The 114,234-nt window shown below is 63.9% G+C and carries 99 protein-coding genes and 2 pseudogenes (1 of these 101 only partly in view); 38 read left to right on the plus strand and 63 right to left on the minus strand.

Annotation, left to right across the window (positions count from 1 at the left end; all coding sequences use genetic code 11):
- Positions 1–170: 170 nt before the first annotated feature.
- The gene (locus ACTJLC_RS17320; protein ID WP_073431340.1) at positions 171–1,268 is read right to left on the minus strand and encodes an ABC transporter ATP-binding protein; all 1,098 of its coding nucleotides are present in this window, start codon (positions 1,266–1,268) and stop codon (positions 171–173) included.
- Positions 1,269–1,453: 185 nt separating this feature from the next.
- Here ACTJLC_RS17320 and pdxR point away from each other — a divergent pair, with 185 nt between their 5' ends.
- On the plus strand, positions 1,454–3,001 hold the full coding sequence (gene pdxR / locus ACTJLC_RS17325; RefSeq protein ID WP_073431339.1) for a MocR-like pyridoxine biosynthesis transcription factor PdxR: 1,548 nt from the start codon (positions 1,454–1,456) through the stop codon (positions 2,999–3,001).
- A gap of 90 nt (positions 3,002–3,091) precedes the next feature.
- On the opposite strand, the gene ACTJLC_RS17330 is transcribed toward pdxR, so the two are convergent.
- Positions 3,092–6,904, minus strand: a complete 3,813-nt coding sequence (locus tag ACTJLC_RS17330; RefSeq protein WP_310130880.1) for a DUF748 domain-containing protein — start codon at positions 6,902–6,904, stop codon at positions 3,092–3,094.
- 250 nt (positions 6,905–7,154) lie between these two features.
- Positions 7,155–8,573, minus strand: coding sequence for a DUF1254 domain-containing protein (locus tag ACTJLC_RS17335; protein ID WP_073431337.1), 1,419 nt, complete (start codon positions 8,571–8,573; stop codon positions 7,155–7,157).
- Between the two features lie 361 nt (positions 8,574–8,934).
- Here ACTJLC_RS17335 and ACTJLC_RS17340 point away from each other — a divergent pair, with 361 nt between their 5' ends.
- Together ACTJLC_RS17340 and ACTJLC_RS17345 are read left to right on the plus strand one after the other, a co-directional pair.
- The gene (locus ACTJLC_RS17340) at positions 8,935–11,532 is read left to right on the plus strand and encodes a heavy metal translocating P-type ATPase (protein ID WP_310315653.1); all 2,598 of its coding nucleotides are present in this window, start codon (positions 8,935–8,937) and stop codon (positions 11,530–11,532) included.
- 163 nt (positions 11,533–11,695) lie between these two features.
- Positions 11,696–13,669 (plus strand): methyl-accepting chemotaxis protein, encoded by a 1,974-nt coding sequence (locus tag ACTJLC_RS17345; protein ID WP_073431335.1) that lies wholly within the window; start codon positions 11,696–11,698, stop codon positions 13,667–13,669.
- Between the two features lie 71 nt (positions 13,670–13,740).
- Here the strand turns inward: ACTJLC_RS17345 and ACTJLC_RS17350 are convergent, their stop codons facing one another.
- Positions 13,741–14,394, minus strand: coding sequence for a glutathione S-transferase family protein (locus ACTJLC_RS17350; RefSeq protein ID WP_310130876.1), 654 nt, complete (start codon positions 14,392–14,394; stop codon positions 13,741–13,743).
- Positions 14,395–14,609: 215 nt separating this feature from the next.
- Between ACTJLC_RS17350 and ACTJLC_RS17355 the strand changes: the two genes are divergently transcribed.
- Positions 14,610–16,064: a polyhydroxyalkanoate depolymerase gene (locus ACTJLC_RS17355; protein ID WP_310130873.1), complete on the plus strand. Its 1,455-nt coding sequence runs from the start codon at positions 14,610–14,612 to the stop codon at positions 16,062–16,064.
- 86 nt (positions 16,065–16,150) lie between these two features.
- Here the strand turns inward: ACTJLC_RS17355 and ACTJLC_RS17360 are convergent, their stop codons facing one another.
- The 4 genes from ACTJLC_RS17360 to ACTJLC_RS17375 form a co-directional block, all read right to left on the minus strand.
- Positions 16,151–16,585: a cupin domain-containing protein gene (locus ACTJLC_RS17360; RefSeq protein ID WP_310130872.1), complete on the minus strand. Its 435-nt coding sequence runs from the start codon at positions 16,583–16,585 to the stop codon at positions 16,151–16,153.
- A gap of 169 nt (positions 16,586–16,754) precedes the next feature.
- Positions 16,755–17,366 (minus strand): flavin reductase family protein, encoded by a 612-nt coding sequence (locus ACTJLC_RS17365; RefSeq protein WP_310130870.1) that lies wholly within the window; start codon positions 17,364–17,366, stop codon positions 16,755–16,757.
- A gap of 112 nt (positions 17,367–17,478) precedes the next feature.
- Positions 17,479–19,218 carry an ATP-binding protein gene (locus tag ACTJLC_RS17370; RefSeq protein WP_073431330.1) on the minus strand — a complete coding sequence of 580 codons (1,740 nt, stop codon included), beginning with the start codon at positions 19,216–19,218 and terminating at the stop codon, positions 17,479–17,481.
- A gap of 30 nt (positions 19,219–19,248) precedes the next feature.
- Entirely contained in the window at positions 19,249–20,274 is a 1,026-nt protein-coding gene (locus tag ACTJLC_RS17375) for a substrate-binding domain-containing protein (protein ID WP_374709837.1), read from the minus strand.
- Between the two features lie 425 nt (positions 20,275–20,699).
- Between ACTJLC_RS17375 and ACTJLC_RS17380 the strand changes: the two genes are divergently transcribed.
- From ACTJLC_RS17380 to ACTJLC_RS17395, 4 genes are read left to right on the plus strand one after another with little or no spacing between them, the layout of a single operon-like run.
- Positions 20,700–22,124 carry an ATP-binding protein gene (locus ACTJLC_RS17380; protein ID WP_310130864.1) on the plus strand — a complete coding sequence of 475 codons (1,425 nt, stop codon included), beginning with the start codon at positions 20,700–20,702 and terminating at the stop codon, positions 22,122–22,124.
- 8 nt (positions 22,125–22,132) lie between these two features.
- Positions 22,133–22,501 (plus strand): response regulator, encoded by a 369-nt coding sequence (locus ACTJLC_RS17385; RefSeq protein WP_073431328.1) that lies wholly within the window; start codon positions 22,133–22,135, stop codon positions 22,499–22,501.
- Positions 22,494–23,096 (plus strand): chemotaxis protein CheC, encoded by a 603-nt coding sequence (locus ACTJLC_RS17390; RefSeq protein WP_073431327.1) that lies wholly within the window; start codon positions 22,494–22,496, stop codon positions 23,094–23,096. The genes ACTJLC_RS17385 and ACTJLC_RS17390 overlap by 8 nt, the downstream gene beginning before the upstream one ends.
- 33 nt (positions 23,097–23,129) lie before the next feature.
- Entirely contained in the window at positions 23,130–24,524 is a 1,395-nt protein-coding gene (locus ACTJLC_RS17395; protein ID WP_073431326.1) for an HD domain-containing phosphohydrolase, read from the plus strand.
- 52 nt (positions 24,525–24,576) lie between these two features.
- Here ACTJLC_RS17395 and ACTJLC_RS17400 read toward each other — a convergent pair whose 3' ends face one another.
- On the minus strand, positions 24,577–25,587 hold the full coding sequence (locus ACTJLC_RS17400) for a substrate-binding domain-containing protein (RefSeq protein ID WP_310123884.1): 1,011 nt from the start codon (positions 25,585–25,587) through the stop codon (positions 24,577–24,579).
- Positions 25,588–26,043: 456 nt separating this feature from the next.
- Between ACTJLC_RS17400 and ACTJLC_RS17405 the strand changes: the two genes are divergently transcribed.
- From ACTJLC_RS17405 to ACTJLC_RS17415, 3 genes are all read left to right on the plus strand, one after another.
- Complete coding sequence (locus tag ACTJLC_RS17405) at positions 26,044–27,633, plus strand: glycoside hydrolase family 68 protein (protein WP_244220112.1); 1,590 nt, start codon at positions 26,044–26,046, stop codon at positions 27,631–27,633.
- Positions 27,634–27,720: 87 nt separating this feature from the next.
- Entirely contained in the window at positions 27,721–27,972 is a 252-nt protein-coding gene (locus ACTJLC_RS17410; RefSeq protein WP_310130859.1) for a GntR family transcriptional regulator, read from the plus strand.
- A 95-nt stretch (positions 27,973–28,067) separates the two neighbouring features.
- Positions 28,068–29,699: a glycoside hydrolase family 32 protein gene (locus tag ACTJLC_RS17415; protein WP_374710280.1), complete on the plus strand. Its 1,632-nt coding sequence runs from the start codon at positions 28,068–28,070 to the stop codon at positions 29,697–29,699.
- Between the two features lie 22 nt (positions 29,700–29,721).
- Here ACTJLC_RS17415 and ACTJLC_RS17420 read toward each other — a convergent pair whose 3' ends face one another.
- Positions 29,722–30,168 (minus strand): hypothetical protein, encoded by a 447-nt coding sequence (locus tag ACTJLC_RS17420; protein ID WP_073431322.1) that lies wholly within the window; start codon positions 30,166–30,168, stop codon positions 29,722–29,724.
- A gap of 121 nt (positions 30,169–30,289) precedes the next feature.
- Between ACTJLC_RS17420 and ACTJLC_RS17425 the strand changes: the two genes are divergently transcribed.
- Positions 30,290–31,162 carry an endonuclease/exonuclease/phosphatase family protein gene (locus tag ACTJLC_RS17425; RefSeq protein WP_073431321.1) on the plus strand — a complete coding sequence of 291 codons (873 nt, stop codon included), beginning with the start codon at positions 30,290–30,292 and terminating at the stop codon, positions 31,160–31,162.
- Positions 31,163–31,172: 10 nt separating this feature from the next.
- On the opposite strand, the gene ACTJLC_RS17430 is transcribed toward ACTJLC_RS17425, so the two are convergent.
- Both ACTJLC_RS17430 and ACTJLC_RS17435 read right to left on the minus strand, forming a co-directional pair.
- A complete protein-coding gene (locus ACTJLC_RS17430; RefSeq protein WP_083081803.1) occupies positions 31,173–32,414 on the minus strand; it encodes an NAD(P)/FAD-dependent oxidoreductase in 1,242 nt (413 codons plus the stop codon).
- Positions 32,415–32,444: 30 nt separating this feature from the next.
- Entirely contained in the window at positions 32,445–33,224 is a 780-nt protein-coding gene (locus ACTJLC_RS17435) for an ABC transporter substrate-binding protein (RefSeq protein WP_083081805.1), read from the minus strand.
- A gap of 230 nt (positions 33,225–33,454) precedes the next feature.
- Here ACTJLC_RS17435 and ACTJLC_RS17440 point away from each other — a divergent pair, with 230 nt between their 5' ends.
- Positions 33,455–34,423, plus strand: coding sequence for an ornithine cyclodeaminase family protein (locus ACTJLC_RS17440; RefSeq protein WP_073431318.1), 969 nt, complete (start codon positions 33,455–33,457; stop codon positions 34,421–34,423).
- 174 nt (positions 34,424–34,597) lie between these two features.
- Positions 34,598–35,242 carry a helix-turn-helix transcriptional regulator gene (locus ACTJLC_RS17445; RefSeq protein WP_073431317.1) on the plus strand — a complete coding sequence of 215 codons (645 nt, stop codon included), beginning with the start codon at positions 34,598–34,600 and terminating at the stop codon, positions 35,240–35,242.
- A gap of 116 nt (positions 35,243–35,358) precedes the next feature.
- Here the strand turns inward: ACTJLC_RS17445 and ACTJLC_RS17450 are convergent, their stop codons facing one another.
- The 5 genes from ACTJLC_RS17450 to ACTJLC_RS17470 all read right to left on the minus strand — a co-directional run bounded on the left by ACTJLC_RS17450 (position 35,359) and on the right by ACTJLC_RS17470 (position 38,961).
- Positions 35,359–35,673, minus strand: coding sequence for a hypothetical protein (locus ACTJLC_RS17450; protein WP_073431316.1), 315 nt, complete (start codon positions 35,671–35,673; stop codon positions 35,359–35,361).
- A 429-nt stretch (positions 35,674–36,102) separates the two neighbouring features.
- Complete coding sequence (locus ACTJLC_RS17455; RefSeq protein ID WP_167363282.1) at positions 36,103–36,261, minus strand: hypothetical protein; 159 nt, start codon at positions 36,259–36,261, stop codon at positions 36,103–36,105.
- A gap of 190 nt (positions 36,262–36,451) precedes the next feature.
- Positions 36,452–36,760: a hypothetical protein gene (locus ACTJLC_RS17460; protein ID WP_310123868.1), complete on the minus strand. Its 309-nt coding sequence runs from the start codon at positions 36,758–36,760 to the stop codon at positions 36,452–36,454.
- Positions 36,761–36,979: 219 nt separating this feature from the next.
- Positions 36,980–38,329: a hypothetical protein gene (locus ACTJLC_RS17465; RefSeq protein ID WP_440844725.1), complete on the minus strand. Its 1,350-nt coding sequence runs from the start codon at positions 38,327–38,329 to the stop codon at positions 36,980–36,982.
- Positions 38,330–38,460: 131 nt separating this feature from the next.
- A complete protein-coding gene (locus ACTJLC_RS17470) occupies positions 38,461–38,961 on the minus strand; it encodes an MgtC/SapB family protein (RefSeq protein WP_310130848.1) in 501 nt (166 codons plus the stop codon).
- A 158-nt stretch (positions 38,962–39,119) separates the two neighbouring features.
- Here ACTJLC_RS17470 and ACTJLC_RS17475 point away from each other — a divergent pair, with 158 nt between their 5' ends.
- Positions 39,120–40,235: an AGE family epimerase/isomerase gene (locus ACTJLC_RS17475; protein WP_244745533.1), complete on the plus strand. Its 1,116-nt coding sequence runs from the start codon at positions 39,120–39,122 to the stop codon at positions 40,233–40,235.
- Positions 40,236–40,288: 53 nt separating this feature from the next.
- Here the strand turns inward: ACTJLC_RS17475 and ACTJLC_RS17480 are convergent, their stop codons facing one another.
- Positions 40,289–40,564 (minus strand): hypothetical protein, encoded by a 276-nt coding sequence (locus ACTJLC_RS17480; RefSeq protein WP_310130846.1) that lies wholly within the window; start codon positions 40,562–40,564, stop codon positions 40,289–40,291.
- A gap of 218 nt (positions 40,565–40,782) precedes the next feature.
- On the opposite strand from ACTJLC_RS17480, the gene ACTJLC_RS17485 reads away from it, so the two are divergent.
- Positions 40,783–40,986, plus strand: coding sequence for a cold-shock protein (locus tag ACTJLC_RS17485; RefSeq protein WP_007178724.1), 204 nt, complete (start codon positions 40,783–40,785; stop codon positions 40,984–40,986).
- Positions 40,987–41,098: 112 nt separating this feature from the next.
- Here ACTJLC_RS17485 and ACTJLC_RS17490 read toward each other — a convergent pair whose 3' ends face one another.
- Positions 41,099–42,721, minus strand: coding sequence for a methyl-accepting chemotaxis protein (locus ACTJLC_RS17490; RefSeq protein ID WP_114164687.1), 1,623 nt, complete (start codon positions 42,719–42,721; stop codon positions 41,099–41,101).
- Positions 42,722–42,993: 272 nt separating this feature from the next.
- On the opposite strand from ACTJLC_RS17490, the gene ACTJLC_RS17495 reads away from it, so the two are divergent.
- Complete coding sequence (locus tag ACTJLC_RS17495) at positions 42,994–43,428, plus strand: PaaI family thioesterase (RefSeq protein ID WP_073431312.1); 435 nt, start codon at positions 42,994–42,996, stop codon at positions 43,426–43,428.
- A 25-nt stretch (positions 43,429–43,453) separates the two neighbouring features.
- Here the strand turns inward: ACTJLC_RS17495 and ACTJLC_RS17500 are convergent, their stop codons facing one another.
- The 9 genes from ACTJLC_RS17500 to ACTJLC_RS17540 form a co-directional block, all read right to left on the minus strand.
- On the minus strand, positions 43,454–44,302 hold the full coding sequence (locus ACTJLC_RS17500; RefSeq protein WP_244745535.1) for an ureidoglycolate lyase: 849 nt from the start codon (positions 44,300–44,302) through the stop codon (positions 43,454–43,456).
- A 59-nt stretch (positions 44,303–44,361) separates the two neighbouring features.
- A complete protein-coding gene (locus ACTJLC_RS17505) occupies positions 44,362–45,105 on the minus strand; it encodes an SDR family oxidoreductase (protein WP_073431310.1) in 744 nt (247 codons plus the stop codon).
- Between the two features lie 41 nt (positions 45,106–45,146).
- A complete protein-coding gene (locus ACTJLC_RS17510) occupies positions 45,147–45,977 on the minus strand; it encodes an amidohydrolase family protein (RefSeq protein ID WP_310130839.1) in 831 nt (276 codons plus the stop codon).
- Positions 45,978–45,984: 7 nt separating this feature from the next.
- Positions 45,985–47,025 carry an aldo/keto reductase gene (locus tag ACTJLC_RS17515; RefSeq protein WP_310130836.1) on the minus strand — a complete coding sequence of 347 codons (1,041 nt, stop codon included), beginning with the start codon at positions 47,023–47,025 and terminating at the stop codon, positions 45,985–45,987.
- Positions 47,026–47,122: 97 nt separating this feature from the next.
- Positions 47,123–48,436 carry a UxaA family hydrolase gene (locus ACTJLC_RS17520; RefSeq protein ID WP_083081817.1) on the minus strand — a complete coding sequence of 438 codons (1,314 nt, stop codon included), beginning with the start codon at positions 48,434–48,436 and terminating at the stop codon, positions 47,123–47,125.
- A 42-nt stretch (positions 48,437–48,478) separates the two neighbouring features.
- The gene (locus ACTJLC_RS17525; RefSeq protein WP_083081818.1) at positions 48,479–48,805 is read right to left on the minus strand and encodes a UxaA family hydrolase; all 327 of its coding nucleotides are present in this window, start codon (positions 48,803–48,805) and stop codon (positions 48,479–48,481) included.
- A 31-nt stretch (positions 48,806–48,836) separates the two neighbouring features.
- Positions 48,837–49,886 carry an ABC transporter permease gene (locus ACTJLC_RS17530; protein WP_083081820.1) on the minus strand — a complete coding sequence of 350 codons (1,050 nt, stop codon included), beginning with the start codon at positions 49,884–49,886 and terminating at the stop codon, positions 48,837–48,839.
- Entirely contained in the window at positions 49,876–51,396 is a 1,521-nt protein-coding gene (locus ACTJLC_RS17535; protein ID WP_083081821.1) for a sugar ABC transporter ATP-binding protein, read from the minus strand. Before ACTJLC_RS17535 ends, ACTJLC_RS17530 begins: the two co-directional genes overlap by 11 nt.
- Positions 51,393–52,442 carry a sugar ABC transporter substrate-binding protein gene (locus ACTJLC_RS17540; RefSeq protein ID WP_083081823.1) on the minus strand — a complete coding sequence of 350 codons (1,050 nt, stop codon included), beginning with the start codon at positions 52,440–52,442 and terminating at the stop codon, positions 51,393–51,395. Before ACTJLC_RS17540 ends, ACTJLC_RS17535 begins: the two co-directional genes overlap by 4 nt.
- 266 nt (positions 52,443–52,708) lie before the next feature.
- Between ACTJLC_RS17540 and ACTJLC_RS17545 the strand changes: the two genes are divergently transcribed.
- Both ACTJLC_RS17545 and ACTJLC_RS17550 read left to right on the plus strand, forming a co-directional pair.
- Positions 52,709–53,503: an IclR family transcriptional regulator gene (locus ACTJLC_RS17545; RefSeq protein ID WP_073431302.1), complete on the plus strand. Its 795-nt coding sequence runs from the start codon at positions 52,709–52,711 to the stop codon at positions 53,501–53,503.
- Positions 53,504–53,628: 125 nt separating this feature from the next.
- Positions 53,629–54,174, plus strand: a complete 546-nt coding sequence (locus ACTJLC_RS17550; RefSeq protein ID WP_073431301.1) for a hypothetical protein — start codon at positions 53,629–53,631, stop codon at positions 54,172–54,174.
- Between the two features lie 119 nt (positions 54,175–54,293).
- On the opposite strand, the gene ACTJLC_RS17555 is transcribed toward ACTJLC_RS17550, so the two are convergent.
- From ACTJLC_RS17555 to ACTJLC_RS17580, 6 genes are all read right to left on the minus strand, one after another.
- Positions 54,294–56,672: a GNAT family N-acetyltransferase gene (locus ACTJLC_RS17555; protein WP_083081824.1), complete on the minus strand. Its 2,379-nt coding sequence runs from the start codon at positions 56,670–56,672 to the stop codon at positions 54,294–54,296.
- Between the two features lie 232 nt (positions 56,673–56,904).
- Complete coding sequence (locus ACTJLC_RS17560) at positions 56,905–58,506, minus strand: peptide chain release factor 3 (RefSeq protein ID WP_073431299.1); 1,602 nt, start codon at positions 58,504–58,506, stop codon at positions 56,905–56,907.
- 112 nt (positions 58,507–58,618) lie between these two features.
- Positions 58,619–58,891, minus strand: a complete 273-nt coding sequence (locus tag ACTJLC_RS17565) for a hypothetical protein (RefSeq protein ID WP_143326528.1) — start codon at positions 58,889–58,891, stop codon at positions 58,619–58,621.
- A gap of 397 nt (positions 58,892–59,288) precedes the next feature.
- On the minus strand, positions 59,289–59,579 hold the full coding sequence (locus ACTJLC_RS17570; protein WP_073431298.1) for an H-NS histone family protein: 291 nt from the start codon (positions 59,577–59,579) through the stop codon (positions 59,289–59,291).
- A gap of 129 nt (positions 59,580–59,708) precedes the next feature.
- Positions 59,709–60,908: a serine hydrolase domain-containing protein gene (locus ACTJLC_RS17575; RefSeq protein WP_083081826.1), complete on the minus strand. Its 1,200-nt coding sequence runs from the start codon at positions 60,906–60,908 to the stop codon at positions 59,709–59,711.
- 75 nt (positions 60,909–60,983) lie between these two features.
- Entirely contained in the window at positions 60,984–61,187 is a 204-nt protein-coding gene (locus ACTJLC_RS17580) for a hypothetical protein (protein WP_073429596.1), read from the minus strand.
- 56 nt (positions 61,188–61,243) lie between these two features.
- Here ACTJLC_RS17580 and ACTJLC_RS17585 point away from each other — a divergent pair, with 56 nt between their 5' ends.
- Positions 61,244–61,486 (plus strand): hypothetical protein, encoded by a 243-nt coding sequence (locus ACTJLC_RS17585; RefSeq protein ID WP_143326529.1) that lies wholly within the window; start codon positions 61,244–61,246, stop codon positions 61,484–61,486.
- A gap of 211 nt (positions 61,487–61,697) precedes the next feature.
- Here ACTJLC_RS17585 and ACTJLC_RS17590 read toward each other — a convergent pair whose 3' ends face one another.
- Together ACTJLC_RS17590 and ACTJLC_RS17595 are read right to left on the minus strand one after the other, a co-directional pair.
- Positions 61,698–61,958, minus strand: coding sequence for a hypothetical protein (locus tag ACTJLC_RS17590; protein WP_083083017.1), 261 nt, complete (start codon positions 61,956–61,958; stop codon positions 61,698–61,700).
- An 87-nt stretch (positions 61,959–62,045) separates the two neighbouring features.
- Positions 62,046–63,518, minus strand: a complete 1,473-nt coding sequence (locus tag ACTJLC_RS17595) for a sigma-54 interaction domain-containing protein (RefSeq protein WP_083081827.1) — start codon at positions 63,516–63,518, stop codon at positions 62,046–62,048.
- A 310-nt stretch (positions 63,519–63,828) separates the two neighbouring features.
- On the opposite strand from ACTJLC_RS17595, the gene ACTJLC_RS17600 reads away from it, so the two are divergent.
- The 9 genes from ACTJLC_RS17600 to ACTJLC_RS17640 all read left to right on the plus strand — a co-directional run bounded on the left by ACTJLC_RS17600 (position 63,829) and on the right by ACTJLC_RS17640 (position 74,156).
- Entirely contained in the window at positions 63,829–65,229 is a 1,401-nt protein-coding gene (locus ACTJLC_RS17600) for a GntP family permease (RefSeq protein ID WP_114164071.1), read from the plus strand.
- 107 nt (positions 65,230–65,336) lie between these two features.
- Positions 65,337–65,738, plus strand: coding sequence for a RidA family protein (locus ACTJLC_RS17605; RefSeq protein ID WP_114164070.1), 402 nt, complete (start codon positions 65,337–65,339; stop codon positions 65,736–65,738).
- Between the two features lie 166 nt (positions 65,739–65,904).
- Positions 65,905–67,581: a methyl-accepting chemotaxis protein gene (locus ACTJLC_RS17610; RefSeq protein WP_114164069.1), complete on the plus strand. Its 1,677-nt coding sequence runs from the start codon at positions 65,905–65,907 to the stop codon at positions 67,579–67,581.
- Between the two features lie 366 nt (positions 67,582–67,947).
- Positions 67,948–68,529 (plus strand): DinB family protein, encoded by a 582-nt coding sequence (locus ACTJLC_RS17615; RefSeq protein WP_083081830.1) that lies wholly within the window; start codon positions 67,948–67,950, stop codon positions 68,527–68,529.
- A gap of 333 nt (positions 68,530–68,862) precedes the next feature.
- Positions 68,863–69,114 (plus strand): hypothetical protein, encoded by a 252-nt coding sequence (locus ACTJLC_RS17620; RefSeq protein ID WP_035560791.1) that lies wholly within the window; start codon positions 68,863–68,865, stop codon positions 69,112–69,114.
- Between the two features lie 375 nt (positions 69,115–69,489).
- Positions 69,490–70,482 (plus strand): DedA family protein/thiosulfate sulfurtransferase GlpE, encoded by a 993-nt coding sequence (locus ACTJLC_RS17625; protein ID WP_073429602.1) that lies wholly within the window; start codon positions 69,490–69,492, stop codon positions 70,480–70,482.
- Positions 70,483–70,574: 92 nt separating this feature from the next.
- The gene (locus ACTJLC_RS17630) at positions 70,575–72,290 is read left to right on the plus strand and encodes an FAD-dependent oxidoreductase (RefSeq protein ID WP_073429603.1); all 1,716 of its coding nucleotides are present in this window, start codon (positions 70,575–70,577) and stop codon (positions 72,288–72,290) included.
- 187 nt (positions 72,291–72,477) lie between these two features.
- Complete coding sequence (locus ACTJLC_RS17635) at positions 72,478–72,783, plus strand: hypothetical protein (protein ID WP_073429604.1); 306 nt, start codon at positions 72,478–72,480, stop codon at positions 72,781–72,783.
- A 149-nt stretch (positions 72,784–72,932) separates the two neighbouring features.
- On the plus strand, positions 72,933–74,156 hold the full coding sequence (locus tag ACTJLC_RS17640) for a winged helix-turn-helix domain-containing protein (protein WP_114164068.1): 1,224 nt from the start codon (positions 72,933–72,935) through the stop codon (positions 74,154–74,156).
- A 21-nt stretch (positions 74,157–74,177) separates the two neighbouring features.
- Here ACTJLC_RS17640 and ACTJLC_RS17645 read toward each other — a convergent pair whose 3' ends face one another.
- The 8 genes from ACTJLC_RS17645 to ACTJLC_RS17680 form a co-directional block, all read right to left on the minus strand.
- Positions 74,178–74,777, minus strand: a complete 600-nt coding sequence (locus ACTJLC_RS17645; protein ID WP_073429606.1) for a LysE family translocator — start codon at positions 74,775–74,777, stop codon at positions 74,178–74,180.
- Positions 74,778–74,899: 122 nt separating this feature from the next.
- On the minus strand, positions 74,900–75,157 hold the full coding sequence (locus ACTJLC_RS17650) for a hypothetical protein (protein WP_073429607.1): 258 nt from the start codon (positions 75,155–75,157) through the stop codon (positions 74,900–74,902).
- 110 nt (positions 75,158–75,267) lie between these two features.
- Positions 75,268–77,451 (minus strand): hypothetical protein, encoded by a 2,184-nt coding sequence (locus ACTJLC_RS17655; protein WP_073429608.1) that lies wholly within the window; start codon positions 77,449–77,451, stop codon positions 75,268–75,270.
- Positions 77,452–77,928: 477 nt separating this feature from the next.
- The gene (locus tag ACTJLC_RS17660; protein ID WP_073429609.1) at positions 77,929–79,134 is read right to left on the minus strand and encodes an osmoprotectant ABC transporter ATP-binding protein OsmV; all 1,206 of its coding nucleotides are present in this window, start codon (positions 79,132–79,134) and stop codon (positions 77,929–77,931) included.
- Positions 79,131–79,784 carry an ABC transporter permease gene (locus ACTJLC_RS17665; RefSeq protein ID WP_083081837.1) on the minus strand — a complete coding sequence of 218 codons (654 nt, stop codon included), beginning with the start codon at positions 79,782–79,784 and terminating at the stop codon, positions 79,131–79,133. The genes ACTJLC_RS17660 and ACTJLC_RS17665 overlap by 4 nt, the downstream gene beginning before the upstream one ends.
- A 13-nt stretch (positions 79,785–79,797) precedes the next feature.
- Positions 79,798–80,694 (minus strand): glycine betaine ABC transporter substrate-binding protein, encoded by an 897-nt coding sequence (locus ACTJLC_RS17670; protein WP_083081839.1) that lies wholly within the window; start codon positions 80,692–80,694, stop codon positions 79,798–79,800.
- Entirely contained in the window at positions 80,691–81,407 is a 717-nt protein-coding gene (locus ACTJLC_RS17675; RefSeq protein WP_083081840.1) for an ABC transporter permease, read from the minus strand. The genes ACTJLC_RS17670 and ACTJLC_RS17675 overlap by 4 nt, the downstream gene beginning before the upstream one ends.
- A gap of 494 nt (positions 81,408–81,901) precedes the next feature.
- Positions 81,902–82,801: a DMT family transporter gene (locus ACTJLC_RS17680; RefSeq protein WP_310130792.1), complete on the minus strand. Its 900-nt coding sequence runs from the start codon at positions 82,799–82,801 to the stop codon at positions 81,902–81,904.
- A 198-nt stretch (positions 82,802–82,999) separates the two neighbouring features.
- Here ACTJLC_RS17680 and ACTJLC_RS17685 point away from each other — a divergent pair, with 198 nt between their 5' ends.
- Positions 83,000–83,875 (plus strand): helix-turn-helix domain-containing protein, encoded by an 876-nt coding sequence (locus ACTJLC_RS17685; protein WP_114164066.1) that lies wholly within the window; start codon positions 83,000–83,002, stop codon positions 83,873–83,875.
- A 24-nt stretch (positions 83,876–83,899) separates the two neighbouring features.
- Here ACTJLC_RS17685 and ACTJLC_RS17690 read toward each other — a convergent pair whose 3' ends face one another.
- The 4 genes from ACTJLC_RS17690 to ACTJLC_RS17705 form a co-directional block, all read right to left on the minus strand.
- A complete protein-coding gene (locus ACTJLC_RS17690; RefSeq protein ID WP_310130789.1) occupies positions 83,900–86,932 on the minus strand; it encodes an FAD-binding and (Fe-S)-binding domain-containing protein in 3,033 nt (1,010 codons plus the stop codon).
- A 23-nt stretch (positions 86,933–86,955) separates the two neighbouring features.
- Positions 86,956–87,705, minus strand: a complete 750-nt coding sequence (locus ACTJLC_RS17695) for a 2-keto-4-pentenoate hydratase (protein ID WP_083081845.1) — start codon at positions 87,703–87,705, stop codon at positions 86,956–86,958.
- A 35-nt stretch (positions 87,706–87,740) separates the two neighbouring features.
- A complete protein-coding gene (locus tag ACTJLC_RS17700; RefSeq protein ID WP_083081847.1) occupies positions 87,741–89,027 on the minus strand; it encodes an MFS transporter in 1,287 nt (428 codons plus the stop codon).
- Positions 89,028–89,278: 251 nt separating this feature from the next.
- Positions 89,279–90,499, minus strand: a complete 1,221-nt coding sequence (locus ACTJLC_RS17705; protein ID WP_083081849.1) for a pyridoxal-phosphate-dependent aminotransferase family protein — start codon at positions 90,497–90,499, stop codon at positions 89,279–89,281.
- A 162-nt stretch (positions 90,500–90,661) separates the two neighbouring features.
- On the opposite strand from ACTJLC_RS17705, the gene ACTJLC_RS17710 reads away from it, so the two are divergent.
- Complete coding sequence (locus ACTJLC_RS17710) at positions 90,662–91,387, plus strand: GntR family transcriptional regulator (protein ID WP_083081850.1); 726 nt, start codon at positions 90,662–90,664, stop codon at positions 91,385–91,387.
- A gap of 453 nt (positions 91,388–91,840) precedes the next feature.
- Here ACTJLC_RS17710 and ACTJLC_RS17715 read toward each other — a convergent pair whose 3' ends face one another.
- The 4 genes from ACTJLC_RS17715 to ACTJLC_RS17730 all read right to left on the minus strand — a co-directional run bounded on the left by ACTJLC_RS17715 (position 91,841) and on the right by ACTJLC_RS17730 (position 96,451).
- Positions 91,841–93,172, minus strand: a complete 1,332-nt coding sequence (locus ACTJLC_RS17715; protein WP_310130781.1) for an MFS transporter — start codon at positions 93,170–93,172, stop codon at positions 91,841–91,843.
- A gap of 58 nt (positions 93,173–93,230) precedes the next feature.
- Positions 93,231–94,205 carry a hydroxymethylglutaryl-CoA lyase gene (locus ACTJLC_RS17720; RefSeq protein WP_310130777.1) on the minus strand — a complete coding sequence of 325 codons (975 nt, stop codon included), beginning with the start codon at positions 94,203–94,205 and terminating at the stop codon, positions 93,231–93,233.
- Positions 94,202–95,395, minus strand: coding sequence for a CaiB/BaiF CoA transferase family protein (locus ACTJLC_RS17725; RefSeq protein ID WP_073429622.1), 1,194 nt, complete (start codon positions 95,393–95,395; stop codon positions 94,202–94,204). Before ACTJLC_RS17725 ends, ACTJLC_RS17720 begins: the two co-directional genes overlap by 4 nt.
- Positions 95,396–95,500: 105 nt before the next feature.
- Positions 95,501–96,451 carry a LysR family transcriptional regulator gene (locus ACTJLC_RS17730; RefSeq protein WP_154872475.1) on the minus strand — a complete coding sequence of 317 codons (951 nt, stop codon included), beginning with the start codon at positions 96,449–96,451 and terminating at the stop codon, positions 95,501–95,503.
- Positions 96,452–96,655: 204 nt separating this feature from the next.
- Between ACTJLC_RS17730 and ACTJLC_RS17735 the strand changes: the two genes are divergently transcribed.
- The gene (locus tag ACTJLC_RS17735) at positions 96,656–97,414 is read left to right on the plus strand and encodes an SDR family oxidoreductase (RefSeq protein ID WP_310130773.1); all 759 of its coding nucleotides are present in this window, start codon (positions 96,656–96,658) and stop codon (positions 97,412–97,414) included.
- A gap of 632 nt (positions 97,415–98,046) precedes the next feature.
- Here the strand turns inward: ACTJLC_RS17735 and ACTJLC_RS17740 are convergent.
- The 4 genes from ACTJLC_RS17740 to ACTJLC_RS17755 are packed head-to-tail and all read right to left on the minus strand — an operon-like array spanning position 98,047 to position 102,148.
- A complete protein-coding gene (locus ACTJLC_RS17740; protein ID WP_073429625.1) occupies positions 98,047–98,412 on the minus strand; it encodes a response regulator in 366 nt (121 codons plus the stop codon).
- 20 nt (positions 98,413–98,432) lie between these two features.
- A complete protein-coding gene (locus ACTJLC_RS17745; protein ID WP_073429626.1) occupies positions 98,433–98,981 on the minus strand; it encodes a hypothetical protein in 549 nt (182 codons plus the stop codon).
- Positions 98,982–98,989: 8 nt separating this feature from the next.
- Complete coding sequence (locus ACTJLC_RS17750) at positions 98,990–99,712, minus strand: methyl-accepting chemotaxis protein (RefSeq protein ID WP_073429627.1); 723 nt, start codon at positions 99,710–99,712, stop codon at positions 98,990–98,992.
- 45 nt (positions 99,713–99,757) lie between these two features.
- Complete coding sequence (locus ACTJLC_RS17755; RefSeq protein ID WP_073429628.1) at positions 99,758–102,148, minus strand: HAMP domain-containing protein; 2,391 nt, start codon at positions 102,146–102,148, stop codon at positions 99,758–99,760.
- Between the two features lie 277 nt (positions 102,149–102,425).
- Between ACTJLC_RS17755 and ACTJLC_RS17760 the strand changes: the two genes are divergently transcribed.
- Complete coding sequence (locus tag ACTJLC_RS17760; protein WP_083083019.1) at positions 102,426–104,198, plus strand: phospholipase D-like domain-containing protein; 1,773 nt, start codon at positions 102,426–102,428, stop codon at positions 104,196–104,198.
- Between the two features lie 21 nt (positions 104,199–104,219).
- Here the strand turns inward: ACTJLC_RS17760 and ACTJLC_RS17765 are convergent, their stop codons facing one another.
- Positions 104,220–104,915 (minus strand): DNA alkylation repair protein, encoded by a 696-nt coding sequence (locus tag ACTJLC_RS17765; protein WP_083081857.1) that lies wholly within the window; start codon positions 104,913–104,915, stop codon positions 104,220–104,222.
- A gap of 1,015 nt (positions 104,916–105,930) precedes the next feature.
- On the opposite strand from ACTJLC_RS17765, the pseudogene ACTJLC_RS17770 reads away from it, so the two are divergent.
- A pseudogene (locus ACTJLC_RS17770) lies at positions 105,931–106,402 on the plus strand (BCCT family transporter); the annotation flags it as partial.
- A 124-nt stretch (positions 106,403–106,526) separates the two neighbouring features.
- Here ACTJLC_RS17770 and ACTJLC_RS17775 read toward each other — a convergent pair.
- The 3 genes and pseudogenes from ACTJLC_RS17775 to ACTJLC_RS17785 form a co-directional block, all read right to left on the minus strand.
- Complete coding sequence (locus ACTJLC_RS17775) at positions 106,527–107,045, minus strand: hypothetical protein (protein WP_083081859.1); 519 nt, start codon at positions 107,043–107,045, stop codon at positions 106,527–106,529.
- Between the two features lie 225 nt (positions 107,046–107,270).
- A complete protein-coding gene (locus ACTJLC_RS17780; RefSeq protein ID WP_073429632.1) occupies positions 107,271–107,750 on the minus strand; it encodes a nuclear transport factor 2 family protein in 480 nt (159 codons plus the stop codon).
- A gap of 16 nt (positions 107,751–107,766) precedes the next feature.
- Positions 107,767–108,440: pseudogene (locus ACTJLC_RS17785) on the minus strand (TetR/AcrR family transcriptional regulator); the annotation flags it as partial.
- Positions 108,441–108,554: 114 nt separating this feature from the next.
- Here ACTJLC_RS17785 and ACTJLC_RS17790 point away from each other — a divergent pair.
- Positions 108,555–109,205, plus strand: a complete 651-nt coding sequence (locus ACTJLC_RS17790) for a YceI family protein (protein WP_083081860.1) — start codon at positions 108,555–108,557, stop codon at positions 109,203–109,205.
- 46 nt (positions 109,206–109,251) lie between these two features.
- Here the strand turns inward: ACTJLC_RS17790 and tdh are convergent, their stop codons facing one another.
- The gene (gene tdh, locus ACTJLC_RS17795; RefSeq protein WP_083081862.1) at positions 109,252–110,283 is read right to left on the minus strand and encodes an L-threonine 3-dehydrogenase; all 1,032 of its coding nucleotides are present in this window, start codon (positions 110,281–110,283) and stop codon (positions 109,252–109,254) included.
- An 11-nt stretch (positions 110,284–110,294) separates the two neighbouring features.
- Positions 110,295–111,494: a glycine C-acetyltransferase gene (locus tag ACTJLC_RS17800; RefSeq protein WP_310130759.1), complete on the minus strand. Its 1,200-nt coding sequence runs from the start codon at positions 111,492–111,494 to the stop codon at positions 110,295–110,297.
- 145 nt (positions 111,495–111,639) lie between these two features.
- Here ACTJLC_RS17800 and ACTJLC_RS17805 point away from each other — a divergent pair, with 145 nt between their 5' ends.
- From ACTJLC_RS17805 to ACTJLC_RS17815, 3 genes are all read left to right on the plus strand, one after another.
- The gene (locus ACTJLC_RS17805) at positions 111,640–112,278 is read left to right on the plus strand and encodes a helix-turn-helix domain-containing protein (RefSeq protein ID WP_154872463.1); all 639 of its coding nucleotides are present in this window, start codon (positions 111,640–111,642) and stop codon (positions 112,276–112,278) included.
- Between the two features lie 89 nt (positions 112,279–112,367).
- On the plus strand, positions 112,368–112,766 hold the full coding sequence (locus tag ACTJLC_RS17810) for a DUF2471 family protein (RefSeq protein ID WP_154872462.1): 399 nt from the start codon (positions 112,368–112,370) through the stop codon (positions 112,764–112,766).
- A gap of 55 nt (positions 112,767–112,821) precedes the next feature.
- Positions 112,822–113,904, plus strand: coding sequence for a tyrosine-type recombinase/integrase (locus ACTJLC_RS17815; protein ID WP_310131048.1), 1,083 nt, complete (start codon positions 112,822–112,824; stop codon positions 113,902–113,904).
- 70 nt (positions 113,905–113,974) lie between these two features.
- Here the strand turns inward: ACTJLC_RS17815 and ACTJLC_RS17820 are convergent, their stop codons facing one another.
- Positions 113,975–114,234, minus strand: the 3' end of a protein-coding gene (locus ACTJLC_RS17820; protein ID WP_310130752.1) for a DNA-binding protein. Its footprint extends 946 nt past the window's final position; the window shows 260 of its 1,206 coding nt (coding positions 947–1,206); its start codon lies beyond the right edge, outside the window; its stop codon occupies positions 113,975–113,977.

Below are 114,234 nucleotides of genomic sequence, written 5' to 3' on the forward strand. Positions count from 1 at the left end.
CGCCTGCACCACCATCTTCCTCAGGTGCGCCTGCGTCGCCTGGTCCAGTTTTCGGGCATCAGTTTTCGTCTTCATACCCGTATAACGCGCAAGGCACTATTTGGTGCACCCGTCAGTATGTGCGGCTGACTTCGACTGCGTGCGTCCGACGAATCGTGCGTTGACCGCGCTCACGCCCCCGCGAAAACCCGCAGATGCTCGGGCGCAAACTCCAGCGCAACCGGTGCGCCGGGCGCGAATGTATCGAGCAATTCCGTGCCGAGCGGCACCTTGACGAAGCATTCGTCCTGTTCCGGCAGACCGCAACGCATGCGCACGTGGTCGCCGAAATAGATCAGCCCGCGCGCCTCGCCGCTCAGCGCATTGGCGCCCGCGCGCGACACGCCGTTCGCCAGCTTCATGCGCTCGGGCCGGATACACGCGACGGCCGGCGTGCCCGCCCGCGCCCCTCCGATATTGCGGCCCGTCAGCCGCGTGCCGTCAATCAGATGAAACTCGCAGTACTCGCCGTCCACGTTCGCGATCGTGCCGCGCAGCTTGTTGCTGTCGCCGATGAAGTTGGCGACGAACTCATTGCACGGCGATTCATAGAGACGGTCGACGGTATCCAGTTGCTGCACGATGCCTTTATCGAACACCGCGACGCGGTCCGACATGGTCAAGGCTTCGCCCTGATCGTGCGTAACGTAGACGAATGTGACGCCGAGCTTCTCGTGCAGCGATTTGAGCTCGTACTGCATGTGTTCGCGCAACTGCTTGTCGAGCGCGCCGAGCGGTTCGTCCATCAGCACGAGCTTCGGCTCGAACACCAGCGCGCGCGCCAATGCGATACGCTGCTGCTGGCCGCCGGAAAGCTGCGCCGGATAACGCTTGGCGAAGCTCTCCATGCGCACCATCTTCAGCGCGTTATTCGTACGATGTGCGCGTTCTTCGGCAGAAAGCTTGCGCACGGTAAGCGGGTACGCGACGTTCTGCTCGACCGTCAAATGCGGAAACAGCGCGTAGTTCTGAAACACCATGCCGATGTTGCGCTTATGCGGCGGCACGGTGTTGAGCAGCGTGCCGTCGAGCCAGATCTCGCCGCCGGTGGGAAATTCAAAGCCCGCCAGCATCATCAGACAAGTTGTCTTGCCCGAACCCGACGGCCCGAGCAGCGTCAGGAATTCGCCCTGATAGATATCCAGATCGAGTTGCTTGACGACCAGCGTTTCGCCGTCGTAAGTCTTGCGCACACCTCGAAAGCTGACGATCACGTCATCGGTTTTCATCGCCCTAGTCTCCTCTGTCGACCGGAGTAAGCGCTGAAGCGCCAGCTCCGGTCCCATGCAAGATGGTTGCTGCGCTCCGGCCGGTTCCCCCTGCAAAACAGAGGGATAGCGTCAATTGCGTGGCCCACTATAGTCTCTTACGGTTCTACAATATGGAACCATTTCATTATTCCGGATAGAACCACTTGGACACCGTGATTTTGTCGGATTGGCTCGCCGCGCGACTCGACCGCACCGCCGCCGAGCCGGTCTACCGGCAGACGCTGCGGCTCATGCAGCAGGCGATTCTGACCGGCCAGCTACCGCCCGGCACCAAGCTGCCGAGCTCCCGCACGCTGGCCGAAGACCTCGGCATCGCGCGCAATACGGTGCTGCACGTCTACGATCAGTTGACCGCCGAGGGCTACGTGATCTCGACCACCGGCAGCGGCACCTATGTGGCTGACACGCGGCCGGACGCCGCGGCGGTGAACGCGCGCAAGAAGCCGGCAGTGGCCCGTGCCGACGCGCCGGGCGATCGGGCCGCGGAGGCCCCGAAACCGCCAAAACGCGGTCTCAGCGACCTCTCGACTCGCGGGCGGCGCCTGATCGATCAGGCCGGCGTCTCCGCCAAGCAGTGGGGCGCATTCATGCCGGGCGTGCCCGACGTCGCCGAATTCCCGGCGCGCACGTGGAGCCGCTTGCAGGCGAGGTTGTGGAAAGAAGCCAATCCCGATCTGCTCACCTATGCGCCGGGCGGCGGCTACCGGCCGTTGCGGCGGGCGCTGTCGGATTACCTGCGCGTCGCGCGCTCGGTGAATTGCACGCCGGATCAGATCATCATCACGACGGGCATTCATCAATCGATCGATCTGGCCGTGCGTTTGTTGACCGACGTCGGCGACCGTGCGTGGGTCGAGGAGCCGTGCTATTGGGGCGCGCGCAGCGTGCTGCAATCGTCGGGGATCACGCTGGTGCCGGTCCCGGTCGACGACGAAGGCCTGAACCCCAGCGAGCAGGATTTGCAACAGCCGCCGCGCCTGGCGCTCGTCACGCCGTCGCATCAATATCCGCTCGGCATGGTGATGAGTCTCGCGCGCCGCCGCACGCTGCTGGAATACGCGCGCCAGCACAACGTCTGGATCATCGAGGACGACTACGACAGCGAGTTCCGCTACGGCAGCCGGCCGCTCGCGTCGCTGCAAGGGCTCGACGACGCGGGCCAGGTGATCTACGTGGGCAGCCTGGGGAAGATGCTGTTTCCGGGTTTGCGGATCGGCTACATGATCGCGCCGGAACATCTGGTGGATACGTTTCGCACCGGCGTGGCCGAGCTTTATCGTGAAGGGCAATTGATGCAGCAGGCGGTGATGACCGACTTCATCATGGACGGCCATCTCACCTCGCACGTTCGCCGCATGCGCGCGCTCTACGGCGAACGCAGGCAGATTCTGATCGACGCGATCACCGCGCGTTTCGGCAATGAACTGCCGGTGATAGGCGACGAAGCCGGGCTGCATCTGGTGCTCTGTCTGCCGGATCACGCGGACGATCGCGCGGTGACAGCCGCGGCTTTCGATGCCGGCGTGATCGTGCGGCCGCTCGCCGCCTACTACAGCAGCGCCACCCCCGCGCGGCGCGGACTGCTGCTGGGTTATGCGTGCGTGGCGAACGAAAAGATCGGGCCGGCGTTCGACACGCTCGCACGCGTGATCGAGCGAACCGCGTTGAAGGCGCCGACACGCGCGGCCTGATCGTCGCGGCTCGCGCAGGTCGCCGGTCGATTCGCAGCGAAGCGCGCGCCGCCGCCCTGCCGAACGGCGAGCGGGCGCTTACAACACACCTCAGTTCAAGCCAAAATCCACCCGCGTCGTCGCGCCTTTGTCCTTGATGCCCTCGGCGTTCAGCTTCGGCGCGACGATAAACACACGACTGCTGTCGATCTTGCCCTCCAGATACTGCTGCACGCTTTGCGCACGCTGCTGCGCGAGCTGGCGCAAGCTGGCCTCGTCGATCGGTGCGTTGGCGGCGAGCGCGTTCTTCATGTCGTCGTCCGGCAGGCTCCTGGTCAGGCCGACAAAGTTGCGCGGCTTCTTGAAGTCCGCCGACTTGTAGGCTTTGGTCAGATACTTGTCGTATTCCTGCGGATCGACGGTCATGGTCGAGACATCGACACTCTCGCCGTTGCCCACCACATCCTTGATCTTCTGCTGCCTGACGAGGCGATCGACATAGCGCATCCGCAAGGCGGGCTCGTCGATGGCCGGGTCGACCCGGCCGATCACGTCCATCCGGATCGACGACTTGTCGGCGAGCACCTTCACGATCGTGTCCAGCTTCTTGCTGTCGGCGTCCGAGAGCTTCGCCGAGCCCGGCTCGAACTCGACGTAACCCAATTCCTCGCCGTTGCCGCCGAAGGCATTGGCGATCAGCGAGAACGGCGACGTTACCGCCTTCTGCAACAGGTTGAGCACCGCGTGCCAGATCAGGCCGCCAATGCTGAACTCGGGATTCGACAACGAACCGGACACGGGAAGATTCACGTCGATTTCGCCGCGCGAGTTTTTCAGCAGCGAGATGGCGAGACGCACCGGCAGTTTGGTCGCCGTATCGTTTTCGACGTGATCGCCGAACGTTAGCTGATCGATGAACAGGTGATTGTTCGCGTTCAACTGGTCGTTCTCGAGCGTGTAATGCAGGTCGACGTTCAGCTTGCCCTTGGTGATCGGATAACCGGCGTATTTCGCCGAATACGGCGTGAGGTTGGTCAGCTCGATATCGTGCGCGCTGGCGGTCAGGTCGAGCGACGGCTTTGCAACCAGCGGATTGACCGTGCCGCGAATCGACAGCGGACCGTTGGCCGCCAGTTTCGCGGCGATGTCCACCGGCGCGGGCGTGGTCGATTGCGTGCCGAACGCGCCCACCGTGCCCTGAATGCCGACCAGGTTGGCCGTGAAATTCGGCTTGACGAAGTTGTCCGTGTACGTCACGCGGCCCTGCTGCAACACCAGTTGGCCGAAGTGCAGCTTCACCGGGCTTTGCGGCGGCGCGGCGGCCGTGACGGTCGCCGTCGCCACCGGCACGATCGCGGGCGTGGCCGCCGAAGCCGGGCCCGGCGCGGACGCCGCCGCCACGGCCGACGCCGCTTGCGGCGTCAACGGCACCGGATCGGCGCCGCTGCCGTCGCGCGTGAGCGATTGGGCGGCGCCCCCTTCATGCGCGACCACCTGATTGAGGTTGAGCTTGCCTTGCGCGTCGAGCAGCACGCGCCCGTAGAACCTGGTGAACGTGACACGGCCCGCGTCCACCACGGTGCCGCGCTCGTCGTAGTCGGCTTTCAGATTGGACAGCGCGAGCGAGCCCCAGCCGGCGAACCGGTCGGAAGTCGCCTTGTCGAGCATTCGCACGTCGACCAGCGCCATGTCGCCGTGGTAGCTCGCCTTCAACGTCTTCGCCTGAGTCACCGCGAGTTCGCCGTTTGCATTGAGCAGCGCGCTCGCGATCACCGCATTCAACTGACTGCCGAAATACGGTTCGAAGGCCGCCGCGTCGAGCCGGTTCGCGTTCACCTTGACGGCCAGCTTGAGCGGCGTCGCCGTGACGTTGCCCGTCAAGCCGAGCGTGCCTTTCTTGTTCAGTGTTGCCTGGAGCTCGATCGGCAGCGCACGGCTGAGGTCGTCGCTGATCTGCCGCACCTTGAGTTGCAGCGGCGCGATGTTCAGCTTGACCGGCTGCGGCGTGGTGTTGTCGGTGAAATTGGCCGTGGCGTCCTTCAGGCTCAACTCGCCGATCTTGTAACGCCATACGGGCGCTTCCGCCTGCGCTTTCGTGACCGCGTGCGTCGCCGTGCGCCGCTGCTCCGTTTCATGCGGACCAGCGAGCGAAGCCAGGTCGATGCTGCCGTCTTTCAGCCGCGCCGCGTTGACCACGAGGCCGGTCGTGTCGACGCCCGTGATGTCGGCCGTGCGTGCCGCCACGTCCACCTGCTTGACCGTCACGCGGCCTTGCGCGAGCGAGATGACCGGCTCCTTGCTGCCGCGCGCCGCCAGCTTCAGCGATTGCAGGTCCAGTTGCGTATCCGCGACCATCACGGCCACCGGCGATCTGGACCAGTTCGCGCCCACATTCGCGCTGGCGGAGAGCGCGCCGTCCAGCACTTGCGCCGCGGTTGCGGTGTCGAGATACGGTTGCAGCAGCGGCAACTTCAATGACTTCAGGTCGAGCTTGGCGCTGGCCGTTTGAGCGACAAGGCCGAACGCGCCCGCCGCGCCGAGCGAGCCGCCATCGCCCTTGAAGTCCGTGTTCAGCGTGTAATGCGCGGGCGCGGTGGCGAGCGTCGAAAAATCGGTCAGCGTGACGGCCAGCTTTTGCAGGCCGAGGTCGACAGGCCGCGAGCCGGCTTCGTCGTGGACGTTCACTACGCCGTCGTTGAGCGCGAAGCGTTTGATCGACAGATCCAGCGGCGGGGCGGCCTTTGCACCGACCGTTGGCGCGGCGCTGGCGCCTGATGCCGCGGCCGCCGCGCTTGCGGCGGGCTTCGCCGCAGTCGCTTCGGATGCGGATGCAGCCGCGCTTTCCGAAGCCGCCGGCGTCGGCGCGAACATCCGCTCCACACTCAGCACACCGTTTTTGTCGCGCGCCAGATTGGCGCTCGGCGCGTCGATACGAATATCGTCGAAGTGGTAAAGGCTCTTGAGCGGCTCGAGCGTCGAGGCGGCCACATGCACCGTGCGCGCGGCGAAGAACGGCGCCTTGCCTGGGTCCCGCACATCCAAGTCGTTCATATCGACGGTGCCCGCCACGCGCAACGAAGGCGCGTCGTGGGACATCACGAAGTTGAGCCTGAGGTCGGTGGAGAGCTTGCCGGATTGCACGATCACCGGCAGCCTGGCCGGCGCGTACGACATGAGCCGCGGCACATCGAGCCCGTCGAAACGCAGCGACACTTCCGACTCGCGCGACGCCGCGAACGGCTTGGTCTTGCCGTCGATGGCAAGCGGACTGCCGTCGATGCGCGCGCGCAGCAGCGGCTCGACGAAGATATCGGTTTTCGAAGGCAGCGTGGCGATGAACGGAATGCCGAGCTTCCACTGATCGATCACGTGGGTCGCGCCGAGCAGCTTGTCGTCGAACGTGATCTGGCCGTTTTCCAGACGAATGTTCGACACCGAGAAAAGCGTCGGCTTGCTATCGGGCGCGCTCGGCTGACTCGCGAACTTCTCGATCAGGTCGGTGAAGTTGAAGCGTTGCGCGTCGTAGCGCACGATATGAAAGCGCGGCGAATCCAATTGCACTTCATCGACGATCGGCGCGGCGCGAAACAGCGAACTCCACGACGCCCGCACGATGAGCCGCGCGATATCCACGAAATCGCCCGCGCCGCCGCGCTCGCCGATATGCACGCGGTCGGCTTCGAGCGTGAGCGTGTAGGGATTGAGCGCGATGCGGCCGATGCTGGCCGGCCGGTCGAGTTGTTTGCTGATCTGTTGTTCGGCGATATGGCGAATCAGCGGCGGCGCCGCGAAAAAACCCAACAGGCCGAACACTACGAGGAAAATCAGCAGACCCGTGATAACGCGCCGAGTGCGGCGTGACTGCGCGACCTCGCGCACGGTCTGAATGGAAGATGCCAGTGATGCTTTATTGAGGCTTGCCATGCTCGGTCTTGGGTAATGCGGCGGCAAGCCCGCCGCGAAACGAAAATCCCGCAAGCGGCAGTATAAGTCTGGAACCTCGCACGAGACAGCAATGTAAAGCGTGCTTACACAATGCTCCACGTGACAGCGCCGCATGTGCGTAGCGCCAAGACGCCGGACATGCGGCGCTTCATACCTCGCTCATGCGTTGCTGTCACATCGCTGCCGCATGGCAGCGATGCATGCCGCTGAAGGAGTCGACTGAAGCGGTCTACTGACGCACGACGGCCGGCGGTTGCCAACTGCCGTCGGTGGCTTCCGGCCTGGGTGCGTACAGACGCAGCACCAGTTGCAGATCCGCGCGCGGCGCGGGCAGCCAGTTGCCGCTCTTGCCGCGCGTGGACGACACGATCACGTCGAGCGAACCGTCGCGATTGCGGCGCGCGCCATTGCGGTCGCCGACCGCGAGACGCGCCGGCGCGCTTTCGCCCAACGCGCCGTCCTTCGTATAGGCGGTGATCGACCAGAAGCCGCGCACCGGCGGCAACTGGTTCGGCGCGAAGTGAATCACGTAGCGGTTCGCGCCGTTAAGCGCATGGCCGTCGCTGTCCTGGGTGACGACCGCGCGCACTTCGTCGTCCTTCGTGCCGATGCCCGGTTGCGTGGCGGCGGCATAAGCGCGCAGCGCGTAATCGGGACCGTAGTTGCCCACGCCGTCGCCGAACCAGTTCCAGCCGTTGCCGGTCAGCAGATTGGACGGCTGCGTGACGACGCGCTCGTGACCATCGGCGAGACCGGCCGCGACCGCCTCGGGCGCGTTCGGCAACTTCACGGGCTCGCCTGGCGTCACGCCCAGGTCCGAAAGGAATTTCAGTGCATGCGGGTCGGCCGGCGTCGGCGGATTGTCCGGCAAGGCCTGCGCGAGCCGGTTGAAGAAACCGTTGGCGTCGAGGGCGGCGACCTGCGCAGCCGGCGTGCCGGAGGCGCCCACCGCGGCATCGGCGGCGCTCACGCGTGGCGCAGCGATCGACGCCGAGCGCGTGTCGCCTGCATAGACGCTCAGCGGCGCGACGCGAATGGCGCGCTGCAGCTTGCGCACCGCCGTCAGGTCGCGCGTGCCGTTCGACTGAATGCGCACGCTCACCCACGCGTTGCGGGTCGGCACGTCGACGCGCTTCACGCCCTTGGGCAAGTCGCCCTGCCAGCCGGGGCTCACGAACGCAATCGTTTGCGCCTTGATGCCCGCGGCGCGGGTGGCGAACTGCGAACTGGTCGACCAGACGACGTTGGTCCACATGTCGAGCACGCGGGCGTCGACGTAACGGCCGCGTGAGTCGGGCAATGACACGATCACCGGCTCGCTGCCCACGTCCAGCCAACCGGTCGAATCCAGCGTATCGAGGCTCGGCTGCAACGGATACGCCGCGCCGATCGGCGGCAATGCCTGGGCGTGGCGCAACGTGTTGAGCGGCGCCTGGCCCGGATCGGCGCCGACCGCCGCGTCGCGTGCGACGCCCATCAGCACCAGCGGATAGCCGAACACATAAGAATCGGCGACTTCGTCCTTGATCCAGCCAGTATTTTTTTGCGTCGCGGACGGGGTGGACGCGCACCCCGCCAGAAGTGCGAGGCCCGCGAGCGATGCGCAGGTCCAGTGAAGCGTAAACAGTTCTCGGCGATTTTTTATCATTCGTTCAGGTGGCGGAGCGTGCTGCCCTAAGGGAGACGTCGGTACGCAGCGAATCTGTCCGCGTGGTCTCGCAAGACCCAGCGCAGCCAGTCCGCGGTGGCGATGCCGACAACATCGGGGTTGTATCGTATCCTTGTCCGCCAGGCAAGCGCAAAGGTCGCAATAGCGGTTGTAACGAGCGAACAACGTGCATTTGCGGTGCGGTTGACGATTTTTGTCAGCCCGCCCGGCGCGCGCCGCCGAGATTCTTTTTCGTTCACCGCTGCCTCGGTCCACCCATGATTCCTCCTTGACCTTGCCATCATAGGAAGGTTAATACTGGGTTCAGAACGCGGCCTCATGCCGCCACGAGCCTTCCACCATGACTGAACTTGCCAACCCACAGCGCTCCGCCGAGGCTGCCGCCACGCCCGCCCGCACCGCCGAACTCGACATCGGCGGCATGACCTGCGCCTCGTGTGCGATGCGCGTCGAAAAGGCGCTGGCCAAAGTGCCGGGTGTCGTGCGCGCGTCGGTGAATCTCGCCACTGAAAGAGCCCGCATCGACAGCGACGCCACCGTCGAACTCGAAACGCTCGCGAACGCCGTGCGCAAGGCGGGCTACGAAGCCACGCCGTCAGCACGCGCCGACGACGCGGCGTCCGTCCAAACGCCGCAAACCGCGGAGCTGACGATCGGCGGCATGACCTGCGCGTCGTGCGCGATGCGCGTCGAAAAAGCGTTGGCGAAGGTGCCGGGCGTCGCTAGCGCGTCGGTGAATCTCGCGACCGAAACCGCAACCGTCAATCTGAGCGACGCGGCCACCGAAGCGGAGGCGCTGATCGCCGCCGTCAAGAAAGCGGGCTACGAAGCGTCCTTGATCGCGCCGCCGGACACAACGCCGGCCGGCGACAACGCCGGCAACGCCCTCCCCGCCGACCGCAAACGCGACCAGACTCGCCGCGAACTCGCGGCCGTGCTCGCGTCCGCCGTGCTGACGCTGCCGCTCGCCGCGCCGATGATCGGCGAATGGTTCGGCGTTCACGTCATGCTTGCGCCGTGGCTGCAATTCGGCCTCGCCTCGATCGTGCAGTTCGTGTTCGGCGCGCGCTTCTATCGCGCGGCCTATCGCGCCGTGCGGGCCGGCGCCGGCAACATGGATTTGCTGGTGGCGCTCGGCACGTCGGCGGCTTATGGCATCAGCGTCTACGAACTGGCGACCCATCCGGGCGACATGATGCATCTGTACTTCGAGGCTTCGGCGGTGGTCATCACGCTGGTGCGCTTCGGCAAGTGGCTCGAGGCGCGCGCCAAGCGCCAGACCACCGACGCCATCCGCGCGCTCAACGCGCTGCGCCCGGATCGCGCGCGCATTCGCGTCGGCGCGGACGAACGCGACGTGCCGCTCGCGCTGGTGCGCGTCGGCACGGTGGTGATCGTGCGGCCCGGCGAGCGCGTGCCGGTCGACGGCGCGGTGCTCGAAGGCCGCACCCACATCGACGAATCGCTGATCACGGGCGAAAGCCTGCCGGTGCCGAAGCAGGCGGACGATCCGGTCACGGCCGGCTCGATCAACGGCGAAGGCGCGATTGCCGTGACGACCACCGCGATCGGCGCGGAAACGACGCTCGCGCGAATCATCCGGCTGGTGGAAAGCGCACAGGCCGACAAGGCGCCGATCCAGCGGCTGGTCGACCGGGTCAGCGAAATCTTCGTGCCGGCGATTCTGGCGATCGCGGCATTCACGCTGGCGGGCTGGCTGGTCGCCGGCGCGGGCGGCGAAACCGCGATCCTGAACGCGGTTGCCGTGCTGGTGATCGCCTGCCCGTGCGCGCTAGGGCTCGCGACGCCGGCCGCGATCATGGCCGGCACCGGCGTGGCGGCGAAGCACGGCGTGCTGATCAAGGACGCCGAGGCGCTGGAAACCGCGCATCGCGTGAACATCGTCGCGTTCGACAAGACCGGCACGTTGACGCTCGGCCAACCGTCCGTGACGGCGTTCGAACCGATCGGCGGCATGGGCCGCGACGAGGCGCTCTCGCTCGCCGCCGCGGTGCAACGGCACAGCGATCATCCGTTGGCGCGGGCCGTGGTGAAGGCGTATGAAGCGGCGATGTCGGCGTCGGCTGAGGAGCCGTCGACGAGCGACGAGGCTGCCGCCTCCGACTCCGCCGCCGTCGCGGCACCCGCGTTGGCTATGGCGCTCGCCGCCAGCGCCGCACGCGCGGTCCCGGGCCGCGGCGTCGAGGCGGACATCGACGGCCACACGCTGGCGCTTGGCAGCACACGCTGGCTCAACGAACTGGGCATCGCGTTGCAGCCGGAACTCGCCGCACGCGCCAAACAACTCGAAGCCGACGGCAACACCGTCTCCTGGCTGATGCGGCGCGATTCGCAAGCGCCCGCCGCGCTCGCGCTGATCGCTTTCGGCGACACCGTCAAACCGACCGCGCGCGCCGCCGTCGAACGTCTCGCGCGGATGGGCATCAGGAGCGTGCTCGTCACCGGCGACAACCACGGCAGCGCGGCAAGCGTCGCGAGAGCGCTCGGCATCGACGAATTCCACGCCGAGGTATTGCCCGACGACAAAGCCCGCGTGATTCGCGACCTGAAAATCAACAGCGCCGGCATCGTCGCGATGGCGGGCGACGGCATCAACGACGCGCCCGCGCTCGCCGCCGCCGACATCGGCATCGCGATGGCGACCGGCACCGACGTCGCGATGCACGCGGCCGGCATCACGCTGATGCGCGGCGACCCGGCGCTGGTGGCCGACGCCATCGACATCTCGCGCAAGACCTGGCGCAAGATCCAGCAGAACCTGTTCTGGGCTTTCGTCTACAACCTGATCGGCATTCCGCTCGCCGCCTTCGGTTTGTTGAACCCGATGCTGGCGGGCGCGGCAATGGCGTTTTCGAGCGTGAGCGTGGTCACCAACGCGCTGCTGCTGCGCGGCTGGCGCGGCGCACCGGGCCGCTGAAGCGAGCGAGCGCGGAACCTCTCGTAAGCGATGTTCCGCAATGACCCGACGCTTTCGATTAGCTAAAGAAAACGGGCGGTGCGGTCGTAAACAAGACACCGATGCCGGATATGCCTACGCATGGTCCGCGCAGCGCTTCTCTTCCCTTACTCCGCAACCGCTCATGGAACTTCTCTCATTGCGCCGCGCCAGCGTTGGCGCCCGGCTCGCCGTGCTCTCCTGCGTGCTGGTGGCGTTGATTTTCGCCGCCTTCGCGCTGGCGCTCACGCGCACCGCCGGCAAGCAGGTCAGCGATCAGGTGCTCGAACGCATTGCCGATAAGGACCGCTCCATCGCGGCGATGATCACGCTGTTCGACAAGGCGCTATCGACCGAAGTCGATCGCTCGACGTCGCTGTTCGCGAGCTTCCTGCCTCCCACCTATACGCTCGACGAAACGCAGAAGATCGACGTCAACGGCGTCGCCGCTCCCACCATGAAGGCCGGCGACAAAGTTCTGAACATGGACTTCACGATCCCCGACCAGTTTCTGGAACGCAGCGGCGCAATCGCCACCGTGTTCGCACGCAGCGGCGACGACTTCGTGCGCGTGACCACATCGCTGAAGAAACAGGACGGCTCACGCGCGATCGGCACGCTGCTCGACCGCAAGGGACCGGCGTATGCGCTGGTCGTCGCAAACAAGTCCTATACGGGACTCGCCGCGCTCTTCGGCAAACGCTACATCACGCAATATCGCCCCGTCACCGATGCGAGCGGCCGCGTGATCGGCGCGCTGTTCGTCGGCGTGGAGGTGGACAAGGAAATCCAGTCGGTCGAGGAAGGCATTCGCAAGCTGAAGATCGGCGACAGCGGTTATTACTTCGTGCTCAACGCGTCGAAAGGCGCGGACCGCGGCAAGCTGATCGTTCATCCGGCCGCCGCCGGCCAGAACGCGGACAACGCGAACGCGCCGTATCAGCAGATGCTCGACATGAAGGAAGGCCGGCTCGAATACAGCTCGGCCGACGCGACGCTCGGCGAGAGCGGCGCGCGCGACAAGTTCGTGTCGTTCGTCACCGTGCCGGAATGGCAATGGCTGGTGGGCGGCGTCGCGCCGCGCGACGAGGTGATGGCCGACGTCACCGCCACCCGCAATCAGTTCCTGCTGATCGGCTTCGCGCTGGTCGGCGTGTTCGCCGTGGTGTTCCTGTTCGCGGTGCGCCGCCTCGTGAGCCGTCCGCTCGATGAAGCCGCCAAGGCGTCCGAGCGTTTCGCGGCGGGCGATCTGAGCGTGCGCGTGGCGCAAGCCGGCAACGCGCGCGCCGATGAGATCGGCCGCCTGATGCAGTCGATCGACGGCATCGGCGAAGGTCTTGCGCGCATCGTCTCGCAGGTGCGCAACGCGTCGGCCGACATGTCGCACGGCACCGAAAAGATCGCCACCGGCAGCGGCAACATCGCCGCGCGCATCGCCACGCAGGCAAGCAGCCTGGAGGAAACGGCGGCCAGCATGGAGCAGATCACGTCGACGGTGCAGCAGAACGCCGACCACGCCGTGCAAGCCAACACGCTCGTCACGCGCGCCGCCGATGCCGCGCTCGAAGGCGGCCGCGCCGTCGAACGCGTGGTCTCGACGATGGGTGAAATCAGCCGCTCGTCGCAGAAGATATCGGAGATCACCAGCGTGATCGAAGGCATTGCGTTCCAGACCAATATCCTCGCCTTGAACGCCGCGGTGGAAGCGGCGCGCGCCGGCGAACACGGCAGGGGCTTCGCGGTGGTGGCCTCGGAAGTGCGCGCGCTCGCGCAGCGCAGCGCGGCTTCGGTGAAGGAGATCGAGAGTTTGATCGCGGCCTCCACGGCGACCGTCGACAGCGGTTTTCGCATCGCCGAGGAAGCCAGCGCCACGATGCAAGGCATCGTTCAACAGGTCGGCCAGGTGCGCGCGATCATGGGCGAGATCAGCGTGGCGTCGCGCGAGCAATCGGGCGGCATCGAACAGGTCAATCTCGCCGTCACGCAGATCGGCGAGGCGACCCAGCAGAATGCGACGATCGTCGGCGAAGCGGAACTCGCCGCGGCCGAGTTGCGCGAGCAGGCCGCGCGTCTCGCGCAGGTGGTGAGCGTGTTCAAGCTGGGAAGCGGGCGCGATTGAACCCTGCCGCAGCGACGGCGCGTTGCTTCTCACGCGCCGTTATCGTCGCCCGTTTTCGCTGCCGCCGCGCCTCAGAACTCGACGTCCAGTTCGTCGATCTCTTCCACTTCCTGTTGCGCGTCGGCAATCCACTGCCGCATTTCGGGCAGCGCCATGATGCGTTGTCCGTATTCGACGATCTCAGGGTCGAGCTTCACGTCGTAGGTGACGAAGCGCGTCACCACTGGCGCGTACATCGCATCCGCCGCGCTGCGCTCGCCGAACAGAAACGGACCGCCGTACTCCCTCAGGCACTCGCCCCAGATCGCCACGATCCGGTCGATATCCGATTGCGCGCGCGCCCATACCTTGAAGCCCGGAAAATGCGCCTTGAGGTTCATCGGCAACGCCGAGCGCAACGAAGCGAAACCCGAGTGCATCTCGCCGCAGATCGAGCGGCAATGCGCTCGCGCGCGAATGTCTTTCGGCAACAGCGCGGCTTCAGGTTTCAGTTCGTTCAGATATTCGGCGATCGCCAGCGTGTCCCAGACCTTGATGCCGTCGTGCACGAGACACGGCACGAGGATCGACGGCGACAGCAGCAGCAGTTCGGCGCGTGCGGCAGGGTCGTCGATCGGCGTCACGATCTCTTCGAACGGCAAGCCGCTGAATTTCGTCAGCAACCAGCCGCGCAGCGACCATGACGAATAGTTCTTGCTGCTGATGGTGAGCGTCGTTTTCGTCATACGTTTCTCCTCCGATGAGGCGTTCGTCGACGCCGGGCGATGCCATGCACGCTGCCGTGCGCGGGCGCACCAAAGCGCGGCAATCCGGGCGCGCTCGTTTAAGGCGCGCAAATGCTATGCCAACGCGGGGCACCGCCGCCCGTGCGCGCCTATCATTGGCACATGACTTGCCTATATTCGTGCTCTTTTTCCTCTTACGCATTCGTGCGAAGGTTATGAACCTGTTCGCATACCCTACTTACCAGGCTTTCGCCGACATGATGCTGCCGATTCGGCACGGCGCGGCACTGGTGAATCATTCGCTCAACGCGTGGCCCGCGTTCGGCGAAACCTCGCGTGGCCGCTCCCTCGGCGCGGCCTGCGATCTGTTGACGCTGGCGGGCCTTACGCCCGTGCGGCCGCCTTTCGGCATCGACAGCGTGGTGGCGGAAGGCAAGCCCGTCGCGATCGTCGAGGAGATCGCGGCGCACACGCCGTTCTGCTCGCTGCTGCATTTCCGCAAGGACACCACGCTCTCCACACCGCAACCGCGCGTGCTGGTGATTGCGCCGATGTCAGGCCACTTTGCCACGCTGTTGCGTGGCACTGTGCGCACCATGCTGGCCGAACACGATGTGTACGTCACCGATTGGCACAACCCGCGCGACGTGCCGTTGAGTCAAGGACGCTTCGGCTTCGACGAATTCGTGCAGCACGTGATCGACTTCACCGAAACCATCGGCCCCGGCGCGCACCTTTTGGCGGTGTGCCAGCCGACGGTTGCCGCATTGGCCGCGGTCGCGCTGATGGCCGACGACGATCACCCCGCGCAGCCCGCCAGCATGACGCTGATGGCCGGCCCGATCGATACCCGCATCAACCCGACGCGCGTCAACGATCTGGCCAAAAGCAAGCCGATCGAATGGTTCGAGCAGAACCTGATCAGCGCGGTGCCGTTCGGTTTCGCGGGCGCTCACCGGCGCGTGTATCCGGGCTTCGTGCAACTGAGCGCGTTCATGTCGATGAATCTCGGTCGCCACCTCGAGTCGTTCGAGACCATGCATTACGAGCGCGCCAAGGGCGATCCGGGGAAAGCCGACACCATTCGCACGTTCTATGAAGAATACTTCGCGACGATGGACCTGACCGCCGATTTCTATCTGGAAACCGTCGATACCGTTTTTCAGCGGCACGCCCTGCCGTTGAATGAACTCGAAGTGCAAGGGCGCCTGGTCGATCCCTCGAGAATTCGCCGCACGGCATTGCTCACCGTGGAGGGCGAAAAGGACGACATTTGCGCGGTCGGCCAAACGCTCGCCGCGCAGGACATGTGCGATAAATTGCGGCCGTATCTGAAGACGCATCATGTGCAAACCGGCGTGGGGCACTACGGTGTATTCAACGGACGCCGCTGGGAGCGGCAGATTTATCCGCGCGTGCGGGCCGTGATTTACGACAACGAGCCGCGCGCGGTACTCGTGAGTTCGCGGGCGCGCACGATCGCGCCGGTGCATATCACCGCTGCCGCCGAAATCAATCGAGCAGCGCCGGCCGCGACGGCGGTGGTCGAGGTCGAAGTGGAAGGCGCGGTGAGCTCGGCGCCGAACGGCGCCGGCTCCCGTGCCGCCGCGAAGCCCCAGGCGTCGCAGGCATCGCGCCCGATACGCAGACGGCCTCCCGCCACGCCATGAATGTTTAACGGACGGCTCGCATCACACTCGCACCAGGCGATGCGGAGCCGCGCTCGATCCGCGCCTGGTTTTGCCCCGGTTTCCGCTCACGCCTCGACGCTTTTCCACGGCGTCACCGCCGGCACTTCGCACGGACCTTCCACTTCGAGCGACTTGAAATCGGCCGGCGAAACGATTTCGAGGTACTCCATATCCTCTGAGTAATCGAACAGATAATGGACGATGCCCGGCGCCTGATGCACGCAGTCGCCGGCGGCGACGAGCGTCTCCTTGTCGCCGTACATGAAGCGCGCCCAGCCCTTCAACATGATCACGATGTGGAAATCGGCCTCATGCCGGTGCCAGCCGGTGCCTTGCTCTGGTGCGTGATTCGCCTTCACGAGTTGGGCGAGCACCTTGCCGCCGGTCGCTTGCGCGATGCCCAAGTCGCGGTAAAGAAAAAAATCGCGTAAGCCCTGATCCACGTAGGACGTATCGTGCGGACGGACATGACTGAATTGCGTGGCGAATTCGGTGGACATGATCACGCTCCTGGACGGTGAGCCGGCGGTTGAAAACGACGCGTTGGAGCGTCGGTGGCAAGCATCAAGCGGGCCAGTCGTTGCGCTTCGATCTTGCGCGATCCGCGAGACATGCGATGGGTGTCGCGCCGCATTGCGCGGCGCGATGTGCCTGTAACGTAGTCAGGGTTTATGCGCTCGGGCGGAACATCTGGAACATGTCGCCGATGGCCGCGTAGTCGGCGCGGTAGCCCGCGCGCATGATCGGCTGCGCGGCGTGGGTATCGAACAGGCCGTCTTTCAGATACGCCTCGTCGATGTGCACGCCGACCACCTGGCCGAGCGACAGGTAGTTGTCCATCGGCTTACCGTCGAGGGTATGCAGGCGCACCACCTGCAGCAGCTTGCATTCGAGCGCGGCCGGCGCTTCGGCGACGTGCGGCACGCCGACGTTGCGGCCCGCGGCGGGCGTCAGCCCCGCGAGTGCGAATTCGTCGACATGCGGCGGCACGGGCGCTGACGAGCGGTTCATCTGTTCAGCGAGCGGCCTGCTGGCGAGATTCCAGACGAACTCGCGGGTTGCCTCGATGTTGGCGATGCTGTCCTTGCGGCCTTCGCTGCAAAAACCGATGATCGGCGGAGAACTGGCGAACGCGCCGAAGAAACTGTAGGGCGCGAGATTCAGCGTGCCGTCCGTGTCGCGCGAGGAAATCCAGCCGATCAGGCGCGGGGCGACGATCGCCTTGAACGGGTCATGTGGAAGGCCGTGACCGGCAGCGGGGTCGTAGAAGTAATGGGACATGGGTTGGCGTTGAAGTGCGTTTTTGTTGGCGGACAGGCGAGCGGTCTTTATACCGCAGACTCGCTCCAACTGCCGGCGCGCGCGATTCGTCACCGCGGCTAATCAAGTCCGATCACACCAGCGCTTCCTGCACGTGCCTCGGCAACACCACTCTGAATGACGAACCTTTGCCGATTTCCGTTTGCACGTCGATCCGGCCGCCCTGCTTTTTGACAACGCCGTATGAGATCGACAGACCCAGCCCGGTTCCGCCGCCGACGGGCTTGGTCGTAAAGAAGGGATCGAAGATCCTGCCGCGGTGCTCGGGTTTGATGCCGCTTCCGGTATCTTCCACTTCCACCCACACGTGCTGTTCATCGTGACCTGTCCGCACGGTGATGCACCCATGCCCCTCGATCGCCTGGGCCGCGTTGACGAGCAGGTTCATGAACACCTGGCCCAGTTGCGACGGAATACATTCCACTTGCGGAATGGCGCCGTACTCCTTCTTCACTTCCGCCTTGTGCTTGAGTTCGTTCCAGACAATGTCGAGCGTCGTATCGAGGGTGCTTTCGAGGCAGGCCCACCGCCGCTCCGTCGCCTCCTGCTGCGAGAAATCCCTGAGACCCTGCACGATGCGCTTGACTCGCTGCATGCCGTCGACGGATTCCGTCAGCAGTGTCGCGATGTCGGTTCGCAAGTAGTCGAGATCGAGCTCGCGTTTCAATTCGTGGATTGCCGCGCGCGACGCGGGTGTCATTTCCGATTCGACTTTCTCGTAAGCGGAAAGCGCGGCGAACAGATCGGCCACATACCGTTTGAACGTACCCAGATTCGCGTTGACGAAGCCGACCGGATTGTTGATTTCATGCGCGACGCCTGCTGCAAGCTGCCCGATCGACGCCAGCTTTTCCGATTGCAGCAACTGACCGTGAGCGTGCGCGAGTTCGTGGATCAGTTCTTCCTGGCGCGCCCTCTCCTCTTGAAGCGCGACGTTGGCCAGTGCGAGCTGCCGGCGGTCCCGCTGAAACTGTTCGACCGCTCGCGCCATCTCGCCGATCTCGTCGCGGCCCTGAACGGGAACCGGCACGTGTTCGCGGCCAACATCGTCAAGCCGCAGGTTGCTGCTGACCAGTTCCAGCCGCGAAAGCACATGCTTGCCGAGAAATGCGTGCGCGACGAGCCATGCGAACGCAAGACAGCTCGCGATCATCGCAGTGATCCAGCGCTGATTGCGAGCCGACGTGTCGGCCAACCGCTGCACCGCCTCCTGAAAGTCGCGCGTGTAACGGTCTGATTGAAGCTCGGCGGATTCCACCATGACGGCTGCCTGCCGGCGCAGCGCTTCGCTGAACCGGTCGTCGATCTTTTTAGCGCCGGCCTCTGACCCGGCGACTCCCGGCCCATGATGCGAAGCAGCCGGAATGCGCGCGTCATCCGAACCCAGTTGGCTCTCCCGCAATTGCGCGACGATATTCACGGTATTGCGGAACAACTGGCTCGACTGATGCAGGTCGAGCACGCTGACGTCGTTGTTGGCGGCGGCAAGGCGGCCCGACAGATGATCGAACGCTTCCAGTTGCTTGAGGATATCGGCGTAGCTGGCTCGCGTCGTCTCGACCGACCCGGCCGTTTCCAGTTGCGAGGATTCACGCTCGATCAGCAGGGTTTGCTGAACCAGTTCGTGCGCGACGTCCATGAGAACGAGCTGATCGTTGGCCAGCAGCCGGGTCGCGCTGGTCGACGCCCGCAGCGCGTACACCGCGGTGATCCCGCAGGTCGCGATGAGCACGGCCAGTACGACCGCGGCCCAGATGAATTGCGAGCGCAGTGATCGTGGCAGCATTGCGGCGCGGACGTCCCGCAAATTCATAGTCGGTTCCTGTGCATTCGCCGCCGGAGGCTATCGCTTCCAGATGCCGCGGTAGATGGTCCGGTAACCGTTGTCCGGGTCATATTGGCCAAGCAATCCGCCGTCGAATTCGATATTGCGCGCCGTCACCAGATGAACCGGCGACACATAGCCGGTGACCTGCTGATGCGCGAGCAGACGGTTTAACTCGTCGACGAGTTGCCAGCCCTGGAGATTGAGCGGCTCGGCGACCGTGCCGGTCTGAAACGTGCCGGCCTGGATGCGCAGGAACGCGGCGGCGCTGCCGTCGCCGGCCGACAGCATGCTGAGGCTTCGGCTCGCGCGCCCGGCGCGCGTGAGTTCGGCAGCCGCGTAGTCGAAGTAGATATCGTTGATGGCGAGCGCATACGTCCAGTTCTTTCCGTGTTGAGCGAGCAGCCGGTCCGTGACGGCCGGCATCAGTCCGGCGCTTTTCGAAATGGCGAGATCCTGCACGGCCAATAGCGTGCAATCCTGGCATGCGCGGATTACCTCCAGCATCGCATCTGTCTTGGCCTTGGCGATCTGGAAATTGCTGTCGGTGAAGACCACGATCCCGCCGTGCCCCGCCGATTGCGTGACCGCCGCCATGGCCGTGATGCGCGCCACGTCCAGCGGATTCGTGGAGACGTTCACCGCCACGGGACTATCCGGCATCACGCCGGCGCGAGAACCGACATGCCAGCCGACCATCGGAATCTTTTGCGCCGCGAACGGCAAGAGCTGCGGCTTCATCTCTCCGGCATCCACGCCGACGAGTATCACGCCGTCGGGCCGCAGCGCGAGCGCGGCGGCGACCGCGTTGCGCCGGCCCTCCGACGTGCCGCTCGCGTCGTAGACGCGCGTTTTCCAACCGATGACGTCCGCGGCTTCCTTGATGCCTTTCGCCACGCCGAGGATGCCGCCGTTGCGCAAATCCTCGCTGACGATGGCAATGGTCGCGCCGGACACCGCCGCCGGTCCCGACGCCGGTCCGCTCCAGCGCGAACTGCGCTCGGACGCCTTGTCGACCGCATGCCGCATCTGAGCCATGCTCATTGCGGCGCGCGGTTCATTGCCTTCCGGGTTTGGCGACGCGGCCAGCGTGTAGACGGGCTGGATCGAACACCAGCAAACTGCTAACGCCCCCATTGTTCGTTTGCAACTCGAGAGCATGCTTCCCCCAGATTACGAGGCACGAGGTCGACGTGAAGCGAATACGCGAACACGCCGGGAGTGACTTGTTAACGGCGCGAAGGCTATGCCAGTTGATAGCGGAATCGATAGCGGAAACCCTTACCGATCTTCAACGCGTTCTGGAGCCGGCCCTGACAGGCCGGTTTTTTTATGCCTTATCGCCCAGGGGTGACCCCGATACGGGAAGCGTTCGTGAGGCCGTTATTCCATGAGAGCGGCAACATGAATCCATTGCTTACTACCGCGGGAAACAGCATTCCGTACCCTGCAAATATAAGGGGCGTTTCGTGACGACCAATCTGTCGGAATCCATCGTCGAACTCGTGAATTGCGGGGTCTTCGCTCTGGACCGCGATCTGCGCATCCTCGCCTGGAACCGCTTCATGCAATCTCATAGCGGCCGTTCCGCCGAGGAGGTGATTGGCCTGGAGCTTCTCGACGTGTTCCCCGAATTGCCGAGAGAGTGGCTGAAGAGAAAAGTCGAGGGCGTTTTCGTACTGGGCACGCCCGCTTATTCGTCGTGGGAGCATCGCCCGTTTCTGTTTCACTTCGAGCACTCGCGCCCCATTACCGGGCCGATCGACGCGATGCGGCAGAACTGCAGCTTCATTCCGATCGAGAACGCCGAGCGCGAGGTGACGGCGGTGGCGGTCACCATCGTCGATGCGACGGATGTTTGCATTGCCTACGGCGAATTGCAGAAGCGCGAACAGACCGTGGCGAATGCATTGGCCGAATTGACCGTGCGCAATAGCCAGCTCACCGAGCTCAATGACGAATTGGCGCATGCGCACCAGCAACTGCTGCAATCGGAAAAACTCGCCGCGATCGGTCAACTCGCGGCAGGCGTTGCCCATGAGATCAACAACCCTGTCGGCTTCGTGCTTTCAAACCTGAACACGCTCGAGGGCTACATCAAGACACTGATCCGCTATGCAGAAGATATGAATCAGCTCGTCGCGCGAACCGCGCCGTCCATCGAGCCCGACTTGCGCGCACTGACCGCAAGCGCCGATCTGGACTATCTGCTGGACGATGCGCCCGCGCTCGTGCAGGAATCCCGGGAAGGTCTCGCCAGAGTCCGCACCATCGTGGTCGATCTGAGGGACTTCTCCCGGATCGACAGCACGCACGTCTGGGAATGGTGCGATCTGCACCGCTGCATCGAGTCGACGCTGAACATCGTGCATAACGAGGTGAAGTATCGCGCCGATCTGGTTCGCGAATACGCCGAGATACCGCTCGTGCGGTGCATCCCCTCGCAGATCAGCCAGGTGGCGTTGAATCTCGTCGTGAACGCGGCGCAGGCGTATGCCGGGAAACAGGATCAGCACGGCGCGGCGCAGGGCAAGATCACGATCCGCACCGGCGTCGACGACGCCGATCCGTCACGCATCTGGTTCGAGGTGGCGGACGCCGGGTGCGGCATACCCGCCGAGCACCTGAGCCGCATCTTCGATCCGTTCTTCACCACCAAGCCGGTGGGCCAGGGAACCGGCCTCGGGCTATCGGTCAGCTACGGCATCGTCAATGCGCATCATGGGCAGATTTCCGTGACCAGCACGGTCGGCGCCGGCACGACATTCCGCGTCACGCTACCGGTGGACGCAGCGGAAGAGTCGCCCCAACCCGGCAAGACGGAGCCGGTCGTCGCGCATGCGAGCGCGCCGGATGCCCGAACCCAATCCACGCTGGCTTCAACCGGCAGATAGAGGACCCTATGGCTCTGCCAATACTCGTTGCCGACGATTCGGCGCTCGCCAGGAAATTGCTCATTAAATCCTTGCCCGATGACTGGGAGGTGGACATCACGCAGGCGTCGGACGGCGCCGCGGCACTCGAATCCTATCGAGCCGGCAAAGGCGCCGTGATCTTTCTCGATCTGACGATGCCGCACATGACCGGATTCGAAGTACTCGAGGCAATCCAGCACGAAGGACTCGATGCCTTTGTCATTGTCGTATCGGCGGACATTCAGTCGGGTGCGGTCGAGCGTGCGAAAGCGCTCGGTGCGATCGGCTTTGTCTGCAAACCCGTTTCGCCCGAAGCGATCGGGGCAATCCTGAGGGAGTATGGTCTCCATGAATGAACAGGGTCTTAACGAAGACCAGCGCGATGCTCTGCAGGAGATCTGCAATGTCGGAATGGGAAAGGCAGCCGCCGCGCTGGCAACGCTACTCGGCGCATTCGTCACGTTGTCGGTGCCGGGCATCAGGCTGGTGAGCACCGCCCAGTTGCCTGAAGCATTGCGAGGGCATGGCGTCAGTCAGTTGCCGCCTGTGCGCCAGGCTTTTCAGTCGGATATTTCGGGGGAAACCATCGTGCTGTTCGGCGCGGACGGTCAACGCGAACTCCGGCAATTGCTGGACTACGACCTCGAAAACAGCGACGCCGGCAACGAAGCGCTGTGCGACATCGCCAACCTGCTGGTGGGTGCTTGTGTTCAAAGCGTCTTCGAACAACTCGGCAGGCGCATCAGCTTTTCGAGCCCGACGCTACTGCCGGTCACGGAAGGGTCCAACCTTGGCCACTTCGAGAACGGCCGCTGGGGCCTCGCGCTGCTGCTGGAAATTCACTTCACGCTCGAAAAAGGCGGCTTCGGCGCACGCATGGTGATGTTGCTGCCCGACGAAGCCATCCGCGGAATGAAGCATGCGCTCGACCAGTTTCTCAGCTCGATCTAGTGCAATGCCGGCGAACAATCACCAAGGAAATCCATGTCCGAACTTCAGGTAACCGACCAGATGCCCGGCGCGAGCGAATCGCCCGCGGCATCGCAAGAACCCCTCGAAGCGCCGGTCCCCACGCTGTTGCTGGTGGATGACGAGCCAGGGGTCGTCTCATCGCTCAAGCGGCTGTTCCGGCCGCTCAAGTACGAGGTGCTCTCGGCGTACAGCGGCGCCGACGCGCTTCAGTTACTCGAAACGGCGCGCGTGGATGTGATCATCTCCGACATGCGCATGCCGAACATGGACGGCGCCGAATTCCTGTCCCGCTCCCGCTCGATCGCGCCCGACGCGATCAGGATTCTGCTGACCGGATATTCGGAGGTGGAGGCCGTGGTGCGCGCGGTGAACGAGGGGCACGTCTATCACTACCTGCACAAGCCGTGGGACGACCAGGACCTGCTGCTGACCATCCAGCGCGCGCTCGAACAACTGCGGCTGCAACGCGAAACCGTGCGCCTGACCGAATTGCTGCAACGGCAGAACGAAAGGCTGGCGAGCTTCAACACGGAACTCGAGCGCGACGTTCATGCGCGGACGGAGGAAATCCGCCAAACGGTCATGTTTCTCGAAGGCGCCCAGCAAGATCTGAAGAGCAATTTTCTAACGATGGTGAAGGTCTGCGCGAACATGGTCGAGATGCGCTGCGGTCTTCCCGGTCATTCCGCGAGAATCGGCGAACTGGCGAAACAACTCGGCGCGTCGATTGGAATGAGCGACTACGCGTGTGGCGAATTGTTGATGGCGGGCCTGTTGCACGGCATCGGCAAGCTCTTTCTTCCCGACGCGTTGCTGAAGACGCCCATCGCGAAGATGCAGCCGCAGGAAGCCAAGCTTTATCACCTGCATCCGCTGCATGGACAAATGGCGCTGAGCCCCGTGTCGCAACTCGCCAATGTGCAGGCCATGATTCGCCATCAATATGAGCGCTTCGACGGACGCGGCGCGCCCGACGGCCTCGCCGGCAGTTCCATTCCGATCGGCGCTCGCATTCTCGCGCTGGCCCGCGACGTGGAAGATTTGCGCATCGGCGCGATTGCGCCGCAAAAGATGACCGACGCGCAAATCGTGTCCACCGTGCGTTCGCAGTCGGGCATTCGCTATGACCCGGCCATCGCCGACAAATACATCGAGCTGGTCACGAGCCACGCCGAACTGTCGCCGGAAGGCGTGCCCGACACGGTCGACGCGTCGCATCTGAAAGAGGGAATGAAGCTCGCGGAAGACCTCCGCACTTCACGCGGCACGCTGCTGATGACGAAAGGCAAGGTGCTTTCCGCGGATCAGATCGCGCAGATCCGGCGCTTCGAGATTCATGAGGAAGAGCGCTTCGTCATCCTTGTGGAGCGAAGCCTGGTGGCTACCGCGGCGACGCGGGCGGCCTGACGTGCTGTCCGCTTTCGGCGGGAAACGCGTGTTTGGGCGAGGCCACCGGCCGTCAACGCGGTGGCCCGTCCGTATCGCCTGGCTCGATACGCGGCTGCGCGAGCCGCGGCTCGGGCTCCTTGCCGGCTATCGTCGCCAGAATCAGTTCGGCGATGACCCTGCCGGACGACTCCCCGGTCGGCTGCACGACGGATGTCACCGTGTGTGACGAAGCGACGTCCGGCGGCACGCCGTCATAGACGATCAGCGAGATTTCCGTACCCAGTTGCTTGCCGCTCTCGACGATCGCGCGACACGCGCCGGCGCCCGCGAGGTTGTTGTCCACCACCAATGCCGTCGGCGGCTCGGCCAGTTCGAGCAGCGCTCGCGCCGCTTCATACCCGCCCGTCCGGTTGAACGGACATTCGATCATGAGCGACGCCTCCGGCTGAATGCCGGCCTCTTGCAGCGCGCTGACGAAACCCGCGCGCCGTTGAGCGGCAAAGCTCATCGTCAGCGGCGCACTGAGCAAGCCGATTCGTCGGTGCCCGAATGCGATCAGACGTTGCGCGGCGGCCCGCGCTCCCGCCTCGTTGTCGAAGTCGAACCAGCCATAAGGCGTGGGGCTGTTGGTCCGCCCATAAGCGACGAAGGGAAACTGACGCGCCTGAAGAAACCGGATGCGCGGATCGTCGACGAGCGTGCGCGCCACGATCAGACCGTCGACCAGTTTGCCTTCGACCAGCCGACGGTACGTCTCGAGTTCCGCGTTTGGCCGTGCGGAAACAATGATCAGATCGAGGTCGCTTTCGCCGAGGCGCTCGGTCATGCCGGCCACGACCTCACCCAGACGCGGATCGCCAAGGTCGCCCGTACCGAACGGATAGACCATGCCCACCGCTTCGGCGCGGCCGGTGGCGAGCCGCCGCGCGGTTGGGTCGGGGTGGTAGCCGAGTTCGCGCGCCGCCTCGATTACTCGCAGGCGGGTTGCTTCATTCACGTCGTCATAGCCGTTGAGCGCCCGGCTAACGGTCGTGCGGGAAAGTCCGAGCGAGTCGGACAGCGTCTTTAGATTCACCTTCACGTTTCCACCTTGGCGTTGCTCTGTTTTCCCCTGGGGCGGCCTTGCGTGGCGGGGATTTGGCGCCGGTTGGGCAAGCGTCATGGTACCTCAAAACTTACCAATCCTTTGACAATCCAAACCGGTTTGGACTATGATCCAAACCGGTTTGGATACCTCGCGTCTCCGACGTATTGGAGTCACGGCTGTTCCTTGGGCCCGCGAGAGACCATTCGTAGTTCCTAAAACAGACGTCCGGCAGGTCCTTGCCCGATGAGCAACACGGGCAAGGCCGGCCGACAAACGTCGTTTCCTATTGCTGTTTCCGGCAATGAGCTTTCCGCAATCCGGCTCCAGCGCCACAGGCGTCTCCGGCATCACCAGGTTCTGAAGCAGATATTTCGTACCAACAAGTCAAACGGCAACGCTCCGGCGGTTTCCCACGGCCCTCGTTGCGCACTCTTCCAGGATGTGAACCCGATGAACAGACTTCGATCCCCGCAATTCCCGTCAACTCGCGCCCGCCTGCGCTCGACCGCGGTGTGCGGCACGCTGCTCGCCGCCGCGGCGGCTCCCGCGCTGGCCCAATCGTCCGCGCCGGGCTTCCCCGCGCCGACGCCGCATACGCAGCAGGCCTACGACCCCGAGAGCAGTTTCACGATGCGCTGGACGCGCGCCGATGTCCGACAAATCAAGGCGCAATCGCACACGGCGACCGCCGCCGACAAGAACTCGCTGCCCGCGGCGCTGACCATGCCGGACATTCCGGCGGACTTCCCGCTGATCAACTCGAACGTGTGGGTGTGGGACACATGGCCGCTGTCGGATGTCAAAGCGGACAACCTGAGCTACAAGGGCTGGGAAGTCATTTTCTCGCTGACCGCCGATCCGCACGCGGGCTATTCGTTCGACGATCGCCACGTGCACGCTCGCATCGGCTTCTTCTATCGCCGGGCGGGGATTCCGGCGTCACAGCGCCCGGCGAACGGCGGGTGGACCTACGGCGGACATCTGTTCCCGGACGGCACGAGCGCGAAGGTCTTCGGCACCGCGCCGATGACGCAGAACGCGGAATGGTCGGGCTCCGCGCGGCTGACGAACGGCAACAACCTCAGCCTCTACTACACCGCGCTGTCGTTCAACCGCTCGGCCGAGGGCGGCCAGGACATCACGCCGCCTATCGCGATCATCACGCGCACCGACGGGCACATTCACGCGGACGACACGCACGTCTGGTTCGACGGATTCGACAAGCACGACGCGCTGCTCGAACCGGACGGCAAGCTGTACCAGTCGCGCGAGCAGAACACGTACTACTCGTTCCGCGATCCGTTCGTGTTCACCGATCCGGCGCATCCGGGCAAGACCTTCATGGTGTTCGAAGGCAACACGGGCGGCCCGCGCGGCGCGCGCACCTGCACCGAGGCGGATCTGGGTTATGCGCCCAACGATCCGTACAAGGAGGATCTCAATGCGGTGATGAACTCCGGCGCGACCTACCAGAAGGCGAACGTCGGTCTCGCGGTGGCGACGAACAAGCAGCTCACGGAGTGGAAGTTTCTTCCGCCGCTGCTGTCGGCCAACTGCGTCAACGATCAGACCGAGCGGCCGCAAATCTATATCAAGGACGGCAAGTACTACCTGTTCACGATCAGCCACCGGCCGACCTACGCGGCGGGCGTCGACGGTCCTGACGGCGTGTACGGTTTCGTCGGCAACGGTATCCGCAGCGACTTCCTGCCGTTGAACAAGGGTAGCGGCCTCGTGCTCGGCAACCCGACCGATTTCGACCAGCCGATCGGTGCGCCGTACGCGCTGGACCCGAACCAGAATCCCCGGGCATTCCAGTCGTACTCGCATTACGTGATGCCGGGCGGCCTCGTCGAATCGTTCATCGACGCCGTCGGCCCGCGTCGCGGCGGCACCCTGGCGCCGACCGTGAAGCTGAACATTCACGGCGATTCGACCGACATCGACCGGACTTACGGCAAGGGTGGTCTGGGTGGCTACGGCGACATTTCCGCCACTCGCGCGGCTCCCGGCCAGGGCGGCGCGAACAACGGTCAGTAAGCCGGACGGTTGGATGCAGTGCGAGCGGAAGCTTTCCGCTTGCACTGCCGACCCGGCGACATTCGAAGCGGGCGAAGAACGGCAGCCATGAAATCCTGGATTCCCGACTTGTCCTCGTACCGGGGCCCGGTCTATCTCGCCGTGGTCGACGAAATCGAAACGGCGATCGGGACCGGCCGTCTCCAACCCGGCGACACCTTGCCTTCGCAACGGATGCTGGCCGACTTCCTCGGCTTGCACGTGAACACGGTCAATCGCGCACTGCGCGAGACCGCGCGCCGCGGCCTGACGGTCGGCAGCGGGCGCAAGGGGACCATCATTCTCAGGCTTTCCGCCTGATCGTCGGCCAAGCCGACGAATACTCATTGACTGCACTCGCGGACGTGACGGCATTCGCCGTTCGTCCGCGTGCGTAGATAGGGCAAAGCCATTCCATGTACGACCCGCAACGTCCCTTCGGTTCAAAAATGAGCGCACTGGCGATGTGTCTGCTTGCATCGCTAAGCGTTTCGTTCGGCGCGTTCGCGGCGCCGCCCGCCTCGCGGCACACCACCGATGCCGGCACGCCGCAATGGCGCTCCGCGTTTCACTACACGCCGCAACGAAACTGGATGAACGATCCCAACGGACTCGTCTTCCACAACGGTCTTTATCACCTGTTCTATCAATACAATCCGAACGGGAATTCGTGGGGCAATATGTCATGGGGACATGCCACGAGTTCCGATCTCCTTCATTGGAGCGAGCAACCGGTTGCGATGCACGTCAATGCAACCGAGGAGATCTTTTCCGGTTCCATCGTGGTGGATACACACAACACGTCCGGCTTGGGCCCGGCGAATTCCTCGCCGCTGATCGCGCTTTATACCAGCGTGTATAAGGCCGGCTCGGGACATCGACCAGGCACGCAGGCGCAATCGCTCGCCTACAGTACCGACGACGGCAAGACGTGGCGCAAATACGCGGGCAATCCGGTGCTGACGCTCGATCCCGAATCGCAAAACTTTCGTGACCCGAAGGTGTCGTGGTATGCGCCGGGGGGTTACTGGCTCATGACCACCGTGGTCGCGGACGCGCACGTGGTCAAGATGTACCGCTCGAATAATCTGATCGACTGGGATTTTCTCAGCGACTTCACTCTTCCCGACATTCCTCATCGAGGGGCGCTCTGGGAGATGCCCGATCTGTTCCCCTTGCCCCTCGACGGCGACAGTCGCAAGCAGAAGTGGGTGATGATCGTGAACGTCAACCCGTGGTCGATCGCGGGCGGGTCCGGCGCGATGTATTTCGTCGGCAGCTTCGACGGCAGAACGTTCACGCCGGAAAACGTGGCGCCGGCCGGTTCCGATCCTTCGCGCTACCAGTGGCTCGATCACGGCGCCGATTACTATGCAGCCGGAACATTCGCGAATGCGCCGGGCGGCGAGGCGGTCACGATCGGCTGGATGAGCAACTGGGACTACGCCGAACGCATACCGACCACGCCGTGGAAAGGCGCAACCGCGCTGCCTCGGGTACTCGCGCTGAAAACGGTCGACGGCGTGCCGCGATTGATATCCGGACCAGTCGAGCAATACACGCGGTTCGTCAGCACAGGTTCGACCACGCGCATTAACGAACTCAGCGTTGCCTCGCGTGTGGAAGAACTCGCGCCCTCCACACGTGGTGTGGTGCAAAACATCGACGTGACGATCAGTCCGCAGTCCGCGCGGCGTGCGGGCCTGGTCGTCAGAGGCTCGGCGAACGGCGAGGTGGGCACGCGGATTGTCTACGACACCGAGCGTCGGACACTGACGCTCGATCGCTCGAAGTCCGGCGAGAGCGGGTTCTCGAATGCGTTCAGCAAAGCGCACATCGTCGACTTGCCGTTAGTGGACGGGAAGCTGCATCTCACCGTGGTGGTCGACAGGGATTCCGTGGAAGTATTCGCGGATCATGGCCGCACTGTCATCACGGATCTCGTCTTTCCGGGCGAGGACGACAACCGCGTTTCGGTTTTCGCCGAAGGCGGCAACGCAACGTTCAGCGATTTGGCGATTACCGACCTCTCCGCCCCCAAGCGCTAACGCGGACAGCGGCGGACAGCGCTTATGCCTTCGCGGGCCGCCCCGTCTTTACCGCTTCCACCGACGACACCGCGGCGAGAAGCCGTTTCGGCGCGGCGGACTCGAGCATCAGCAGCCCGGCGCGCAACAGCTCGCTCTTCTTGACCGAAACGCCGGCATCCAGACACTTCTTTTTCAGTGCCGCGATTTTGTCGTAATCGGATTTCGGCATGGTGAAACTGTCTCGCACGACCTTGTCTTTCCTGGCCCGCTTTGCTCGTGGTTCCGCAGGGGCGACGGCCGGCGCGGACGCCACATCGGCAACGAGCTGCTGTTTCGGTTTCGCGGTTTTCTTCGTGGTGACAGGCTTGTCTACAACCGGTTGCTCGGATTGAACGACGATGTTGCCGTCGCCTGCTGCGACGCCGTTCGAATTTTCAGTGGAGCGAGATGCTTTCTTGCCGGCTTTCCGGACGACGGGTGCGTTCATGTAGGCCTCCAGGTTTGTAATGGTATAAACAGTATATACCGTTTATTGAGGCGGCTGTTTGCATGGAAGGTGGGACGTCGCAGCAGTAAACTGCAAGCACGGCTTTTGACGGGAGAACGTCATGCGTCTCGTTGACTGGAACATTCAGTGGGGACGCGGTGTGGATGGCCGCGTCGACCTCGCTCGCATCGTGCGCGAAGCAAAAGCACTGTGCGATTTCGACATTCTTTGCCTTCAGGAAGTGACGCGCGGTTTTCACGAGGGTCCGGCCGCGGGTGGACTGGCAGGCGGCCCCTCTGCCGATCAGTTCGCCGAGCTTGCCGCGTTGCTGCCGCACGCGAAGGTGATCGAGGCGATCGGCTCCGATCTTCCTCCGGTCGGAGCGGCGCGACAGCGGCGTCAGTTCGGCAATGCGATCGTGACCCCTCTGCCTGTCCGACAGGTGCTGCGTCATTCGCTGCCCTGGCCGGCCGACCCTGCCAAGCCGTCGATGCTGCGTGTCGCGCTCGAAGCGGTGATCGAAACGGACATCGGCCCGCTGCGCGTCATCAGCACGCATCTCGAGTTCTATTCGGAAGCGCAACGGCTGGCACAGGTGGCAAGGCTGCGCGAATTGCACAAGGAGGCATGCGACCATGCACGCCGTCCGGCGAAAGCGGAAAAACCGGACAGTCCGTTCGCCGATACGGCACGCCCGCTGAGCGCCATTGTCTGCGGTGATTTCAACAGCGCGTTTGAAGGCTCTGCTTATTGCAGGATGCTCGAACCGATTCCGGACGCGCCCGCGTTCGCCGACGCCTGGGCTTGCGCGAACCCGAATGCGCCGCGCGCCGCCACCGTCGGTCTATACGATCACGAACAATGGGAAGACGGACCGTTCGCATGCGACTTCGTTTTCGTCACTGAAGATTTGAAGCCGCGCATTGCGAGTTGCGGCGTGGATCAGAATAGCCGCTCGTCCGATCATCAGCCGATGTGGCTCGAGTTGCGCTAACGCTTCGCAACTATCCGAATCGCTCCGGGCGGAATGGATAGGCAGGGGTGAAAGGCGTTGCGCCCGTCATCATTTCCGCCAGCAGACGGCCCGTTACCGGGCCGAGCGTCAATCCATGATGGTTATGTCCGAACGCGAACCAGAGCCCGCGATGCCGGGGCGCCTGGCCGATGACCGGGCGCATATCCGGCGTACAGGGACGCAAGCCAAGCCACGGTGCGGGGTCGAGCCGCTTGCCCAAACCGAATGTGGACCTGGCGACGGCCTCCGCCCGCTCCAGTTGAACACCCGTTGGCGCCGCGTCGCGCCGCGCGATTTCAACGCCCGTGGTCAACCGAAGCCGGCCTTCCATCGGCGCGATCACGTACCCCTCCTGAGCGTCCACGAATGGCACCGAGAGCATCGGCTTCGTGGGCTGATAATGCATGTGATACCCGCGTTTCGCCCGTAGCGGGATGCGATACCCCAGCGGCGCGAACACCTGATCCGACCACGGTCCGAGCGCTATCACGACCTCGCTCGCACTGAGCCTGCCCGACGCTGTCTGCACCGTCCATGCCCCCGCTTCCGCCCGCAAGGTGGTCGCCTCGCCGATCAGCAGCGTGCCGCCGCCTTCCTCGAACAAACGCGCGTAACCCTTCGTCAACGCACCGGGATTGACGATGCTCTTCGGGTCCTGCCAATGCAACGCGCCACAAAATCCCGCTTCGAGACCGGGCTCGCGCGCGACGAGCGCCGCCGAATCGAGCGGCGCCACATGCAGGCCATGCGTGCGTGCGATGACCTCGGCAGCGGCGACGTGCTTCGCGAATTCCGCAGGCGTGCGGAACGCTTCCATCCAGCCCTTGTTGCTGACGAGATGCGCGAGGCGCGCCCGCTCGATCAGCGCATCGTGCTCGGCCACGCTTTGCCGAATCAAGGGCAGCATGTCGCGCGCCGCCGCCGCGAGCCGTTCGGGAGACGACTCCCACCAGAAGCGTGCCAGCCATGTCGCAAACGACGGCAGCGCCCTGTAGTCCCAGTAAAGATCGGTCGACTGATTGCGCAGGTAGCGCAACAACGTGCCGAGTTCGCGCGGGAACGCATAAGGCACCACAGACGAACACTCGATCAGGCCGGCGTTGCCGAAACTCGTTTCCTCACCCGGACCGCGCCGGTCGACGAGCGCCACGCGGCGTCCGCGATCCTGCAAGTGCAGCGCGGACGACACGCCGACAATGCCGGCGCCGAGCACGATCACATCGAAGTCCATAAACTCGCTCTGCTTTCGCTATCCGTGCCGTTACTTGGCAATGATGTCGCGCTTGAAGTACTTCTGCGAGAGATTGCTCAGCGTGCCGTCCTTCTTCAGCGCGGCGAGCGCGGTGTCGATCTTTTTGGCCAGCGCCTTATCGCTCTTGCGCAAACCGAAACCCGTACCTTCACCGAGCGTTGCGGGATCGGAAAGCGGCTCGCCGACGATCGCATAGTCGTGGCCTTCGGGCTTGTTCAGAAAACCGTCCTGAACGGTCTGCGCTTCCTGAACAGCCGCATCCAGGCGACCCGCGGTGAGATCGGCGTAGACCTGGTCCTGGTCCGCATAAGAGACGACCGACACGCCGGCATTCGCCCAATGGCGCTTGAGGAAATCTTCCTGCGACGATCCCTGCAGAACACCTACGCGCTTGCCCTGAAGGCTCTTCACATCAGGCAGCAAGGGGGCGCCGCGCTTCGCCACCATCACGATCGGCACGACGTAGATGGGCCGTGTGAAATCAATGCTCTGCTTACGCTTTTCGGTGATGTTCATCGCGGAATTGATTACGTCGAATTTGCGTGCCTGCAACGCGGGAATCAATCCGTCGAACGAATTCTCGACCCACACACATTTCATTTCCAGCTTGGCGCAGACCGCGTTGCCGACATCGATGTCGAATCCCTGCAACTGCCCCGAGGGCGTCTTGCTTTCGAACGGCGGATACGCTGCCTCGACGCCGAAGCGCAAAGTGGATTGCGCCTGGGCGCTGGCAGCGCCGGCCAGGGCAACGGCAAGGAAAACTGAGAGCGGAAACTTCAGACGCATGGTGGTCACCTGATGGGTTGGATAGCAAATCCGGGTCGCCGCGGTCGCTGATTGACAGACAACTTCGAGGCAACTTCGCTGCGAGGTCGAGACTGGAAACGGCTCGCCCTGGACCCACAGTCTATTCTGGACACTCCCAAATGCAAGCGATTTCAAAATACTTGTCCAGACTGGACATTTTGAACATAGAATCGCAGCAACGCCCGAAGGCGATCTGGGAGAGCAGGCCAATGAGCAACGCACACAAGACAAGCCCGTTGATAGTCCACGAGGACGCGGTACGCGAGGCGCTACCCCACCTGGATGTGCGACGTGCGCTGACGCGGATGTTTCACTCGCTGGGCAACGACACGGCCGTCCAACCACCTCAAACGCTGACTCCGTTTCCCCAGGGTCAGGGAGACTTCATCACCTACCTCGGCGCAATGGCGCACGCCAAGGTGTTCGGAGCGAAGTTGTCGCCGTACATCGTGACCGAATCGAAGCCGGTCATCACGGCGTGGACGGCATTGATGTCGATGGAAACCGGACAGCCTCTGATGTGGTGCGACTCCGCGCTGCTCACCGTCGAGCGAACCGCCGGCACGACTGCGTTGGCCGTCGAGCACCTGGCGGCATCGAACGCGCGCCGGCTTGCCATCGTCGGCGCGGGTGCGGTCGCTCAAGCGCATGTGCGTCATCTCGCACCGCTGCGGGCGTGGGACTCGATCCGCGTGTTTTCCCCGGCGCTCGATAAGGACGAGGCGAAGCGCGCAACGGTTGCGGCGCTCGACGAGCGCGTGACGATTTGCACGAAGATGGAAGATTGCCTGAGCGATGCCGATGTCGTGGCCTTGTGCACATCCTCGGCTACGCCTGTCTTGTCGGAAAGCATGCTGACAAAACCGGCGCTCATCACGTCGATCAGCACGAACGCCGCCAACGCGCATGAGATTCCGCCTGCCTGGATTCCGCACGTGGACGTCTATTGCGATTACCGGCAAACCACGCCGGCGAGCGCGGGCGAATTGAAGTTGGCCGCGCAGCAGCACGGCTGGTCTGCGCAAAGCGTGCTCGGCGATCTGCCCGAACTTGTCTCCGGCGTGGCTTTAAAGCCGTCTTACGAGAAGCACGCTTTTTTTCGTTCGATCGGACTCGGGCTCGAAGATGTTGCAATCGCCTTCGAGTTGTTCCGGCACCTTCGCCGCCCGTCAACGTGACAAGGACGCTGTCTCAGTTCGAGCGTTTTGTTCGGTTCGGGATGAATGCGGCAAAAGCGTGTGGCTAATGGCGGCGTGGTTCCGCGTGGCAAAATAATCGTGGAACGCAAAGCTCGCGGCACGTGGCGCAACACGTTGCCAGAGTTTCCGAAAACTGGAATTCGACCCATCCCCATGCGAAAGACCAAGACAACGGCCGCACGCCGGCTTCTTCTGGATCGATACGGCCGTGTCGCCGACGGTATCGCGCTGCTCTTTTTCCCTTACGTCGAGATCGTCATTCACGACTTGCAAAGCCAGACGATCGCCTACATCGCGAACAATCTGTCCAAGCGCGAACTCGGCGACGAATCGGCACTCGAGGAAATCGACCATTCAGCCGAGTCGGGCACGATCGGTCCATACGAAAAGATCAACTGGGATGGCAGGCGGATGCGCTGTGTCAGCACGGTGCTCTTCGACGACGCCGGAAGCGCCGTCGGCGTGATGTGCGTCAACTACAACATAGCGGTCTTCGAGGACATGAAACATGTGATCGACCGCGTGATTTCCGGTGCCGGCGTGATCAGGCAGCCCGAGGAGCTGTTCAAGGACGACTGGCAGGAACGCATCAACACCTTTCTTCACGCGTGGCTTCAGGAACGCCAGTTGGCATTGAACTCGCTGACGCGCGATCACCGCCGCGAACTGGTCGAAGCGTTATGGGCCGAAGGGGCGTTCAAGGGCAAGAGCGCGGCAAACTATGTCGCCAACGTGCTGGGGATGGGGCGCGCGACCGTGTATCAACACATCAGAGATTTGCGGGGCGCGGCAGCTTGAGAATGGAGGCGTTGATCACGCCTCTTCCAATCCAAGCGTGACAAAGCCGGTCTTGCGCGAGGCGAGACCGGCTTTGCGGACTTCGCGCCGCTTCGAGCGGCGTCGTTACGCGCGCATTAATAGCGCGGCGGCGGGCGATGATCGTTGTGATCGTCGCGGCCGTGGTGGCGCGGATCGTAGTCGCGCGGATGATGGCGCATCCACTCGTCGTGATCCCAGTAGCGACGGCCGTCGTAGTAACGATCGCCGTGCCAGCCGATGTCGATCGACACGCCTACCGGCATCATGTGCGGCTGACCATAAACCACAGGTGCCGGGCCATTCCCGATGACCACGCGTTCCTGCGCGAACGCGCTGCCGGCCGCGAGCAATGCGCCGCCCGCGAGCAGGGTCGCAATAATCGAACGCGATGTCTTGTTGAAGGTTTTCATAGTGAGCTCCCGTCAAGGTTTCGTATCAAGCCGGCGTTGGGGTTCGGTCGACCTTTAACCGCCATGTCGAGCCCAAATCGGACGCCGTGCGCTTGAGACCAACTTTAACGGGACGAACCGCGTGAATACGTGAGCACGTGTAAGCGCACATTTCAAAGGCGGTGACCGAGGGTAGCGCTCGTTTTCAGGTTCAATACCCCGCTGCAACGCCGTGCGCGGTGAAACGTCCGCGCCGCGCGGCGGCCCTGTAGAAAGCCCCGCGACGTTCCGCCGTTACATTCATTTCCGCAGGGAAATATTCGCAGCCGAGTCCGCCGCATAAACAAAAGCCACGGCCCGCGTTTCGCGGGCCGTGGCTTCAGTGATGCGAGCGCACTCGGGTGCGCGACCCATGCGCGGCGCTCCGCGCTCGGGCTTTAAGCTTGGCTCTTAGTCGCTCAGCTTGATGCCGAACAACGTAGCTTGTGCCTTGCGAACACGCTCGGCTTCGCGGCTACGCGCTGCGTACGAATAGTCCGAATCGAGCGGCAGATGGGGCGACGCAAAGAGGTCGCTGACCTTTTGGAACAGTGCAAAAATGAAGCTCATGGCGACTCCCGGTTAGTTACTGCATTTGCTAGGGGTTTCCCTTAAGAATGATTATAGGGTTTTCCCTAGGCAAAAGCTAGTGCGATGCAACAATCTTCGGGGCGCGGCGCGTTGCCACGGGCTTCTAAGCAATGATGCGTTGCATCATGACAACGTCCCTGTTTTCCTAATCCGGGGCGAAAAGGATGGCCTACTGAAGCGTCCTTGCCGGCTGCCTTTTGGCGCGAACCGGTTTTGCGCTCTCCACGCTCTTGCGTGGATTGACCACCGCGGCGTCGACGGCGCCCGCCGCCGCGCTTGCCGCTGGTATCAGCGTGGCGCTATTCATCGACACGATCAGTCCCGGCAGCGTCCGCGCGGGGTTGTCTTGCGGTTTGACCGTGGCGCCGGTCGCGGAAAATTCCACGTTCAAGGCCCAAAACCCTTCGTGGATGCCCTTGTCGCGGATGAGCGCGGTCAACAGTTCCTCAATGGAAAATTTGTGTTCGCTAGTCGGCATGGTGGCTCCCGTCAGAAGAGGCGCTGGCGTATCCGGTCCGGCTTCGCAACAGCACTAGGAGTGTAAACGCGGGGATTTGCAGGTGCGATGCGCCGGCGGCGGGCGGCGCCTTACGGCGCCTATCCGGCGACGAACGCGTTAAGCGGCAGAACCTGTGACCAGACGGGGCGTTGAAATGGGCGGCCGCGGCCGGCTTGTCGCCGGCGCGGCGTCCCATTTTCAGTGGGAGGTGGCTGCTTTCGGCTTATGCGCGTGCTGCGCTCGCGCGGCACGCTTCGCCTGAGCCGGCGTAGCCGCAGCCTGCTGAGCCGCGGCGGGCGCTGCTGCGACCGCGGCGGCCGATGCGGCTTCGCTTGCCGCTGCCCTGGCCATTGCCATGTGGGTGTCGAGCAGGCTGGCCATGGCCGCCTGCTGGTTCTGCATCAACGCTTCGATGCGGTGCTGCTGGGCGGTGGTCTCGCGCGTCAGACGCATCAGGAGCGCGGTCTGCGTAATGCCAATGGCGACCGTGACGAGCAACGCGCCCACCACGATCGACAACATCCATTTCATACGGCGCGAGTGGTCGGTCGCGGCGCGACGCTGATCGGCGATCACGCCATACAGGGCGTCAACGGTATCGGCGAAGGCGGTCGCCCGCGCGCGGTCGAGTTCAGGCGCGGCGCACTGTGCGGCTGCCGATGCTTCAGCGCGTTGTGCTTCCCACAAGGGTGCGGCATAGGCTGAGTTGGCGCTGGCGCTGGCGCTGGCATTCATGCGTGCGGACGCGGATGCGTTGACCGACGGCTTGCGCTCCGCAGCCACCGCCCCTGATTCCGGCGAAGTACGGTGGTCGGCAGGCGCGCTCGCAACTTCGGCATCGGACGTTTCCAGCGAGGCGGCCGCCACTTTGGTCGCAGCCGCAGCCGCCGCGGACCGCGGCTGCGGTTGACCGCCGCGCGTGACCGATCCACGCACATGATCCGCCGCCGTCGCGCCCGGCTCGACCGCCTGGCGCAGCGCGGTCACGCTGCGCGCCACGGTCGCTGCCGCCATGGCTGGCGTGAGCGGCGCCGCGTCGCGCGCCGCCGCCGATGTCGCTGATCTCTCTTCAGCAGCCATGCCCGCGATCGGCGTCATATCAGCAACAGCCAGCCCGTCAGCCGACGAACCCGTCACTGGCAACGGCTCGGTTTCCAGTCCGCTCAATTGCGCATTCACCGGCACCGGTTCATCGGACTTCGCGGCGCGAGGCGCGCGGCGCGCCGCCTTCGCGTCCAGCGGCGCGCCGTCGCCGGCTTCAATTGCGCCGACCGCCGCCAACACCACGTCGGGCAATTCGAAACCATGCAGCGTGCCTTGGCGGATGTCGATGTTCATCGCTTCCAGCGTGGCGCGGGTGGGGTCGTCGGGGAACAGGTCGAGCGTGCTGTCGTCGCGCGTGGCGTCGCTCAGTTGCGCGAGGCGTTGTGCCGAACGCGCGGCGCGTGCCAGCTTGTTTTCGGTTTCGGTCGAGACGGTGGCCTGACGCCGCTTCCTGGAAGCGGCGCGCGGAGGCCGGGACTGCGTGGATGCTGCGGAATCTGCCATAAAGAAAAAAGCGGTCGTCGCCGGAAAGCGGGCGCCGGGCACCGCTCGTGAATGCCATTGGAATTTTTCGAGCCCGCATTGTCGCATGGCCGCCCGCACGTCCTGAAGCCATTCGCCGACGATTTTGCGCTTCAGGACGACGCGTCGTCCTGCCTGAAGTGCTTGACGCCACGCAGTTGCCGCAAGCGTGAGCAGATCGCCTCGTATTCGGCGTTCGATACGCGGTGCAAGGTGATGATCACCTCGTCGCACTCGGGTTCGTCGTCGCTTTGCTGCATCACGAACTGCTTGACACGCGGACTCGCGGCGCCGAGTTCGTCGTGCAGCGAATGGAACGTCATGGCGCCGCGCTCGACGATCATCGTCAATTGACGCCGCTGCTTGACGGTGATGAAGCGGCGCTCGAGCGGCTTGATGCCGGCGAGGATGGTCAGAATGATGATGGTCGCCGCGATCGACGCGGTGTACAGTCCGCCGCCCACCGCGAGGCCGATTGCCGCCGAACCGACGCACACCAGCATGTGCGTGCGCAAGCCCGCAGCCCACGAAAGCCGCTCGCGCTCGAAGCCGATCACGCTGCCGAGCGCCGCGGCCAACACCAGACGGGAGAGGAGTTCGAGGTTCGGCAACATTGTTCTGTCCTCCTTGCCTGAAATTATTCGAAGCGTTTGTGCCCCCGTGACGGAGTGTCAGTGGAACGCGTTTGCTTTATCCTAGGCCGCACGTCGCGACGACCGCGACCGCCCACGTGCGTGGGCGCTTCGAAACACCGCGTTTGATCCACCTGACCATGCCGAGCACGAAAACTTCCGCCACCGCCACCTCCACGACCGCTCTTGCAGGTGCGCTGCGCGATCACTTTACGAACGTCGTGCTGCCGCTGTGGCGCGGACCGGGTTTCAACGCCGGGTTGAAGCTGCCCTACGAAGCCGTCAGCGCCGACGACCACCGGCCGCTGCCCGCCGAACGCTATCGGGCAATGGCATGCGCGCGACAATTGTTCGTGTTCTCGCAAGCAGGCGATGCGGCCCATGCGCAGGTGCTGTTCGACTCGCTGATGCACACCTTTCAGGACACACGCCACGGCGGATGGTTCTATAGCGTCGACGCGCAAGGCGCGCCGCTCGACACTACCAAAGACCTTTACACGCATGCGTTCATCGTATTCGCGTGCGCGCAATACGGCCGGCGCTCCGGCAATCGCGACGCGCTGGAAGTCGTGCATCGCACGTCAGCGCTGATTCAGTCGAACTTCCTCGCCGAAGACGATCTGTTCAACGCCGCGCTCACCGCGGACTTCGCCGGGGTGAGCGGCACGCCGATCCAGAATCCCTTGATGCATCTGACCGAAGCCTGGCTGGCCGCACGCGAGTCCACGCGCGACAACGCGTTCGACGCCGCGCTGCATCGCCTGGCCGGCGCCGTCGCGCGTCATTTCGTGCATGCGCCCACGGGTTGCATCGCCGAATTGCCGATCGGCGCCGACGATAACCGGTTGGAGCCGGGTCATCAGTTCGAGTGGTATTGGCTGGTCAAGCAGGCGCCCGACCTGTTCGAAGCTTCAGGGCTTGACGAAGCACTCGCGCGCGCCTTCGCCTTCGCGCAGCAATGTGGCGTGGATCCGCAAACGGGGGGCGTGTACGCATCGCTCGACGAAACCGGCACGATCAAGGACGCGACCCAGCGCATCTGGGCTCAAACGGAATACTTGCGCGCGCTGGCAAGTCATGACAACCCAGCCTCGCTCGCCGCGCTGCCGCGGCAAATCGAGTTGTTCCAGCAACGCTTCCTGCGTTCGCAGGGCTGGTTCGAGTGCAAGACGCCGGCCGGGGAGGTGGCGCGCGCCGACATGCCGTCGACCACGCCGTATCACCTCGCAACCGCCTACGAGGCGTTACCGGACTGAGCAAAGTCGATCAGACCAGGCGGCGGGTACTCGCGCCGCCGCCCGCCAGTCGATCAGTACTCTTCGCGCTGCCACGGTCCCCAGGTCGCGTCGGCGGATTTAAAACGCATATAAGTCGCGCTGTGTCCGGTGGGGGTATCCGACGTGTCGCCGTGCGGCTTCCGGTCGGTGGTGTGAAGGGCAAAGGCCTGACGTTCCTCGCTGTCGACGGTGATGCGGCCGACCGGGTCCGGTCCGCCCTCTTGAGGTGATTTGGACTCCAATATCGCCAGATAGGGGGTCAAACGACTCCAGAACGAGGTGAGTTCTTCCTGCAGATAATGTGTCAATGTTTTTCCTGGAAGAGTAAGGCGACCAGTTTACCCTACCAGCCGAAGCGCTCCTGAAAACGCTTTCAGGGCTCCCAAAAGGCACGAACCTGGGAATACCCGAATACTGGTTGATTGGCATCCGTCATAAAGACGTGATACAACTCGTACTTCGCGCTCGATCTCGTGTTGAGAAATAGCGGTCGCGAATGCAATACACAACATTTACTGGATTAAAAATGGCAACAGGTACTGTGAAGTGGTTTAACGATGCAAAGGGCTTTGGCTTCATCACGCCGGACGACGGCGGCGAAGACCTGTTCGCGCACTTTTCGGAAGTTCAAGGCAGCGGCTTCAAGTCCCTGCAGGAAAACCAGAAGGTGACGTTCGAAGTTAAGCAAGGCCCGAAGGGCAAGCAGGCTGCGAACATCCAGCCGGCCTAAGTACCGTCAGGTACTTTGAGGCACCCTTAGGCGCTTGCGTCTGATGCAAAATGGCCCGCGAACGCGGGCCATTTTCTTTGGTTCATTGCCTTCTTTTTGAGCGCCTGCGCGGTTAAATTGCGCGCATTCCGGCCAACTCGAACCCCGCCGTCTGTCCGCGCGGTCCCTCGATTTGTTGCGTGCGCAACACAGATTCAGAAATTTCGAACACGGCAACCGCCTTTTTCAATTCCTGCGTCTGCTGATGCAGCGAAGCTGCCGCTGCTGCCGCCTCTTCAACGAGCGCCGCGTTCTGCTGCGTCATCTCATCCATCTGCACCACCGCCTGGTTCACCTGCTCGATGCCCGTGCTTTGCTCGAGCGACGACGCGCTGATTTCCGCCATCATCTGCGTGACACGGGAGATGGATGCCGACACGTTGCTCATCGCTTCGCCGGCATGCTCGACGAGCGCCGAGCCGCCCTGAATCTCGGCGACCGATTCGCTGATCAGCGTCTTGATCTCCTTCGCCGACTGCGCACTGCGCTGGGCCAGCCCGCGCACCTCGCCCGCCACCACGGCGAAGCCGCGCCCCTGCTCACCGGCGCGCGCCGCTTCCACCGCCGCGTTCAACGCAAGAATATTGGTCTGGAACGCAATGCCGTCGATCACCGAAATGATCTCGGCGATCTTGTCGGAGCTTTGCGCGATGCCGCGCATCTTGTCGACCACCTCGTTGACCACTTCGCTGCCGCGCGAGGTCGCCTCGAGCGCGGTCGAGGCGAGCGCATTGGCCTCGCGGGCGTGCTCCGCGTTCTGGCGCACGGTGGCGGTCAACTCTTCCATGCTCGACGCGGTTTCCTCGAGCGACGCCGCCTGGTTTTCGGTGCGCGCGGACAGATCCGCGTTGCCGGTCGCGATTTCGTCGGCGCCCAGGTGAATCGAGTCGGCGGATTCGCGCACGGTTTGCACGGTGCGCGCGACGCTCGCCTGCATTCTCGCGAGGCCCGAGAACAGACGGCCGATTTCATTGGTGCCACGCGCGGCGATCGGCTGGTCGAGTCGTCCTTGCGCGATGCGCTCGAAGTGACGGCCGGCTTCCTCCAGCGGCGCCACCACGCCGCGCCGCAGCGCCGCATACACCGCAGCCGTGCCGACCACCAGCAGCAGCAGGATAACGAGGCTCACGCCGCGGAACATCTCCATGCGCGCGTCGATCGAATCGAGCGACACACGACTCGCCGCGTCGCCGAATTGCACGAAGTTGCGCAGTTCGACGAGATACGCGTCCTGGAACGACTGGGTCGGCTGATCGAGGAAAGCCTGAATATTGTTCGCATCGAGAAACTGCACGAGTTCGGCCAGCGCGTCATGCAGCTTTTTATAGCGATCGGCGAGCGCGGTGGCGCGAGTGCTGTTTTCATCGCTGGTCTTGCGCGCGTTCATGAACGCACCGAACGACTGATCGGCGGCCGCGAGCTGTTCGCGGGCATGCTGGACGATGTCGGTCGGCTCGGCGCCGCCGCGCACCATGCGCGTACCGGCGCGCGAGAGGTTGATCCGCGCGTCCATCAAATGCTGGGTCGTTTCATTGACCGCGTCCACCTGCTTCAACGCGATGTTCGACAGGTCGCCGACGTCGTCATGGGAGCGGGTAAGCGACCAGAAACCCAAACCCACGGTAACAAGCTGGAATACGCAGAACGCGGCCAGAACACACAACAGGCCAGAGGCGACCTTGATCTTGCTGAACATCGAGAACACCTGAAAGCAGAGAATAACGGGAGCTACGTCAGGGTTAACGGCACAGCAACGCCTTGCTTAAGGCCAATGTCGTCAAAAATCGCCTTACATCCTCCTTACCTCGGCTAACTTCGAAATTCGCGCCACTTTGCGCACGCGTGTCGAGCACATATTTCCGATTCAGCTTGACGCGGTGCGTCGGCGCTTCCTAGAGTGGGTAGGGAACTGCATGACGCAGGCCAGTGCAAGTACCCACCACCGCGGGGCTCACCGAAGGAATCACGATGACCGACCTACTCGACCGGGCGCGCGGCGCACTGCATGCCCAGCCGTTCAGCATGCTGCTGGGCGCTGACCTGATGCACACGGGCACCAGCGAACTGACGTTGTGCCTGCCGATCCGCGACGACTTGCGGCAGCAGCATGGCTTCGTGCATGGCGGCGTCATCAGCTACCTCGCCGATAACGCGCTGACGTTCGCCGGGGCGTTGTCGCTAGGGCCGAAGGTGGTGACCGGCGAATTCAAGATCAACTATTTGCGGCCGGCAATGAACGGCACGCTGATCGCGCGGGCGAAGGTGGTCTACGCAGGCCGCTATCAGGCGACCTGCCAGTGCAACGTCTATGTGATGGAAGGCGACCGTGAAAAGTTGATCGCCGTGGCGCAAGGCACGGTCAACCGGATCAGCGACAGCGGCGAGCACGAGCCGGCGGGTTGAAAAAATCCACGCGCCGGCCGACGGCTTACTCCGCCGCGTAAGTGCGCTGCGTCTGCTCGCCCAATCCTTCGATACCCAGGTGCACTGTCTGCCCCGGCTTCAGATACACCGCATTCGGCTTCACGCCCATGCCGACGCCCGGCGGCGTGCCGGTCGAAATCACGTCGCCCGGTTGCAGGCTCATGCACTGCGACACATACGACACGAGCTTGGCGACGCCGAACACCATCGTCCTGGTGTTGCCGTTCTGATAGCGGTGGCCGTCCACTTCGAGCCACAGGCTAAGGTTCTGCGGATCGGCGACTTCGTCGCGCGTGACCATCCACGGGCCGATCGGGCCGAATGTGTCGAAGCCCTTGCCCTTATCCCACGTGCCGCCGCGCTCGATCTGCCATTCGCGTTCCGACACGTCGTTGATCACGCAGTAACCCGCGACGTAATCGAGCGCGTTGGCTTCGTCGACGTATTTCGCCGGCTTGCCGATCACCACGCCCAGTTCCACTTCCCAATCGGTTTTCTTCGAGCCGCGCGGAATTTCGATGTCGTCGTTGGGGCCGGAAATCGCGCTCGTCCACTTGTTGAAAATCACCGGTTCGGGCGGCACCGGCAGATTCGATTCGGCGGCATGGTCCGCGTAGTTCAAGCCGATGCAGATGAACTTGCCGATCTTGCCGACACACGGGCCCATGCGCGGATTGCCCTCCACCAGCGGCAACGAAGCCGGATCGAGCGCGCGCAGTTTGGCGAGGCCCGCGTCGGTCAGCGCGGCGCCGTCGATATCGGCGACCACGTTCGACAGATCGCGAAGCTTGCCTTGCGCGTCGAGCAAGCCCGGCTTTTCCTGGCCCTTCGGCCCATAACGAAGCAGTTTCATCGGTGCACTTCCCTTTATACGTTCAGTGATAGTCGTTCGAATCTCGGTGCCGGTGCGGGTCAGTTCGACCAGCCGCCGTCGATCACATGCGCATGACCCGTGGTGAACGACGATTCGTCGGAGGCGAGATACAGCGCCAGCGCGGCGATCTCCTCGGGCTTGCCGATACGGCCCATCGGCTGGCGCGCGACAAAGGCGGCTTGCACCGCCTCGATCGTCGCGCCCTGCGCCGCAGCCTGCTCGGCGATCCGCTGTTCGAGCGACGGCGAAGCCACCGTGCCGGGGCAGATCGCGTTACAGCGTACACCACGCGTGATGAAATCCGCCGCGACGGACTTGGTCAAGCCGAGCACGGCCGCCTTCGACGCGCTGTACACGAAGCGGTTCGGCACGCCCTTTACGCTCGACGCCGCCGACGACATATTGATGATCGAGCCGCCGCCCTTTTCCAGCATCGCCGGCAGGAACGCGCGGATCATGCGGTACATCGCCTTCGCATTCAGATCGAAGGCGAAATCCCAGTCTTCGTCCGTGCATTCGAGAATCGTGCCGGCGTGCACGAAGCCCGCGCAGTTGAACAGCACGTCGATCGCGCCGACTTCCGCGGCCAGCGCCTTGATCGCCGCGTCGTCGCGCACGTCGAGCTTGCGCGCTTCGACCGGCTTGCCGGCGAGTCCGTCGATGCGGATATCGGTGGCGATCACGCGCGCGCCTTCGCGCGCGAACAGTTCCGCGGTGGCGAGACCGATGCCTTGTCCCGCTGCGGTAATCAGGGCCGTCTTGCCGGCCAGTCTTTGTGTCATCTACGACTCCAGTTGAATGGGCTTCTTGTGTCTTCGTATGCTCAAAGCCGATAAAACGCGGCGGCGTTGCCGCCGAAAACCGCTTCACGCTCGGCGTCGCTCAAGGACGCGAGCAAGGTGTTCGCCACCGAGTGCCACAGCAGATAGTCGCCGTTCAGATCCAGCACGGGCCAGTCGCTGCCCCACATCAAACGCGCCGGACCGAACGCGGCGAGCAGATGCTCGACATACGGTTGCAGCGTTTCCTCGGTCCAGCCGGGCGAGGCTTCGGTGGCGAGGCCCGACAGCTTGCAATGCACCTGCGGCAGCCTTGCAAGCCGCGTGATCGCGTCGGCCCATGCTTGCCAAGCGGCGCGGCCGTAGCGGATCGGCGGCTTGGCGCCGTGATCGACCACGATGCGCAGCGCCGGAAAGCGCGCCGTGAAGGCTTCGATCGGCTCGACGTGGCGCGCGTAAATCAGCGCGTCGAATGCGAGGTCGTGCGCGATCAGCGCTTCGATCGCCGGCGCGAGGTCGGGATTGGCGATCCACGTGTCGTCCGGCAAGTCCTGCAGCATCGGCCGCACGCCCTTGAACTTCGGTTCATGCGCGAAGGCGTCGATCACGGCCGGCGCGGTCGGCAAGAGCAACGGCACCCAGCCCACCACGCCGGCGATCGACGGCTCGTTGCGCGCCATGTCCAGCAGATAACGCGTCTCGTCGATGGTCGGCGCCGCCTGCACGACCACCGTTCGCTCGATGCCCACCCTTTCGCGCAATGGTTTGAGGTCCGTTGGGCCGAACGTCCGGTAAAGAATCTGCAGTTCCGGCGTGAGCCACTCGTAGTCGCCGCGGGCGGGGTCCCAGTAGTGCTGGTGGGCATCGATATGCATCGTCGGATCAATCCTCTGGCGCGGGCGCGCGGTGGTCGAGCAAGCCCTGGTCGCGCAACGCGGACCACAATTCCGCGGGGATCGGCTGCTCGAACGACGCGGCGTTCTCGCGCAATTCGTCGGCACTGCGCGCGCCGGTCAGCACGGTGGCGACCGCCGGATGCGCATACGGAAACTGCAAGGCGGCGGCCGCGAGCGGCACGCCGTGTTCGCGGCACACCGCTTGCAGCCGTGCGACGCGCTCGATCACCTCGCGCGGCGCATCGCCGTAGTTGAATTTCAGATCGCCCTCGACGCCGCGGGCCAGAATGCCCGAGTTGAACGCGCCGCCTAACAGAATGCTGACGCCGCGCTTCTCGCAGGCCGGCAAGAGATCGTCGAGCGTGATCTGCTCGAGGAGCGTATACCGGCCTGCAAGCAACGCGCAATCGATATCGAACTCGGCCATCGCTTCCAGAATTACCGCGCCTTCATTCACGCCGAGACCGACGGCCTTGATCGCGCCCGCCGAGCGCAGCTCGTCCAATGCGCGGAAACCGCCGCCTTCGGTCAGTTGCCGCCAGTAATGGGGGTTCTCGTCGCCGTGCGTGGCCCGGCCGATATCGTGCACCAGCAGAATGTCGATATCGACGATGCCGAGGCGCTGCTGGCTGTCCTCGAACGAACGCAGAATGCCGTCGTGCGTGTAGTCGTAGATCGCCTCGAAGGGCAGCGGGTTTTGCCAGCCTTCCTTGCCCTCGTAAGGCGTGGTGCGCGGCACGAAGCGGCGGCCCACCTTGGTGGACAGCACATAGTCGCCGCGCGGATAACGGCGCAACGCGTCGCCCAGCCGATGCTCGGCCTTGGTGTTGCCGTAATGCGGCGCGGTATCGAAGTAACGCACGCCGGCGTCCCACGCGGCGGCGACGGTCGCGTGCGCTTCCTCGTCGGACAGGTCGCGATAGAGGCCGCCCAGGGGCGCCGTGCCGAGTCCCAATCCTGTCACTTGCAAGGCGGTGCGGCCAACGCCGCGCCGCCGCCCGACCTTCGAACCGATCGCTGCCGTCATTGAAGCTGTCTCCTGTTTCACCGTGTTTTAGCACGCGCGAGCCAAATATGCCCGCCGCGCGTGCGAACCGCCTGCGGAGGGACCGCGGTCCGGCCGCTCAATGCGGCTCGATCGCAACCACGCGATGCGGCGCCGCGGCGCTCGACGGCAGGCACGCCGGCCCAACCGGTTCAAAAGTCTTGTACGTCAGGATGAATTCCTGATGACCGAGCGTTTCCGATTTCGACGCCGCGCCGAGCGACACCGCCACCGTTTGCTCGAACACCTCGCGGCCAACCTCGTCGAGCGTGCCGCGGCCTTCGAGAATACGGCCCGCGTCGACGTCCATGTCGCCGGCGAGGTTGCGGTACGTCGCCGGATTCGCGCACACCTTGATGACCGGCGAAATCGCCGAGCCGACCACCGAGCCGCGTCCGGTCGTGAACAGAATCACATGCGCGCCGCACGCGATCAGTTCGCCGATCTCCGCGTTGTCGCTGATGTTCGGAAAGCCGAAGCGCGGCTCGCCGTCGGGCACTACGTCGAGCAGATACAGGCCGCCGGTCGGCGGAATATCGCCGGGTTTGATGATGCCGACAATCGGCGACGCGCCGCTCTTCGCATACGCGCCCAACGACTTTTCTTCCTGGGTGGTGAGGCCGCCGTCCGCATTGCCGACCGCAAAACTGCCGTGCCCGAGAATCGAGTAGTAGCGCGCGGCCTTCGCGACGCACGCAACGATGGCGTCACCAAGGTCGGGCCGTGCCGCGCGCGTTTTCATATGAAACTCGCAGCCCACCAGCTCGCCGGTTTCCTCGAAGAGGCAGGTCGCGCCCGCGTCGATCAGATGATCGAACGCCCGGCCCACCGCCGGGTTCGCCGTGATGCCGCTGGTGCCGTCCGAGCCGCCGCAAATGGTGCCGACCACCAGTTCGGAGAGCGCCATCGGCACTTTTCGTTGCGCGGCGAGCTCCTTGCGCACATCGCGAATCCAGTCGACGCCGTATTGAATCGTGCTGCGCGTGCCGCCCTTTTCCTGGATCGTCAGCACCTCGACGGGACGGCCGCTCGCGCGCACCACGTCCACGAGGTAATGCTTGTTCATGCTCTCGCAACCGAGCGACACGAACAACACCGCGCCCACGTTCGGATGCGTGGCAAGCCGCTCCAGCATCTTTTCGGCGTAGCTGTTCGGATAGCAGCCGGGAAAGCCGATCAGATGCACCGGCGGTTCGCGCTCGGCGGAAGCGTCGTCGAAGGCGTCGAACGGCTCGCGAAACTGCGTGACGATCTCGCGCGCGACGTGATGCGCGCACTCCACCAGATACGCCACCGCGACCACATTGCGGATGCCCTTGCGGCCGTCCCGGCGCGGATAGCCTTGCAGCATGGGTTGCTGTGCGGCGACAGATGCTACGGAAGTGTCAGTCATGATCGTTCCAGCGCGGCGCAAGGCCGCGTCATTGAGCGCAAATCAGTGATGTACGAACTCGTGTCCCGCGTCGTGCGTGTACGTCGGCAGGTAATCGCTTTCGAGGTTGTGCGTATGCAGATGCGCGCCGGGCGCGACCGCTTCGGTCACGTGGCCGATGACCGCGCCGTAGCGCAGCACCTTGTCGTCTTTCGCGAGTTCGCGGCGCGCCACCTTGTGACCGAGCTCGATGGTTTTCGTAAGCGTTACGAGCGCGCCTTCGATCTCCACTTGCGTGCCCGCATCGAGACGCGCCGCCGCGATCAGGCAGTTATCGGCGGGACTGAGCAGGATCAGGCGTGGATCGGTTTGCAATGGGCGGCTGGTCAAGTGAGTTCTCCGTCAGGCATCGTCTTTCGAATTAGTTCTGGCCTTCGCCGCTGGCAAGCCGCGCCACCATCAGCGAGCCGAGGATGATCGCGCCGTAAATCGCCTGGATCCAGAACGACGGCACCTGGGCGAGCGTCAGCAGGTTCTGCACGACGCCGAGCAGCAGCACGCCGGAAAGCGCGCCGAGCATCGAGCCCTTGCCGCCGTCGAGCGAAATACCGCCGATCACCGCCGCCGCGAACACCGTGAAAATCATGCCGTTGCCCTGGTTCGCGTTGATCGCGCCGACATAGCCGGTCACGATCAAGCCGCCCACCGCCGCGAGCATGCTGCCGAGCACGAACACGCCCCACGTGATGCGCTCGACGCGAATGCCCGCCGCGCGCGCCGCTTCCGGATTGCCGCCGATCGCATACAACGCGCGGCCGAGGCGGTGATAGCGCAACATGAACGCCGCGATCGCGAACGCCACCGCCGCGAGCCATACCGACAGCGGCAGGCCGAGCACGATCGTGGTGGCGAGCGAGAAGAACGACGGCGGCATGTCGAACAGCGTGCCGCCCTTGGTCGCGCCCACCAGCATGCCGCGCAGCACGATCAGCATGGCCAGCGTGACGATGAACGCATTCAGCCGCAAACGCACCACCAGAAAGCCGTTGATGAAGCCGATCACGGCGCCGACAGCGAGGATCGCGAGCAGGCCGGCCGCCGCGGGCCATTGCGTGCCGAATCCCGCGGACATTGCCGGCATCACCAGCATCGCGCCGACGGCGGGCGCGATGCCGACGGTCGATTCGAGCGACAAATCGAACTTGCCGGTCAGCACGATCAGCGATTCGGCGAGCACGACCAGCGCGAGAGCCGCCGAGGCGCCCAGCACGCTGATCAGATTCGCCCTGGTCAAAAAACTCGGACTGACGAACGCGCCGATCACGATCAGCAAGGCAAGCGCGGGCAGCAACGCCAGCTCGCGCAAGCGCGCCAATTCGCTGCGGGCGCGCTTGCCGCGCGTCGCTTTCACGGCCGGCTGCGTTTGGCCGGGAGCCGCGGCGAACGCGGGACTGGGCACACTATTCTTCATGGAGACTGACTCCTTCAACGGATGCGATCAGATCGTGGTCCTGCCAACCGGCGGGAAATTCGGCCGCGACACGGCCACGGAACATGACCAGCACACGGTCACAGGTGCGCAGATCGTCGAGTTCGCCGGACACGACGAGCACGGCCTTGCCTTCCTCGCGCACGCGGTCCACGACGGAGAGCAACGCTTCTTTCGATTTCACGTCGACGCCCGCGGTGGGGTCGATCAGCACGAGCACGTTCGGGTCGGTGGCTAGCGCGCGCGCCATCACCACCTTCTGCTGATTGCCGCCCGACAGCCCGGATACGACATGCTCGGGGCCTTGCGCGACGATGCCGAGCGCGTCGATCATCTTCTGGCCGAAGGCGTTCTTCTTCGCGGGCGGCGCGATGCCGAATTTGCCGAGCATGCGCGCGATCGTCATGGACGCGTTTTCCGCCACCGATTGCGTCAGCACCAGGCCTTCGTGATGACGGTCCTTCGGCACGCAGCCGATGCCGCGCGCCAAAGCCGCAGGCACGTCGCCGGGCGGCAGGCTTGCGCCATCCACGCTGATCGTGCCGCGCTTCGCGGCGCGCAAACCGGCAATCGCTTCGGCCACGCTCGTGCGGCCGCTGCTCGTTGCGCCGGTCAGGCCGACCACTTCGCCGCGCTTGACCGTGAACGACACGTCTTCGTAATCGGAACCGGCCAACTCCTTCACTTCCAGCGCGACGGCCGTATCGGCGGGCAACGCGTCGCGCGCCGCCGCGTCGGCGACCGAGAGGCCGCCGCGTTCGCCGGTCATCGCTTCGATCAACTGCTCACGCGGCAACGCGGAAACCGGCGCGCTGACGATATGCCGCGCGTCGCGCAGCACCGTCACCGCCTGGCAAATCTCATAGACCTCTTGCAGATGGTGCGAGATGAACAGGAAGGTCACGCCTTCGCGCTGCAACTCGCTGATGCGCCGGAACAGGCGCTTGATCTCGTCGCCGTCGAGCTGCGCGGTGGGTTCGTCGAGAATGATGAAGCGCGCGCCGTACGACAGCGCCCGCGCGATTTCCACGAGTTGCCGCGCTTCCACCGTCAGATCGCCGGCGCGCGCGTCCTCGCGCACGTCGATCTTCCAGTGGTCGAGCAGCTTGCGTGCGTCGCGGCGCATCGCTTGCCAGTCGATCACGCCGCCGCGCAACGGCTGCCGGTTGATGAACAGGTTCTCCGCGACGCTCAGATCGCGGATGATCGTCGAATGCTGATAAACGCAGGCGACGCGCTCGCGCCACGCGTCGCGATCCGCGATCGACGGCGCGGCCGCGCCGCTGAAACGGACCTCGCCGGTATCGGGCTTGCGCAGGCCGGTGAGGATCGACACCAGCGTCGATTTGCCGGCCCCGTTGCGCCCGACGAGCGCATGCGACTCGCCGGGCATCACGCGGATGCTCACGTCTTTCAGCGCGGGCGTGGAGCCGAAGCGTTTGGTGACTTCGAACGCTTCGACGACCGGCACGGAGGGCGTCGGCGCGTTCATTTGACCGTGTTGCCCCACAACGCCTTGTCGTCGACATTCGACTTCGTGACGAGCGGCGCGGGCAATTGATCTTCGAGAATGCCCGGCGCCAGCTGGATGATGTTGCTGCCGTGATCGGTCGGGCCCGGCTTGAAGGTTTGTCCGGCCAACGCGGCCTTGATGTAGAAGAGGCCGTATTTCGCATACGAATCGGCCGGCTGCGAAACCGTTGCGTCGATGTCGCCGCGGCGAATCGCGTCGAACTCCTGGGGAATGCCGTCGTTGCTGACGATCACGACGTGCTTCGCGTCGCCGGCGGGAAACAGCATCTGCTTGCGCCGCAGGGTTTGCAGGGTGGGCGACAGATAAACGCCGCCCGCCTGCATGTAGATGCCCTTCACGTCGGGATTGGCGGTAAGCAGACTGTCGAGCGCGGTGGCCGCGACGTCGCCCTTCCAGCTCGCCGGAATTTCCAGCAGCGTCAAGCCGGGATAGCCTTTCACACAGGAGCGGAATGCTTCCGAGCGGTCACGCCCGTTCACCGATGCGAGGTCGCCCATGATCTGCACGACCTTGCCCGACTTCACGTGTTCGCCGATGTACTTGCACGCTTTCTCGCCGTACGCGCGATTGTCCGCGCGCACCACCATCGCGACCTTGCCTTGCGTCGGCGCGACGTCCACGGCGACGACGGGCACATTCCTGGCCGCGGCGGAATCGAGCGCGCGGCTGATCGCCGCCGAATCCAGCGGGCCGACCACGATGCCCTTCGAACCGAGGTTCAACAGGTTGTTCATGTCGGTGATCTGCTGCACCGGATCGCCGTTCGAATTGACGGGCGCGAGGATGTCGAGCCCCATGTCTTTCGCGTACTTGGGCAAATAGGTGTTGTACGACTGCCAGAACGGCGAGGTCAGCAGCGGCAGATCGAGACCGATCTTGCCGGTCTCGGCGGCTTGCGCAGCGCCGGTGAAGCCGAAGCTGGCGACGCACGCTGCCGCCGCCACGGTGAAGAGCGAACTCCTGAATGAACGACGGGCCGCGAGCGGCCTTTTCACAAACGACATGGTTGTCTCCTGTCCTATATGCGTTGTTGAACTGCGTGATCCGGCCGAGGATGGCCGACACTGCGTCCTGCGCTTTTATGAAGTATTGGCGTGCGCTCATTCACCAATGAACGTATTATTCATATACGAACTTTCCCAAGTCAAGCGAAGTGCACTGCACCAATCGTCCGTATTTTCCCTGGACAAGCGCTGCATCGCACAAGATTCAGTACGCACCGACCCTCTCGCGCCAGATAATGCGAAAACGACACGAGAACTCGCTCACGATGGACGTAGAAGACAAAGACGACGCCGACCGTTATCGCGCCCCCGCGCTCGATAAGGGTCTCGACATCCTCGAACTGCTCGCCGAGCAGAAAGAGGGGCTGACGCGCGCCGAGATCACCAAGCTGCTCGGACGCAACGCGAGCGAGATGTATCGGATGCTCGAACGGCTGGTCGCGCGGCAGTATGTCGTGCGCTCGGCGGCGGGCGACCGCTATTCGCTGAGCCTGAAGCTGTACGCGCTCGCGCATCGTCATCCGCCGATGAACCGGCTCATCTCCGAAGCGCTGCCGTTGATGCTGCGCTTTGCCGATGCCGCCGAGCAGTCATGTCATCTCGTCGTGTACGACCGCGGCAATCTGCTGGTGATCGCGCAAGTGGATGGACCGGGCACGTGGGGCATGTCGGTGCGGCTCGGTTCGCGGGTGGGCCTGATCGACACCGGCTCGGGCCGTGTGATGCTCGCGTTTCAAAGCATCGAGCAACGCGAACAGATGCTCGCCGAACACACCAAGGTGAAGGGCGAGGTCACGATCGACCGTGAGGCGTTGGAAGAGGCGTGCGAGCGGATTCGCGCGGCGGGTTTTTCGCAGAAGGACAGCCAGCAGATCTTCGGCGTGACCGATCTCACGTTTCCGATCCAAGGACCGTCCGGGCAGGCGATCGCGGCGCTGACCTGCCCGTATCTGCGGCGCATCGACGAATACGTCGCGCCGACGCTCGAAGTCGCGACCGCGCTGCTGCGCGAGACGGTGCAGGCGCTGTCGATGTTTCGGGAGAGTGTCCGTCTAGCGTGATGCTCGCGCACGCAGCATGCGCACGGCAAGCCGTTGAACATCGCGTGCATTCGCGCATGGTTTAGAATGGCGACCCCTCAAAAATCACGCCGCATGGGGTTCCTCATGCCGCTCATCGATAAGCAATGGCGAAACTTCTGACCGATTCCGAATTCCAGCGTTTTTCCGAACTCCAGCAGAAGCAGTCGAGCTTCACGATCACGCCTGAAGAAGCCGACGAACTGCGCGACATCGTCGCTCATGCGCAAAAGCGCCGCGACGACCGCGCCGCGGCGATGCAAAGCATCGAAACCTTCATTCAGCAATTCGACATCAGCCCGGACGAGCTGTTTTCAGCCGAGCAGATCGGCGACGCCGCGCGCACTTACGGCCTGATTCCGGCGGCCAGGAAAGAGCGCGTGCTGCCGCCGTCGTTCACGTTCAACGGCAAGCCGTACCAGTGGACGACGCGTGCGCTGCCGGACGAGATTCGCGTGCCGCTGTTCGATGCGTTCAAGGCGGGTGAATCGGTGAAGTCGTTCATCGCAACGCCGAAGGATGCAAACCGTTGCGCGGCGACGATCGCGCGCCTGGAACGCGAGACCGGCGCTGTGTATGCGGATGCGTGGCTGGAAGAGTTGTCGGTGACGCGCACGCAGGTTGAGGAAGCGGCGGGGAAGCTGGCCGCGTAAGTTCAGGCATTCACGCGTGCAAGTCCGCGATTCGTCGCGGACGGTCCTATCGGCGTCATTGCCGCGTTCCAGAAGCGGCACGGCGCTGAGCATCTCTCAAGAGCGCGCCGCGCCGCCGGTTACTGCTGCGAACCGGGCTCATCCAACGCCATCCTGAAGCCCACCACACCCGGATCCTCCGTCGGCGTCACGGTGAAGCCACTGGCTTTCGCCAACGCGATCATCGGCGTGTTCTCCCGCAGCGCCTCGCCCACCAGCCAATGGATGCCACGCACCCTTGCGTAGTTGACGATGCGGTCCATCAGCAATTGTCCAAGGCGCCGGCCTTTCTGGTCCGAGCGCACTGCAACCGCGAACTCCGCGGTTTCGTTATCGGGATCGGCAACCGCGCGCACCACGCCCAACGTCCGCGCGAAACCTTCGTCGGTTTGCACGGTGGCGATGAGCGCCATTTCGCGGTCGTAGTCGATCTGCGTCATGCGCGCGAGTTGCGAATGATCGAAGCTGCCCACCGCGCCGAAAAAACGCAGCCTCAAATCCTCGGGCGTCATCGCCTCGACGAAATCGTGATGCGCCGCCTCGTCTTCCGGGCGGATCGGCCGCACCGTCATGCGCACGCCTTGCCACTCCAACGTCTCCTCGAAGCGGCGCGGATACGGCACGATGGCGAGACGGCTGCGCGTCGACGCGATGCTGAGCGTCGGGGCAAGCACCGTGACGTGGTCGCGGAATACGCGCAGCGTCAGCGCAAGGCCGACGATTTCCTTGACGTCGCACACCGCCTGCGACAGCGCGGTGAGCGCGGCCAATACCGGCTCGGGTGCTACCAGCCGCGCATAAGGCGAGCGCGTGACGATGTCCCGCGCGAGTGTCGGATTGAGCGGCGGCAAACCGTAGACGCGCAGCGGCTCGGACACGCCGTCGGCCGACGGCGCCGTAAAACGGAACACCGGGCCGAAGTTGTCGTCGTCGTGAAGTTCGACGGTGATGTCGACAATGGAATTCGGCGCGGCGGCCGCCGCGCTTTCCGCCGCTTCCACGCGCAGCCCGAAGCGTTCGAGCAACTGCGCCGCCGCCTCGCCGGCGAGTCGATCCGCATTCGCGGCAAGCGCCGCGCGCGCCTGCGCCTGAGCGGCGTCGATCGCCTCGGGAATCCGCGCCGGCAGTCCCTCCGGCGTCTGCATCAGCAACTCGCGGCCCATCCGGTAGTCGACCAGACGGGCGAAGGCGCGCGCGAGCCGCTGTGGCGTCGTATGAACCGGAATGCCTTGCGCATGCAGCGCGTCGCGCGTCGCCGCGTCCACGCCGCCGAAGAAACATGCCAGCAAGCCGCGATACGCAAAGCGCTGATTCGCGATCAACGCCTGCGCGACCTCGCCGACCGGCGCGCCATGCGTCGACGCATGAACGACGAACGCCGTGCCCGCGCCGCGGTGGTCCGCGAGTATCTTCAGCGCGGTGCCGAAATGCTCGGGCCGCGCGTCGTCGCCGAGTCGCAGCGGATTGCCCGTCACCGCATACGGCAGCGCTTCGGCGAATGCCGCGTCGGCGGCGGCGGGCCATGCGGCGAGCGTGTCGCCTGCGGCGGCGAAGGCGTCGCAAGCGAGCGTCGCAAGGCCGCGGTCGCTCGTGATCAGCGTCGCCGTGGCGCCGGCCGCGACGCGGCCCACGCCGAGCGTCTCGATCTCGTCGAGCAGATCGTCGAGCGCGTCGACGCGCACCATGCCCGCGCGGCGGAATGCGGCGGTGTAGAGGCCGTCGGCGGGATCGGCACGGCCCGAGCGCAACGCCAGCACCGGCTTGTTACGCGCCGCCGCGCGCGCCGCCGACATGAACTTGCGCGCCGCGCGCACCGTATCCAGTTCGAGCAGAATCGCGCGCGTGCCGGGGTCGCTCGCCAGATAGTCGAGCACGTCGCCGGCGTCCACATCGGCCTCGCCGCCGAGCGCCACCGCATGCGAAAAACCGAGCCCGCGCGCGTGCGCCCAGCCGAGCACGGCATTGGTCAGCGCGTTCGATTGCGACACCCACGCGACGCCGCCCGCCTTGACCGTGCACGAAGGCGCGCCGAAATACGCGCGCAGCGCCGGCGACACCACGCCGAGGCTGCCCGGCCCGACGATGCGCAGCAGATTCGGCCGCGCCGCCGAAAGCGCGTGCCGCAGATGCAGCCGGTCGGCATCGCAACGCGCCTCGCCGACGATGATCGCCGCGCGCGTGCCGAGCCCGCCGAGCTTGTGGATGATGCCGGGCCACGTATCGGGCGGCGTGCAGATCAGCGCGACGGTGGGCGCTTGCGGCAGATCGCCGGTGTCGCCGAAAACCGGGTGGCCGCCGAGCGTTTCGTACTTCGGGTTGACCGGCCAGAGCGGGCCGCCAAAGCCGCCTTCCAGCACGCGCGACCACACCATCGCGCCGGTGCTGCCCGGCCGCTCGGACGCGCCGATCACGGCGACGGATTTGGGTCGGAACAAGGCATCGAGATTGCGAACGGTCACGGGCGCTCCGCGAATGGAGAGTGGCGCGCCGGAGGCAGGCGCATGTCTTCGTCAGGATAGGCGAAGTCGGCGGCTTGCGCGGGGGCTTCTCGAACCGCGGCTCATGCGAGATGCCAACGTCGTTGCCCGAAAGCGCTGGCGACAAACTCAGCGCGTAAAAAAACCGCGTCGATCGACGCGGTTCTCTGTTTCACCCCGTGCCGTTCGCCGATAAGCGCGCGGCCAGCGCGACCTACATCGCCTTCTTGAACGGCGCGCCCGAATGCTCGCGCAATTCGTTGAAGACGATTTTCGGCCACGCCTTCTGCGCGACTTCGATCTCCGACACGTGCGACGCGAGATAAGTCGGCGCATCGGATGCATCGAGCGCGATCCGCGCCGCGTATGAATCGGTGAAACGGCGCAGTTCGGCCGGGTCGTCGGAGGTCACCCAGCGCGACATCCGGTAACGCGCCGGCGCCATGCGCACGTCGACCTTGTATTCCGTCGACAAACGATGCGACACCACTTCGAACTGCAACTGACCCACCGCGCCGAGAATCATCAAGCCGCCCACTTCGGGACGAAACACCTGAATCGCGCCTTCCTCGCCGAGCTGCTTGAGCGCTTCGCCGAGTTGCTTGGCGCGCATCGGGTCGACCACTTCGACGGTCTGAAAAATTTCCGGCGCGAAGAACGGCAAGCCGACGAATTGCAACTGCTCGCCTTCGGTCAGCGTATCGCCGAGACTCAGCGTGCCGTGATTCGGGATACCGATGATGTCGCCGGGATACGCCTCGCTCACCGTCTCGCGGCGCTGCGACAGGAACGTCACCACGTTGTTGGCGCGGAACGTCTTGTTCGAACGCGTCACCTTGACGGCCATGCCGCGCTCAAAACGCCCCGAGCACACGCGGATGAACGCCACGCGGTCGCGGTGCGCCAGATCCATGTTCGCCTGCACCTTGAACACCACGCCGGTGAACTTCGGCTCGTCCGGCATCACCGGACGCTGCACGGTCATGCGCATCGAAGGCGGCGGCGCGAGGTCGACCAGCGCGTCGAGAATTTCCTTCACGCCGAAGTTGTTGATCGCCGAGCCGAACAGCACCGGCGACTGCTGGCCGGCGAGGAACTGCTCGCGATCGAAGTCGGGCGTGGCGCCCGTGATCAGATCGATCTCGTCCTTCGCCTTGATCCAGCTATGCCCGAAGCGGCGTTCGCCTTCCTCGTCGCTCAACGCTTGCAGCGTTTCGACCGCGCCGCCGGCGGTATCCTGCCCGGCGCGGAATACGCGCACCTGGTCGCGCTGGATGTCGTAGACGCCCTGGAATTCCTTGCCCATGCCGATCGGCCAGGTGAAAGGCACGGCGGCCACGCCCAGATGCTGCTCGATTTCGTCGAGCAGTTCGAGCGGCTCGCGCACTTCGCGGTCGAGCTTGTTGATGAAGGTGACGATCGGCGTCTTGCGGCTGCGGCACACTTCCAGCAGTTTCAGCGTTTGCGCTTCCACGCCGTTCGCGCCGTCGATCACCATCACGGCGGCGTCGACCGCCGTGAGCACGCGGTACGTGTCTTCGGAGAAGTCTTCGTGGCCCGGCGTATCGAGCAGGTTGATCACGGCGTCGCCGTACTCGAACTGCATCACCGAACTGGCGACGGAAATGCCGCGCTGCTTTTCGATCTCCATCCAGTCGGACGTCGCGTAACGGTTGCTCTTGCGGCCCTTCACGGTGCCGGCGATCTGGATCGCGCCCGAGAACAGCAGCAGCTTTTCAGTGAGCGTGGTTTTGCCCGCGTCCGGGTGGGAAATAACCGCGAACGTGCGGCGGCGTTTGAGTTCGGAGACTGACATCGGGCTGGCGGTCACGGATAGGGGTTCGGGCGGTCAACGGCTGCTGGTGCGGCCGCTCTGCCACGCGTTGCGCGGCGGCGCCGAACTGCGGAAGCCGGGTTGGAGACCCGCGTCACATGGCAACCCGGTTGCGTCGGAACAAGGTCACGAACGAGCGTTCGACAATACGGGAATCACCGGCGCAGAACAGCGCAGGGAACGAATGATACACGTCATGGGGAGAGGCGTTGGGAAATGCTGGCGCGCACGCGACCAGCACGAGCATGCCGGTCAACGACACGGTTTGACCTGAGCACAGGGTTCGGCGCGCTCGGGCAAAGGCAAAGGTGAGAGTTTTCGGGACTTGCGGCGGCGCACCTCGAATCGAGGCAAAAGGTGAACGCATCGAAGGTCCGCTCGCGCACCATCACCATGAAGTCCGGGAGTTGATCGAGCTTCGCGAAATCGCTGCGCACGTCATCGAACTATCGTCGATGCAATTTTTCGCGGAGCCTGGAAACGCCCGCTGGCAAAGGCTCGCGCGGATTTCACCGGACTTCGTGCCGTAGTGACGAGCGGCAGCATCCAAGGAATCACCAGCCGCATCGTTCGACAAAACCGGGGTCGCCCGAAGCAAAGTAGCCCCGCGTCAGCCGCTCCGGAAAACGCGCGGCTCGCGAGGCGATTTCAAACCAAAGGTGAGCGTTTTCGGGACCCGGCTCGCGGTGCGAAAAAATCCGCTCGCGGCCTCACTTCAGAACAATGGGCGCCCTCAGAACGAAGGCGCCATGCAGTACCGCGCTTCAGGCGTCGATCAGAAAGCGCTCGCGATTCTTGCCGGCGAGCCAGGCCGGCGAGCGGCCGCGGCCGCTCCACGTCTCGCCGGTTTTCGGATTGCGGTACTTGGCGGCCAGAGCCGGTTTGCGCGCCGGCGCACGCTTGACCGTGAAACCCAGTTCCTCGGCCGTGAGGTCGTATTCAGCCACCTTCTGTTTGATCTCGGCGATCGCCTGCGCGATTTCCTTTTCGCGGGCTGCCGCTACCTCCTTGTGGAGCTTTTCGAGCTGGGTAGTCAACTGTTTGTACGAGGCCATGACAGATGCTCCAATCGGTTTGACGAACTGCATGCTGTGCGCACACTAGCAGACGAAAAACGTGCCGGATAGCGAACCGCGCATTGCCGCCGTTCGATCCCTTGGCCCGGCCTGACGAACCCAATGTACTCAATCGTCAATTGCATCGTACACGCGGCGTTCGAAATCGACCGCCATTGGAAACGGTTCAACCGCGCGGCGCTGAATCAGCATCAAACCAATTAGCTCTTCCACAGGATCGGCGAACCAGCTCGTGCCGAACGCGCCCGGCCAGCCGAACGAGCCCATCGAACGATAGCCGTGCGGCAACTGCTGCGCGGGGTCGTCCACGATCGACAAGCCGAGCCCGAACCCCTGGCCGGCCCAGAGCACATGACCGAAGGCCGGAACGCGGCGCTGGTCGCGCGTGAGAAAGTTCGAGCGCATCAGATCGACCGAGCGATGCGACAGCAAACGCGTCGTGCCGACACGCCCGCGCCCAAGCAGCAGCTGCGCGAATTGCAGATAGTCTTGCGCCGTGGAAACGAGGCCGCCGCCACCGCTCTGGAAACGGTCAGGGTTGGCCCAGCGGCTCGACGAAGGATGATCCTCGACCACGCGCCGCCCCGTGCCCGGCTGGACGCCGTAAGCCGTCGCCAGCCGCGCGAGCTGCGCATCGGGCACCGAGAAACCGGTATCGCGCATGCCGAGCGGTTCGAAAATCCGCGTGCGGAAAAACTCGCCGAGCGACATGCTGCTCACACGCTCGATCAGCACGCCGAGCACGTCCGTGGCAATGCCGTAGTGCCAGCGCAAACCGGGCTGGAACATCAACGGCAGCCGCGCGATGTGAGCCAGCCACGCGTTGTTGCCGGCGCCCGCTTCGAGGCCGTTGAACGCGGCCGCATAAGCTTCGGCCAACGGCCCCTCGGCGGTGAAGTGATAGGCAAAGCCGGCGCGATGCGTAAGCAGATCGAGCACGGTAAGCGGCGCGCTCGCCGGATCGGTTTCGTCGAGCGGACCGGTGGGGTCGCGCAGCACGCGAGGCGCGGCGAGTTCGGGCAGCCACGTCGAGAGCGGTGTATCGAGCGCGAGCCGATCCTCCTCGATCAGCATCAGGATCGCGGCGCTCGTCACAGGTTTGGTCATCGACGCAATGCGGAACAGCGTGTCGCGCTCCATCGGCAGTTGCGAGGTTTCGTCGCGCCAGCCGAGCGGCTCGAAATAGCCGGTTTCGCCGCGCCGCCAAACCATCGACACCACGCCCGCCACTTCGCCCCGTTGCACGTAGCCCTGCATGGCGTTCGTCAGCGCCGTCAGCCGAGCCGCTGAAAATCCCGCTCGTCGCATGATTGTCCTGAATCGTTTCCACCGAAACCGTCGTTCGCCCGGACGGTATGCGCAGCGGCCCGCCGTGGCGAGCGCCTAGGCTTTTTGCCGCGCCTCCAGCGCCGAAAGGGCGGCGTTCAGACGCTTGAGCCGGCTGGCCTGCGCCGGCACGCGAACCGCGCCGGAAACCGAGTCGATCCGATTACGCCAATACGAAAGCGGGATGCGGTCTTCAGCCGAAAGATGCGAGATGACATGCTCAAGGTGTTCAATATCTTTTTCGAGTTGGTGGTGATTCATTGCTTTCCCCGGGATTCAGATCGAACTAATACAAAGCGTGAATCGAAGCATAAACCATGCCGCTGGTTATCTCGGCGACGCGAAAATATTTCTTAAATGCTATTTGCGGCGATGCTCAATCGGCAAATCTGTCCGACGCTAAAATCGCGAGCCGGCTGAAACAGAATACAGCGGCTAATCGCGCACTTCCGTTGGCTGCCGCACCGACTTGCGCACGGCCCATGCGAGCGCGCGCGCAGGCGCCGGAGGAAAGAAGGATAAACGAAAAGTTCCACTTTGAAATAATGCCCACTGCATGAATTGCCCGTCGACGGCATACATTGGCGTCCGTTTTATGACGGCCGCGCGTTTATGCCTGAAACAGAATTCATACCTTGCTCCAAACAGGGACAACATTTGTTTGGTTGAGAATAAATCTCAGCAATGGAAATGCCGCCGCCGCGGCTGGGCCGCGAACCAACGAAAGGCAATCTGCGAAAGCCGCCGTGCCGGCATGAAGCCGGCGTGCAGTCATTTCGCGCGACAGGCGTAAATCAGGCTAAGCGTGCCATTCTCAGTGGATTGACGCACGACGTCGAATGCACCGCCGCAGCTGGCGGTGGCCTGCTGCGCGCACGAGTCGGAGCGGGCCGGGCATTGAACCAGCGTGGTGGCGCGGCCATCGGACAGAAACAGCGGCGTGGGGCTGCTGCAACCGTTCAGCGCGGCGAGCGCGCTCACTGCCAGCGTCGCGCAAGCCCGGCGCGCGAATGAGGAAAGACTGCGCTTCATTGGAAACCCCGAAACATCTTGTTTTTCGATCACGCGATTGTGCCATGTGGCCATTACGCTGCGCTGACTCGATGTCGCGGGACTTCGTCACACCTCGATGCCGTATGCCGCGATCTTCTTGTAGAGGGTCGCGCGGCCCATGCCGATCTGCGTTGCCGTGTCGATCACGCGTCCGCCGTTGGCGCGCAAGGCGTCGCTCAGGAAGCGTTTCTCGAACGCCGCCATTGCGTCGCTCCATGACGCCGGTTCGGGCGCGCCCGTGGCCTCGTTCGCGGCGCGCGCAACAGAGACCGCCTCGGGCACGTAGGGACGGTGGCCGCCGCCCTGCGCGGAGCCGACAAACGGCGCGAGCGCGCGCGCGTCGATCCGCTCGCTGTCGGCAAGCATCACGGCTCGCTCCAGCGTATTGCGCAATTCGCGCACGTTGCCGGGCCATGCGTACGAACACAGCAGCCGCAGCGCATCGTCCTGCAATTCGAAGTGACGGCCGCCGCGCGCCTGCATCGATAGCTCTTCGAGCATCGCGTAGGCCAGCGCCTCGATATCGGCGAGACGCTCGCGCAATGCGGGCGCGTGGATCGTCAGCACATTGAGCCGGTAAAACAGGTCCGCGCGAAAGCGCCCCGCCGCGACCAGCGCCGGCAGATCAGCCGACGTCGCGGCGATGATGCGCACGTCCGCGCGCACGATCCGGTTCGAGCCGAGCGGCTCGAACTCCTTGTCCTGCAACACGCGCAACAGCTTGCCCTGCAAAGGCAGGGGCATGTCGCCGATCTCGTCGAGAAACAGCGTGCCGCCGTTCGCCAGCTCGAACTTGCCGACGCGCCCTTTACGGTCCGCGCCGGTGTAGGCACCGGGCGCGGCGCCGAAGAATTCGACTTCGAGCAAACTATCCGGAATCGCCGCGACGTTGACGGTCACGAGCGGCTGATTGGCCCGCGCCGAGCCGCCGTGAATCGCATGCGCGAGCAACTCCTTGCCGGTGCCGGTTTCGCCCAGCAGCAGCACGGGCGATTCGAGTTGCGCCGCGCGGCGCGCCTGGCGCTTCACTTCGAGGCTCGCCGGGCTCGTGCCGACGAAACTGCCGAACGTATATTTGGCGCGCCGCGCCTGCGCGAGTGACTGACGCGTCGCGATCAGTTCCTGCTGCACGCGCGAGTAGTGGGAAAAAAGCGGTGTCAGCGCCTTGAGTTCGTCGAACAGCGCGAAGCCGACCGCGCCGACGGTTTGTCCCGCATCGTCCTTCAGCGGCAGACGCGTGACGACGAGCGGCTCGCGGTCGGTTTCGAGAATATCGAGCAGGATCGGCTTGCCGGTGGTCACGACTTCGCGCATCAGGCTGTTCGGAATCACCGCTTCGCAATCGCGGCCAATGGCCTGCTCGGGGTCGGCAAAACCGAAACGCGCCGCATAGCGCTTGTTGATCCAGACCACGCGCGCGTCCGCATCGACGATGAACGTGCCTTCGCTGAAATTTTCGAACGTGCGGAACAGCGAATCCATCGCGCGGCGCAGTACGTCGCCATAGGCGGCGGGAAGGCCCGCCCAGTCGTTCATCATCGTGTCGCTGTCTCCAGGTATCGTTCTATTGTGGCTGTCTCAATTCGGAGACGAGCTTATCTCATCCACGAGATCGCCAGCAAGCTTGTCGCATAAGGGTTTAACCTGTAATGCGCGTATGTTCAGCTGATTTGCGTCCCGATTTGGAGACGTTTGGGTACAATCGCCCGCAGCGCGTTTCGAACTTCGGCCGGCGGAATCACCAGGCGGGCCGCTGCGGCGTGTGTGGCATGGAACCTGCATTCCCACGCCGCCATGCCGTCGCCATCGGGACGGCGTACACGTAGAACAACCAAGCTTTGGAGACTCAATGTCCTTTGTTATCGTCCTCGCCGCGCTGGCGTTTCTGATGTTTGCCGCCTATCGCGGCTACAGCGTCATTCTGTTCGCGCCGGTCGCCGCGCTCGGCGCCGTTCTGCTGACCGACCCTTCCGCCGTCGCTCCGGTGTTCTCCGGCATCTTCATGGAGAAAATGGTCGGCTTCGTGAAGCTGTACTTCCCCGTGTTTCTGTTGGGCGCCGTGTTCGGCAAGGTCATCGAACTGTCGGGGTTCTCGGAGTCGATCGTGGCCGCCGCGATCCGCTATATCGGCCGCTCGCGCGCCAATGCGGTGATCGTCGCGGTGTGCGCGCTGCTCACCTACGGCGGCGTCTCGCTGTTCGTGGTGGTGTTCGCGGTGTATCCGTTCGCCGCCGAACTCTACCGTCAGAGCAACATTCCGAAGCGCCTGATGCCTGGCGCGATCGCGCTCGGCGCGTTCTCGTTCACGATGGATTCGCTGCCGGGCACGCCGCAGATCCAGAACATCATCCCCACCACGTTCTTCAAGACCACCTCGTGGGCCGCGCCCGCGCTCGGCGTGATCGGTTCGCTGTTCATCATCGTGGTGGGCCTTTCGTATCTGGAGTGGCGCCGCCGCGCGGCGATGGCGGCCGGCGAAGGTTACGGCACGGAACTCGTCAACGAGCCGGAGCGCGTCGAATCGAAGCAATTGCCGCATCCGCTGCTGGCGCTCGCGCCGCTGGTGCTGGTCGGCGTCGCGAACTTCCTGCTGACCCGCTGGATTCCGAACTGGTACGGCGCGTCGTACTCGGTTCCGCCGGAAATCCTGCCGGGCGTGCATGCACCCATCACGACGACGATCAAGAGCGTGGTCGCGATCTGGGCCGTCGAAGGCGCGCTGCTGCTCGGCATCGTCATGGTCGTGGCGACGGCGTTCGGCCGCGTGCGCGAGCGTTTCGCGATCGGCACCAAGGCCGCGGTGGCGGGCGCGCTGCTGGCTTCGTTGAATACCGCGTCGGAGTACGGCTTCGGCGGGGTGATCGCGGCCTTGCCGGGCTTTCTGGTGGTTAGCGACGCGTTGAAGAGCATTCCCAATCCGCTCGTCAACGCAGCGGTGTCGGTGAGTTCGCTGGCGGGTATCACGGGTTCGGCGTCGGGCGGCATGAGCATCGCGCTCGCGGCCATGTCCGACGTGTTCATCAAGGGCGCGGAAGCCGCGCATATCCCGATGGAAGTGCTGCACCGGGTCGTCGCAATGGCGAGCGGCGGCATGGACACGCTGCCGCACAACGGCGCGGTCATCACGCTGCTGGCGGTGACGGGCTTGACGCACCGTCAGTCGTATCGCGACATCTTCGCGGTGACGGTGATCAAGACGCTGGCGGTGTTCTTCGTGATCGCGGTTTATTACCTGACCGGACTGGTTTGAGCGGACATGCGTGGCCGCGGCGTGAAGGCGGGGCAAAGTAACGGCGTCAGGAGTTTTGATCGGTTACTTTGTCACCCTGCTTTCTCAACCCAACCGGCGCGCATTGCATGAGCTCAACCCCCGCTTTCTGGATGATCCCCGCGGCACCGACTCCGGTCGGTCCGTTTTCCCATGCCACCGAAGCCGACGGCTGGGTATTCCTCACCGGCCAGATGCCGACCTGGCCGACCGACGACACCGCCCCGCTGCCCGACGGCGTCGTCGCCCAGACCCGGCGCGTGATGGACAACCTCGTGCTGGTCCTCGAAGGACTCGGCCTCGGTCTGCCGAACGTGGTTGCCGCGCGCATCTTCCTGACCGAGTTCAAGCGCGACTACGCGGCCATGAACGACACCTACCGCGCCTATTTCCCCGCCGACGCGCTGCCCGCGCGAACCTGCATCGGCGTCACGGCGTTGGCGCGCGACGCGCTGGTCGAGATCGACTTCATCGCCAGGCGACCGGCCTGATCGGCCATCCGCCCCGCATAAAACAACCCTGCGTTAACGGCGCACGGCGGTATAAACCTGAGTGGTTTACTGGGAAACCCTCAAGCGCGCGAGGTTAATTGTCGTTATTGCTGGCAAGACGTAAGCACCACGCTCACCTCCTCGGTGAGCACCAGCAAGGAAAGCCATGCGCAATAACCAGCCTGTCACCGGGCACGAGTACGAATACCCCTCGTCGCAAATGCTCGTTTCCGCGACCGACCTCACCGGCCGCATCCAGTATTGCAATCCCGCCTTCATGGCCGTCTCGGGCTTCACGCGCGACGAGCTGATCGGTCAACCGCATAACCTGATCCGTCATCCGGACATGCCGCGCGAAGCCTTCGCCGACCTGTGGACGACGATCCGCGACGGCCGTCCGTGGACCGCCCTCGTCAAGAACCGCCGCAAGAACGGCGACCATTACTGGGTCAAGGCAAACGTCACGCCGGTCGTGGAGAAAGGCGCCGTGGTCGGCTATCTCAGCGTGCGCGTGAAGCCGGAGCGCGACGCGGTGCGCGCCGCCGAGGCGCTGTATGCGCGCATGCGCGGCGGCGAGTCGCCTGGCGTGAAGTTGCGTCGCGGCGTGGTGGTGCGCACCGGCCTGGCCGGACGTTTGCAGGCGCTGATGCGTCTGCCGGTCGCCACGCGCGCGGCGGCCGGCTATGCGGTCACGCCGCTGGCGCTGCTGCTGACCGGCCTCGCGGCCTGGCAAGGCGCGCCGCCCGCGCCGTTCTGGCTCGCGTTCGGCGTCACGACGGCGCTCAGTATCGTGTCGTGGCGGTTGCTGGACCGGCAACTCGCCGCGCCGATCCGCGACGTGTCCGGTTTCGCGACCCGTATCGCCGCCGGCGATCTGACGGCCGATCTGGAGATCGCGCGTCATGACGACCTCGGCGAGGTGATGCAGGCCTTGAACCAGTTGAAGGCGAATCTCGCGGCGATCGTCTACGACGTGCGCGCGCAGATCACCGGCATGCTCGAGAACGCGCGCGAGATTTCCAGCGGCAATGTCGATCTCGCGCGCCGCACCGAATTGCAGGCGGCCTCGCTGGAGGAAACCGCCGCCACCATGGAAGAGTTGACCACCACCGTGCAGGCCAATGCCGACGCCAGCGTGCGCGCGCTCGATCTGGCAAAGGAGGCGCAAGCGGCGGCCGCCGTCGGCGGCAAGATCGCGGGCCAGGTCGAGCAGACGATGGCCGGCATCACCGCGGCGTCGAGGCGCATTGCGGACATCACGGGCGTAATCGACGGCATCGCATTCCAGACTAATATTCTGGCGCTGAATGCCGCCGTCGAAGCAGCGCGCGCGGGCGAGGCGGGCCGCTCGTTCGCGGTCGTCGCGGGCGAGGTGCGCACGCTCGCGCAACGTTGCGCGGCGTCGTCGAAGGAAATCAAATCGGTGGTCGAGGCAAGCGCGACCGAAATGGCGGCGGGCACCGAACTGGTTGCTCGCACCACGTCGCAAATGCGTGTGATCGACGAGGCGGTAAGCCGCGTGTCGTCGATCATCGTGGAAGTGGCGAATGCGAGTAGCGAACAGGCTGAAGGCATCCGCCAGGTGAATCAGGCGGTCTCGCATCTGGACGGCGCCACGCAGCAGAATGCGGCGCTCGTCGAGCAGGCCGCGGCCACCGCGCAGCGCCTCGCGGAACAGGCCGACGTGCTCGATGAAGCGGTGCGTCTATTCACCGTCGCCGAGGCAGCGCCCGCGCAACGCGCCGCCACGCCGAAGCGTCAAGCGCTCGCGTCGAACGGGACACACAAGCCCGCGCCCGGAATCGCACGCGATGCGGAGCGAGCCGAAGCCACATTGGTCTGATAGATCGGCATTAGTCCCATCTCGACAGGGGGGTAGCGACGCCTCAGGATTGACCCGTCAGCGCCCAATTTGCAACGGGCCGGCTGACCCGAGTAACAACGGCGTTTAACGGCCCGTCCCATTCCGGACGGGCTATTTTTTTGCCACGTCGCGGCGCCTGCCGTAATCGTTGAAGTTCGGCTTTGCCGGCAGGCCAGGCGGCGAGGCTAGTGGTGAGGGAATACGGGAGCCGTCGGCCGCGGATCGCCGCGCGATGCTACGCTACGCAGGCAGCGCTTCGAGCCACCTTCGAGCCACATGCGCCACGCGCGCACAGGGTTGCACGGAGCGCGAACCTTCCACCGATCCCCGTAACAGGAGGCCGACGTGACCCCATCCGACGCTCCGGCAACCAACCTGCTGTCCGCGCACTTCGCCGACATGGCGCGCAACAACGCGTGGTCGAATTTGCGCCTTTACCGCGCTTGTCTCACCTTGACTGACCAGGCGTTCGCCGAACACCGGGTGAGTTTCTTCCCGTCGCTGCAACTCACGTTGAATCACATTCTTCTGGTGGACCGGTATTACTTCGATGCGCTCGTCGACGGCGGCGAGGGCCTCACCATTTTCGACAACGAACTGCCCTATCCTCGCGCAGCCGAGCTGTGGGATGCACAAGCGCGAAGCGACCAGCAACTGCTGGCTTTTTGCGAATCGCTTCGCGACGAGGATTTGCACCGCGAAGTGCGCATCGATCGCGGACCAGCGGTCGGCGTGCAGCGCGAGAAAATCGGCGGCGTGCTGCCGCATGTTTTCGTCCACCAGATTCATCATCGCGGGCAAGTCCACGCGATGTTGAGCGGCACGACGGCCGCGCCGCCGCAACTCGACGAGTTTTTCCTCGCTGCCGACGCGCCGTTGCGCGTCGCCGAATTGCGCGATCTGAACAGCATGCGTGAGTCTGCATGAGTCGCAACGCATACCCCGATAGACCCGCCTGCGCCTAACCGAAGCGCGCGTCATGCGCATGACAGCCGGGCAGAACGATTGCACCGCCGAGGGGCACGAAAAATGCGTCCGCCTCTCGCGGGAGTCGCGTTAAACTGGTTGTCACAGCCGCATGTCACCTCTCCCGCTGCCCGGCGAGCCGCGCCAGCCAACGCGCTGCGCACGGCGCAAGGGCGGCGTCACGGCAAGCGGCAAATGAACGGGCGCACGAGCAAGCGTGAACATGGCGCGACAGACGGCGCGCTATCCTGCCCGTACAATGATTCGATCAACAACGGAACAAGGACAACTTCGATGCGCACTACCGGGTCCTCCGGGTCAATGGCCCTGCTCACCGAATACGACGACGCAACGGCGCGCGAACTCCGCTCGCTGCGCCTCGAATCGACAGAAGACGGCAAAGGCATTCTTCTGGTCGAAGTCGACGAGCGCAAGCCTGGCATTCATCGTGAAGTGCGCTATGAAATCACGCCCGCCGAGTTGATTGCCGCGATTCGCGCGCATGGCGCCGAATTACCCGGCGAACAGCATAATCATCGTCAATGAGTTTGGGAGCGCGCGGCGTTCGCGCGCGAGCGCCTCATGGCCTGATGCCGTATGTCGTGCGTTGCAGGCAGTACGCCGCATGCGGCATGAGTGTCGCCGCCCGAGTCGAGCGCGGTAACAAGTCGTCAACGCACTCGTGCTTTTATTTCCGCCACTTGCATCGCGCGCCGGCGTCAATCCTTTTACTTGTTTTGCTCGCGCTTCGAATCCACGCTTCTAGTTGCTTCGGCAACACCGCGATAGCGCTTTCACCCCACGAATAACGGGCATCGTTTCAGAGCGTTTGCACGCCTTGAAAATGCGTCCATAATTCCTGAATTCTCCCTTTGCATTCCCTACCTGCGCCGCTCCCGAAAGGGCTGCGGATGTAAGCCGATGCTACATGACCTCGTCGAGCAATACGGGCCGGCGCTCATTTTCGTCAACGTGCTGGCCGCCTCCCTCGGGTTGCCGGTGCCGGCGATGCCGTCGCTCGTGCTGTTCGGCGCGATGGCGGCCATGCATCCCGGCTCGGTGGGCACGCAGTTGATGCCGGTCCTCATCCTGTCGATCTTCGCCACGCTGATCGGCGACAGCGCGTGGTATCTCGCCGGCCGCGTGTACGGCGGCAACACGCTGAAGGCGATCTGCCGCCTGTCGCTCTCGCGTGACACCTGCGTGAAGAAGACCGAGCGCTTTTTCGGCCGCTGGGGTGTGCGCGTGCTGGCCGTGGCGAAGTTCGTCCCCGGCCTCGCGATCGTGTCGATTCCGATGGCCGGCGCAATGGGCACCCGCTATCGCACGTTTCTCACTTACGACAGCATCGGCGCCGCGCTGTGGTCCGGCACGGGTCTGATCATCGGCGCATTGTTCGCCGAGCAGATCGACATGCTGTTCGCCGCCGCCGGGCGCCTCGGCCGAACGGCGGGCCTCGTGGCCGTCGCGTTGCTGCTGCTGTACGGGACTTATCGGTGGGTGCGCCGGCGTCAGTTGATTTCGAAGCTCGCGTCCGCACGCATGGAAATCGACGAGCTGGCCTCGCTGGTTGCGGCGGGCAACACGCCGGTGCTGTTCGACATCCGTTCGCACGAAAAGCGCAAACTCGATCCGTTCGTGATTCCGGGCTCGCAATTCGCCGACGAACGGCAGCTCGAAGCGATCATCGCGGCCTATCCGCGCGATCAGAAGATGGTGATCTACTGTTCGTGCCCGAACGAGATTTCTGCGGCATGGATGGCCAAGCAGTTGAACGGAGCCGGCTTCTCCGACGTGCTGCCGCTGCGCGGCGGCATGGAAGCCTGGCGCGACTCGGGCAAGCCGGTTGAAGCGCTGGCCCACGTGCCGCCGCCCGAAGTGGCGGTCGAGGACGTCGCGCCCAAGGCCGTGTAGCGCGGCGGCGCATCCGCATTTTCGCGCGCTCGGCGCGCCGCGCCGCTTGATCCCGTTCGACCAATCAAATGAACTCCCGTAGGAGCGGTTCAATGCTTTCGACTCAAGAAGCTGAAGGGCAACAGCAGGCGGTCGTCGCCGATGCGCCGTTTTCGTCGCTCTCCACCCGCACGCACCAGATGTATCCCACGCTCACGGCCGCGGAAATCGATCGCCTGCGCCGGTTCGGCGAAGTGGGTCACTGGGAAACCGGTGAACTGCTGTTCGAAACGGGCCGGCCCGGTCCCGGCATGTTCGTGCTGCTGGAAGGACGCGTGAAGATCTATCAGCGCGACGGCATCGGGCGCGAACTGCTGATCGGCGAGCATGGCGCCGGGCGTTTTCTTGCCGAGGTCGGCCAGTTGTCGGGGCGGCCCGCGCTGGTCAACGCCATGGCGCTTTCCGCGGTGGACGCGCTGCTGATTCCGCCGGAAGGGCTGCGCGCGCTGATCGTCGCCGAAGCGGAACTCGGCGAGCGCATCATGCGCGCGCTGATCCTGCGGCGCGTGGGGCTGATCGAAAAAGGCGCGGGCGGCCCGATCCTGATCGGCAACAGCACCGACCCGCGGCTCGTCATGCTGCAAGGCTTCCTGTCGCGCAACGGGCATCCCCATTCCGTCATCGACGAGCGCGATGAAGACGCGCTGCATCTGATCGAGCAATTCGCCGCGCGCAAGGAAGACATGCCGCTGGCGATTTGCCCGGACGGCTCGGTGCTGCATCATCCGAGCATGCCGGAACTCGCCACCTGCCTGGGCTTGCTGCCCGATCTCGACGATTCTCACGTGTACGACGTCGCGATCGTCGGCGCCGGACCGGCCGGCCTCGCCACCGCCGTGTACGCCGCGTCCGAGGGACTGTCGGTGATCGTGCTAGACAGCCGCGCGCCGGGCGGCCAGGCGGGCGCCAGTTCGCGGATCGAAAACTACCTCGGCTTTCCGACCGGCATCTCCGGCCAGGCGTTGGCGGGCCGCGCGTTCGTGCAGGCGCAGAAGTTCGGCGCGCATGTCGCGATTCCGGTTCACGTGAAGGCGCTGCGCTGCGAGCAGTCGCCGTATCAGCTCGAACTGAAGTGCGGCGGCCATATCACGGCCCGCGCCATCGTGATCGCAAGCGGCGCGGTCTATCGGCGGCCCACGCTCGAGGGGCTCGACCGCTTCGAAGGGCGCGGCGTCTATTACTGGGCGTCGCCGGTCGAAGCCAAGCTGTGCAAGCGCCAGGACGTCGTGCTGGTGGGCGGCGGCAATTCGGCCGGCCAGGCGATCGTCTATCTGGCGACGCACGCGGCCAATGTGCACGTGCTGATTCGCCGGAGCGGCTTTGAGGCCACCATGTCGCGCTATCTGATCGACCGCATCCGCTCGCTGCCGAATGTGTTCGTGCATCCGAACTCGGAGATCGGCCGGCTGGCGGCGGACGACAGCGGGCTCGCGTCGGTGAGTCTGAAACGGCCTTTGCCGGACGGCACCGATCATTTCGACACGCGGCATCTGTTCCTCTTCACCGGCGCGGACCCGAATACCGACTGGCTGCGCACCTGCGGCGTGAAGCTGGATGAAAAGGGCTTCGTGATCACGGGCACCGGCCGGGACGGCGCGTCCGTCTGCGATCTCGCCACGACGGTCGACGGTGTGTACGCGATCGGCGACGCGCGCGCGGGGTCGACGAAGCGTGTGGCGGCCGCCGTCGGAGAAGGGGCGGCCGTGGTTGCGCAGATCCATCAGATGCTGGCGGCGTCGGCCGGGGAAGCGGTGGCCTTGGGGGCCTGAGCGGCACGCCGCGGGTAAGGCAATGAACTGGCGGGTAACGGCCCGGTTATCGACGGGGTTACTGCCTGGGTTACTGCCTGTTACACACGCGTTCAACTGGTAGCACCTGCTTCTCTTTCTACTTCGTAAGATTGTCGTTAGCCATTCGACAGCGAATGGCCCGCTCTTTCGGAACAGGAGACAAGCCATGCTCAAACGCGCAATCGTATTTGCCGCCCTCGGCCTCGCGGCCGCCGGCGCGTCGACTGCCGCCCTGGCCGGCGTGGACGTGGGCGTGTTCGTCAATACGCCCGGACCCATGTATGCGCCGCCGCCGGTGATCTACGCGCCGCCGCCGCCGGTGGTCTACTCGCCGCCCGTCGTCTACGCGCCTCAGCCGGTTTATAGCTACGGCGACGGCCACGGGTATCGGGGCGATTACTACCGCGAGCGCCGCTGGCATCATGACCACGGTCATCATCGCGGCTGGGATAAGCATGGGCGGGGCTGGTAACGCGTCTATCGCGTTGCCCCGCGGTTGGCCGGGTTTGCTTGATCCTCGCGCCGGTTCATCTGCGGTAATTCACGCTAAAGTAGCGGCTGCCGACCCATGCCGGACCCTGTGTCCGCTCCCCTCGCCGTCACTCACTGACCACAATCCGCGTGAAGATGCTTCCGCTATCCGCAGCACGCACCCTGCATCTGGCCGCGCAAGGCTTGCTGACGCCGCCGCGCCGCAAGGCCGCCAAGGCCGATGTGCTCGACGCCATCCGCCGCATGACGCAACTGCAGATCGACACGATTCACGTCGTCGCGCGCAGTCCCTACCTCGTGCTGTTCAGCCGGCTCGGCGCGTATCCGCAGCAATGGCTCGACGAGCATCTCGCCGAGGGCAAGCTGTTCGAATACTGGTCGCACGAAGCCTGTTTCGTGCCGGTCGAGGATTACGGCCTGCTGCGTCACCGCATGCTCGACCCGAGCGGCATGGGCTGGAAATACGCGGCCGAGTGGCACAAGAAGCATCGCAAGGACATCGAGAAGCTGCTCGCGCATATCCGCGCGACCGGTCCCGTGCGTTCGGCGGATTTCGCCCGCGAAGCCGGCAAGAGCAACGGCTGGTGGGACTGGAAACCGGAAAAGCGTCACCTGGAAGTGCTGTTCGCGATCGGACAATTGATGGTCGCGGAGCGGCGCAATTTTCATCGCGTCTACGATCTGACCGAGCGCGTGTTGCCGGACTGGGACGACGCGCGCGATCTGCCGCCGGCGCACACCGTGACCGAGGAAGCGCTACGCCGCACCTGCCGCGCGCTCGGCGTCGCGCGCGCCGATTGGGTCGCCGATTACTACCGGCTGCCGCGCCGCCCGTATCGGGACGAACTGCATGCGCTCGCCGACGCCGGCGAGTTGATCCCGGTGAAAGTGGACGGCTGGAAGCAGGACACGTTCGTCCATCACGAGTTCGCCGCGATGCTCGACGACGCCGCGAGCGGCAAGCTCGCTTCCACGGTCACCACGGTGCTGTCGCCCTTCGATCCGGTGGTGTGGGACCGCAAGCGCGCCGCCGCGCTGTTCGACTTCGACTACGCGATCGAATGCTATACGCCCGCCGCGAAGCGCAAATACGGTTACTTCGTATTGCCGCTGCTGAGCCGGGGACGCCTGGTCGGCCGCGTGGATGCGAAGGCGCATCGCACGCAAGGCGTGTTCGAACTGAAGTCGCTGCACGTCGAACCGGGCGTGCGCGCGAGTGCGCGTCTCGCCGCCGATCTGCGCCGCGCGTTGCAGCGTTGCGCCGACTGGCACGGCACGCCGCAACTTCAAATCACGTCCGCGCCGCCGGAGTGGCTAGCGGCGCTAAGCGCGGACAGCGGCGCGCCAGCCTGAGCGGACGGCAACGGCACACGCTCAATGCAGCGCCGTCCACGCGAGCGACAAGGAAAACACGCCCAGCACGATCGACGCGCCGCGCTGCATCTTCACCGGATTGAGCCAGCCGAGCTTGCCGCTGCCGAGCGCCGCGCCGAACGCGATCCAGGCGAGCGCGATCGGCACCAGCAGGCACGCGAACATCAGCATCGAGAAGACATAAGCCGGCAGATGCGCGAAGGCGATCGCCGGAAAGATCGTGCCGGCGAACAGCAGGCCTTTCGGATTCAGCAGCGTCGCGACGAATAGCGTGCGCATGCCGTTCGCCCGCTGCGTCGAGTCGGGCAAGGCGACCGCCGCGCGCCACATGTCGACGGCAAGATAGGCGACGTACAGGCCGGCCGCCACGCGCAGCAGCGAGGGCAACCAGGGCAGCGCGTGCGCGGCTTGCGCGAGAAACCGCCCCCACACGGAGATCGACACGAAATAGCCACCCAGCTCGGCGGCGATCAGCGGCAACGAGCGCCGCACGCCCTGGCGCAAGCCGGCCGCGGCAAGCAGCGTATTGGTGGGCCCCGGCGTCATCAGCACGACGACGATACCGATGGCCAGCAATGCGATAGCGGAGGCGGAAAGCATAGAAAAAAGGCGCAATGTTGGAAACAGTGCGCCTTTTTATCACACGGAGCGAGTGCGCCGAAATTCAGCGCTCATGCCCGCTCCTGAACCCGGGAACCGCGAGGCGCCGACAGGCGCCGCGTTCAGCGATCGAGCTTCGCGCGTAATTCGCGAGCGGCTTCCAGCAGCCCTTCATAGCCGGAACGCGCATGCTCCGGCAGATCGGGATCGCCGACCAACGTGCCGAGCGTCTCGATCAGGCTATACAGAATGCCTCTTGCAGCACCCGAAGCAATGCCGCCTGACGATACCTGCTGATTCACGTGGCTCAGCGCTGCGTCGAGGTGTTCCAGGTCGGGCCGGTCGTCCGGGGGCGGCTTAGGCGATACGTCTTGCGTCATGATGAAACATCTCTCCTGTTGAAGCATCGATGAACCCGTCATCCTTTCACGTTGTTATATACCGATCGTGCGTTGCCGTCCATTCGTGATGGGCATGAGCGCGATCCACGTCAAGGCGTCCATCGATACATCAGGATTTTTGCGCGGGCGTCGTCTTCGAGCAGCACGACGTACTCGCCGTTGCCGCGCTGCACGGCGCTGATGCCGAGATACACGTCCACCCAGCCGCTGGTGTTGCCGACACTCGCGCCCGGCGTCATGTAGCCGACCGCCTGGCCGGTACGCGCGTCGTACACGTCCACCTTTGCCGTGTACAACTCCGCGACGAAAATGTAATTGCCCGCCACCGCGACGCCCACCGTAGTCGTCTGCGGCGTGCTCTGCGTGTTCCACGGCAGCGAAACCGTGTACTGCTGCGACGGCGTGCCGGAACTCCAGTTGTCGTAACGCGCGAGCACCGGACCGGCCTCCTTCCAGTGCGTCGAATCCCACGGGATCGCGCTCGTGAAGCCGGAGATGTACATGGTGTCGGTCTCCGCGATGTAGACCATTCGCGCGATCCGCGTGAACGGCTGCGGCATCGCGAACATCTTCGAACTCGCATACGTGTAGATCGGATTGCCGGCGGAATCGAGACCCTGCAACGGCATCTCGCGGATGCCGCTCGTCGGCGTGGCGAGCCACACGTTGCCCGGCGTATCGACCCACCAGAAGCCGTTGCCGACCGTGCTGCCCGTCGACGGATTGCTGCTGATCTCGCTGGCGTCGACCGTGCCGTTGCCATTGCCGTCGCGCCACAACCATTCGCCATACGTCGGCTGCCCCGAGGGCCACGTGCCCGGCAGCGGATTCTGCGCGAGCAGACCGGAGGGAATCGCCATCTCCCCATGCGCGGAGTCGAACCGGTAGACGTTCAGATAATGCGCGCCCGGATCGAGCGTATAGAGAAACGGCTGGCCGTTGATTCGCCGCACCATCGGCTCGCCGCGCACGCCGCGCGGCTGGTGAAACGTGGGGTCGCCGGGATAATCGAAGCGATTGAGCGTAAATGCCGCATACGACCATTCGCGGCCGGGCGGCTGACTGTAGTCGAGCGTGAAACGCTTGGAGCCGGTGTACACCGAGCCGGGGTTGGCCGGATCGAAGGCTGCGCTATCGAGGAAGGTCAGGCCGTACAGACGCCAGTTGAGCGTGCGCGAACTCGACACATAGCTTTCGAGCACCGCGCCCTGACCGACCGACGCCGAGCCGATCGGCCTCGGCCCTTCGCCGTTCTGCGCCACATAGAGATTGCCCGCCGGATCGACGCCGATGCCCGTCACGCCATTGAAGCGCCCGTTGCCGGGCACGCCCTTGATCACATGGAAGATGCCATTGCGAGTGCCGAGCGGCGCGGCGGCTTGCGGCTTGCCGTTGGCGTCCTTGGTGAAGACGAGAATCTGCTGCGATGGCCCGATGTCGGCCACGAGAATCTGCCCGGACGGCGTGACCGTGATGTCGGCCGGCACCGCGCCCGCCGGCAACGTCAAGGTGCCTGAAAGCGGAGCGCCGTTGGCGGCGTAGTGCGAAATGACCGGCGTTCCCGATGAAACGCCGCCGATCACCCAGAGCGTCGAATCGGTGTCCACCGCGATACGTCCCGGCGAGTTCGCGCTCCACGAGCGCAAGCGCTGCATCGAGACCGCATCGAATACGACGATCCGGTTCGCGTAGGTATCCGCCACGTACAACTCGCTCTCGGTGGCGGCCAGGCCGCGAATGCCGGCGTCGGTGCCGGTCGTCACCGTGTCGAGCAGCAGAAAACTGTTCTTCGTCGCATTGGCGCTGTTGCCGATGCCGCCGGTGAACGGCGCGCCGACCGCGATATTGCCCAGCGTGCGGCGCGTGATGCCGAACCATGTCTGTCCCGCCGGCGGATAGTCGGCGCCGACCAGCCTGTTGTTTTCGCTGCCGATCGACATCGCCGCGTACAGGTACGTACGATTCACCGCGACCGCATCGCCGCCCGCGGCGCCCCAGCCATGCGTCGAGCCGGCCACGGCGATCTTGTCGCCGGCGCGATAAGCGGCGATTTCACTGCCGCTTTCGTCCCACGGCGCATTGGTGTAAACGGTGCCGTCGGCACCCACGCTAATGGCCTGAATATCCTGCTGCACCCATTTGCCGTCGCCAAAGCCGAAACTATTGCCGATCCATGAAGTGGTGTAATTCAGTTGCGATTGGGCAAATGCACCAAGGGGAAGCAGGCCGAGTAAAAAAAAGACAACTCCGCCTAAGCGAGTGAATAATTTCACGACGATATTCCTTGCGAAGTGCGAAAGCGCACAGCCAGCGTATCCGGCGCGCTTTCGCGTGTATGCGGATAGCTTGGCGTGTCGCAACTATCGTGCACGGTAGACGTTGGCGTTGATCGTCGCATAGAAAACGCGGAAATTTATTGGTAAAAAAATTCGGGTAATTTTTTAAGCGGCCGAATGGGTATTTGATCGGCATACCACTTGTGCGGCAATTCGGCGCGGCAATTCGAGCGTTATTGGCTTTTCAATTAGCGTGAGCGAATTCCTCGGCCGCCGCCGCAATCAGCACTTGCCTACGCGTGGTCTGGTAGCGATCAGCGGGCTCAACGAGCCGATGGCGGTGTGGCGGACGGCCGCGCTGGCCTGCGTGATGTATGCGAGCGCGGCGGAGGCTGGCCGCGTTCGCGGCCCTCGCTCCACTCCATTGCGCGGCGAAAACCGCGGTGCGGCTCGACGCTCGCGCCGCCGCGAACTTCAGGCTTGAACGGCAACCGCGGCTTGCGCGGCAGCGGCACTTTCCGCAGCCGTGACGGCCGGCGACACGATCGCCGGCTGCCCCGTCTGCCGGCGCGAACGGCCTGAACTCAGATAATCGGCAATCGAATCCTGCGTGACTTCGCCGACGTAACGTCCGTCGCCGTCCATTACCGGCATCCATGACGAGTTGAACTGGTACATCTTCGATAGCACGATGCGCAAATGCTCGTCGGCGCTGACCGTCGCCTTGAACGCGCTCAGATGATCGCCGCACACGCCCTGCCCCGCGCGCGCCGCGCGGCGCGTCACATAACCCAATGCCTGGCGGTTTTGGTCGACGATGGTCAGATAGCGGCTGTCGCTGTCGTCCATCATCTGGAACGCGCGCGCGATCGGCGTATCCGCACGCGCGGTTTCCGGTTGCGTGGCCGCGTCGCCGGCCTTCACCAGCAAGAGACGCTTCAACGTGCTGTCCTGCCCGACGAACGCGCCGACGAATTCGTCGCGCGGGTGCGCGAGCAGCGTATCGGGATGATCGTATTGCACCAGTTGACCACGACGGAACACGGCCACGCGATCGCCCAACTTGATCGCCTCGTCGATATCGTGGCTCACCATGATCACCGTCTTGTTCAACTGACGCTGCATCTGGAAGAACTCGTTCTGGATCGACTCGCGATTGATCGGATCGACCGCGCCGAACGGCTCGTCCATCAGCAACACCGGCGGGTCGGCGGCCAATGCGCGGATCACGCCGATACGCTGTTGCTGGCCGCCCGACAACTCGCGCGGATAGCGCTTCAAATACTGCTTCGGATCGAGTGCGACCATCGACATCAACTCCGTTGCGCGCTCGCGGCAACGCTTCTTGTCCCAGCCGAGCAGACGCGGCACGACCGTGATGTTCTCCTCGATCGTCATGTTCGGGAACAGGCCGATCTGCTGGATCACATAGCCGATGTGACGCCGAAGTTCGACTTCGTTCAGGCCCGACGTGTCCTCGCCGTCGATCAGCACGCGGCCCGAAGTCGGCGTGATCAGGCGATTGATCATCTTCAGCGTGGTGGTTTTGCCGCAGCCCGAGGGGCCGAGAAACACGCAGATTTCGCCCGCGCCCACCGTGAGGCTCACCGAGTCGACGGCGCGTACCTGCTGGCCGTCCTTCTGCGTAAACGTCTTGGTCAGTTTGTCGAGTTCGATCATGTCTTTTGCACTCCCTTCGGTGTCAGCAAGCGTTGCAGCGCTTGCAGCAGCAGGTCGGCGACGATCGCGAGCACGCTCACGAGCACCGCGCCCACCAACAGTTTCATCATGTTGCTCTGGCCGATCGCGCGAACGATCAGCGTGCCGAGGCCGCCCGCGCCGATCACCGCGGCAATCGTCATCACGCCGATGTTCATCACCACCGCGGTACGCACGCCGCCCAGAATCACGGGCACCGCGAGCGGCAAGTCGACGAGGCGCAGCCGTTGCCAGACCGTCATGCCGATACCGATGCCGGCTTCCTTGATGCCGGCGTCGACGTTGCGCAGCGCGAGGTAGGTGTTGCGCATGATCGGCAGCAGCGAATAGAGAAACACGGCGGTGATCGCGGGTACCGAGCCGATGCCCTGGCCGAAGCGCGAGAACACCGGAATCATCAAACCGAACAGCGCGATGGACGGCAAGGTCAGCACCACCGTCGCAATGCTCAATAAGGGCGTGGCAAGCCACTCGTGGCGGTTGATCACGATACCCAAGGGCACGCCGACGACGATCGCGCAGCCCACGGCGATCCCCACCAGCCACACGTGTTGCGCGGTGAGTTGCAGCAGTTCAGGCCAGTTGGCCGACAGATAGTCGAATACAGTCATAAATGGTCTCCGCTCAGGGCAACTCGTGCGTGCGCAGGAATTGCGCCGCGACTTCGCGCACCGGCTTGCCGTCGATGTCGACCTGCTTGTTCATGTCGAGCATGGTGTCGTTGTTCAGCGCGTCGGAGAGTGCGTTCAATTGCGTCGCGAGTTGCGGGTTCTGGTCGAGCGTCGCCTTGCGCACCACCGGCGTCGCGTTGTACGCGGGGAAGTAGTGGCGGTCGTCTTCGAGCGGCACGATGTTGAAGCCCTTCACGCGGCCGTCCGTCGTGTAGATCAGACCGATCGGCACCTGGTTGTTATGCAGCGCGGTGTAGACGAGCCCCGGATCCATCTGACGCGTTTCCGCGCGGCTGAACGCCATGCCGTACGCCGCTTCGAGCGGCTTCAAACCATCGGGACGATTGGCGAACTCCGCGTCCATCGCGAACACGTGCTTCTTTTTCGGCTCCGCCGCGATCTTCGCCGCGAGCTGCGAAATCGTGCGGATGCCGGTCTGCTGCGCCAGTTGCTGCGGCAAGCCGAGTGCGTACGTATTATTCAGCGGCGACGCATGCAGCCATACGAGACCGCGCTTCGCATCGAGCGCTTTCACGCGTTCGTACATCGTCTTCGGGTCGAGCTTCTCGGCGATCTTGTTGTAGACGATGGCCGCGGTGCCGGTGTATTCCCACACCACGTCGACCTGGCCGTTCTCCTGCGCGCTGCGCAACAGCGTGCTGCCGAGGCCGGTGCGTGCGTCGATCGTGTAGCCCTTCGAGCGCAGATATTGCGACGTGATTTCCGTCAGCACGTATTGCTCGGTGAAGTTCTTGCCGCCGAGCACGAGCGTCGCCGCGCCCGCGTGCAGACTCGCTAGAAGCAATGCGCCGGCTGCGATCCAGCGGCTGCGTTTGAACCGATTCATCATGCCGTCACCCCGCGTCGCGCGAGCAGATAGCGGCTGCTAGCGGAAACGATGCCGTCGAGCACCAGCGCGAGCATCGCGGTAGCCGCCGCGCCAAGCAGAAGCTGCTGCTGATTGTCCAGGTAGATGCCGGGGAAAATCAGCGTGCCGAGGCTGTCCGCGCCGATCAGATAGGCGAGCGGCGCGCTGCCCACGTTGATCGCGAGCGCGGTACGCACGCCGCCGATGATGATCGGCATCGCGTTGGGCAACTCGGCGCGCACCAGCGACTGCCAGGGCGTCATGCCGAGACCGCGCGCCGCTTCGCGCAGCGCGGGCGAGACGTTTTTCATGCCTTCGTAGGCATTGCGCGTGATCGGCAGCAACGACGCAAGAAACAGCGCGACGAGCGCCGGAATGTCGCCGATACCGAAGATGCCGAGCGCGATCGCCAGCACGGCCAGCGACGGAATCGTATTGCCGATGTTGAAGATCTGCATGAAGCGTTCGGCATGCCGCGCGAACGACGGGCGGCTCAGCAGCACGCCGGCCGGAATGCCGACCAGCAACGCGAGGGCCATCGAGTAACCGACCAGCAGCAGGTGCCGTTTCGTGTAGTAGACGAGATCGGGCGCGTACTGATGCAGTGCGCCGGGGTCGATCGCGCGCCACAGTAATGCGACGACGATACCGATGGCGACAAGACTGCCGATCAGCCTGGCAGGACGTTGAATCATGAAGATGCGCCTCCTTGTTCGAGCGGCGCGCGCAAATAGCCACGCCGCACAGGCGTCGTGACGACGCTGCGAATGGGAAGTTCGGGACGCGGCAGGTGCCGCGAGGTGAACCGAGTGGTGCCGGGGTTTTGTCTTGCCCGGCGCGAGGGCGGTGGTTTGCTTTCGCCTTCGGTGACGTGCCAGTGATTAGAACTGGACGCCAGATCCATCGATGATGTTTGGATAGCTGCGCGAGGCCGCTTTCCGACGGGGCTTGAGGGCCCCTCTTGAATACCGGTCTTTCCACCGGCGAAGGGATGAATGCGCAATGCTGCCAGCTTGCATTCAACCCCTTCTAACTTGGGCTATCTAGCTGCGATGTCGCGGTTAGGGTGTAGGGATTATACGGATGCGAGTGTGGTACGTCTACCCAAGTGGTTAATCCACGGGTTGACCGGCCGCATGCGCGGCCCCCGAAAACCCTCACCTTGAACGCTCGCCGGCGAGCCGCGTGCTCACGAAACCTTCACGCGCCGCACGAAGATTCGCCGCGTCAAATCGAACGCCACCAGGTTGCCGGCCACGACCAGCAGCAGCCCGACCACCGCCAATCCGGACCACTGATAGCCTTCGAATATCGTCGACGCGGCCAGCGCCACGATCGGAAACAGCACCGTGCTGTAAGCAGCCCGTTCCGGGCCGATGCGTCCGACCAGCATCAGGTACGCCGTGAAGCCGATCACCGAGCCGAACACCGCCAGATAAGCGAGCGCGCCGAGATAACGCGCCGACGGCTCGACCGCGAACGAAAAGCCGGCCAGCAGGCTGCCCACCGTCAATACGCTCGCGCCGATCAGCATCGCCCAGCTATTCGTGGCGAAGGGGTGCAAGCCCATCGATTGCATGCGGCTCGACAGCAGATTGCCGGCCGAAAAGCACAGCGTGCCGAGGAACGCGATCGCCAATCCCAACCATGCGGCGTGGTCGCCCAGGTGCCCCGCCATCTGCTGGACGAACAGACACACGATGCCGACGAGGCCCAGCAGCGCGCCCGCAATCGCCGACGGCTGCAACGGCCGGCCCATGAAAAGCCGGCCGTTGATGGAATTCAGCAGCGGCGCGGTGGAAAACACCACGGCCACGAGACCGCTCGGCACGACCTGTTCGGCGTAGTAGAAACACAGAAAATTGACGCAGAAAAGCGCCAGCCCCTGCGCGGCGAGAAATCGCCATGTGGCGCGCGGCGGCATGATCGGCCGGCGCATGATGCGCAGCAAAGCGAACAGGACCAGTGCCGCGATCCAGAAGCGCCACGCAATCGAGACGGGCGGCGGCACCACGCCCAATTGCCACTTGATCGCGATCCAGGTGGTGCCCCAAATGAGCACGGTGACGGCATAGAGCGAAAGATTCATGGCAAGCGCACGGCAGCGAAAACGGGAACTCGACTATGCCGGAGGCCCGCGCGCCGCACTTGTCCAGGATTGCGCACTTTTTCGCGGCGGCAAGCAGCCGCGAATGACGCACCGTATACTGGCGCCTGTTCAGTCGTCGAAAGATTCGCTCGTTCCGTGGACCCCACACCGCCCGCCCTCGTGTTGAATTCCACTGAAATGCCGTTCGGCCTTCAGTCGGTTTGTCACACGCTGAGCAGCGCCAACGCGAATCTCGAGCGCTTCGCGTGGCTTGGCGACCGGCTTGCCATTGCCGTCTGGACACGCGACATAGAAGAAGCCGAAACCGCCTATGAGCGGCCCGGCCATCACACGCTGTCATGCTACCTGGACGGCGGCTATCGCACCGAGCGTCAGAAAATGCCCGGACGCTACGGTGCGCCGTCCCGGCTCTGCGCGTTGCCCGGCGATCACGAATCACGCTGGTGGGTGCGCGGGCACATGCACTTCATGCACCTGTATTTCCTGCCGGAACACTTCACGCAGCGCGCCGTTCAGGAACTCGACCGCGAGCCGCGCGAACTCACGCTCGCCGATCGCACCTATTTCGAAGACACCCGCATCGCGAGCCTGTGCCAATCGCTCGCCAATGAGAACTGGCAGGACCCGGACGGCCTGCTGCGCACGAATGAGACCGCGCATCAGGTGCTGAGTCTGCTGTTGCGTGCGCAAGGCGTGCGCCGCACCGACGCGGTACTCAAGGGCGGCCTGTCGGTCGCGACACGCCGGCGCTTGCGCGACTATATCGACAGCCATCTTGCGCAAACGCTCACACTTGGCGAACTCGCCGGCGTCGCGGCGTTGTCGGAGTTTCATCTTGCGCGCATGTTCCGCACGTCGTTCGGGCTGCCGCCCGCTGCGTGGATCGCGCAGCAGCGGCTCGAACGCGCCCGCACGCTGTTGCGCACCACCGCACTGCCGCTCGCGCAAATCGCGGAGCAATGCGGCTATGCGAACGCCAGCCATTTCAGCCACCGTTTTCGCGAAAGCGTCGGCGTCGCGCCGACCGCGTTTCGGCAGGCGGTCGGCGTTTAACCGCGTGGGCTGGCGCGCCAGGCTTTACTGCAACGCCATTGCCAGCACGCGCGCCACGTGGATCGCGTCGACGCCCGCGCCGTCGTGAATCTGATGCCGGCAGCTCGTGCCGTCGGCCACCATCACCGTGTTGCTGTCGATCTTGCGCACCGCCGGCAGCAGCGACAATTCCGCCATGGCTTGCGAGCTCGCGTAATGCTCGGCCTCGTAGCCGAAACTACCGGCCATGCCGCAGCACGACGATTCGACCGTCGACACCGTCAACCCGGGAATCCACTTCAGCACGGTTTGCACGGGCGTGAACGCGTCGAAAGCCTTCTGATGGCAATGACCATGCACCAGCGCCTGCTGTTTGGCCAACGGCTTTAGCGCAAGCTGCAAGCGTCCGGCCTTTTCCTCGCGCACCAGAAACTCTTCGAATAGAAACGCCTGTTTCGAAAGCCGCTGTGCCTCCTCGCCGAAGCCGTAGTGCAGGAACTCGTCGCGCAACGACAGCAAACAGGAAGGCTCCAGACCGACGATCGGCACGTCCCGCTCCACGAACGGCCCGAACAGATCGAGCATGCGCCGCGCTTCCTGCTTCGCTTCGTCGACGAGGCCGGCCGCGAGAAACGTGCGGCCGCAGCATACCGGCCTCTCGCCCTGGCGCGTGTTGAAGTGCACGGTGTAACCGGCGGCCTCCAGCACCTGCTGCGCGGCACGCGCATTCTCCGGCTCCATGTTGTTGTTGAACGTATCGACGAACAACAGCACTTCTTTCAGCGCACCGGTTTTAGCAGGCTTCGCAGCCGCAGCCGTTGTTGCCATGCCGGATAAAAACGACTTCCTGAACCGCGGCAAGCGCCGTTCCGGCGCGAAGCCCACGGTCCGCTTGAACCACGCCGACAACACCGGCACGTTATCGGCCAGGGCCATCAAGCCCGGCAGGCGGCTCGCCGTTGCCGCGTAGCGCGGCATGAAGGCGACCAGCCTGTCACGCAGACGCAGACCATGCCGCTTCACGCGCGCCGCCCGCGCCTCGATCTTGAACTTCGCCATGTCGATGCCGGTCGGGCAATCGCGCTTGCAGCCCTTGCACGACACGCATAGATCGAGCGTGTCCTTCACGTCGTCGCTGGCAAGGCCCGCCTCGCCCAGTTGACCCGAGATCGCGAGGCGCAAGGTATTCGCGCGTCCGCGCGTGACGTGCTGCTCGTCCTTCGTCACGCGATAGCTCGGGCACATCGTGCCCGCGTCGAATTTGCGGCAATGGCCGTTGTTGTTGCACATCTCCACGGCTTTCGCGAGTCCGCCGGACAGATCGTTGCCGCTGCCCGGCGCCGTCTCCTGCCCGGTCAGCGGATCGCGCTCGACGTTCCATGCGGACCAGTCGAGCGCCGTGTCGATCTTCCGAGCCTCGTAACCGGGCGCGAAACGAAAATTGCGCGCGTCGTCCATTTTCGGCGGACGCACCATCTTGTCGGGATTGAAGCGGTTGTCGGGATCGAACAGCGCCTTGATCTCGCCGAACGCCTGGTTCAGGCGCGGCCCGTATTGCCACGCGACCCATTCGCCGCGGCACAGGCCGTCGCCGTGTTCGCCCGAAAACGCGCCCTTGTATTCACGCACCAGTGCCGCCGCTTCCTCGGCGATCGCCCGCATCTTCACCGCGCCGTCGCGCCGCATGTCGAGAATCGGCCGCACGTGCAGCGTGCCGACGCTCGCATGGGCGTACCACGTGCCTTCGGTGCCGTTGCGGTGGAACACTTCGGTCAGACGGCTCGTGTATTCGGCCAGATGTTCGGGCGGCACGGCGCAATCTTCGATGAAGGAGACCGGCTTGCCGTCGCCCTTCATGCTCATCATGATGTTCAGCCCGGCCTTGCGGACTTCCCACAACGCTTTCTGTTCGTTCGCATCCGGCATCTCGACGACCGAATCGGGCAAGCCGAGATCGGCCATCAATTCGCCGAGCTGCTTGAGCGACGCGAGTTGCGCGTCGCGCTCCTCGCCTGCGAACTCCACCAGAAGAATCGCTTGCGGCTGACCGACCAGCGCCTTTTCGATCACCGGACGAAACGCCGGATTGCTCATCGCCAGATCGATCATCGTGCGATCGACCAGTTCCACTGCGACGGGTTTCAGCCTGACGATGTGCTGCGTCAGATCCATCGCCTGCCAGAAGGTCGGAAAGTTGACCACGCCGAGCGTTTTATGCGCGGGCAGCGGCGCGAGCTTGAGCGTCAGTTGCCGGCTGAACGCGAGCGTGCCTTCCGAGCCGACCAGCAGATGCGCGAGATTCGCGAAGCCGTCATCGGTATAGGCGCGCGGATTCTGGCAATCGAACAGGTCGATGTTGTAGCCCGCCACGCGGCGCAAAACCTTCGGCACGCGCGCGACGATTTCATCGCGCTCGCGTAGTGCGATGTGCGTCACGCCGGCGAGTATCTGCTGCAAACGCGCGCTTTGCGGCGGCTCGCGCAACGAGGCGAAACGCGCTTCGCCGCCGTCGGCGAGAATCGCGTCGATCGCCTCGACGTTGTGCACCATGTTGCCGTATTCGATCGAACGCGAGCCGCACGAGTTGTTGCCGGCCATGCCGCCGATCGTGCATTGCGCGGCCGTCGAGACGTCGACCGGAAACCATAGACCGTGCGGCTTGAGCCATGCGTTCAGATGATCCAGCACGACGCCGGGTTCGACCGTCACCGTGCGCGCCTCCGCATCGAACGCGACGACGCTGTTCAGCCACTTGCTCGTGTCGATCACCAGCGCTTCGCCGACCGTCTGACCGCATTGGCTCGTGCCCGCGCCGCGCGCGAGCAGCGGCACTTTCTCGCTGCGGGCAATGTCGAGCGCGATGCGCAGATCGTCCTGATCGCGCGGCACGACCACGCCGATCGGCGTGATCTGATAGATCGACGCATCGGTAGCGTAGCGACCGCGGCTCGCCGCATCGAACAGCACGTCGCCGCGCAACGATTTGCGCAGATGTTGCGCGAGCGGACTCGACGGACGCGCGGCGCTGGGAACCAGATGGATCGGCTTGACGAGCAAGGCGGAAGTGGGATTCGTCATATCGTCGGCCTATCGAAAACCGGCTAGTACAGCGTGACGCTGACGGGCGCAAGCCCTTCGATGCGCCCGCTCGCGGTGCCCGCGCTGCGCGGAAAGAACATGCCGGTGTAGGAACCGGTCGTGACGATCATCTCCGGCGTCACCGCAATGCCGCGCGAGGTGGCGTGATTGACGAGCCATGTCAGCAAGCGCCGCGGATCGCCGGCCGGATTGGCGGGCGCCATTTCCAGCACGTCGTGCCCGTCGAAACTGAAACGCAGCGACGGCGCGACGAACGGAAAGTCCTCGCGATACGGCGTGAATTCGCCGACGATCAGCGCGCCGTGGTTCTGCAAGTCCGCGAGTTGCGCCAGCTTGTCGACGTCGGGCCACGCGGCATAACGGCTCGCGACGATTTCGATGGTCGCGCCGATCGAGCCGATGCCCGCGCGCACTTCGGCTTCGCCATAGGGCGTGGCCGAAGGATCGAAGCGGCGCCCGAAGCGAAACGCAATCTCCAGTTCGAGTCCCAACGGCGCGAAGGCTTTGCGCCGCAGCCGCGCGCCATCGGCATGCAAATCGACGTGAGGCAAGGGCGCGCCCTGGACCGGTCCGCTGTCGGACTTCGCGCCAATTTTCCAGCCGCCGATGCGCGCGCCGAACACGTTGAGGATTTCGTGCTGGATCGCATAGGCCGCGTCGGCGCTGGCGGGTATTTGCGCCGGCGTCAACGCGTCGAGCGTCGTATGATCGCGGCGGGCGTCGGCGAGACGCCGGCTCAGTGATGTGGCCATGTCTTTAAGGGCGAGAGTAAAACCACGCATGGCGCTTACACACCTACGCTCGTGGTCGCATGTGTCGTGTCCGCCGCGCCGAGCGCGAACCGGCTTTCCGGCTGCATGCGGAACGCGAGCACCACGCCGATCGCCATCAACAGCATGCTGCCGACGAACGGCAATTCCCAGCTGCCGGAATAGTCGATCAGGAAACCGCCGACCACAGGCGAGATGATCGCGGCCAGGGCCGAGCCGGTATTCATCATGCCGCTCGCGGTGCCGGAGCATTCCGGTGCGATGTCCATCGGGATCGCCCACATCGGGCCGATCGTCATTTCGGCGAAGAAGAAGCCGGATGCGAGGCACGCCATCGACAGATACACGCTGTGCGTGAACATCAGCGGAATGAGCGAGAGCAGGCAGAACAGCATGCAGACCGACACCATCCAGCTACGCGCGCGCTTCAGGCTGCCGGTGCGCGTGAAGATCCAGTCGGTCACGATGCCGCCGAGCGTGTCGCCGATCACGCCGGCGAGGAACACCACCGACGCGAAGATCGCCGACTTCTTCAGATCGAGGTGATAGCTGTGCAGGAAGTACTGCGGAATCCAGCTCAGGAACAGCCACAGGGTCCAGCCATAGCAGAAGTAGACGACCGTGACCGGCGCCATGCGGCGAAACAGTTTTCCCCACGGCACGCCGGCCGCTTTGGGCTTCGGCGTCGGCAACACCGCGAGTTCCTCGCTCGTGATACGCGGATGATCTTTCGGATGTTCGGTGAAGGTGAAGGCCCACACGACGACCCACAGCAAGCTGAAGATGCCGCAGATATAGAACGACTCGCGCCAGCCCCACGTCGCCATCACGAGCACGATCAGGCCCGGCGCAACCGCGTTGCCGATACGCGACGCCGCGTGGGTGATGCCCTGCGCGAAGCCGCGCTTCTCCTTCGCGACCCAGCGCGCCATCGCGGACGTGGCGGCGGGAAACGTGGCGCCCTCGCCGAAGCCGAGCAACACGCGCGCGGCCAGCAACGAGATCAGGCCGCCGGCGAAACCGGTCAGCAAGGTTGCAACGCCCCACACCGCGCCGCAAAAAAGCAGCGTGCGCCTCGCGCCGAAGCGGTCGCTCACCCAGCCGCCGATGATCTGAAACAGCAGATACGGATACGCGAACGCCGAGAACACCAGGCCCACTTCCGTATGCGAGAGATGGAATTCCTTGCCGAAACCCGCGGCCGCGGTACTGACGTTGACGCGGTCGAGGTAGGTGATGAAGTACATGATGCATAGCATCACTAGAACGATACTGGTCGCACTGGTCACACGAAACCGCTTCATCGTCTCTCTCCGTTGCAGTCTGTCGACGGCGCGCCCGGAATGGCGCGCTGCGTCCTCGCCCATCGACGGCACGCGCCGCGGGCACATCGCATGTTTGTTATTTCAAGCCGCGTTCTATGCGCGGCTTTCGTGAGGGAAGTGCCCCCGCCTTCCCTTGCTGCGAATCGCTTGCTGCCTGCTGTTTGTTTGTCTGCTGCTTGTTGCCTAACGCTGTCGCTGGTTGCTTTTTCGAGCGTCGATGCGTGTCGTGTTCAGGCCGCGGCTTTCAGACCCGACGCATGCGTCGGCTCGCGCAACCACTCCATAGCGGCAGGCAAACCGCTTTCCTTGAGCGATACGCCCGCGAGCCGCAGACCCATTTCGCAACCGGCCAGCGTGGCGAGCAGCGTCAGGTCGTTGCAATCGCCCAGATGACCGATGCGGAACATGCGGCCTTTCATCTTGCCGAGCCCCGTGCCGAGCGACATGTCGAAGCGTTCGTAGATGAGCTTGCGCACGCTGTCCGCATCGACGCCGTCGGGCATCATCACGCCGGTGAGCACCGGGCTGTACACGGCCGGGTCGGCGCATTGGATTTCCAGACCCCACGCGCGCACCGCGCGGCGGGTCGCTTCGGCGAGACGCTCGTGACGGGCGAACACATTGTCGAGCCCTTCGCCGAGAATCATGTCGAGCGCTTCGTAGAGCCCGTAAAGCAGGTTCGTGTTCGGCGTGTACGGCCAGTAGCCGGTCTCGTTCATCTCGACGATTTCCGTCCAGTCCCAGAAGCTGCGCGGCAGTTTCGCCTGCTTGCCGGCGGCAAGGGCTTTCGGCGAAATCGCGTTGAAGCTGATGCCGGGCGGCAGCATCAAACCTTTTTGCGAGCCCGACACCGTGACGTCCACGCCCCATTCGTCGTGGCGATAGTCGGCGCAGGCGAGACCCGAGATCGTGTCGACGAGGAACAGCGCCGGGTGACCGGCGGCGTCGATTGCGCGACGCACGGCGGCGATGTCGGAGGTGACGCCCGTGGAGGTTTCGTTGTGGACGACGCACACCGCCTTGATTGCGTGTTGGGTGTCGGCGCGCAGGCGTTCCTCGATCATCTGCGGCTGCACTCCGCGCCGCCAGCCTTCAATGCCCGGCAGGCCGAGGAATTCAGGCTTGAGGCCAAGGCTTTCCGCCATCTTTTTCCACAGCGTGGCGAAGTGGCCGGTTTCGAACATCAATACGTGATCGCCGGGGCTCAGCGTGTTGGACAGCGCCGCTTCCCATGCGCCCGTGCCCGAAGCCGGGTAGATCACCACCGGTTGCTGCGTCTTGAAGATTTTCTTGATGCCTTCGAGCACTTTCAGGCCGAGTTCGCCGAACTCCGGGCCGCGGTGGTCGATGGTGGGATAGCTCATCGCGCGGAGGATGCGGTCCGGCACCGGGCTCGGCCCCGGAATCTGCAGGAAGTGGCGGCCAGCGGGATGAAAGTCTAGCTTGAGCATTGGGATTCCCCGATTGAATTTTGCATTCAAAAAACTATATCAGACGAACTTTGACAATCCCAAGGCGAAATTCGCCTGCCGGCACCGGTGTTTACCCGCGTGCTTACCTATTCCGCGGGCTTCCGATAAAATTGCATGCAGTGCGATGTTGAGGATTTTTGTATGCAAAATTCGGATTTTGATGCCGGCGTGAGGGCTTCGCAGCTCATGCCGAAGGTCGAGCGGCAACGCCTGCACGACACGGTGGTGGAGCATATTCGGCGCTTTATCGTCGAAGGCGTACTCGAGCCGGGCAAGAAACTGAACGAGCGCGAACTGTGCGAAACGCTCGGGATTTCACGCACGCCGCTGCGTGAGGCGCTGAAGGTGCTGGCCGCCGAAGGGCTGATCGAGATTTCGCCGAACCGGGGCGCCTCGGTGTCGAAGATGTCGGAAGCGGAGTTGCGCGAGACCTTCGAATTGATGAGCGGACTCGAAGCGTTTTCCGGCGAGCTGGCGGCCGAGCGGATGACGGCGGCGGAGCTGGCCGAGATCAAGGCGCTGCACTATGCGATGCTCGCCTGCCGCACGCAGAACGATCTGCCGGGGTATTACAGCCGCAATCAGGCGATTCACGACAAGATCAATGAAGCGGCCAGGAATTCGGCGTTGCGGCAAACGTATATCGCGGTGAATCGGCGCTTGCAGGCGCTGAGGTTCCGGTCGAATTTCCAGATTCCCAAGTGGGATCGCGCGATTCACGATCACGACGAGATGTTGAAGGCGCTAGAGGCGCGAGATGGCAAGAAGTTGAGCGCGATTCTTCGGCAGCATTTGCTCGACAAGCGGGATGCGGTTTTGCAGGTGCAGTCGCAGGAAGAGGTGGCGGGGGGCGGGTTGAAGGCCTAGATTGGGAGTAACTGGACGGCCTGACCGATCCTGCATAAAAGTAATCGGGTACGGGCCGGCCTTGGTACAGTCGGAGCGCGCAGCGCTCAAGTGAAACGCAATTGAACGATGACGACCCGACCGGGCTAACCTTCGTAAGGCCCAGCCGCTCTCCGAAAGTTGTCCCCCGTTTCTGTTTGCAAGCCTGTGGACAACGTTCGCATAGGCCAGCCAAGTGATTGATGCGTCAGCGGTATCGCCTTGCGGTTCATGAGTAGGCATCGCGTGTCGCTAGCGACCCCGGAACACGCCAGCCCCCGCCGGAAGGCCGCCGCTCCAACCGGCGCGCGCTCCCGGCTCCAGTTGTCCACACAAACTGGGAACAAGCTTGTGGACAACCTGCGCACAGCGATGCCAGGTGATTGATGCGGCAGGCCTATTGCCCCCCGGCTCAACAGCAGGCAGAGGGCCGCTTCAATGCCGCGCATCCTTCTGACGCAGCGACTCCGGCAAGCCACACAACACAATCAGCGCGCAAACCAGGCTCATCGCGCCGATCACATACAAAGCCGGCGTCGTACTCCCCGTCAGATCCCTCACGCGTCCCACCATGATCGGACTCACGATCCCGCCCAACTGCCCGAGCGTATTGATCAAAGCAATTCCGCCGGCCGCGCCGGCGCCCGTCACGAGCTTGGGCGGCAGGGCCCAGAACGCGGGGATCGAAGCCACCACCCCCGCTCCCATCACGGCCAGCGCGACGATCAGCAACGCAGTCTGCTTGTCGAAGAAGCCCGCGGCAAAGAACCCGATCGCCGACATCACCAGCAAGCCGAACACAAACTTGCGCCGCTCGCCGCTCGCGTCGGATAAGCGCCCCACCACCACCATGCAAATCGCGCCGCACACATACGGCACCGCCGTCAGCAGGCCGATCACAGTCGGATTGTGGGTTCCCGCCACGCGAATCAGATGCGGCGCCCAGAAATTCAAGCCATACGAACCCACCTGGATCAGAAAGTACACGAGGCCCAGCGTCAGGAATCCCGGTGTCCTGATCGCGCCCAACAATGAATGCCCCGTCTCGGGATGACGGCTTTGCTGAGCAATCTGCGCCGTCAGAAAAGACTTCTCTTTCGGCGACAGCCAGTCCGCTTCGTCGATACGATCCTTCAGCAGCTTCAACACCATGAACCCCAGCACGACGCACGGCAGGCCGCCGAGCAGAAACAGCCAGTGCCAACCCGGCATGCCCAGCACGCCGTTCATATGGCCGATCACGAGACCCGCCGCCGGCGCGCCGACCAGCCCGGAAAACGCGGACGCCAGAAACAGCATCGACGTAATACGCCCGCGATAGCTCGGCGGAAACCACAGCGTCAGGTAATACAGCACGCCGGGCGCAAAGCCTGCTTCCATTGCGCCGATCAGAAAACGCAGCCCGTAGAACTGCCATTCGTTGCTGACGAACACCATCGCCGCCGTCGCCAGTCCCCAGGAAATCATGATCCGCGCGATCCAGCGCCGCGCGCCGATCTTGTAGAGAAACAGGTTGCTCGGTACTTCAAAGAGGACATAGCCGATCACGAACAAACTCGCGCCAAGACCATAGGCGGTATCCGACAGCCCGAGGTCGCTCTGCAACTGGAACTTCGCGAAGCTGATGTTGATGCGGTCGAAGAATGCGAACAGATAGCAGATCATGATCAGCGGCATGAGCCGCCACGCGACTTTGCGGATGATGGCCGCGGCATCGTCCGCGTTGCGCTCATGGTTGCCGGTTGCGACTGCGCCAAGGTCACTCATGTTTGTCTCCAATGCCGGATTCGGCGATGCCGTCCGGTCGTGTAATCGGTTAGGGGGTTTAGATCTGTAGAACGTATTCGGGCACCGCGTGCAGGTCGCGGTTGCGGCCGGCCTTCGCCAGTTGCCCGGGCACGTCGTGGCCGAGCAAGGCAGGCAATGCGCGCGACAACACGAGCAGCTTTTCCAGGTCGATCGCCGTGGGAATGCCCATTTCATCGCACAGGTTCACGAGGTCTTCCGTGCAGATGTTGCCCGACGCGCCCGGCGCGAACGGACATCCACCGAGACCGCCGAGCGCCGCGTCGAAACGGCGCGCGCCCGCGTCATACGCGGCCAGCACATTGGCGAGACCCAGGCCGCGCGTGTTGTGAAAGTGCAGCGTGAGCACCGAGGCGGGCAGCCGTTCGAGCACGCGCGCGACGAGCCGCGCCACCTGGCGCGGGTTCGCCATGCCGGTCGTATCGGCCAGCGTGACGCCCTCGATGCCCATCTCGCGATAGCTATCGACAATGCCGATCACCCGGTCTTCGTCGATCCTGCCTTCGAACGGACAGCCGAACGCGGTCGCCACCGTTGCGTTCAGCAGCACGCCGGAACCTTGAACGTGCCGCACGATATCGCCGAACGCAATCAGCGACGACTCGCAGCTCATCCGCATGTTCGCGCGGTTGTGCGCCTGGCTCGCCGACATCACGAGGTTGAGTTCGTCGGCGCGCGATGCGAGCGCGCGTTCCGCGCCCTTCAGGTTCGGCACCAGCGCGACGTAAATCACGCCCGGATGCCGCTCGATCTGCTGGAACACGGCCTCGCCGTCGCGCAAAGCGGGAATCGCTTTCGGCGAGACGAACGAGCCCGCCTCGATACGCGTGAAGCCCGCCGTGGAAAGCGCGTTGATCAATGCGATCTTGTCGGCGGTGTCGACCCAGGTGGGCTCGATTTGCAAGCCGTCGCGCGGCGCCACTTCCTGCACGATCAGCTTGTCGAAATGCGGGGCGCTCATTGCATGGCTCATTGCATGGCTTGCGTCGTTCATTGCACGGCTCCTTCGCGGCGCAGCCGCTCGATGTCATCGCTGGCGAAACCCAGTTCGCTCAGCACGCTGCCGGTATGTTCGCCAAGCGCCGGGCCCGACCAGCGCACTTCGCCGGGTGTGTCCGAGAGCTTTGGCACGATGCCCGGCATCTTCACGGATGCGCCACCGGGCAATTGCGCTTGCAACAACATGTCGCGCGCCTGGTAATGCGGGTCGGCCACGATGTCGGCCACCGAGTAGATGCGCCCCGCCGGCACTTCCGCGCGTTCGAGCGCGGCCAGCACGTCGTCGGTGGCGTGGTGCGAGGTCCATGCGGTGATCGCCTGATCGAGCATCGCGCATTGCTTCGCGCGGCCGTCGTTATGCGCCAGTGCGGGATCGTCGGCGAGATCGGCGCGGCCGATCACATGCATCAGGCGTTTGAAAATCGGATCGCTGTTGCCGGCGATCACGACGAAGCCTTCGTCTTCCGTGCGATACGTGTTCGACGGCGCGATGCCCGGCAATGCGCCGCCGCTGCGTTCCCGCACGTGACCGAGCAGATCGTATTCGGGCACGAGGCTTTCCATCAGATTGAACACGCTTTCGACGAGCGAGACGTCCACCACCTGGCCTTCGCCCTGCCCTGTCTTCACGCGCAGCAGCGACATCAACGCGCCGATCACGCCATGCAGCGACGCGAGCGAATCACCGAGGCTCACGCCGACGCGCGCCGGCGCGCCATCCATTTCACCGGTCGTATAGCGGATGCCGCCCATCGCTTCGCCGATCGCGCCGAAGCCTGGCCGGTCGCGATACGGGCCGGACTGGCCGTAGCCGGAGATGCGGACCATCGTCAGTTTCGGGTTGATCGCGTGCAGCACGTCCCAGCCGAGGCCGAGCTTTTCGAGCGCGCCGGGGCGCAGGTTTTCGATCACGACGTCGGCATCGGCGGCGAGCCGTTTGACGATATCGACACCGTCGGCCGACTTCAGATTCACGCACACGGACTTCTTGTTGCGCGACTGCAGATACCACCAGAGCGAGGTGCCCTCATGCAGCTTGCGCCATTTGCGAAGGGGGTCGCCGGTTTGCGGGGCTTCGATCTTGATGACGTCGGCGCCGAACTCGGCCATGAGACGCGCGGCAAACGGCGCGGCGATGAGGGTTCCGATCTCGACGACGCGGATACCCTGGAGGGGTCCACCCATTGTGCTGTCTCCCAAGCTGATTTCGTGTTGAGAGACAGCTTAGAAGCGACGCCGCGGCGGCGTCCAACCGCAATTCGCCAACGACCGTTCGCGAACGGCGAACGCTCAGCTTGCGGCGTCGGCGGGCGGGACTTCAGGGGCTTCCGAGGCTTCGATCGAGCGCAGATGCTCGAACAGCAGGCGGCTCACCGGCGAAAGCGCCTCGACGTCGCGCACCACCAGCACGAGGCTGCGTTCGGACCAGTCGTCCTCGAGCGGCACGCCGACCAGTCCTAGCGGACGCCCCATCAGTTGATACACCTTGAGCGGCAACACGCCGACGCCCATGCCGGCCTGCACCATCCGGCAGACCGCGTCGAAACCCGGCACGTGGATGCGTAGCCGCAACGGCTTGCCGGCCTGGCGCGCGGCCATGTGAGTGCGGGCGTTGATCGAACTGGCCGCGTGCAGGCCGACGTGGTCGCCGTCCAGCGTTTCGGCGAACGCGACGCTGGCGCGCGCGGCCAACGGATGGTCGTCGCGCGTCACGAGCACCAGCGAATCGCGCCGATAGTGCACGACGTGCAGATCGCGCGTGTCGGCGTCGCCGGAACAGATGCCGAGGTCCGCGAGGCTGTCGTCGACCGCTTCGACCACGCCGCCGCTCGGCCGCTCTTCGAGGTCGAGCTTGACGCGCTCGTGCTGCAACTGGAACGCGCGCAAGTCCTCGGGCAGGAATTCGACGATCGCCGACAGATTGGCCATCATCCGCACATAGCCGCGCACGCCGCTCGCATGGCCGGCCAGTTCGATGCCGATATTTTCGATGTCGCGCATGACGCGGCGCGCGTGATGCAGCAGCGTTTCGCCGGCCGGCGTGAGCGTCATGCCGCGCGCGTTGCGCTTGAACAATGTGGCGCCCACGGCCTGTTCGAGTTCGAGCAGGCGCTTGCTCGCGGCGGAGACGGCAATCGCTTCGCGCTCGGCGGCACGCGTGAGCGTGCCTTCCTCATAGACGGCAAGGAAGAGTTGCAGCGTGGTGAGGTCGAGCTTTCGTAGAAGGTTTTTGATGACCATGGCGAAGCGCCGGGCGGTTGTGCGATCCGTCTATTTTGACATCGGGGTAACGCCGCGGGGTAACGCCAATGCAGTATCGCGAGCGCTTCCGCTCTCAATGAATGCCGCATGAACGCGCGGATCGATGTGCAGCGCCGCCGCACGCATCCCGATGTTGCATGAGAAAATCGCAGGCTCCTCATGCCATCGACCACAAGGAACGCCATGACTGCCTCTTCTCCGATTCGCGCGATCGTCACCGGCCACACGCGTGGTCTGGGCGCGGCGCTTGCCGAACAACTGCTCGCGCGCGATGTCACGGTACTGGGCCTGTCGCGCTCGCGTCACGCCGCGCTCAAGGCGCGCTTTCCGGCACAACTCGACGAAATCGAACTGGAACTGGCCGACCCGGTCCGCGTCGCGCAATGGGTCGCAACCGATGCGCTGCGTGCATTCGTGAGCGGCGCGCAAACCGTCTTGCTGATCAACAACGCGGGCATGGTGCAGCCGATCGGTCCGCTCGAAGGGCAGGACGCGGCGGTCATCGCAAGCGCGGTGAGCCTGAACGTGGCTACGCCGCTGATTCTCGCGAGCGCGCTGGCCGCGGCGAGCGTCGACGCGAATGATCGGCGCATCGTGCATATCTCCAGCGGCGCGGCCCGCAACGCGTATGCCGGCTGGAGCATCTACTGCGCGACCAAAGCCGCGCTCGATCACCACGCGCGCGCCGTCGCACTCGACAGGAATCGCGCGCTGCGCATTTGCAGTCTCGCGCCCGGTGTGATCGATACGAACATGCAGGCGCAGATTCGCGATAGCGGCACCGAGCAGTTCCCCATGCGCGAAAAATTCGAAGACCTCAAGCGCAACGGTCAACTGTCGACGCCCGAGCAATGCGCCACGCAATTGCTCGATTACGCACTCAGCGATGCATTCGGGCAAACGCCGGTGGCCGACATTCGCGAGCTCGCGAAGCAGGCTTGAAGAGCGCAAGCAGCGCTCCCGAAAATCCTCACCTTCCGGCTGACATGCCGACAACCAAACACGCCGGGCGCACTATTCGCGTCGCGCCTGGCGGCTTCCGAAGTTCGAAACCGATCGCCGAACGTGCTCCCGAAAACCCTCACCTTTGGCACGCGGCGATTGGGGTCCGACGCAAGCCACGCATCGGACCGCTCCCGAAAACCCTCACCTTTCGAACTTGGTGGCAGGCCGCAAAGGCATGCTGGGCTGGGCACCGATGGTTCCAAACGGGCCACTCCCGCAAACCCTCACCTTTAAGGCCGCGTGAGTAATCTGCATCCCCAGGTAAGCGGCGGCTCGTCGAACGATGAATCGGACGATGTGTCAGCCGGCGCTGTTCACATCTGGAAGGTGAGGATGAATGGCGCGCGCGGCTCACGGATTGGCCGATCACTCGCAGGTCCCGAATATCCTCACCTTTGAGCGAGCGGACGCAATACAAAGGCCGGCCATGACGATCGCGTGAGCCGGTTTATCCACGCAATCAGCGTGTTTTAGCGGCTATCGTCACCGGGAACCGCGTGTTGCAGACCCCTCGGCGCACGGCTCCCGAAAACTCTCACCTTTGCGCCGCGTCGCCGCGCCAGCGGCGTTTAGCTCGCCAGTTTGCGGAACGTTTCCAACACCGCATCGCCCTTGAACGGCTTCACGATCCAGCCTTTCACACCGGCCGCCTTGCCGCGCTCTTTCATCGCCGGGCTGCTTTCGGTAGTCAGCATGATGACGTTGACGGTCTTGTTCGCGAGCTCGCCGCGAATCTTCTCGACCATCGTCAGGCCGTCCATGTTCGGCATGTTGACGTCGCTGATCACCAGCTTGATGCCGGGGCTCGCCTTGAGTTTGGCGAGGCCGTCCTTGCCGTCCACCGCCGTGTCGGCGTCCAGACCGTTCTTCTTCAGGAAGCCGGCCACTTCATCGCGCACCGTGCTCGAATCATCCACCACCAGAATTTTCGACATGTTTTTTCCTATGACTACACCTAGAACAACTCCAGCTCGCCGCTGGTTTCTTCCATCGCACTCGTATCCGCGACGAAGTCGACCGGCGCATCGGCGCACACGCAGATCGTCGCGGCGAGTTGCATGGAGCCGTTGAGCGTGACCGAATACGCCGACACGAAGTCCGGGTTCAATTCCCGCAGATACGGCAAGCAGTGCGCGCTGAGCACATAGGGCGTGGACATGCCGAGGTCGGGGAAATAGCGCAGCAGTTCCTGATTCATCGCGCCACAACATAGATTGCAGATTTCCAGAAAGACTTCCTGGAAAGGCCGCTCGACGTCGTCTTTCAGGTAATAGCCGCGCGTGGCGTCGTTTTCGTCGAAGTGCAGGATCAGCAGCAGCCGGAACACGATCGACGAGATGGTCAGCACGACCACCTGAGCGCCCTTCATCGCATCCGTGCGCGTGGCGTCGCCGGCGCCGACCGGCGCGATCTCGCACGTATCGCCCGGCTCGATCGGCAAGCGGGCCTGCGCGGCCTTGCGGAAAATGCGCTCGAAGCTGTCCCTGGCTTGTGCCGTAATCACATCCGCCCCTAATGCAAGGTCGAGCTAAACCGGTTGGCCAGCGACTCGACGCTGGCCAGCGACGCCGCGATCATCTTGCCGCCCGCCTGAATGTCCTGAAACGTCGACGTGATGGTCAAATCGTTGCGATGCAGGCTGTCGCGATAGCTCTTTGAAAGTTCTTCGGAGCGTGCAGCCAGCGCCCGCACCTCACTCGCCACCACCGCGAAGCCACGGCCGGCCGGCCCCGCGCGCGCGGCTTCGATCGACGCGTTCAGCGACACGATCACCACATGCCGAACGATCGACGACAGCTCCTGGTTCTTCGCGTGCATGTCGTGGTTCTGCGTCATCAGCGAGATCATCTGTTCGTGCCAGCGCTCGAACGTCGCGCCGAGATGCTTCAGTCGCGCCGCTTCGCCCGCGATCCGTTGCGCCTGACCGGCCCACTGGTCCTTATCGTCGGTGGCGGCTTTCAGCGCCGCGCGCAGTTCGTCCGCGCTTGCGGACTGCTGCGCAAGCTCGTCGCGCAATTGCGCGGCCAACGCTTCCAGGTGTTGCGCGGCCTGCTCGGGTTCGCGGATCGCTTCGGCGCGGTCCGACTGTTCGGCCTTGAGCGTATCGGCGCTGGCTTGCGCTTCGGCGCGCAGGCGGGCTATCAGCCGCGCGGATTGCAGCTTGTGCGCGGCCAACGCCAACAGCGCGGTCACCGCGCTGCCTGCCACGGTCGCCAATACATACTGTTGAATCACCGCTCATCCTTTTGTAGTTCGTCGCGACGCAATCGCATTGGGCGCTCAGCCGGCGATCGCACCGAGTCGCAGTTCGCTGGCGGCGCCGCGCGCGTCCGCGCCGAGCGTATCGACGGCGACGCTATCCGGCAGGCACACGATCGTCTGGAATTGGCGGAACGCTGCGCCCTTTCGATCGTCGGTGAAACGCAATTCGATGCGGCCGTTTTCGCGCTCGAGGAAATCGCGGACCGCGTCCATGCCGACGCCGCGGCCCGAAACCTCCGTGATCGTTTCCGCAGTCGAGAAGCCGGGCCGGAAAATGAATTCGGCGATTGCTTCGTCGCCCAGCGGTTCGTCCGCGCGAATCCAGCCGCGCTCGAGTGCGATGCCGCGAATGCGTTCCAGCGCGAGGCCGCGGCCGTCGTCGCTAAGTGTGATCTGTAGGGCGCCGCGGTCCACGCCCACGTCGATGCCGATCGTGCCGGCCGGTGTCTTGCCTTGAGCGCTGCGAGTCTCGGCGGTTTCGATGCCGTGGTCCATCGAATTGCGCAGCAGGTGCATGAACACGTCGTTCAGCGTGCGGCCCGCCGCGCCGCGCAGACGATACCCGTTGTCGTCGATGTGCACGACCGGCGCCGGCTTGCCCAGTTCGCTCGCGAGCGACGGCAGCGAATCCAGCACGCCGGACAGCGCGTCACGCACGCTTTCGCTGCCTAGCGCGAGCAAGGTCTTGCGCATCGCGTCGCGCATCGATTGCAATTCCTGAAGCTCGTTCGCGTCGGTTCGATCCAGCATGCCCAGCGTGCGCTGGATGTGCTCCTTCTCGACCATCACATAGCGTCCGGCGTGACCGGCATCGTTCACGCCGGTTTTGCCCTTGCGGCCGAGACTCTGTTCGTTGATCCTCGCGTAGCTCTCGATGGCCTCGCGCACGCGCGTCAACTCCCGCATCAAATGCTCCTGGTCCCACGGGCGGTCCGCATCCGGCTGGCGCAGTTCGTGATAGCTCTGCTCCGTTTCATGAACGACGTTGGTCAGATGCTGCAGGTTGTAGATGCGTGCGTTGCCCTTGATCGTGTGCATGTTGCGGAACAGTTCGGCAATCGCCGCGTGGTCCGCCTCGGAATGCTTGCGGATGATCCGCTCGTTCTCGCTAATGAAGCCTGCGGAGCTTTCAATGAAGTGATGGAACTTCTCTTCGCTCACCGCGAGAATCTCGCCGATCATGTCGAGACGGCGGCGCTGTTCGCTCGCTTCAGCCGCGAGCTTGCGCAGTTCGGTGACGTCGCGCACGCAGAGCATCAGGCGCACGATGACGTCGTTTTCGTCGGTGATCGCCGACCAGCTCAGGTCGAGAATCTTCACGCGGCCGTCGGGCATGCGCTTCGAAATCTCGCCTACCAGCAAATGCTGATTGAACGTGAAGTTGATGCAATCCTCGCCAAGGCACGCATGCACCGCGGCATCGATTCGCGAAAGCGCGTCCAGGCCGATATCGGTCTCCGAGAACGCCAGATCCATGAGGCCACGGCCGGCGATCTCCTTCGTTTCGAAGATGTCTTCCAGATACGCGGAGTACTCCGCGTGGATCACGGCGCCGTCGATCACCGTCAGAATGCCCTGCTGCATGTTCTGCAACATCGCCTGAATGTCGGCAGTTTTCTGCTTGAGTTGCGCGGAGCTTTCCCGGATCTTTTCGATCATTCCATTGAAGGCGACGATCGAATGGCCGATCTCGTCGAGCCGGCCTACCGGCACGCGCCGCGTGAAATCCTGGCTCGATGCGATCTCGCTCATCATTGCCTGCATGCGGCTGAGCGGGCGCGTGATCTGACGGTAAAGCAGCGAGCCGATCGAAGTCAGCAGAATGATCGCGATGCCGGTAACGATCGCGATGGCCGTCGTGGTGGTCGCGAGCGTGGCGTTCAGCGCGGTGATCGCTTCGTCTTTCTCGCGGTTTTTCTCGACCCGCAACGTTTCGACAATGCCTTCAAGCTCATCGCGATACTGCGCGACGTTCGCGAACAGATACGCCTGTGCGAGTTCGTTCTTGCCGGCGGCCTTCATTTTCGCCGTCTCGGCGATGGCGGAAAAGTAATTCCGCAGGCTGTCGTTGGCCTGGTCGACGAGACCCTTTTGCGCGTGGCTCGCGGCGTCCCTGGCCTGGAGCGCGAGCGCCTGTTGCAGCGAGACTCTTTTCTTACTGAGTTCGTCCCGAGCCTGCGCAACCACGTCGCCGTCGGGCGCATACACGAGCGTCATCGTGGCCAGTTGCACGTCCTTGACCTGCGATACCAGGTCGGCGGAGGCAAGCGCGCTGGGCACCACGCCTTCAGTTACCTTGCGCACTTCTGCTGCGCTGCCGCGCGTCTGATAGACGGCGTAAGCGCCGATCGCGGACAACGCGACGAACATCAACAGCACCAATAGCGTGATGCGATGACGGATAGTCATGTGAAACCCCCGGGGTGTGGCCTTTGCGTCGGCTCTCGTCGGAGCAGCGCGTTTTTTACGAAATGGGTCGTACTTGCAGCGTCGCCGAGTATTGCTGACGCATGTTACTAAGCGATGACTACGGAGTTTTGCGCGCGGTCGAAAGCGCCGAATAAATTTCTAAAGTTTTCGCATGCCGCGCCGTTAATGGATGCCGCTTTATTCGTGTCTCTCACCGTTCCAACAAAATGCGCGCCCAGACTGAAAGCTTCACCATCCGTCACCGAGGAGCCTAATGATGAGCGTCAGCGTTCGCAGCTATCTATCTCCGACACTCGTGCTGCTTGCCTTCGACTGGCCGGAAGGCGGCACGCGTGAAGACTTCCTCGGCTTCGCAATCAAACGGAGCCCGGGTTTTTTCGCGGCCGACGGACAGGAGCGCGAAGCCAGCAGTTGGTTGCCGAACCGCCTGACGTTCCAGGGCGCCGTGCCGGACACGCAGAAAGACGCGCCTTCGAACGAGGCGCCGATTCAGAAATTCATGTGGTGGGACGCGCGCATCGACGAGGCCGATCGGGAAACGTCATTCACTTATCTCGTCTATCCGTTTGTCGGCACGCCCGATGCGCCGCAATTGCTCGACACGCAAAAGGGCGAATGCAGGTTAACGCTGCCCGCGCATATCGAATCGAAGGTCGGCACCTGGTTCAACCGCGCCGTGGTCAGTTCGCAGGCGTTCGCGCGCAAAGTCGCGGCGCTGCATCTTGCGCCGCATGCGGCTCCCACGACGGACCAGGCGTTGCGCCTGCGCACGTGGCTCGCGAACGATTTGCAGGACGTTTTCGACCTGACGCTCGCTCACGCGCGGCGTGCGGCTTCGGCCGTGTATCACCTCACCGATCCGCTATGGGCGATTCCTGCTTTCGAAGCGTTCGGCAAGCAGCAGGGCAAGGCGTCGCTCGCGATCGTCTACGATTCGCATGAAGTGGCGCGCAAGGGCAAGCCGCCCGCGCCTTCGCCGAATCAGCCAGCGGTCGATCAGCTCGCCGACCTCGCCACCTTCGCGCCGCGCGACAAGACGCACATCATGCACGACAAGTTCGTCGCCGTGGACGACGGCAACGGCGAGGCAACGCCGGCGCGCGTGCTGACGGGGTCGGCGAACTTCACCACCGAAGGCATCACCGAGCAGGCCAACGTGCTTCATCTGTTCGATTCGCCGCAACTCGCCGCGCTTTACAGCGATCGTGCGAAGAGCCTCGCCGCCAACCCGAGTATCGCCGCCACGGCGAAGCTCGCGCCGGGCTGGTCCGATTCGATCGAAATCGGCACCGCGAAGGTCCGCGTCTGTTTTTCGCCGGAACCGAAGGACTCGCGTTTGCAGATCGACACCATCGTCGACGCAATCAGCAAGGCGAAGCACTCCGTGTTGTTTTGTCTCTTCATGCCGACCGACGCGCCGCTGCGCGATGCCTGTTTCGCGGCAGGCGACAAAGGGCGAATGATGTTCGGCCTCGTAAATCACATCAGCGCGCAATCCGCCGAAGCGGCGGAAAAGGCTCAGCAGAACGGGCAGATCGTCACGAGCACGGCATTGGCCAACATGGAGCTTTATCACCGCGGCCGCGATAAGCGCGATGTGATCGATGCCGAATACTTTTCGCCGGCCACCGTGCCCGCTGGATTCGAACCCGAACTGCGGCTCTTTCCCGGCGAGAGCGCGCCGGGCTACGCGCCCGTGATCATCCACCACAAGTTTCTCGTGATCGACGCCGAAGGCGCGAATCCGGTCGTCTACACGGGTTCCGCCAATATGAGCAACAACTCGGAACACTTCAACGACGAAAACCTGCTGGAAATTCGCGACCGCCGCCTTGCCGGCACCTATCTCGCCGAATTCCTGCGGCTCTACGAGCACTATCGGGCGCGCGCGTTGGCGATACGTGAAAAGAACAGCGGCACCCATCAGCGCTTGATGCTGGCGCCGAACGGCTCATGGGCGAAGAAGTACTTCGTCGCGGATAGCCCGGAGGCGAAGGCGCGCGTCGCGTTGGCGCACGGCGCGGATTGAGTTGGTTCAGCACGCGAGGCGTCAGCGGATTGATGGCAGATGCTTTGACGCCTCGCGCACAGTGAGCGGTGAGATGAGGTCGCGCGAAGCGGACAGAAAGCCGCTCACCGCCTCCGGAGCGTGCCGCGCGTAATCGCGCAAAGCCCAACCGATCGCCTTGCGGATGAAGAAGTCGCTTTCCGATGCCAACGAACGGGCGTAGCCGAACAGACGTGCTTCGTCGGTATGCTCGCGCCAGCCGAGTTGATGAAGCATCGCGATGCGCCGAACCCACAGGAATTCATGCTCGAGCGCCGCGTCCATCGCGGCCTGCGCCTGCGGGGTCTGTGCTCGCGCCGCTTTCAACACGTCGCCGACCACGCCCGCGAGCGGATCGATCGAATCCCACCAGGCGTTTCGTTGAGCGATTGCCAGTAGATGCGCGATATCCGCAATTCCGAGCGCCTGCCATTTGCGCGCCAACAGGTCGGTGGCAACGTATTGGTATTCGCGTTGCGGCATGGACCATAAGACATTGGCGCAGGCCAGCAAGTGCCCGGCATTGTCCGCGGGAAGCCGCTTGAACACCGGCGATACCGCTTGCCGCCGCAACGGCGCCGGCACGCCGATGAACGCGAACTGGTTTCGCATGCAGGCGCGCATCGCGAGCGAGCGCTGCGCGTCGGCGTGCGGGGCGAGCGCCGCCTTGATTTCCTTGCCGAAAGCATGGGGTGTCATTGCGCGATGACTGCCCGATCTGAACCGCGTTGGATCGCATGGTCTATCTGTTTGCGGTTAACGATCGCCGATTTGATCGAGACGGGCAAGTGCTCCCGGATTCCCTCACCTTTGACTTCAAAGTGCGCAGACAGGTAGCGTTATTCTCACCGCGCGGACTCCCGAACCTTCTCACCTTTGAGCTTCCGTTTGAACCGGAACACCCCTCGCTATCGGTTACCGACTGGCTAGCCCTGAGCGACGTTGCCAACTCTGTCAGGAATAACGATCGCGCCATGCGGCCCATCGCCGCGGCCGCCGCCCGGGCCACCGCCGCCAGGCCCACCGCCGCCACCACCCGGCGGCGGTCCCCACCAACATCCACTCAAGGTTGCGCTCAACACGGCCAGGGCCGCAATTGCCAACAGCTTCTTCATGCTTTGCTCCTTCGCTATATCTATAGTCACGCGAACCCGTCTCCCGATTGGCGGCGGCACGTGTCACCCGCAACGTATCAATCCGCGAAAGATCATGTTTTACGGAGCCGTTACAACCTCGGTGTGAAAAACGATCGTTGTGGCAACCGGCTGCGGCAAGCGTCGGCGTCCAGCAAAGCGCAGGCGGTATGGGTGCGCCTTTCGGCGCGGTGCGGCGCGCTCACGCTTTGTTTGCATATGGAAGAGGATGTAAGGGGAACAACGATATCGGCGGTGCACCGGGACGCGCTCGAGTGCGTTTTTGAACGCGCGGCGAATCACCCTCAGCGGCTGGGAGGCGCACTCCCTGGAGATCTTCACCTTATCGAAGGTGCGCGCCGATCGCGGCGATTCTTCACCTCCTGGAATGGCTCACCTTTGGGAAGCCGAGGGGGGCGCAACGAGTCCCGTATACCTCAAATTAATATCGTCGCTTGCCATGCTTTTTACGTAGTGCAGAAGCACTATCATCCAAGATTATTTGGACTGCCTTGAACTCGCTGGTGCTGTCTGTCCGAAACGGCATCATACGGAGATCGCTCATCGTGCAGAATCAGGGCATCAAAAATGCGCGTATCACGACTACGCTGTCCGCACCCGTCGTCGTTCCCTCGCTGCTGGTCATCGGCGGATTGCTGTTGCGCTGCGCTGTCTGGCCAGAGGAAGCCAACGTGCTATGGGCGCATGCGCAGGGCCTGGATAAGCCGTCAGTTCGACTGGTTCTATACGCTGGCCGTCACCCTCTTCCTCGTATTCCTGATCGTGGTGCCCGCGAGCCGTTTTGGCGACATCCGCCTCGGCCCCGATGATGCCGGGCCAGAGTTCAGTTTTGAGTCATGGACCGCGATGCTATTTGCGGCAGGTATGGGTATCGGATTGATGTACTTCGGTGTCGGCGAGCCGATGCAGCACTATCTGAAGCCGCCCACCGCACTTGGCGACACGCCCGCGGCGACGCGTGAAGCCATGCTGATCACGTTCTTTCATTGGGGCTTCCACGCGTGGGCCGTCTACGACGTGATTGATGTAGTCGGCGAACAGACTAACCGTTACTCAAAAGATCTACCGCCTGAGCGCATGGGCGATCACAACTGACCACGCCCAGCGCCAGTGTTTTCCAGAACTCGCGACCTGTTTTGCGAATCGGGATCAGCCTTCAGAACTTCACCTTCAACTGAAACCCGATCGTGAACGGAAGGTTGTCCGAGGGGATCGGTGGAATCACGATTAAGTTAGCCCCGACGCGCTTGTATTCCACCATCACGAGTGGCGCGAGCACCGGTCCGACCGTATGGTCGCGGCCGAGGCCCCAGTCGCCGTAGTTGTAGCCCGAAATGATTCCGCCCATCGCCGCGATTCGCACGATGCCCCAGTGCGCGAACTCCGGCGCCCACACACCGCCGCCATAATAGGAAGGCCGCCGCAGCGAGTTGCGAAAGCCGCCGCCAGTCAGCGCCCATTGATTGTTGAGCCAGCATTCCACGCCGAGGCCCGGATTGAACGGTTCGAAATCGGTGCCTGCGTCCGGTTTGATGTGATACGAGCCGATCATGGCGTCGACCCATACGCCGCCCTCGCACCAGTTGCCTGCATGCGCGGCAGACACGCCGGCCACGCTTGCGACGAGCGCGAGAGCCGTGCGTCGAATGTGCTTTCTTATTTGCCGGAAATGCATGTTTTCTCCGCCACCGGTCGCGCGCCGGCGTCATCTATGTTACGGGTACGAGTGCGTGCCATCCGTCGCGCACTGTACCTCAAGCCGCATGGGCGAGGTTGAGGACGCGCCCGGAAACGCGGGCACAAGACGTGCCCTCAGTCTGGAAACACAACATTGACGGAGAACCGATGGCAGAGCGATGAACGCGCGGCACGCGTTCACCTCCAATCGTTCAGGAAAGGTTCAAAGACCAAGATCGGTCAGCCCCGGATGATCATCGGGGCGGCGGCCGAGAGGCCAGTGATAGAGACGGTCCGCTTCGCGGATCGGCAGGTCGTTAATGCTCGCGTGGCGGCGCGCCATCAGCCCGTGCCCGTCGAACTCCCAGTTCTCGTTGCCGTAGGAGCGAAACCAGTTGTTCGAATCGTCGTGCCATTCGTAGGCAAAGCGTACGGCGATGCGGTTATCAGTGAACGCCCACAATTCCTTGATGAGGCGATAGTCGAGTTCCTTTGCCCATTTGCGGCGCAACAGTCCGACGATCTCCGCGCGGCCGTGCGTGAATTCGGCACGGTTGCGCCACACGCTGTCCGGTGTGTAGGCGAGCGACACGCGCTCGGGGTCGCGGGTGTTCCAGCCGTCTTCAGCGGCGCGCACTTTCTGGATCGCGGTTTCGCGCGTGAACGGCGGCAGCGGCGGGCGGGTGTCGATTGGATCGGCCATGATGGTTCCTCAGTCTGGTTGCGGTTCGCCGTGATGGCGGTGGTTTCCTCGGGACTTGCTTATGGATCGGCGTGACTCGCCGGGACACCCGGCGTCGAGCAGAACCTCGGCGGTAGCGCGCGCGTCGAGCGCGGCGTCGGCCTCGCCGCTTACCAGCGCGACGGCGATAGCGCCGTCGAGCAGGATCAACCACTGGCGCGACACACGCGCGGCGCGGCGGGCGTCCATTTGCGACTCCGCAGCGTATGCATCGCATTGAGTTCGCACGAAAGCAAGCAAGCGCTCCTTGTGGTCGCGCGCAACGATCCGGATCGGATCGTCGGCGGAAGCGGTTTCACCGGCGGCGTTCAGAAACGCGCAGCCATGAAAGTCCGCTGACGCAAACCACTCGCGCAGCACATCGAACATGCCGAGCAGGCGTTTTCGCGCACGCTTGCCCTGCCGCTCGGTGCCCGCGATGAACCAGTTCATCCAGCGTTCGTCGCGCCGCTCAAGTGCCGCTGCGATGAGCGCGTCTTTCGATCCGAAATGCGTGTAAAAGCTCTTGCGCGCGGTGCCGGACTGCTTGACGATCGCATCCACGCCGGTTGCGTGGATGCCGCCGGTGTAGATCAGCGCTTCGGCAGCGTCCAGCAGACGATCACGCGCACTGCCGGGCGCCACGGGATCAGGATGAGATTCGGTAGGCATGCCCGAAGGGTAGAACGATCATTCTCCTTCGTCAAGTTTTTCCGCGGGTTTTGCGGATCGAGCACGCGAACTGCTATCGTGAGCAGGATCGGTCAACCGGAACGGACTTCATTCATGAGCCTCCTTATCCTTCGCGCCACGCTCGTGCGCGCGCTGCTGGGCGCAGCGTTGCTGACGGCGATGGCCTGCACCCCCGTACAGGTGCTCACGCACTCGGTCAGCCAGAACGAAACGCGCGTGCCGGCCGGGCGCTACGATCTGGACCATGATCATTGCAGCATCACCTTCGACGTCGATCACTTCAAGTACTCGCGCTTTACGATGCGCTTCGATCGCAAGCAAGGTCAGCTCGACTGGAACGAAGGCGGTTTGCAGAAGAGCACCGCGGCGATAACGATCGACGCCGCGAGCATCGATACGAACGTGCCGCTGCTCGACAAAATGGTGAAAAGCACCAGCATGCTCGACGTAGCGCGTTATCCGGAGATCCGTTTTGTCAGCACGCGGTTCGAGCGCACCGGCGAATCGCGCGGCACATTGACCGGCGATCTGACGATTCACGGCGTCGCGCAGCCGGTCACGCTCGATGTCACTTTCAACGGCTTCGCGCGCGATCCGCTCACGAAAAAAGACACGCTCGGTTTTTCGGCCGACGGTCGCTTCAGCCGCGCGAAGTTTGGTTTGTCGACGTGGTATCCGGCCGTCGGCGACGATATCCACGTGCGGATTCAGGCCGAGTTCGGAAGAACGCCCGCAGGCGGGTGAGCGCGGTGCGGGCGTTTGATGGTTAGCCGTTCGTGGCCGTTTCGGTCTATGCGGCCGTCCAGTCGAGAATCACCTTGCCGCTCTCGCCCGAGAGCATCGTGGCGAATGCCTGCTGATAGTCGTCGACCTTGAAATGGTGCGTGAGGATCGGCGACAGATCGAGACCGCTTTGCAACATCGCCACCATCTTGTACCAGGTTTCGAACATCTCTCGGCCGTAAATGCCCTTGATTTCGAGGCCCTTGAAGATCACCTGGGTCCAGTCGATCGCGGTCTGCGCGGGCGGAATGCCGAGCAACGCGATCTTGCCGCCGTGGTTCATCGCTTCGAGCATGCTCGTGAACGCGCTCGGTACGCCCGACATTTCCAGCCCGACATCGAATCCTTCGGCCATGTGCAGATCGGCCATGACGTCGCGCAACGATTCGCGCGACACATTCACCGCACGTGTCGCGCCCATCTTGCGCGCGAGTTCGAGGCGATAGTCGTTGACATCGGTGATCACCACGTTACGCGCGCCCACATGTTTGGCGATCGCCACCGCCATGATGCCGATCGGTCCGGCGCCGGTAATCAGCACGTCTTCGCCGACCAGATTGAACGACAGCGCCGTATGCGTGGCGTTGCCAAACGGGTCGAAAATCGCGGCGAGGTCGTCGGAGATTTCCGGCGGAATCTTGAATGCGTTGAACGCCGGTATCACCAGATATTCGGCAAACGCGCCTTCGCGATTCACGCCGACGCCCACCGTATTGCGGCACAGATGCCGGCGTCCCGCGCGACAGTTACGGCAGAAGCCGCATGTGATATGTCCTTCTCCCGACACCCGATCGCCGATCGCAAAGCCCCGTACTTCCTGGCCCATTTCGACGATTTCACCCACGTATTCGTGCCCGACGTGCATCGGCACCGGAATCGTTTTTTGCGCCCAGTCGTCCCATTTCCAGATGTGAATATCGGTGCCGCAAATCGCCGTGCGCGTGATGCGGATCATCACGTCGTTATGGCCGACTTCGGGTTTCTTGACGTCCGTGAGCGTGAGGCCCGGTGCGCGTTCGAGTTTCGCCAATGCTTTCATATGCGCCTCCTTCAGATCACACCGAGTTGACGGCCGACGCGCGCAAATGCATTCACGGCGCGATCGATCTGTTCCGACGTGTGCGCTGCGCTCATCTGCGTGCGGATGCGTGCGCGGCCTTTGGGCACCACCGGGAACGAGAAGCCGATCACGTAGACGCCTTCCTTCAGCAGCGCATCGGCCATGTTCGACGCGAGTTGCGCGTCGCCGAGCATCACGGGAATGATCGGGTGTTCGCCGGGCACGAGCGTGAAGCCGAGCGCGCTCATCGCGCTACGAAAATGCGCGCCGTTTTCCCGCACGCGGGCGCGCAGTTGAGCGCCTTCTTCGCTTGCCAGCAGTTCGAGTACTTTCAGCGATGCGGCGGCAATGCTCGGCGTGAGCGTGTTTGAAAACAGATACGGACGCGAACGCTGCCGCAGCAATTCCACGATCTCCTTGCGCGCCGCGACGTAGCCGCCCGATGCCCCGCCCAACGCTTTGCCGAGCGTGCCGGTGAGGATGTCCACGCGCGACAGCACCCCGCAATGTTCCGGCGTGCCGCGCCCGTGTTCGCCGACGAAGCCCACCGCGTGCGAGTCGTCGACCATCACCAGTGCGCCGTGGCGGTCGGCGAGATCGCAAATCCCGGCGAGGTTGGCGATGATGCCGTCCATCGAGAACACGCCGTCGGTCGCGATCAGTTTGAAGCGTGCTCCAGCGGCGTCGGCTTCTTTCAGACGGGCTTCAAGATCGGCGAGGTCGTTGTTTTTGTAGCGGAAGCGCTTTGCCTTTGAAAGCCGTACGCCGTCGATGATGCTCGCGTGATTCAGCTCGTCGCTGATGATCGCGTCGTTGTCGTCGAGCAGCGTTTCGAACAGGCCGCCGTTCGCATCGAAACAGCTCGAGTAGAGGATGCAGTCGTCGGTTTGCAGGAACGCGGCGAGCGCGGCTTCGAGTTCCTTGTGCACGGTCTGCGTGCCGCAGATGAAGCGCACCGAGGCCATGCCGAAGCCGTCGTTATCCAGACCTTGTTTCGCGGCTTCGATCAGGCGTGCGTCGTCGGCGAGGCCCAGATAGTTGTTCGCGCAGAAATTCAGCACGTCGCGGCCGTTGGCGAGCCGCACGTCCGCCGATTGCGGGCTGGCGATCACGCGCTCGTTCTTGTAGAAGCCGTCGGCGCGGATCTGCTCGAGAGTGCCGCGCAAATGAGCGAGGTAAAGGTCACGCATGAACCAGACTCCTGAGAAGTGGAGGCGCCCGCGTCAACGTATCGTGCAGGTTCGGCACGGGGCGGCCTGTTATAGTCGGCTTCAGTTTTACCGGATATTTTCGTTTTTTCGAACTAAAATCCGGTATATCGAACAACTCTAAACGATGGGTCAGCAAATGGCAAGTTCGGGTATCCGCCGTGCCGCGGCCAACGCGGCGCCTACCGCCGGTGTAACGTCCGCCGCGGCGACCGCGGCGCCGCCGCGCGTCGGCGAGCAGATTCAGCGTCTGCGCGCCGAACGGCGCATGACGCTCGACGATTTGTCGCGCGCGGCCGGTGTGTCCAAATCGATGCTCTCCGAGATCGAACGTGACAAGGCTAATCCAACCATCGCGGTTGCGTGGCGTCTGACCAATGCGCTCGGCGTCAGTCTCGATTCCCTGTTCGCGCCACAAAAGGCGCCGGAAGCGATCGCGGTCTCCGGTCCGCATGACATTCCCACCTTGAGCGGGCACGACGCCAAATATCAGTTACGTGTGTGGGGGCCGATTGAACTGGCCGGCAAGTTCGAGTGGTACGAGCTGACGCTGCAGGCGGGCGGAGCGCTAGTGTCGAATGCGCACGAGCCTGGCACGCGCGAGCATCTGACCGTGCTGCAAGGATCGATCGAGATCGAGGCCGCGGGCACGACGAAGCGGCTGAAGTCAGCGGACACCGCGCGCTATGTCGCGGACGAGCCGCACGCCATCCGCAATGCAGGAAAGGGCGAGGCGAAAGCGCTGCTGGTGGTGATTCACGGCTGACTCGCGGATGCGCGATTGGCGGGCATCGGTCGGAGGTTGCGTCCGCCACTGTATATTTGTACAGTACAGGGTATCGACTGGAGCCGACAATGAACGATCTGACAACCGACCATGCCGACCACGCTCTGGCCGCGCTGCGCTATCAAACCGCGGCGCGGGATCTCGAACGCATCGTGCGCAATATCGCCGCGCGCTACATCGTGCAGCAGGTGCCGCTCACCTGGCGCTTGCTGCATGCAATCGAAGCCGAGGCGCTGGCGGATCTCGGCTTTGCCAGCCGGCACGACGCGCTAATGCTGGGCCTCTTTCAACGGCCATCCGATCTGCCTTACCCGGAGACGGACGAGGCTGTGGACTTCGGCACTTCCACCGCCTTGCCCGCGGTATTCGCGTTCGCCGTCTCCGCTTATGAAGAAGCAGCGCGTCGCGCAGCGCAACCGCCTTCCAAAGACGCGCCTCTGAAACGCGCGCGGGCTTGGGGCGACTGAATGCTGCGTTTTTGATCGGTTGCCACCTACCCGCGCAACGACGGAAGAGCAGCTCATGTCGCCTCCCCATCTGTCTGATCCGGTTCCGCGCCCAGCGCCTTCCACCGATCTTTTCGATCAGAAGCGAGAGGACTGGCGTCGTGACCCGCAAGTCGCTTTCGACGCATGGCTCGCCAAACAGCATTTCAGACGCTCTTCCGCTGAGGTCTATCAGGCTCAATGGGGGCTTTTTCTCGACTGGTTGAGCGTGCGGCAAAAGAATTTGACTAGCGTCGATACGCAGACCATTGCGGACTTCGTCGCCAGCCTCGACATCCGCAAACCGCAGCGCGTCCGGTATTTGCGGCTGATCGAGCGAGTGCTCGATCACGTGAGCGAAATCGAAACCGCGTCGACCAATCCGGCCCGCTTCATTGCTCAGGATGGCGAAGCGGCATGGCGAAATGCCCGGGACAATGAACCCACCGGTTTTCTGAATCATGCCGAACGGGCCGCGCTCATCGCGCATCTGTTTTCGCCGTTGCCGGCTTTGTCCGCGACGCAGCGCTGGAGAGCACGGCGTGACCGCGCATTGATCGCCGTGTTTCTCGGCGGTGGGCTCAAGACGGGCGAAGCTGCGGCGCTAACGATGAGTTGCGTGAGGACCGGGTCGCCCTGGGTGACAATCGAGTCGGTAAATCCCATGCTGATGCGGCGCACTCGCCTCGCGCCGTTTGCAGTGGCCATTCTGGACGCATGGCTCGCCGAGCAGCGTTTATCCGAATTAGCCGGGAACCTGGTTTTTCCAGCGTCGTCGTGTGGGCGGCCCATGCATAAAGCCACCATGCTGCGCGCGGTCGACGCATTGATCGACGCGGCCGGAATCGCGGAATCGCGGGTGTCACGAGCAAGTCCGCAGACCTTGCGCAATACTTTTGCCGCGGATCTGTTTGAGAGCGGTGTGGAGGCTGAACTGGTCGGGCAATGGCTGGGCTTTGTACAGGCGGTTTCGGCGAACCGCTTATATCGTGCTTGGGAAATATGGACGGATCAGCAGGATTCGTTAAACGTGAATGAGCCGGATCCCGCATCCTCGCCATTACCGGCACCCAGGCGCGATGGGCGTTTGACGAGGAAAGCGGCAGCGCGCAAGGCCTGAACGCCCCACGCTTTGGCTCCCGAATCTCCTCACCTTTGACGATTTGTCCGCGATTGCATCAAATGAATCGTCACGCAGATGCCGCGATGGAATCGTTCGACAGGAATCGGCTAACCGCCTCCAGCCTGGAATCGCCCGGTCCGGACGAGTGATCGCATTCCGGACACTGCAATTCAAACTGGCGATCCACTTGCGACAACTCCGGCTCGCCTTCCGCGCATTTCGGGCATCGCAGAGGCAATCTGACGTGGCCGTCCGCCGCCGTGCCGATTGCCTTCAATTCGTCGTGTGTGAGCCGGCCCGCTTCGACAAGCGAACAAAGCAGGGTTG

Origin of the sequence: Paraburkholderia sp. 22099, from assembly GCF_052045835.1 — a bacterium.
GTDB classification, from domain to species: Bacteria; Pseudomonadota; Gammaproteobacteria; order Burkholderiales; family Burkholderiaceae; genus Paraburkholderia; species Paraburkholderia terricola.

What these genes read in the sequence shown, in the direction of transcription:
- ACTJLC_RS17320 (WP_073431340.1), bottom strand. Translation starts at nt 1,268, where the DNA reads ATGAAAACCGATGACGTGATCGTCAGCTTTCGAGGTGTGCGCAAGACT.
- ACTJLC_RS17330 (WP_310130880.1), bottom strand. Translation starts at nt 6,904, where the DNA reads ATGGCAAGCCTCAATAAAGCATCACTGGCATCTTCCATTCAGACCGTG.
- ACTJLC_RS17335 (WP_073431337.1), bottom strand. Translation starts at nt 8,573, where the DNA reads ATGATAAAAAATCGCCGAGAACTGTTTACGCTTCACTGGACCTGCGCA.
- ACTJLC_RS17340 (WP_310315653.1), top strand. Translation starts at nt 8,935, where the DNA reads ATGACTGAACTTGCCAACCCACAGCGCTCCGCCGAGGCTGCCGCCACG.
- ACTJLC_RS17345 (WP_073431335.1), top strand. Translation starts at nt 11,696, where the DNA reads ATGGAACTTCTCTCATTGCGCCGCGCCAGCGTTGGCGCCCGGCTCGCC.
- ACTJLC_RS17350 (WP_310130876.1), bottom strand. Translation starts at nt 14,394, where the DNA reads ATGACGAAAACGACGCTCACCATCAGCAGCAAGAACTATTCGTCATGG.
- ACTJLC_RS17355 (WP_310130873.1), top strand. Translation starts at nt 14,610, where the DNA reads ATGAACCTGTTCGCATACCCTACTTACCAGGCTTTCGCCGACATGATG.
- ACTJLC_RS17360 (WP_310130872.1), bottom strand. Translation starts at nt 16,585, where the DNA reads ATGTCCACCGAATTCGCCACGCAATTCAGTCATGTCCGTCCGCACGAT.
- ACTJLC_RS17365 (WP_310130870.1), bottom strand. Translation starts at nt 17,366, where the DNA reads ATGTCCCATTACTTCTACGACCCCGCTGCCGGTCACGGCCTTCCACAT.
- ACTJLC_RS17370 (WP_073431330.1), bottom strand. Translation starts at nt 19,218, where the DNA reads ATGAATTTGCGGGACGTCCGCGCCGCAATGCTGCCACGATCACTGCGC.
- ACTJLC_RS17375 (WP_374709837.1), bottom strand. Translation starts at nt 20,274, where the DNA reads ATGAGCATGGCTCAGATGCGGCATGCGGTCGACAAGGCGTCCGAGCGC.
- ACTJLC_RS17385 (WP_073431328.1), top strand. Translation starts at nt 22,133, where the DNA reads ATGGCTCTGCCAATACTCGTTGCCGACGATTCGGCGCTCGCCAGGAAA.
- ACTJLC_RS17390 (WP_073431327.1), top strand. Translation starts at nt 22,494, where the DNA reads ATGAATGAACAGGGTCTTAACGAAGACCAGCGCGATGCTCTGCAGGAG.
- ACTJLC_RS17395 (WP_073431326.1), top strand. Translation starts at nt 23,130, where the DNA reads ATGTCCGAACTTCAGGTAACCGACCAGATGCCCGGCGCGAGCGAATCG.
- ACTJLC_RS17405 (WP_244220112.1), top strand. Translation starts at nt 26,044, where the DNA reads ATGAACAGACTTCGATCCCCGCAATTCCCGTCAACTCGCGCCCGCCTG.
- ACTJLC_RS17410 (WP_310130859.1), top strand. Translation starts at nt 27,721, where the DNA reads ATGAAATCCTGGATTCCCGACTTGTCCTCGTACCGGGGCCCGGTCTAT.
- ACTJLC_RS17415 (WP_374710280.1), top strand. Translation starts at nt 28,068, where the DNA reads ATGTACGACCCGCAACGTCCCTTCGGTTCAAAAATGAGCGCACTGGCG.
- ACTJLC_RS17420 (WP_073431322.1), bottom strand. Translation starts at nt 30,168, where the DNA reads ATGAACGCACCCGTCGTCCGGAAAGCCGGCAAGAAAGCATCTCGCTCC.
- ACTJLC_RS17425 (WP_073431321.1), top strand. Translation starts at nt 30,290, where the DNA reads ATGCGTCTCGTTGACTGGAACATTCAGTGGGGACGCGGTGTGGATGGC.
- ACTJLC_RS17430 (WP_083081803.1), bottom strand. Translation starts at nt 32,414, where the DNA reads ATGGACTTCGATGTGATCGTGCTCGGCGCCGGCATTGTCGGCGTGTCG.
- ACTJLC_RS17435 (WP_083081805.1), bottom strand. Translation starts at nt 33,224, where the DNA reads ATGCGTCTGAAGTTTCCGCTCTCAGTTTTCCTTGCCGTTGCCCTGGCC.
- ACTJLC_RS17440 (WP_073431318.1), top strand. Translation starts at nt 33,455, where the DNA reads ATGAGCAACGCACACAAGACAAGCCCGTTGATAGTCCACGAGGACGCG.
- ACTJLC_RS17445 (WP_073431317.1), top strand. Translation starts at nt 34,598, where the DNA reads ATGCGAAAGACCAAGACAACGGCCGCACGCCGGCTTCTTCTGGATCGA.
- ACTJLC_RS17450 (WP_073431316.1), bottom strand. Translation starts at nt 35,673, where the DNA reads ATGAAAACCTTCAACAAGACATCGCGTTCGATTATTGCGACCCTGCTC.
- ACTJLC_RS17455 (WP_167363282.1), bottom strand. Translation starts at nt 36,261, where the DNA reads ATGAGCTTCATTTTTGCACTGTTCCAAAAGGTCAGCGACCTCTTTGCG.
- ACTJLC_RS17460 (WP_310123868.1), bottom strand. Translation starts at nt 36,760, where the DNA reads ATGCCGACTAGCGAACACAAATTTTCCATTGAGGAACTGTTGACCGCG.
- ACTJLC_RS17465 (WP_440844725.1), bottom strand. Translation starts at nt 38,329, where the DNA reads ATGGCAGATTCCGCAGCATCCACGCAGTCCCGGCCTCCGCGCGCCGCT.
- ACTJLC_RS17470 (WP_310130848.1), bottom strand. Translation starts at nt 38,961, where the DNA reads ATGTTGCCGAACCTCGAACTCCTCTCCCGTCTGGTGTTGGCCGCGGCG.
- ACTJLC_RS17475 (WP_244745533.1), top strand. Translation starts at nt 39,120, where the DNA reads ATGCCGAGCACGAAAACTTCCGCCACCGCCACCTCCACGACCGCTCTT.
- ACTJLC_RS17485 (WP_007178724.1), top strand. Translation starts at nt 40,783, where the DNA reads ATGGCAACAGGTACTGTGAAGTGGTTTAACGATGCAAAGGGCTTTGGC.
- ACTJLC_RS17490 (WP_114164687.1), bottom strand. Translation starts at nt 42,721, where the DNA reads ATGTTCAGCAAGATCAAGGTCGCCTCTGGCCTGTTGTGTGTTCTGGCC.
- ACTJLC_RS17495 (WP_073431312.1), top strand. Translation starts at nt 42,994, where the DNA reads ATGACCGACCTACTCGACCGGGCGCGCGGCGCACTGCATGCCCAGCCG.
- ACTJLC_RS17500 (WP_244745535.1), bottom strand. Translation starts at nt 44,302, where the DNA reads ATGAAACTGCTTCGTTATGGGCCGAAGGGCCAGGAAAAGCCGGGCTTG.
- ACTJLC_RS17505 (WP_073431310.1), bottom strand. Translation starts at nt 45,105, where the DNA reads ATGACACAAAGACTGGCCGGCAAGACGGCCCTGATTACCGCAGCGGGA.
- ACTJLC_RS17510 (WP_310130839.1), bottom strand. Translation starts at nt 45,977, where the DNA reads ATGCATATCGATGCCCACCAGCACTACTGGGACCCCGCCCGCGGCGAC.
- ACTJLC_RS17515 (WP_310130836.1), bottom strand. Translation starts at nt 47,025, where the DNA reads ATGACGGCAGCGATCGGTTCGAAGGTCGGGCGGCGGCGCGGCGTTGGC.
- ACTJLC_RS17520 (WP_083081817.1), bottom strand. Translation starts at nt 48,436, where the DNA reads ATGACTGACACTTCCGTAGCATCTGTCGCCGCACAGCAACCCATGCTG.
- ACTJLC_RS17530 (WP_083081820.1), bottom strand. Translation starts at nt 49,886, where the DNA reads ATGAAGAATAGTGTGCCCAGTCCCGCGTTCGCCGCGGCTCCCGGCCAA.
- ACTJLC_RS17535 (WP_083081821.1), bottom strand. Translation starts at nt 51,396, where the DNA reads ATGAACGCGCCGACGCCCTCCGTGCCGGTCGTCGAAGCGTTCGAAGTC.
- ACTJLC_RS17540 (WP_083081823.1), bottom strand. Translation starts at nt 52,442, where the DNA reads ATGTCGTTTGTGAAAAGGCCGCTCGCGGCCCGTCGTTCATTCAGGAGT.
- ACTJLC_RS17545 (WP_073431302.1), top strand. Translation starts at nt 52,709, where the DNA reads ATGGACGTAGAAGACAAAGACGACGCCGACCGTTATCGCGCCCCCGCG.
- ACTJLC_RS17550 (WP_073431301.1), top strand. Translation starts at nt 53,629, where the DNA reads ATGGCGAAACTTCTGACCGATTCCGAATTCCAGCGTTTTTCCGAACTC.
- ACTJLC_RS17560 (WP_073431299.1), bottom strand. Translation starts at nt 58,506, where the DNA reads ATGTCAGTCTCCGAACTCAAACGCCGCCGCACGTTCGCGGTTATTTCC.
- ACTJLC_RS17565 (WP_143326528.1), bottom strand. Translation starts at nt 58,891, where the DNA reads ATGCGTTCACCTTTTGCCTCGATTCGAGGTGCGCCGCCGCAAGTCCCG.
- ACTJLC_RS17570 (WP_073431298.1), bottom strand. Translation starts at nt 59,579, where the DNA reads ATGGCCTCGTACAAACAGTTGACTACCCAGCTCGAAAAGCTCCACAAG.
- ACTJLC_RS17575 (WP_083081826.1), bottom strand. Translation starts at nt 60,908, where the DNA reads ATGCGACGAGCGGGATTTTCAGCGGCTCGGCTGACGGCGCTGACGAAC.
- ACTJLC_RS17580 (WP_073429596.1), bottom strand. Translation starts at nt 61,187, where the DNA reads ATGAATCACCACCAACTCGAAAAAGATATTGAACACCTTGAGCATGTC.
- ACTJLC_RS17585 (WP_143326529.1), top strand. Translation starts at nt 61,244, where the DNA reads ATGCCGCTGGTTATCTCGGCGACGCGAAAATATTTCTTAAATGCTATT.
- ACTJLC_RS17590 (WP_083083017.1), bottom strand. Translation starts at nt 61,958, where the DNA reads ATGAAGCGCAGTCTTTCCTCATTCGCGCGCCGGGCTTGCGCGACGCTG.
- ACTJLC_RS17595 (WP_083081827.1), bottom strand. Translation starts at nt 63,518, where the DNA reads ATGATGAACGACTGGGCGGGCCTTCCCGCCGCCTATGGCGACGTACTG.
- ACTJLC_RS17600 (WP_114164071.1), top strand. Translation starts at nt 63,829, where the DNA reads ATGTCCTTTGTTATCGTCCTCGCCGCGCTGGCGTTTCTGATGTTTGCC.
- ACTJLC_RS17605 (WP_114164070.1), top strand. Translation starts at nt 65,337, where the DNA reads ATGAGCTCAACCCCCGCTTTCTGGATGATCCCCGCGGCACCGACTCCG.
- ACTJLC_RS17610 (WP_114164069.1), top strand. Translation starts at nt 65,905, where the DNA reads ATGCGCAATAACCAGCCTGTCACCGGGCACGAGTACGAATACCCCTCG.
- ACTJLC_RS17620 (WP_035560791.1), top strand. Translation starts at nt 68,863, where the DNA reads ATGCGCACTACCGGGTCCTCCGGGTCAATGGCCCTGCTCACCGAATAC.
- ACTJLC_RS17625 (WP_073429602.1), top strand. Translation starts at nt 69,490, where the DNA reads ATGCTACATGACCTCGTCGAGCAATACGGGCCGGCGCTCATTTTCGTC.
- ACTJLC_RS17630 (WP_073429603.1), top strand. Translation starts at nt 70,575, where the DNA reads ATGCTTTCGACTCAAGAAGCTGAAGGGCAACAGCAGGCGGTCGTCGCC.
- ACTJLC_RS17635 (WP_073429604.1), top strand. Translation starts at nt 72,478, where the DNA reads ATGCTCAAACGCGCAATCGTATTTGCCGCCCTCGGCCTCGCGGCCGCC.
- ACTJLC_RS17645 (WP_073429606.1), bottom strand. Translation starts at nt 74,777, where the DNA reads ATGCTTTCCGCCTCCGCTATCGCATTGCTGGCCATCGGTATCGTCGTC.
- ACTJLC_RS17650 (WP_073429607.1), bottom strand. Translation starts at nt 75,157, where the DNA reads ATGACGCAAGACGTATCGCCTAAGCCGCCCCCGGACGACCGGCCCGAC.
- ACTJLC_RS17660 (WP_073429609.1), bottom strand. Translation starts at nt 79,134, where the DNA reads ATGATCGAACTCGACAAACTGACCAAGACGTTTACGCAGAAGGACGGC.
- ACTJLC_RS17665 (WP_083081837.1), bottom strand. Translation starts at nt 79,784, where the DNA reads ATGACTGTATTCGACTATCTGTCGGCCAACTGGCCTGAACTGCTGCAA.
- ACTJLC_RS17670 (WP_083081839.1), bottom strand. Translation starts at nt 80,694, where the DNA reads ATGATGAATCGGTTCAAACGCAGCCGCTGGATCGCAGCCGGCGCATTG.
- ACTJLC_RS17675 (WP_083081840.1), bottom strand. Translation starts at nt 81,407, where the DNA reads ATGATTCAACGTCCTGCCAGGCTGATCGGCAGTCTTGTCGCCATCGGT.
- ACTJLC_RS17680 (WP_310130792.1), bottom strand. Translation starts at nt 82,801, where the DNA reads ATGAATCTTTCGCTCTATGCCGTCACCGTGCTCATTTGGGGCACCACC.
- ACTJLC_RS17685 (WP_114164066.1), top strand. Translation starts at nt 83,000, where the DNA reads ATGCCGTTCGGCCTTCAGTCGGTTTGTCACACGCTGAGCAGCGCCAAC.
- ACTJLC_RS17690 (WP_310130789.1), bottom strand. Translation starts at nt 86,932, where the DNA reads ATGACGAATCCCACTTCCGCCTTGCTCGTCAAGCCGATCCATCTGGTT.
- ACTJLC_RS17695 (WP_083081845.1), bottom strand. Translation starts at nt 87,705, where the DNA reads ATGGCCACATCACTGAGCCGGCGTCTCGCCGACGCCCGCCGCGATCAT.
- ACTJLC_RS17700 (WP_083081847.1), bottom strand. Translation starts at nt 89,027, where the DNA reads ATGAAGCGGTTTCGTGTGACCAGTGCGACCAGTATCGTTCTAGTGATG.
- ACTJLC_RS17705 (WP_083081849.1), bottom strand. Translation starts at nt 90,499, where the DNA reads ATGCTCAAGCTAGACTTTCATCCCGCTGGCCGCCACTTCCTGCAGATT.
- ACTJLC_RS17710 (WP_083081850.1), top strand. Translation starts at nt 90,662, where the DNA reads ATGCAAAATTCGGATTTTGATGCCGGCGTGAGGGCTTCGCAGCTCATG.
- ACTJLC_RS17715 (WP_310130781.1), bottom strand. Translation starts at nt 93,172, where the DNA reads ATGAGTGACCTTGGCGCAGTCGCAACCGGCAACCATGAGCGCAACGCG.
- ACTJLC_RS17720 (WP_310130777.1), bottom strand. Translation starts at nt 94,205, where the DNA reads ATGAACGACGCAAGCCATGCAATGAGCCATGCAATGAGCGCCCCGCAT.
- ACTJLC_RS17725 (WP_073429622.1), bottom strand. Translation starts at nt 95,395, where the DNA reads ATGGGTGGACCCCTCCAGGGTATCCGCGTCGTCGAGATCGGAACCCTC.
- ACTJLC_RS17730 (WP_154872475.1), bottom strand. Translation starts at nt 96,451, where the DNA reads ATGGTCATCAAAAACCTTCTACGAAAGCTCGACCTCACCACGCTGCAA.
- ACTJLC_RS17735 (WP_310130773.1), top strand. Translation starts at nt 96,656, where the DNA reads ATGACTGCCTCTTCTCCGATTCGCGCGATCGTCACCGGCCACACGCGT.
- ACTJLC_RS17740 (WP_073429625.1), bottom strand. Translation starts at nt 98,412, where the DNA reads ATGTCGAAAATTCTGGTGGTGGATGATTCGAGCACGGTGCGCGATGAA.
- ACTJLC_RS17755 (WP_073429628.1), bottom strand. Translation starts at nt 102,148, where the DNA reads ATGACTATCCGTCATCGCATCACGCTATTGGTGCTGTTGATGTTCGTC.
- ACTJLC_RS17760 (WP_083083019.1), top strand. Translation starts at nt 102,426, where the DNA reads ATGAGCGTCAGCGTTCGCAGCTATCTATCTCCGACACTCGTGCTGCTT.
- ACTJLC_RS17765 (WP_083081857.1), bottom strand. Translation starts at nt 104,915, where the DNA reads ATGACACCCCATGCTTTCGGCAAGGAAATCAAGGCGGCGCTCGCCCCG.
- ACTJLC_RS17775 (WP_083081859.1), bottom strand. Translation starts at nt 107,045, where the DNA reads ATGCATTTCCGGCAAATAAGAAAGCACATTCGACGCACGGCTCTCGCG.
- ACTJLC_RS17780 (WP_073429632.1), bottom strand. Translation starts at nt 107,750, where the DNA reads ATGGCCGATCCAATCGACACCCGCCCGCCGCTGCCGCCGTTCACGCGC.
- ACTJLC_RS17790 (WP_083081860.1), top strand. Translation starts at nt 108,555, where the DNA reads ATGAGCCTCCTTATCCTTCGCGCCACGCTCGTGCGCGCGCTGCTGGGC.
- tdh (WP_083081862.1), bottom strand. Translation starts at nt 110,283, where the DNA reads ATGAAAGCATTGGCGAAACTCGAACGCGCACCGGGCCTCACGCTCACG.
- ACTJLC_RS17800 (WP_310130759.1), bottom strand. Translation starts at nt 111,494, where the DNA reads ATGCGTGACCTTTACCTCGCTCATTTGCGCGGCACTCTCGAGCAGATC.
- ACTJLC_RS17805 (WP_154872463.1), top strand. Translation starts at nt 111,640, where the DNA reads ATGGGTCAGCAAATGGCAAGTTCGGGTATCCGCCGTGCCGCGGCCAAC.
- ACTJLC_RS17810 (WP_154872462.1), top strand. Translation starts at nt 112,368, where the DNA reads ATGAACGATCTGACAACCGACCATGCCGACCACGCTCTGGCCGCGCTG.
- ACTJLC_RS17815 (WP_310131048.1), top strand. Translation starts at nt 112,822, where the DNA reads ATGTCGCCTCCCCATCTGTCTGATCCGGTTCCGCGCCCAGCGCCTTCC.